The sequence below is a fragment of the Thermomonospora echinospora genome, assembly GCF_900108175.1.
Classification (GTDB): domain Bacteria; phylum Actinomycetota; class Actinomycetes; order Streptosporangiales; family Streptosporangiaceae; genus Thermomonospora; species Thermomonospora echinospora.
This window is the reverse complement of sequence record NZ_FNVO01000004.1, coordinates 452308-567650: the sequence shown is the minus strand read 5'-3', so window position 1 is coordinate 567650 and position 115343 is coordinate 452308. Positions and strand designations below refer to the sequence as shown.

Sequence of the window (115343 nt, the reverse complement as noted above, 5' to 3'; positions counted from 1 at the left end):
GGGGCCTGCGCACCCGGGCCGTCGGCGAGCACCCCACGGCCGCCGACACCGTCGGGATCAAGGTGGTGGCGATGCGTTACCGCAACGTCATCCTGGGCGGCCTGATCGCCGGTCTGGGCGGGGTCTGGCTGACCATCGGCCTGAACATCACCTTCAACAAGAACATGGCCGCCGGGCAGGGCTTCATCGCCCTGGCCGCGCTGATCTTCGGCCGCTGGTCCCCGCTGGGCGCGGTCTCGGCCGCCCTGCTGTTCGGCTTCGCGGGCGGCATCTCGGTCTCCCTGCAGCCGCTGGAGACCCCGGTGCCCACCGCGTTCCTGTCCATGACCCCGTACCTGGCCACCATCTTCGCGGTCGCCGGTCTGGTCGGCGCCGTCCGGGCCCCCGCCGCGGACGGCATCCCGTACACCAAATCCTGACCCGCCCCACCCCGGCAGATCTCGCCGATCTTGACGCTATTGCTGTCTGAACGCGGTTCGGAGCGCAGTAACGGCAAGATCGGCGAAGGTAGCAGCCACCGCCCAGCGGCCCTAGCGGACCATGCGGGGGTACAGCGGCAGGTCGGCCCGTACGGTGACGCCGTGGCCGGGCACGGCGTCCAGGGTGAGCTCGCCGCCGACCTCCTCGGCCCGCTGGCGCATCGTGGCCAGCCCGAGCCCGGCCGAGCCCCCCGGGACGCGGCCGTGGCCGTCGTCGGCGACGGTGAGCACCAGCCGCCAGTCGCCCTCCCTGACCAGGGTCACCCTGACACGGGTCGCTTCCGCGTGCCGCCGGGCGTTGTGGACGGCCTCGCACGCGATCCGGTACGCGGCCGTCTCGATCGCCGGCGGCAGGTTCCCCAGCGGCTCGCCGACCCGGACCTCGACGACCGGACCCGGGTCGCCGGGGGCGGCCAGCTCGTACAGGGCGGCGGCCAGCCCGTGCGCCTCCAGGCACGGCGGGCGCAGCCCGTCCAGCAGCGCCCGCAGCTCGGCGACCGCCCCTTGCACGTCCGACTGGATCAGGTCGAGCATCGCCCCGGCCGCCTCCGCCGAGCCGCCGTCCAGCAGCCGGCCCGCCGTCGCCGCGCGCATCGCGACGGCGGTCAGGATCGGGCCGAGCCCGTCGTGCAGTTCACGCCGCAACCGGGCACGCTCCGCGTCCCGCTCGGGGTGGGGCGAGCCCTTCCCCGCGGTGGCCACGTGGGCTTGTGTTGACGCGGGCATGCGCCCCTTCCCTTCGCCGTGCCTTCGTTATGGCACCACTATTCCCGCGCGAGGTTGCAATCGGCTTGGAACCGGCTTGGCCCCCAGGTCAGCCGGTATCCAAGGCGCGGCGAAAGGACTGCGGACGGGCGGCGGGGGCGCCCACCGTCAGACGCCGCCGGTGACCGTGATCACCTGGCCGGTGATGCCGGTGTTGGCGGCCGAGCCGAGGTAGACGACGGGGCCGGCGACCTCGGCGGCCTCCAGCAGCCGGCCGAGCGGGGCGCGGGCGCTGTAGACGTGGCCGTAGGAGTCGGCGATCTCGGTGTTGGTGTCGGTGCGGGTCAGGCCCGGCTGCACGACGTTGGACAGGATGTCGCCGTCCTTGCCCAGCGAGAACGCGGCCGAACGGCTGAAGCCGTGCAGCGCCGACTTGGCCGCCGCGTAGTACTCGCTGCCGGCGGCGCCCTCGGTGGCCAGGCTGGAGGAGATGTGCACCAGGCGGCCCCATCTCTGCCGCCGCATCACCGGGGCGACCTCGCGGCTGAGCCGCAGTGCGCCCTCGATGTTCGTGTGCAGCACTTGCCGCCAGGCGTCGTCGGGAACCGCCTCGAAGGGACGGTCCGGGTCCGGCGCGGAGGCTCCCCAGTGCACCGCGTTGTTGACCAGCACGTCGATCCGGCCGCTCCACTCCAGCACCGCGCCGGTCAGCGCGCGGGCGGCCTCGGGGTCGGCCATGTCGTACCGGGTCGCCAGCGCCCGTCCGCCGCCCTGCTCGATCTCCTTGGCGAACCGTTCGGCCTCCGCACGGGCGCCGTGGTAGGTGAGGACCACGTCGGCGCCCTCGGCGGCGAAGCCGCGGGCGATGGCGCGGCCCAGCCCGCCCGACGCCCCGGTCACGATGACGGTGCGGCCTTCCATTCCCAGATCCATTGCGAACCCTCCCGGGGTCTGTGTTTCGCGCTGCGGCCTCGCGGTGAGGCCGTGCAAGCCACCGTGCAGGGCCGGACGCGTCGCAGACAGACCGCGCTCAGACTGGCCCTGGCAGGGCCACGATCGGCGGCGGGCCGGAGGCTAGGTTGTGCTCTTGACCCCCTTCCCGCCCGAAGGCGGGGTTTGCACGCTTGAGGAGGCTGATGAGCGGCAATGAGCTGGGCGCCTTCCTGCGCGCCCGCCGGGAGGCCATCACCCCGGCCGAGGTCGGGCTGCCGGCCGGCATCCGGCGGCGCACCCCCGGCCTGCGCAGGTCGGAGCTGGCGACGCTGGCCGGGATCAGCGTGGAGTACCTCACCCGGCTCGAACAGGGACGGGACCGCCACCCGTCGTTCCAGGTGCTCGGCGCCCTCGCCGACGCGCTGCGGCTGTCGCTCGCCGACCGCACCCTGCTGCTGCGCGCCGCCAAGGGCGAGCACGGCCCTGGCATGTGCCTGGGCGCCGCGGCGCCTCCGGCCCGCACGGTGCGGCCCACCGTGCGGGCACTGCTCGACACCCTGGAGCCCGCTCCCGCCCTGCTGCTGAACCGGCTGAGCGACGTGATCGCCCACACCTCCGGGTACGCACGGCTCGCCGCCCCTCTCGGCGTGCTGCAGGGCCACCCGCCCAACCTCATCCGGTACCTGTTCACCGACCCGCGGGCCCGTGCCGCCCATCCGGAATGGGACCGGGTGGCCGACGAGCAGGTCGCCCGGCTGCGCAACGAGTCCACGCGCAGCGATCCGCACGTCGCCGAACTGACGAACGAGCTGTCGCTGTTCGCCGGTGCCGTGTTCACCGACCGGCTGGCGGCTCCGCCGAGCGCTCCCCCGCGGACCGGCGTCCACCGGCTCGTACACCCGCACGCGGGCGAACTCCGCCTGGCCTACGAGACCCTCGACCTGTCCGCCGACGACGACCAGTGCCTGCTGGTCTACCTGCCCGCCGACGAGGCCACGTCCGCCGCCCTCGACCGCCTCACCGGCCGCCGCCCCGGCGCCCTACGCGCCGTGAACGACCACCCCGCCGCCGGCCGGTACGGATGACCGCCGGCAGACGGCGGTGACCGCGCTGGACGGCCTCCCGCCTCAGCGGCCCTTGCGGTGGTAGGCGCGGATGGACAGCGGCATGAAGACCGCCATCAGCAGCAGGGACCAGCAGATCGTGGCGGCGACCGGGTGGGCCACCGGCCAGGCCGCGTCGGCGCTCGGGGCGCCCGGGTTGCCGAACAGCTGGCGGCAGGCGGCGGTGGCCGCGCTGACCGGGTTCCAGTCGGCGATCATGCGCAGCCAGCTTGGCATCCCCTCCGTGGGCACGAACGCGTTGGACAGCATCGAGACCGGGAACAGCAGCGGCAGCATCTGGTCGGCGGTCTGCTCGTTGCGGACCACCAGCCCGAGGTAGCAGCCCGCCCAGCTCAGCCCGTACCGCAGCAGCGCCAGCAGGGCGAACGCCGCCAGGGCGCGCAGTGGCCCGTCATGCGGCTGCCAGCCCACCAGCAGTCCCATGACCGCCATGATCACCAGGTTGAGCGCCCCGGACAGCGCGTCCGCCCCGGTCTGCCCGAACGGCACGGCCATCCGTGACATCGGCATCGAGCGGAACCGGTCCATCACCCCGCGCGAGGCGTCGGTGGCCACCTTCATGGTCATCGCCATCACCGAGCTGAAGGTGACCATCGCGAACAGCCCCGGCATCAGGTACTCGCGGTAGTCGCCGCCGCCGGGCACCTTGATCGCGCTGCCCATGACGTAGCCGAACATCAGCACCATCACGGCCGGGAAGACCAGCGCCGCGACCAGCTCTCCGGGCTCGTGCCGCATCCGGGAAAGCTCCCGGCCGACCAGCGTCGCCCCGTCCTCGATCGTCCAGCGCAGCCGCCCCCGCCAACCGGTCCCGGCCATGGTCGTCACAGCCATCACGCCACCTCTCCCTCGTCATCCCGAGCCGTCCCGCCGACCCGGCCGCCCTGACCCGCCCCAACGCCTCGGCCCGCCGGAACGGCCTGCCTCACCGCACCATTCGGATCCGCCGGAACGTCCTGACCCGCCGAGGTGTCGGGGGCGGCCGGGGGGTCGTGGGCGGTTCCGTCGGTCAGGTGGAGGAAGACCTCGTCGAGGGATGGGCGGCGCAGGGTGACGTCGGTGACGGCGACGTCGGCGCGGTCGAGTTCGCGGACGACGTCGGCGAGCCGGAGGGACGCCGGGGCCGGTGAGGTGAGGCGGCCGGGGGACGGGGCGTGCGGGGCGGTGCCGGTCATGGCCGCCAGGACGTCCGCCGCCACGGCGGACGAGCCCGGCTCCTCCAGCAGCACGTCGACCCGGTTGCCGAGGGTGGCCTTGAGCTCGTCGGGGGTGCCCTGGCCGATCACCCGGCCGTGGTCGATGACCACGATGTCGTCGGCGAGCCGGTCGGCCTCGTCCAGGTACTGGGTGGTCAGCAGCACCGTGGTGCCGTCGTCGGCCAGCCGGCGGACGGCGTCCCAGATCTCGCCCCGGCTGCGGGGGTCCAGCCCCGTGGTGGGCTCGTCCAGGAACAGCACCCGGGGCGCGACGAGCAGGCTGGCCATCAGGTCGAGGCGGCGGCGCATTCCGCCGGAGTAGGTGCCCGCGACCCGGTCGGCCGCCTCCGCCAGGCCGAAGCGTTCCAGCAGCTCGTCGGCGCGCCGCCGGGCCCGGGCACGCGACAGGTGGTGCAGCCGGCCGAACATCCGCAGGTTCTCCCGGCCGGTCAGCTTCTCGTCCACGGCGGCGTACTGCCCGGCCAGCCCGATCAGGGCGCGCACTCGGTCGGCCTCGCGCACCACGTCATGCCCGGCGACCCGGGCGCGTCCGGCGTCGGGGTCGGCGAGCGTGGCCAGGATCCGCACCGCCGTGGTCTTGCCGGCGCCGTTCGGCCCGAGCAGGCCGCAGACCTTTCCGGCCGAGATCGCCAGATCCAGACCGCGCAGCGCGTGGACGTCGCCGAAGCGCTTGTGCAGCCCCTCGGCGACGACGATCGGCTCGTCCATCATCTCTCCTCTGGGTACGCCGTACGCATAATGAGGAGACTAGATACCGGGTACGTCGTACGCAACTGCTTTCCGTGGGCCGGCCCGCGCGCACTGAGTACGATGCACGCGAAGACGCAGGTGAGGGAGGTGGACTCCGTGGGCGACGCGCCCGACATCATCTGGCTGCGGCCGGAGAGGCCGGCCCGTGGCCCCAGACCCGCCTACAGCCGTGCGCAGATCGTCGAGGCGGCCATCAGAGTGGCCGACCACGAGGGCCTCGACGCCGCCTCGATGCGCCGGGTGGCGAAGGAGATCGGCGCGGGCACCATGTCGCTGTACCGCTACATTCCCCGGCGCGAGGACCTGATCGAGCTGATGGTCGACGCCGCCCTCGGCGAACTGGACCTGCCCGAACGGCCCTCCGGCGACTGGCGCGCCGACCTGACCCTGCTGGCCCACGGCCTGCGCGCGGTGTCACTGCGCCACCCCTGGCTGACCCGCCTGCCGCAGACCCGCCGCGTCTTCGGCCCGAACGCGCTGCGGATGCTGGAGTTCGGCGGCGGCACGCTGGACGGCCGCGGCCTGTCCATCGACGAGATGATGACCCTGTTCGGCATCTTCAACGGCTACGTGGACGGCTTCGTCCGTGCCGAGGTCTCCTGGGCCGAGGAGGAACGCCGCACCGGCATGGACCGCGACCAGTGGATGGCGTACACCTCCCCCTACGTCCACCAGATTCTCGCCGGCGGCCGGCACCCGGTCTTCAGCAAGGTCGTCATCGAGGCCCGCCAGCCTCACATGGACCCCGAGGCCCGCTTCGAGTACGGCCTGGGCCTGATCCTCGACACCATCGCCGCCAGCATCCCCGCCCCGAGCGGGCAGGCGTCCTGATCCACCGGCCGCGACCACCGCTCTCCCCGGCCGGAGCCGCACGTCTGGGGTCTTGATCGGGTGGTGTGCGCTCTTGAGGGCGGTGGTCCAGGACTGATTTCAGATGCGAAATCGCCTACTGCGCGGCGTCTGAGGCCTGGTCCGCCCGAGTGTGAAGTTTCGCCTTCGCGATGTGAGGTACCTCGTGCACACCACATCGAAAGAGGTTCTGGCGAGCGCCCACGCGCGGTCTCTCGCGGGTGCCCGGCCATGAGCCACGGACACGGAAGACGGGCGTCACACCGGACGTGTGCCGCCGAGGTCTCGCACAGTGGAGGTCGAGAGCAGTGGCTTTGCCCACCAGGCATCAGCACGGACTGTGGCAACAGGGGTCGTGGCCTGGCCGATCGTGGGATTCCCCGGCCCGATCGCGGGGCCGGACAAGCCGGCTGTCCGCCCAGACCACTGAGACCGAGACCGACGGCGTGCCGGCCGTGCGGGTGCCCGCGCCCAGGCAGGGCGAGTCCCGGCGCATCGAGACCAAGGGCTGAAGGCCCGCTGCCGGCGCTTCCGTGCGGACCCGGCGGGCCGCATCGGAACGGCGGCAGGAGGAGGTGAAACCGATCATCGCGGCACTGGTCGCGCCTTTCGCGGCCCTCATCGGCCTGCTGCTCATGCAGCGCCTGGAGACGGCGCTTCTGGCCCCCTCTCCGGCCCCCGAACCCCCTTCCGACGCGCCGATCGCCCCGCCCGGGCCCACGGCGACGTCCCCGCTGTCCTCATCCACGGCAACACCCGACCTACCCGAGCCCACGGCGACGGTCGACCTGCCCCAGCCCACGGCGACGCCCGAGCCGGCTAAACCCATGGCGGCGGCCGAGTCGTCCTCGGCACGGCCGGGAAGTGGAGGCGGCCAGGGAGGCTCGCCGGACTCCCTTGAGCCGGACTCCCTTGAGGAGGACAACGTTTCGGTGCTCCGGTCGTCGCCCGCCGCCCGGCGGCGCGCACTCGCCGAGCGTGACGGGACGCCCTCTGCCGGGGACGTTCCGCCCGCCCGCGACCACCTGTCCGCCCGGCGCGCCCAACTCGCCCGTCGCCGGCGGAGGTGGGGCCACCAGCTCCGCCACGGACGCTCGTACGGCACCGCCCAGACATATCCACGACCCGCTGTCCGCCAGCGGGCAAGCGTGCCTCCCCCGCGAAGCCGGAGCGCCTGAACCGACGAAAGCCGAGCCGACGAAAGGCCGGGTCCCATCGGGAACCCGGCCTTCGTTCACCGCCGTCAGCGGAGACGAGCCACCGACCGCACGGAACCGCCCGGACATGCCCGCGACCGCGCGCAAGCGTTCCTCCGCCGCAGAACCAACCGTCAGGCCGAGACGGTGTCCCCCAGCTCGTCGGTCATGGAGCGCCGGCCGTCCCACAGGGCGGTGAGGGCGGTGGCCGACAGGAAGCGGACGCCGACACCGATGCAGCTCTCGTCCACGTCGAAGTCGCCCCGGTGCAGGTCGTACTCCTCGGCCGAGCCGGGGGTGCGCACGCCCAGCCGGGCCAGGGCGCCGGGGACCGACTCCAGGTACCAGCCGAAGTCCTCCCCGCCCAGGCTCTGCGGGGTGGGGACGGGGGCGGTCTCGCCCAGCATCTGGATGGCGGCGTCCCGGAACATCTGGACGCTGGTCGGCTCGTTCACGGTGGGCGGGACGCCGCGCACGTACTCCAGGGACGCCTCGACGTCGTAGGCGGCGGCCACCGACTGCAGTAGGGCCTTCATCATCTCGGGGGCCTTGTGCCACGCCTCGTCGTCCAGGCAGCGGACGGTGCCCTCGGCGATGCCGTCGTCGGGGATGGCGTTGGCCACCGACCCTGCCGCGACCCGGCCCCACACCAGCGACAGGCTGGAGCGCGGGTCGACCCGGCGCGACAGCGCGGCGGGCAGCTCGGTGACGATCTTGGCCAGCGCGTACACCAGGTCGGCGGTCAGGTGGGGGCGGGCGGTGTGCCCGCCGGGGCCGGTCACCCGGACGTAGACCTTGTCGCAGGCGGCGGTGATGGGGCCGGCGCGCAGGCCGACCTCGCCGACCTCGATGCGCGGGTCGCAGTGCAGGGCGAAGACGCGGTCCACCCCGGCGATGCCGCCGGCGGCCATGACGTCCAGCGCGCCGCCGGGATTCTCCTCGGCGGGCTGGAACAGCAGCCGGACCCGGCCCGGCAGCAGCCCGGCCGCCGCCTGCTGGGCCAGGAACAGGCCGGTGCCCAGCACCATCGTGGTGTGCACGTCGTGTCCGCAGGCGTGCGCGACGCCGGGCACGGTGGAGCGGTAGGGCACGTCCTTCTCGTCCATCAGCGGCAGCGCGTCGATGTCGGCGCGCAGCGCCACGGTGGGCCCGTCGGCGGTGCCGACGTCACAGATCACGCCGGTGCCCTTGGGCAGCACCCGGGGGCGCAGGCCCACCTCGGTCAGCGCCCGTACGATCTGCTCGGTGGTGCGATGCTCGGCGTAGCCGAGTTCGGGATGCATGTGCAGGTCACGGCGGAAGTCGATCAACCGCCGGCCCGTCCGGGCGAGGAACGCGTCCAACTGCATCTGCAGCGCCGCGCCGTCCCATGGCGAGACGTCCGGCTCCGACCGCGGCTCGTCGGCCACGGCGGCCGGTTCCAGCCCGGGCATCACCCCGGGTCCCGGCTGCGTCATCTGTGCCCCCTGAGGATCAACGTCCTGGCCGGCCGGGCCCTGATGCGGGCGGGGCTCGGGCTCCTCGCCGGCGGGTGCCGGCCGGGCCGAGGACGGACGAGAGTCTGTCGTGGTGCCCGCCGGAGCGGGGCCACGGTCGTGCGCGTTGTCACCCGGCAGGTCACCCGGCATGTCGGCAGGCATGGCCGCGGACCTGCGCGGCGAGACCGGGTGCGGCCCTGGATCCGGGATCGGATCGGTGGGAGCGGGCCGGTGCCCGTGCAGCCCCCGAGGCGGCCGGGAAGGGCCTTCAGCCTCCCCCATACGCCACCTCCCGCGGGCTGACGAACCTGTCCTCCAGCAACTCGGTGACGGCCGCCTTGACCAGGTTCTCCAGCGTGCCGCCCTCGGCCCGGATCGCGCGCTGGCGTTCGTACGGGGCCCCGTGTTCGAGGACCTCGCCGGCCACCTTGAGCTGCTCGGCGCATCCCAGCCGGTCCGCCACGGGCTCGAGTTCCCTGATGAGTTCGTACAGATCGTCGCGGAGCGGTGCGGTGCTCCCGCCGTCATCTGTGATCACGATGGCGTCCAGGCCGTAGCGCGTGGCCCGCCACTTGTTGTCCCGTACGACCCATGCGGCCGGTCGGGGCAGAGTGTACCCGCGATCCAATTGCTGGTCGAAAAGGGTGACCAGGCTCTGGCAGAGGGCGGCGGCCATGCCGACCTCGCGCAGGGTGGGAATGCCGTCGAACATCCGGATCTCGATCGTGCCGAAGTCCGGATGCGGGCGGATGTCCCACCACACCTCCTTGATGCTGCGGATGCTGCCGGCCCGCAGCAGGGTGTCCATGTACTCCTCGAACTCCGCCCAGTCGGCCAGCAGGTGCGGCGGCCCGGCGGTGGGCAGCTGACCCCACACCACCGCGCGGCTGGAGGCCAGGCCGGTGTCGTGGCCGCTCCAGTACGGGCTGGAGGCGGTCAGCGCGAGGAAGTGCGGCAGGTACGCGGCCAGCGCGTTGACGATCGGGATCGCCTTGGCGCCGTCGCGGACCCCCACGTGGACGTGCACCCCGAAGGTCTGGATCCGCCGAGCCAGCCACTGCATCTGCTGGACCAGGTCGGCGTACCGCTGCACCGGGGCCATCACCGCGTCGCGCCAGTCGCTGATGGGATGGGTGCCCGTACAGGCCAGCTCAATGTCCCGGGAGGCGGTCACCGAGCGTAGCTGCGCGATGGTGGCGGCCAGGTCGGCGGTGGCCTCGCCGACCGTATGGCAGATTCCGGTCACGACCTCGACCGTGGACTCCATGAGCTCGTGACGGAGCCTGGGGATCTCCCCGCCCTCGCTGAGCCCGGGCAGCGCAGCGAGCACCTGGCGCGCCTCCTGGCGGAGCAGCCCGGTCTGCGCGTCGACGAGCTGGAGCTCCCACTCCACGCCCAGCGTCGCGCCCCGCGATGCCTTGAAGTCAATGGCCACGGCCAACCTCCGTGCACAATCCTTGCAGGTCGATGCGTGGCACGTGGCGCAATTGGGCCAGCGCATCCCTAAGCCCGGACAAACGCCCGATCATGGCGGTGCCCGGGCCGCGGACACCCCCATGATGCGCCGTGCGGGCCGCGCGGCGCCGGGCACCCCGCCCGTCCCGGCGGCAGTTGACCCACCGGGACGGGGAGCCTGTACGTTCAGTCACCCTTTTCGGCCACACCTCGCCAATCGGAACATCACCCGTTCGTACTAGTCAGTCCGTCCCAAACCTGGGGGACCTTGTCCGGGCACCGGCGCCGGCCGACCATGGGAGGTTCCTCACCCAACCCTGACGGCATAACGGGCGTCACTGAAGTTATCGGAGGGTACCGGCAATCCCGAATGGTCCCACTAGTCTTCGGCGGAGCCATGGAACACATACGTCGCGCGGCCACCGCGCTCACAGTGCCGCTGATCGCGGCACCCCTGGTCGGGCAACCGGCCGTCGCGCTCGCGGCGCCCGCAGCGCGGCGCCCGGCCGCGGTGCGGACGGTGCCGGGTCAGGATCCGGTCGGCGGCCCCCGGCTCGGCGAGCGCGGGGTGGTGGTGGCGGCCGCGCCGGGCGTCAAGGCACCACCAAAGATCAACGCGGGCTCCTATCTCATCGCCGACGCGGGCACCGGGCAGGTGCTGGCCGCCAAGAACCCGCACGGGCACTTCCTGCCCGCCAGCGCGCTGAAGATGCTGACGGCCGTCGCGCTGATCCCGAAGCTGGACCCGGACGCCACCGTCCGGCCCACCCAGGAGACCTGCGACGTCGAGGGCACCAAGGTCGGGATGACGCCCCGCCTGACCTACAAGGTGTCGGACCTGTTCCACGCGCTGCTGATGGTGTCGGGCAACGACGCGGCGCTGGGCCTGGCCCAGGCCGCCGGCGGGCTGCGGCCGACCCTGGACACGATGAACGCCGAGGCCAGGCGGCTGCGGGCGGGTGACACGCTGGCCGGGTCGCCCAACGGCCTCGACAAGGACCTCGGGCTGAGCGTCAGGACCCAGCACACCTCCGCCTACGACCTGGCGCTGATCATGCGGCAGGGGCTCAAGATGCCCGCGCTGCGCACCTACATCGGCAAGAACGATCACTTCTGGCCGGCGCCGCCCACCAAGGAGGAGCGCAAGAAGGGCAAGAAGACCGGCGGCTACCCGATCTACTCGCACATCCGGCTGCTGCCCGGCCAGCGGTACGCCTACCGGGGCATGATCGGCGGCAAGAACGGCTTCACCCTGGCCGCCGGGCAGACCTTCGTGGGCGCCGCCCAGCGCGACGGCCGGACGATCATCGTGACGCTGATGAACGGCGAGAACCTGTGGCCGGACACCACCGAACTGCTGGACTGGGGCTTCGCGTACGCCGGCAAGGCCAGTCCGGTCGGGGTGCTGGTCGACCCGGTGGACACCACCAAGCCCACCCCCAAGCCGCGCGGGACCGGGCTGCTGCCCACCGGCCCGCTGCCGGGCGGGTCGTCCGGCGGTGACTGGGTGGTGCTGGGCGGCGCCGCCGGCGCCGCCGTGCTGGTCGCGGGCGGCCTGTTCCTGCTGCTGCGCCGCCGCCGGCAGGCCGGAGCCGGCCCCGCGCCGCAGTACGGGCCGGCGCAGACCACACCGACGCAGACCGGGCCCGCTCAGAGCGGACCTCCGCCGTACCTGCACGGCGGACCGGGCGGCCGGGCACCGGACGACGACCGGCCACAGGGCTCCCCTGACGAGGCCAGGAACTGACGTCCCCGGGGCCTACGACCGGGAACGGGCACCGCGCTAACGCTCCACGACCGGAGTCGGTTTCGCCGCCCTGGCCTGCCCCGGCTCTCGGCCCGATCCCCGATCCGGTGCCTGATCCGCCTCCCGGACCGGCTCACGATCCGACGCCCGGTCCGCCTCCGGGTGCGGCTCCCGGTCCGGCTCGTGGTCGGTACGTCCGTTCCGGGGCGTCCGGTCGTCGCAGGGGCCGGAGTCGACCTTGTTGGCCTCGTTGGCGGCGTCCGCCCGCAGCACGACGCGGCGGGTGGCCGTCCAGGCGGCACTGAAGATCAAAAAGCGCGCCACCACGTCGATCCACACCAGCAGCCCGGCCACCACGGCGAACGACACGTACACCGGGTTGCGGGCGATGTGGGTCACCACCAGGGTGCCGGCCAGCTTGAGGATCTCGAAGCCGACCGCACCGAACAGCGCGCCCCGCAGCACGTCCCGCCAGGGCGCCCGGGTTCCCGACACCCGGGAGAACAGCATCAGGAAGATCAGCGTGTTGAAGCCGGTCGCCACCGCCAGCGACAGCAGCCGCAACGCGGTGCCCGCCCCGGGCGTGTCGCCCAGCCCCACCCAGTCCAGCACCGTGTGGCTGGCCTGGCCGGTGACCGTGGACACCACCACCGACAGGATCAGCATGCTGCCCAGGAACGCCAGCGTGCCGATGTCGTACAGCTTCTTGAGAAAGAAGTTGCCGCCGCCGGTCGGGTCGCCCAGCCAGATGTCGCGCAGCGCCTCGCGCACCGCGTTCATGCAGCCCAACCCGGTGAACAGCAGCCCGGCCAGGCCGATGACGCCGGCCGCGCTCCGGGCCTCGGCGATCTGCTCGACCCGCAGTTCGCCGTTCAGGCCGGGCAGCAACTCGGTGAACGCCTGCACCATGTACCGCCGGGCCTCCTCGCTGATCCCCACCAGGTAGCCCAGCAGCGAGTACCCCAGCGCGACCAGCGGGAAGAACGACAGGAACGCGTAGAAGGTGATCGCGGCGGCCAGCCGGTCACCGCGCTTGTCGTCGTAGCGTTCGAAGGCGCGGGCCAGATGGTCGAACCATGCCGAGCGGCGACGGGCCCCGTGCAGCGCCTCGACCACCAGATCCCAGCCCGACGTCACGCGCTGCCAGATGCCGCCGATCACCCGCACCATGACCCGTTCTGTACCCCCTGTGCACGGGTCGATTCGGCGAGAAGTCAGCCGTCCGGCGGCCGATCGGCCTCCTGGGGACCCGCCCCGCCGGCGCCGAACGTGTAGTCCCGCAGCGGGCGCCACACCCCGTCCGGGCCGTGCTCGTACAGCGAGAAGCCCCGCACGACGAACTCGGCCCGGTAGTCGGCCAGCTCCTTGAACGCCCGGTCCAGCGTCCGTTCGGACAGCTCGTGCGCCACCGTCACGTGCGGGTGGTAGGGGAACTGCAGGTCACGGGCGAGCGGACCGCTGCGGATCTTGGCCTCGATCCGCTCGCACGCGCCGATGCCGTCGGCCAGCGCGACGAACACCACCGGGGTGACCGGCCGGAACGTGGCGGTGCCGCTGAGCCGGATGGCGAACTCGTGCTCGCCCTCGGCGACCAGCCGCAGATGCTCCTCGATCAGCGGCAGCCGGCCGCCGTCCACCTCGGTCGGCGGCAGCAGCGTGATGTGGGTCGGGATGGAACGTGCCAGCGGGTCGCCGAACGACTCCCGCCAGCGCTGCAACTGCGGGCCGTACGGATCGGGGATCGCGATCGCCACCCCGATCGTGCGGGGATCGGCGGTCGGGCCGGGCTCCCCCGGCGCCTCCGGCCGGCCCCCCGTCAGCGGATCGTCACAGACCACGTCCCACGAATCCCACGCGTTCGCGCACGACCTCCATGGTCCGCGCGGCGACCGCACCGGCCCTGGCGGCCCCGTCGGCCAGGATGCGGTCCAGCTGCTTGTCGTCCTCCAGCAGCCGCTCGGTGCGCTCGCGGATCGGGGTGAACGTGTCGAGCAGCAGCTGGGCCAGGTCCTTCTTGAGCTGCCCGTAACCCTGCCCGGCATAACGCTGCTCCAGCTCGGCCACCGGGACGCCCTCCAGCGCGGCGTGGATCCGCAGCAGGTTGGTGACGCCGGGCTTGTTCTCCTCGTCGTAGCGGATCTCGGTGCCGGTGTCGGTGACCGCGCGCATGATCTTCTTGCGCATCGGGCCGGGGTCCTCCAGCACCTCCACGATGCCCTGCGGGGTGGAGGCCGACTTGCTCATCTTGACCCGCGGCTCCTGCAGGTCGGTGATCTTGGCGGCGCCCTGCGGGATGTAGGCCCCGGGCAGCACGAAGGTCTCGCCGAACCGATGGTTGAAGCGCTGCGCCAGGTCGCGGGTCAGCTCCAGGTGCTGCCGCTGGTCCTCGCCCACCGGCACCTGCAGCACCTGCCCCTCGCCGGGCTCGGGCGTGTAGAGCAGGATGTCGGCGGCCATCAGGATCGGGTAGGTGAACAGCCCCACGCTGGCGGCCGAGGCCCCGTGCTTGGCCGACTTGTCCTTGAACTGGGTCATCCGGCCGGCCTCGCCGAAGCCGGTCAGGCAGCTGAGCACCCAGGCCAGCTCGGCGTGCTCGGGCACGTGGCTCTGCACGAACAGCGCCGAGCGCTCGGGGTCCACGCCCATCGCCAGCAGCTGGGCGGCGGCCGCCCTGGTGCGGCGACGCAGCGCCTGCGGGTCGTGCTCCACGGTGATCGCGTGCAGGTCCACCACACAGTAGAACGCCTCGTGGGTGTCCTGCAGCGCCACCCACTGCCGCAGTGCGCCCAGGTAGTTGCCCAGGTGGAAGGAGTCGGCGGTGGGCTGGATGCCGGACAGCACGCGTGGCGCGGTTACCGAGGACATAGGCACGATTCGATTCTGTCAGGCTCCGTCGGAGGCGACGTCCCGAGGTGTGTCGTCCTCTGGGACGCCGCCCGCCGCGGAGAGGTTCGGGGCCGCCCCCGGGCCCGGTGCTTCCCCCCGGTCGGCCGGTGGCGGCAGCGGCATGACGCGCACGCGTGCCACTCGCCGCCCGTCCATGCCCGCCACCGTGAGCCGGTGCCCGGCGGACTCCACCGCGTCACCGGCCGCCGGCACCCGGCCGAGGACGGCCATGAGATGCCCGGCGACGGTCTCGTAGGGACCCGGCGGCAGCCGGATCCCGGTCTCGGCGGCGAAGGCGTCCAGGTTGAGCAGCCCGTCGACCTCCACGGCCCCGCCGTGCAGCCGGCGCGCCTGCGCGTCCTGCACATCATATTCGTCCCTGATATCGCCGATGAGCTCCTCGACCAGGTCTTCCAGGGTGACGATCCCGGCGGTTCCCCCGTATTCGTCCATCACGATCGCCAGGTGGTGGCGCTCGCGCCGCATCTGCGACAGGACGCTGAGCACCCGCATGGAGGCGGGCAGGTACTTCACCGGGCGGACCAGGTCGCCCACGCAGGTGGCGCGGCGGTCCGACACCGCCGGATCGAGCAGGTCGCGGACGTGGACGAACCCGATCACCTCGTCGTGGGAGTCCCGGTAGACGGGGAAGCGGGAGTGCGGGCTGGCGGCGACGGAGCGGGCGGCCTCGTGCAGCGGCAGCCGCGCGTCCAGGAACCGCACCTCGGTCCGCGGCACCAGCACCTCACGCAGTTGCCGGTCGGCGACCGCCAGCCTGGCCTGTAGCTCCTCCTGGACGACCCGGCCGGCGACGGTGGCCCGCTCCCCCGCCGGAGCCTCCTGCGGGGGAGGCCGCGGGGCCTGCCGGGGCGGCGCGAGCCGACCCGCGAGCCGACCCGCGAGCCGGGACAGCAGCCACAGCACGGGACGGGAGCAGCAGGCGAGCACGACCAGCACGGCCAGCCCTGCGTACTGCGCATACTGCGGCACCTCGGGGAACGTCATCGCCGCGGGCTCTCCGGCGCGGGTCTGTGCGGATCGTCGTCCATCATCGGGCCAAGTATGGGCGGGCCTGCCGAGTGTCGGTCTACCCATTCCCACCTCGGTCAAGCCGTAGTCGATCATTGCGGGCGGCCGCCGCGGCCCCGGCGGCTACGCTGGTAGCCCCCGCCGGCCCGTCCGCCCATCTCTGGAGGATTTTCGTGAAGCTGCTCGTCACCGGAGGCGCCGGTTTCATCGGCAGCGTGGTCACCGCCCAACTGCTGGAGGCGGGGCACGAGGTGGTCGTGCTCGACGACCTGTCCACCGGCCACGAGGACGCGGTGCCCGAGGGCGCCACGCTGGTGCGCGGCACCATGCGCGAGCGCGCCCTGGACGTGCTGGAGGGCGCCGGGTTCGATGCCGTGCTGCATTTCGCGGCCAGGTCGCTGGTGGGCGAGTCCGTCCAGAAGCCCGGCCTGTACTGGGACCGCAACCTGGGCGAGTCGCTGGCGCTGCTGGACGCGATGCGGCAGAGCGGGGTGGCACGGATCGTGTTCTCCTCCACGGCCGCCACCTACGGGGAGCCGGAGTCCACCCCGATCCTGGAGACCGACCCGACCCGCCCGACCAACCCGTACGGGGCGTCCAAGCTGGCGATCGACACGACGCTGACCGAGTACGCCCGGCTGTTCGGCTTCGGCGCGGTGTCGCTGCGCTACTTCAACGTGGCGGGCGCCTACGGCCGGTTCGGCGAGCGGCACGCGGTGGAGACCCACCTGATCCCGAACGTGCTGGCGGTGGCGGCCGGCACCCGCGATGCGGTGCACGTCTTCGGGGAGGACTACCCGACCTCGGACGGCACCTGCGTGCGCGACTACATCCACGTGGTGGACCTGGGCGTGGCGCACCTGCTGGCACTGGAGGCGTGCGCGCCGGGCCGCCACCAGATCTTCAACCTGGGCAGCGGCAGCGGCTCCTCGGTACGCGAGGTCGTGGAGGTCTGCCGGGAGGTGACCGGCCACCCGATCCCGGTCCAGGCCGGGCCGCGCCGAGCCGGCGACCCGGCGGTGCTGGTGGCCTCCTCGGACAAGATCAGGTCCGAGCTGGGCTGGAAGCCGGAGCGCGACCTGCGCCTGATGGTCTCCGACGCGTGGACGTTCCTGCGGTCCCAGGCGTGAACACGCTGGTCGCCGCCTTCGAGGAGGCTTACGGCCGGGCGCCGCAGGGCGTGTGGCGGGCGCCCGGCCGAGTCAACCTGATCGGCGAGCACACCGACTACAACGACGGGCTGGTGCTGCCGTTCGCGCTCGCGCAGGGTGTGTCGGTGGCCGCCGCCCGCCGGGACGACGGGGTGCTCGAACTGCGGTCCCTGCAGGCCGCCGCCGACGGCCGCAGCCTGCCGATCGACGGGCTGGCGCCCGGCACGGTGGACGGCTGGGCGGCCTACCCGGCGGGAGTGGCCTGGGTGCTGCGGGAGCACGGGGCCGGCGGCGCGTCGCTGCTGGTCGACTCCGACCTGCCGCAGGGCGCCGGGCTGGCGTCCTCGGCGGCGCTGGAGTGCGCCACCGCGCTGGCCCTGTGCGACCTGTACGGGCTGGAGATCGAACGCGCCGAGCTGGCCCGGCGGGCCCGGCGGGCCGAGGCGGAGTTCGCCGGCGTGCCGTGCGGGATCATGGACCAGTCGGCGGCGCTGCTGTGCACCGCCGGGCACGCGCTGCTGCTGGACTGCCGCAGCGGCCTGTCCGGGCAGGTCCCGCTGCGGCTGGGTGAGGACCTGTCGCTACTGGTGGTCGACACCCGCGCCGCCCATGCCCTGACCGGCGGCGAGTACGCGCGGCGCCGCGCCGAGTGCGAGCAGGCCGCCGCGCTGCTCGGGCTGGACTCACTGCGCGACGTGACCGACCTGGCGAGCACCCTGGAACGTCTGCCGGCCGTGCAGAGCAGGCCGTCCCTCCCGTTCCGGCGCAGGTCCGGGCAGACGGGACCGGACCCGGCCACGCTGCGGCGGCGCGTCCAGCACGTCGTCACCGAGAACCACCGGGTCGAGGCGACGGTGGGCCTGCTGCGCGCCGACGCCCTCGCCGAGATCGGCGGCATGCTCACCGCCTCCCACCTGTCGCTGCGGGACCAGTTCGAGGTCTCCTGGCCGCAGGCGGACGCGACGGTGGAGGCCGCGCTGCGGGCGGGGGCGCGAGGCGGGCGCATGGTGGGCGGCGGCTTCGGCGGCTCGGTCCTCGTCCTGACCGCCACCGACCGTGCCACCCACGTCCGCGAGGCCATCGACGCCGCCTACCAGGCCCGCGGCTGGCCCGCCCCCCACTACCAGGACGCCGTCCCCTCCCAGGGCGCCCACCGCATCCTCTGACGGCTCCAACAGCCGCCACCCGCCGCTTACTCGGCGGTGAGCTGGTCGCGGAACTCGGCGGCGGTGGCGGCGGCGCCATGCTCGTCCAGCTCGGTGAAGCCCTGGATGGACTCCTCCAGCCTGGCCAGCGCCTCCTCGGTCCGGCCGGCGTTGGCGAGCAGACGGGCCTCGTCGTAGGACGTCACTGCCGTCTCCCAGGTCAGCGCCGCCGGGTTCTCCTCGGGAAGGTCGCCGAGGGCGGCGCGGGCCACGCCCATCTCACGCAGCCCGTCGTCGAGCCGGCCGCTCCACATCAGGCACATCGCGTGGCGGCGGCGGGTGCGGACCACCCCGTAGGGATCACCGGCGGCGGCGAACGCCTCGGCCGCCTCGACGTACCGTTCGGCGGCCAGGGCGTCCTTGTCGGCGCCGGTCAGCACGTCGGCGGCCTTCTCCAGCAACTGGGCGGACAGGCCGGGGTGCTCCTCGTCGCGGGCCAGGCCGGTGTAGGTCTCGGCCGCCTCCTCTTCCTCGCCCATCTCCTGCGCCTGGGCCAGCAGGTAGCGGCAGCGGTGCTCGGCGTCGGTGTCCTGAAGGCGGGTCAGCATGGGCCACGCCTCCTCGGCGACCTCGGCCGCCTCGAAGTGGCGTTCGGCGTTGAGCAGCGCGACGGTCAGGTCCAGCCGGGAGTAGGCCGCCTGCGGGTAGGCGCCCTCGGCGGTGAAGACGGCGACCGCCTCGACCAGGTCCTCGACCGCCTCGGCGTGGCGGCCGTGGGCCGTCAGCCGGTTCCCGCGCACCGCGTACACGGAGGCCCGCAGCCCGGGCTGGCCCGCGGGGGCGTTGGCGATCGCCTCCTCCAGCAGCGCCAGCGCCTCGTCGGCGGAGGGGTCCTCCGGGGGCTGCGCCTCCTCGCCCATCAGGACCTGGGCGAGCATGAACGCCGTCTCCGCCAGCAGCCCGCCGCCGCCCAGCTCCCGGAAAGCGGCGCAGGCCCGGCGGAAGGCGGAGACCGTCTCGGGCATGTCCCCCAGCCGGGCCAGGGCCCGCGCCCGCACCATCTCGACCTCGGCGGCGTCCAGCGCATCGGTCGGCCGGGCGGCGGCGAGCACCGCCAGTGCCTCCTGCCCCCGGTCGGCGTTGACGTGGGCGTCGGCGAGCCGCAGCCGGGCCGAGACCGCCCGCCGGCTGCCGGGGGCCAGCGCGTCGAGCCGGGCCAGCGACGAGGTCAGCAGCTCCATGCCCTCGTCCGCGCGGCCCATGGCGCACAGCAGGGAACCGGTGCGGCTGCGGGCGTTCTGCGCGCGGGCCTCGTCACCGGCCTGGGTGTGCAACCCGGCCGCCCGGTCCCACTCGGCCAGCGCGCCCTCCGCGTCGCCGGCCGCCATCCGCTCGAATCCCGTCCCGTCGGCCCGCCGCCCCGCCTGGGCGGGCGTCGGCTCGGGGACCAACTCGTCAAAGCGGTGCCAGGCCGCCAGTGCAGCTGTCATGTCGCGGCGGGTCCACGCTTTCTCCGCCGCGTCCAGCAGCGCGTCCGGCCCGGTCGGCTCAGTCGGCTCGGGTGCCCGCACCGGCTCGGGAACGGGCGTCGGGCGTCGGGCGTACGGGGTCAGCGGCAGGTGCTCGACGATCGGCTCGGCCTCCAGCACCGCGCGGATCCGCTCGCCCTGCCGGGAGCTGCCGTTGCGGGCGTCGAACCGTTCCGCCAGCGTCAGGGCCTGCGCCGTCAGCTCGTCCCGCAGCTCGGCGGCGGGCACGTCCCGCCCGTCCGGGCGGGACAGCGGCAGCCCCTCGTCGGCGCCCGCCTCCGCCAGCCGCCGCAGCACCAGCGCGGACGCCGCCGCGAAGCGCATCGCCGCGTACGGGCTGGGCGCCCGGTCCAGCCAGCCCAGATGCCGCTGCACGATCTCCAGGCCGCGCGCCTGGTTACCGGTCAGCGCGCAGAACTCCAGATGGTCGGCGATGTCCGTCAGGTCGCGAAGGTTGGCGCGGACCAGCCGGTAGGCGCGGCGGTGAGCCCGTCCGGCCTCCTCCATCTGCCCGGTGCGCAGGTAGGCCGGCAGCAGCGCGGTGAGGATGCTCTGCGGCTGCTCGGTGCAGTTGAGCTCGGCGGACAGCACCGGGGCGGCGATCGCCAGGGCCTCCTCGTGGCGTCCCCGCCCGGTCAGATGGCGGACCTTGCCGGTCGGGTCGCAGCCTTGGCAGTCCGACAGCTCGTCTCGGGGCGCGGCGTGCCACTTGGCGAACCACTCGTCAGCCGCCGCGTCGTCGCCCACGTGCCGGACCACCACGTGCCGGTAGTGGTAAACGGCCTGCATGCTGTGCCCGCCGAGCCGGTAGCGCCGCTCCATGTCGTCCAGGACGGCGTAAGTCCGGTCGAGCGGGATCTCCGGGAACAGCGTCAGCGAGTTGACGATCCACTTGAAGTGCCACAGCAGCCGGTGCCCGCTGCCGAACCGGCCGGGATCGGCGTCGTGCTGGGACAGGCACCGGGTGAACGTGGTGAACATCTTGGCCGGTTCGCCGCCGTGCTGGTAGGCGGAGGTCAGCTCCATCCGTACCCGGTAGGCCAGCGCGTCGTCACCGGCGGCCTCCGCCCGGCGCAGCGCGTCCTCGACCAGCACGGTCCTGGCCTCCCCGTACGGCAGGTCGCCGGCCCGCGCCACCAGCGCGTAGACGTCATCGGTGCTCATGCGGAGTCTCCCGGCTTGTGCACGGCCCAGTCCAGCAGGCCCAGGAACGAACGGTTGAGCACGGCGGTGTCGGCCGCCCGCAGCGGATGGCGGCCCAGCAGCAGCGCCTGCCCGTACAGCCCCTGCACCGCGACCTCGATCAGCCCCTCCTCGGTCAGCGCGGTGATCCGCCTGGTCAGTGGGTTGCGGTGGTTGAGGACGAGCTGGGGGCGGTCGGCGGCCCGCAGGTCGCTCAGCGCGCCCAGCACGTCGGCCCACAGCTCGTCGGCCTGCTCGCGGGCCTCCTCCAGCTCGGCCTGGTGCCGCGCCGCCCGGCTGGTCAGGTACAGCGCCGGCAGGGACGCCGGGTCGAAGTCGCGGACGACCACCTCGCAGCCCAGCCGTTCGACGGCCCGCTGCGCGGCGGTCAGGAACGGGCGCAGCGCCAGCTCGGTGCCCGGGTCGAGCACCCCGAAGTGGGTGGTCAGCTCGGCCGGGTCCAGCCGGCGCAGCACCGCGTCCGGATCGATCCGCGGCAGCCGCTCGATGATCTCGGTGTCGTAGACGTAGCCGCCGTTGACCAGCCCCACGCCCTGCGCGCCCGACACTGCCGACAGTCGCCGGAACTCGTCCACGTCGGCGGTGTAGCGGCCGTCCGCGTGCCGGCGGCGGAACTCCGCCAGCGTCATCGGCCCCGCCGAGGTCTCGAACTCCAGCCATCGGTCGACGATCCGCAGCATCTCGTCGTCGTGCAGGGCCATCGCCTTGACCCCGAGGTGGTGCAGCCGTAGGAACCCGCGCAGCCGGGCCGGGTCGGTCTCGGCCAGCCGCACCAGCCACTGCCGGATCCGCTCGCCGAGCGCCTGCCGGGCCGACTCCAGCAGTTCGTCCTCGTACAGTGCCTCCCGGCTCGCGGTCGGCTTCAGCTCCCCGGCGTCCACCACGCAGCGCACGAAGAACGCCCAGTCGGGCAGCAGCCCCTCGACGTTCTCGGCCAGCAGCATCCGCTTGAGGTAGACCCGGTGGCCGCCGCGCGCCCCCGGTGACACCTGCTGCGGGATGACGAACGCCACCCCGGTCAGCCCGGCCTCCGGCACGTCTAGGTCGATCACGTCGTACGGCTCGAACCCGTACAGCTCGCGGCAGTACCCGGCCAGGGCCAGCCGCCGCCGGGCCGGGTCCGGATGGGACGCCCGCCAGGGCGGGCCGCCCCCGGTGATCTCCCGGCCGTCCACGGTGACGGTGAACGGCAGTAGCGACCCGTAGGCGCGGGCCAGCTCGGCGACCGTGGCGGGCGCGAGCAGCTCGGCGGCGCCGGGACGGGCCCGCAGCGCGACCGTGGTGCCCGGCTCGTCCCGCTCGGCCGCCCCGACCCGGTAGCGGCCGTCGGCGTAGCCGGTCCAGGCGACGGCGGCGCCGCCGCGCGCCGACCGGGTGACGACCTCGATCTCGTCGGCGACCAGGAACGCCGACAGCAGCCCGATGCCGAACTGGCCGAGGAAGTCGTGCCGGGCGAACCCCAGCTCGTCCCGCTTGGAGGAACGGCCGATGGTGGCCAGCAGCCGGTGGACCTCCTCCTCGGTCAGGCCCACCCCGTCGTCGTGGACGCGCAGCACCCCGCCGCCGGTCTCGATCCGCACCTCGCCGGTGCCCGAACCGCGGGCGGTGATCGCGTCCACCGCGTTCTGCAACAGCTCGCGCAGGTAGACGCGCGGGCTGGAGTACAGATGGCGGCTGAGCAGATCGACCACACCGCGAAGATCAACTTGAAACGCCTGGTCGGCCACCCGCCGAATCCTCCTGATCGCCCCGGAATGCGAGGGGCAGCCTATCGCCACCGCCCCCGCCCACCACCTGCTTTTCCACCGGGACCGGCCACACTGACGACACCGCGCAGGAGATCGGTGAACGCCACCCCCACAAGGACCGACGAACGACACCGCGCAGGGGATCAGTGGACGACGCCGCGCAAGGGTCCGGCAGATGGCATCGCGCGGGTGGTCAGTGGCGGGGGCGTCCCCGCCACGGCAGGAACCGGCGGTGCGACCCGAGCGCCGCCCACAGCGTCGCCGGGGGAATGCGGACGTCCAGGTTCTCCATGTCCGTCTCCTTGCGGCCGATGGCCGTCTCCCTGTCCACACCGGCGAACAGCAGGACGTCGGTGGCGGCCATCCGCACCAGCGTGCGCCCGGTGGTCAGCAGCGAGTACGTCTCCGACAGCTCGGAGAGCCGGTGCAGGATGTGCATCGCCCCGCGCGCCGCACGCCGGCGGACGTCGTGGTCGCCGGGCGCCCGCGCCAGCACGCGCACCGCCTCGGCCAGCTCGCGCACCAGCGGTGCCAGCTCGGCGCGTTCGTCCGCCCGTGCGGCCAGCGCGGTACGGCCGAGCGCGAAACAACTGCTGCCGAGCAGGTCGAGCCGTTCGGCCTCGGCGCTCTCGCGGGCGATGACCTCGGCCCGCCGCCACCACAGCAGCGTGTGCCGGATGTACCGGCTGCGCTGCCGGGCGTCGCCGAGGTCGGTCAGCCGGTCACTGGCGTCGCGCAGCCTTGCGATCGCCCGGCACACCGGCTCGACGTCCTCGTGCTCCAGCGCCTCGGCGGTCTGCTCCAACCCGTCGGCCATCCCCGCCAGCGCGGCCGCCTCGGCCCGGCGCAGCAGCCCGATCGGCTCGGACGGGAACAGCAGCTGGCTGAACGTCAGCGCCACCCCGGCCCCGATGAACGCGTCGACGAGCCGCTGGCCGCCGGCCTCGGGATAGCCGAGGGCGATGGTGAGGATCGCGCCGGCCGCCGCCTGGCCGATCACGATCCGCTGAGCGTTGATCATCACCGCGATGGTCATCGACCCGAAGACGGCGATCGCCAGCGCCCGGTACCCCGTCCCGACGTACAGCGCCAGCTCGGCGACCGCGATGCCCACGACGACCCCGACCAGCAGCCGCACCGAGTTGAGCCCCCGGCCGCCCCGCGCCGCGTTGAGCCCGATGACGGCCGCGATCGGGCTGAAGAACGGCTGGTGGTGGTGGACCAGGTGCTTGGCGATCAGCCAGGCCAGGGTCGCCGCGGCGGTGCCCTGCAGCACCAGCCACGCGTTCTCCCGCACCCGGCCGCACGCGCCGCGGACGGCACGGCCCGCCGCCGAGCACCACCGGTGCGCGTCGGCGCCGCCGAGCCGGGCCACGGCCCTCAGCCTGTCCGTACCGCCCATACCGGGCCCCGCACCGGCCGGGCCGGCGGCGTCCCGCGGCCGGCCGGGAACTCGGTCACCGGGCCCCGGACGCCCGGCTCGGTGGAACGTGTCATGCCGACTCCCTCCCGGACCGGAGGCCGTCCGGCGCCGGGCTATGGCCGACCTGTCCCACCTGCCGTTCGGTAAACCTCTGCACCCGGTCACCGGGCGTCCGGCCCGCCGTGCGCCGGCCGCGCCCCCGGACCTGCGGGCCGGGCCGGCACCTGCTCGGCATCCGGCCCGATCGCCCTCCAGGGCTCGTACCCAGGCCGCCCGGCTCCCCCGGCCACCGCCGTACGGGACCCGCCGTTCCGCGACCGCTCCCGTCCGGCGGCTCGGCGTCCGCCCGGAAAAGCCCTGGCGGGCGGGGGCGTGTCGCCCCCGCCCGCCAGGATGGACGGATCCGTGCCGAACCGGTCAGATGAGGCCCAGGCCGCGGACGGCGTCGCGCTCCTCGGCCAGCTCGGCCACCGAGGCGTCGATCCTCCCGCGCGAGAAGTCGTCGATCTCCAGGCCCTGGACGATCTCCCACCGGCCGCCGGAGCAGGTCACCGGGAACGAGGAGACCAGGCCCTCGGGGACGCCGTAGGAGCCGTCGGAGACCACGGCCATGGAGGTCCAGTCGCCCTCGGCGGTGCCGTTCACCCAGGTGTGCACGTGGTCGATCGCGGCGCCGGCGGCCGAGGCGGCCGACGAGGCGCCCCGGGCCTCGATGATGGCGGCGCCGCGCTTGGCGACGGTCGGGATGAAGTCGTTCTCCAGCCACGCCTGGTCGTCGACGACCTCGGCGGCGCCGCGCCCGTTGATCTCGGCGTGGAAGATGTCCGGGTACTGGGTGGCCGAGTGGTTGCCCCAGATGGTCATCTTCTTGATGGCCGAGACCGGCACCCCGGCCTTCTTGGACAGCTGGGCCAGCGCGCGGTTGTGGTCCAGGCGGGTCATCGCGGTGAACCGGTCGGCCGGGACGTCCGGCGCGTGCGAGCGGGCGATCAGCGCGTTGGTGTTGGCCGGGTTGCCGACCACCAGCACCCTGACGTCCTCGGCGGCGTGCGCGTTGATGGCCTCGCCCTGCGGCTTGAAGATGCCGCCGTTGGCCTCCAGCAGGTCGCCGCGCTCCATCCCCTTGGTGCGCGGGCGGGCGCCGACCAGCAGCGCGACGTTGGCGCCGTCGAAGGCGGTCTTGAGGTCGTCGGTGATGTCGATGCCGGCCAGCAGCGGGAAGGCGCAGTCCTCCAGCTCCATCGCGGTGCCCTCGGCGGCCTTGACGGCCTGCGGGATCTCCAGCAGCCGCAGCCGGACGGGTACGTCCGGGCCGAGCAGCTGCCCGGAGGCGATCCGGAACAGCAGCGCGTAGCCGATCTGCCCGGCGGCGCCGGTGACGGTGACGGTGACTGGGGTGCTGGTCATGGCCTTCATCTCCTGGCGGAGCCTGACGAGCTCAGGCGACGGGTCGTCGGGATCTCTCGTTGTCGAGATAGTTCGAGGCCAGGCTATCGCGCCCCGCCCGGCCTGAGGTCCGGGGGCCTCGCGTGCGACAACGCGAAGGCCGCCCCGGAGACTCCGGGGCGGCCTTCGATGACCTCATCCCCGCGTACGCGGGGCCAACTCTTGGTCGCCCTCGACCAGCAGCGCCAGGTCGGGACCATCCCCGCAGCAGCGGGGAGTGATCACTTTACTACTTCTCGCTGACCTTCTTCTGGAGGTTGACGTCGAGCGCGTGCAGGAACTCCTGCGTGGTCAGCCACTCCTGCTCACCCGGGACGAGCAGGGCCAAATCCTTGGTCATCTGGCCGCTCTCGACGGTCTCGATGCAGACCTGCTCCAGCGTCTCGGCGAACGCGGTGACCTCGGGGGTGTTGTCGAGCTTGCCCCGGTGGGCCAGGCCGCGGGTCCAGGCGAAGATGGACGCGATCGGGTTGGTGGAGGTCGGCTTGCCCTGCTGGTGCTGCCGGTAGTGACGGGTGACCGTGCCGTGCGCGGCCTCGGCCTCCACCGTCCTGCCGTCCGGGGTCATCAGCACCGAGGTCATCAGGCCGAGCGAGCCGAAGCCCTGGGCGACGGTGTCGGACTGCACGTCACCGTCGTAGTTCTTGCAGGCCCAGACGTAGCCGCCCTCCCACTTCATGGCCGCGGCGACCATGTCGTCGATCAGGCGGTGCTCGTAGGTCAGGCCCTTGGCCTCGAAGTCGGCCTTGAACTCGGCCTCGAAGATCTCGGCGAACACGTCCTTGAACATGCCGTCGTAGGCCTTGAGGATCGTGTTCTTGGTCGACATGTAGACCGGGAACTCGCGGTCCAGGCCGTACCGGAACGAGGCGCGCGCGAAGTCCTCGATGGACTTGCGGTAGTTGTACATCGCCATCGCGACGCCGCCGCCCTCGGGGTACTGGGCGACCTGGAACTCGATCGGCTCCGAGCCGTCCTCGGGGGTGAACGTCACGGTCAGCGTGCCGGGGCCGGGCACCTTGAAGTCGGTGGCCTTGTACTGGTCACCGTGCGCGTGCCGGCCGATGACGATCGGCTTGGTCCAGCTGGGCACCAGCCGGGGGATGTTGGAGACGATGATCGGCTCGCGGAAGACCACGCCGCCCAGAATGTTGCGGATCGTTCCGTTGGGGGAACGCCACATCTGCTTGAGGCCGAACTCCTCCACCCGGGCCTCGTCAGGGGTGATCGTGGCGCACTTGACACCGACGCCGTACTTCCTGATGGCGTTGGCGGCGTCCACGGTGACCTGGTCGTCAGTGGCGTCGCGGTGCTCGATCCCGAGGTCGTAGTACTTCAGGTCGACGTCCAGGTAGGGGAGGATCAGCTGGTCCTTGATGAAGTGCCAGATGATCCGGGTCATCTCGTCGCCGTCGAGTTCGACGACGGGGCCCGCTACTTTGATCTTGGGCATGCTGTTGCTGTCCCTTTCCACACCGGCCAGCAGTCCTTCGTAAGGCTCACTGGGGAGGCTATCCGAGCCCGATCACAGGTCTAGACCTGGCCCGACACTTCGCTGCATCTCGGTACATTTTCGCAGGTGTGATCACGCCGATCGGCCACCGCAGTCCACCGCAGTCGGCGCGGGACCGGTCACCGGTCACCGGTCACCGGTCACCGGTCTCCGGCGCGCGACGGCCGGCCGTGCCGGGTCGCCGCACCGGGCGCCCGGTCAGTCGCCCGGGACCACCCAGGCGACCACCGCGACGGCGACCGCCAGGGCGACCGCGGTCAGCACGTCCAACCATTTCTTGCGGACGGCCAGCATCCCCACCTGGCTCTCCGGCAGCACCAGCCGGGCCAGCGCCCCGAACAGCACCCCGGCCGCCAGCAGCGCCGAACCCTTGCGGAAGTGGGCGGTGGCGTACATCGGCAGCGACCCGATCACCCCGCACAGCGCCAGCACGTAGGGCAACTGGCCGAGCCAGTGCGCCGACGAGGCGGCCTTGCTGCCCGGACCGGTGCGCCGGCGACGCCGCAGCGCCGGCTGCGCCCCATCCCCATCGAGGTGCCCGGCTCGCTCGCCGTGCTCCATCTGCCCGCCGGCCACCACCACGCTCCTCCAGCGGCTCCCACACCACCGCTGACCGGATCGGCGTGCCACTCGCGTTCATCGGTTCGAACAGCCCGAACAGGCGGCCCCGGCGCGGTGGGGATCGGCCCGGCACACCTGCGGCCGCCGTTCACCGAGTCTACCGGGCGGGGCCCGAGGGCGCGGAACGCCTTACGCCATCGGAGCTACTCACCAGTAGCAGGGTGAGGTATCACCGCGACCGGGTAACCCGCTGGACAGGGGTCGCTAACTAGCTGGGAGGACTGCCGTGGAGGGGCCGTTCATACGGATCGAAGACAGCGGCATGGTGGTGCCGCTGCGCCCCGAAGTGACGACGGTCGGACGAGGAAGAGGAGTTGACGTACGCCTCGATGACCCTAGTGTGTCCCGTCTGCACGCCGAGATCGTCCGGCGCGGGCCCTACGTGTACATCGTCGACATGGGGCTGTCCCGCAACGGGACGCGTGTCAACGGCCGGCCGATCGCCCGACGGGTACTGGAGGACGGCGACGTCGTGAGCTTCGGCACGGCGCGCTGCCGAATGGGGGGCATCCCCCGCGAGGAGGTCGATCCCGACATCGAGCTGCGGCGCGCCGTCGCCCCCGAGCTCACCCGGCGGGAGGTGGACGTGCTGACCGCGCTGTGCCGTCCCGCCCTGTCCGACGAGGCGTTCGTGGCCCCCGCCACGGCGCGTGACATCGCTCACGAACTCGTCGTCACGGAGGCCGCCGTCAAGCAGCATCTGCTGCGCCTCTACCAGAAGTTCCGCATCCCGGAGGGGGCCAACCGGCGTACCCGGCTGGCCAACGAGGTGATCGCGATGGGCCTGGTCCGGCCGCTGCCGCCGGTGCACGTGCCCCCGCAGAACCGCCCTCCCATGGACGGCCGCGCCACGGGGGAGCTGCGCCGTCCCGTCCCCCCGGGCATGGCCCACAAGGCGGTGCCGCCCCGCTCGGCGGCCGCCGCGGGCCCTCCCGGCCGTCCGGCGGCGAGCACGGCGGGCCGCCGGGCTAGCTGACCGCCACCAGCGTGCGGTCGTCGCTCGCGCACGGCAGCGCAAGCGTGCGACGACCGCACTTCGGCGCCCGGCGACCGCGTCCACCGTGACGCCGGCGGCCATCCGGCCGCCATCCCGGTCCGGCCGAGGACCAGGCGGAGACCTCGGCCGGGCCGGAACGGGCGCAAGGAACGGGCGCAAGGCCGGCGGGAGGTCCGGCCGGCCGTCGCGTCGAAGCCGACCCGTTCCCCTGACCCGCGTCCCGACCGGCCGGGGGCCGGGTGGAGGGTCCGGTCGACTTCCGGACGGGCAGGGGTCGTGGCCCGGCTTCGGAGCGGGTCAGGAGGCGGTGGCCTCGGCCGCCTCCACGACGTTGGCCAGCAGCATGGCGCGGGTCATCGGGCCGACGCCGCCGGGGTTGGGGGCGACCCAGCCGGCGATCTCGGCGACGTCGGGGGCGACGTCTCCGGTGAGCTTGCCGTTCACCCGGGAGACGCCGACGTCCAGCACGGCGGCGCCGGGCTTGACCATGTCGGCGGTGATCAGAGCGGGCACCCCGGCGGCGGCCACGATGATGTCGGCCTTGCGGGTGTGCGCGGCGAGGTCCTTGGTGCCGGTGTGGCACAGCGTGACGGTGGCGTTCTCGCTGCGGCGGGTCAGCAGCAGTCCCAGCGGGCGGCCGGCGGTGACGCCACGGCCGATCACCACGACCTCGGCGCCGCGCAGCGGCACGTCGAACCGGCGCAGCAGCGCCACGATGCCCTTCGGCGTGCACGGCAGCGGGCCGGGCTGCATCAGCACCAGGCGGCCCAGGTTGAACGGGTGCAGCCCGTCGGCGTCCTTGTCGGGGTCGATGAGCTCCAGCACCCGCTTCTCGTCCAGCCCCTTGGGCAGCGGCAGTTGGACGATGTAGCCGGTGCAGTCCGGGTCGGCGTTCAGCTCGGCCACCGCCTGCTCCACCTGCTCCTGGGTGGCGTCGGCGGGCAGGTCGCGGCGGATCGACCGGATGCCGACCTCGGCGCAGTCGCGGTGCTTCATCCCCACGTACGCATGGCTGCCGGGGTCGTCCCCGACCAGCACCGTGCCAAGCCCCACCGCGATCCCGCGGTCGCGCAGCGCGGCGACCCGCGCCTTCAGGTCGTTGCGGATCTCCGCCGCGGTGGCCTTGCCGTCCAGGATCTGTGCAGTCACACCTCAGAGTTTATTGACCCTGGTTCGCTCGGCCTCTCCTGGGTACGGCTCCGGCCGGCACCACGCCGTGACCGTGGACTAGTCCTCGTCGGGGCGCTGGCGCAGGGCCACCAGGCGGTCGGTGACGTGCCAGCCGGCGTAGGCGGCCAGGGCGGCCAGGAGCAGGGCGGCGGCGACGCCCACCATTTCCCGGGCCTGCGCCAGCGCGATCGAGTACTGCAGCGCGAAGCCCACGAGAGTCTCCACCGGTCTCCCCCAGAGGTTCGGGCGCGCCAGGGAACGGTCAGGGGCGCGCAATGCCGCCTGAGACTATCAGCGCACCCCTCTGAACCGCCCATGATCACCCAAATCGGTCGGGATCAGTGGAAGAAGTGCCGCACTCCGGTGAAGTACAGGGTGATCCCGGCCTTCTCCAGCGCGGCGACGACCTCCTCGTCGCGCACCGAGCCGCCCGGCTGGACGATGGCCCGCACGCCCGCGGCGGCCAGCACCTCCGGGCCGTCGGCGAACGGGAAGAACGCGTCGGAGGCGGCCACCGAGCCCGCCGCCCGGTCACCGGCGCGCTGCACCGCCAGCCGCGCCGAGTCGACCCGGTTGACCTGGCCCATGCCCACGCCGACGGTGGCGCCGTCGGCGGCCAACAGGATCGCGTTGGACTTCACCGAACGGCAGGCCCGCCAGGCGAACGCCAGGTCGCGCAGGGTCGCCTCGTCGGCCGCCGGGCCCGCCTTGAGCGTCCAGGTGGACGGGTCGTCGCCGCCGCCGGGCACCACGGCGTCCACCCGGTCCACGGTCTGCAGCAGCACCCCGCCGTCCACCCGGCGGAACTCCACGCCGCCGGCCGGGCCCTCGGGGCAGCGCAGCAGCCGGATGTTCTTCTTGCGGGTGAGGATCTCCAGGGCCTCGGGGGTGAAGCCGGGGGCCACCACCACCTCGGTGAAGATCTCCGCGACCTGCCCGGCCATCGCCGCGTCCACCGGCCGGTTCACCGCGATCACGCCGCCGTACGCCGAGACCGGGTCGCACGCGTGGGCCTTGCGGTGGGCCTCGGCCACGTCGGCGCCGACCGCGATCCCGCACGGGTTGGCGTGCTTGATGATCGCCACGCAGGGCTCGGTGAAGTCGTAGGCCGCCCGCCGCGCCGCGTCGGCGTCCACATAGTTGTTGTAGGACATCTCCTTGCCGTGCAGCTGCTCGGCGCCGGCCAGGCCGTCCTTGCCGTCGGTGTAGAGGGCGGCCCGCTGGTGCGGGTTCTCCCCGTACCGCAGCACCGCCGCGCGCTCCCAGGTACCGCCGAGGAAGTCCGGCCACTGGGTGGACTCGGCGGTCTCGTCCGGGGCGTAGGAGCCGGCGAACCAGGAGGCGACCGCCACGTCGTAGGAGGCGGTGTGCGCGAACGCCTGCGCGGCCAGGCGGCGGCGCTCGGCCAGGGTGAAGCCGCCCTCGCGCACCGCCTCCAGCACCCGGCCGTAGGAGGCCGGGTCGACGACGACGGCCACGTTCGCGTGGTTCTTGGCGGCGGCGCGCACCATGGTGGGCCCGCCGATGTCGATCTGCTCGACGCACTCGTCCGGGCCGGCCCCGGACGCGACGGTCTCGGCGAACGGGTACAGGTTCACCACGGCCAGGTCGAACGGCTCGATGTCGAGGTCCTCCAACTGCTGGCGGTGCCCCTCCTTGCGCCGGTCGGCCAGCAGGCCCGCGTGCACCCGCGGGTGCAGCGTCTTGACCCGGCCGTCCAGGCACTCGGGGAAGCCGGTGAGCTTCTCCACCTTGAGCACCGGCACCCCGGCCGCGGCGATCCGGGCCGCGGTGGACCCGGTCGAGACGATCTCGACGCCCGCCTCATGCAGGCCCCGGGCGAGGTCCTCCAGTCCCGTCTTGTCGTACACGCTGATCAGCGCGCGCTTGATCGCCACTCGGCTCACCGCCGGGCTCCCCTCACTCACTTGCGTCGTTGTCGGACCGCGCGGCCGGACCGGCGTCGTTGCAGGTGCGGCATTTCAGGGACACCCGCCGTCCCCTGGTGGTCCAGCCGTCGCGGGCCAGCCGTCCCACCACCTCGACGAGCAGGCGGCGCTCCACCTGCTTGATCCGTTCGTGCAGGGTGTCCTCGTCGTCGTGCCAGCGCACCGGCACCGCCTCCTGGGCGATCACCGGACCGGTGTCCACGCCCTCATCGACGAAGTGCACCGTACAGCCAGTGATCTTGACCCCATAGGCCAGGGCGTCCCGGACGGCGTGCGCGCCGGGGAACGCCGGCAGCAGCGCCGGGTGGGTGTTGACGACGCGTCCGCCGAACCGCTCTAGGAAGGACGCACCGAAGATCTTCATGAAACCGGCCGAGACCACCAGGTCAGGCTCGTGCGCGGCCACCGCCTCGGTCAGTGCCGCGTCCCATTCCCGCCGGTCGGGGAAGTCGGGGACGCGGACCACGAAGGTCGGCAGCCCGGCCCCCGCGGCCCGCTCCAGGCCCGCGGTGCCGTGCCGATCGGCGCCCACGGCCACGACCTGCGCCCCGTAGGCTGGATCTGCGCACGCTTCGAGCAGCGCCTGTAGGTTGGTCCCCGCGCCGGAGACAAGAACGACAAGCCGGGCGGACACCGTGACTCCTTACCGGGACGAGCGGCTGATGACCCGCGTTGCGGGGCCGGACGAGCTGGACTTCCGGCTGTCTGAAAGCCTATCGGCCCGCTCGGGTGCGCCCGGAGGCGACACCACAGGCTGGAGGATCAGTGAGCATCGAGCCGGGGCAGGACACCCGTCCGGGGCCGGAGGGACCGGGTACTCCCCCGGGACCGGGGGCCCCGCAGGACGTCGAACGCGCCGGGCGGCGGGCCCTGTGGCTCGGCCTGGCAGCGCTGGTGATGATTTTCGTCCCGGTGCTGTCGATCTTCGCGGCGATACCCGCGGTGGCGGCCATCGTCATCGGGGTCAAGGCCCGGCGGGCCGCCCGGCAGGGCCGGCGCCCCGCCCCGGGCGCACTGCCGGGGATCATCCTCGGCGGGGTCGGGGCGCTGTTCTTCGCCTTCGGCATCGGCGCCCAGCTGTACCTGCTGGAGGAGACCAACCGGTACAGCAAGTGCCAGAACGCCGCCAACACCATCGAGGAGGGGCGGCAGTGCAAGGAGCGGCTGGCCGACGACATCGAGAAGAAGTTCGGCCTGCCCGAGGGCACCATCGACGGCGACAGCCTGCCCCTGTGACCATCGCGGCGCCGCCGCACCCGTGACAGCGGGCGATCCGCCGGCCCGTCGACGGGGCCTTCCGGCGCCGAGGCGGCTCGGGCTTTCAGAGCGGCGACGGTGCGGCGCTGCGGGCGCGCTCACGACTCCGCCATCCGGGAGACGAACGATCCGCCGGCCCGCCCACGAGGTCTTCGGCGCCGAGACGGCGCGGGTTCCGGCAGTGGGACATCCCGCTGCCGATGGGCGGGGCCCGGTCAGTCCTCGGCGGGCTCGTCCCGAAGGACGTAGATCGCGCCACCGCGGGTCTCGGTGCGTTCGGGCTCGTCGCGGTGCCTGGACGGCTCCTGCCGATCCGGTGCGGCCTCGGCCTCGGCCTTGGTCTCGGCGGGCTCGGGGTCGGTGGGCTCGGCGGGCTCCTCGCGTTTCCGCCGGTCGGCCGGCGGCTCCGGAGGGGTGGGGGCCGGGCTGTCCAGCGGCTCCCGTACGCGGGGCCGGCGCGGTCTGCGCGGGGTGAGCACTGGCTCGGCCTCCTCGAACTCCACCGGGTCGGCCATCACGGGCGGTCTCCTGGGCGGCCGGGGCGCGGGCGGCGGGCTCGGGGGTGTCTCGGCGGGCTTCGGCGCCGCCGGAGTGCGGCGTTGCGGGCGTCCGGCCCGCTTGCCGGTGGGAACGGCGGGCTCCTTGCGCCCGGACCGCCTGCGCTCCTTCGGCGGCTCGGGCCGGTCGGACGGGCCGGCGGAACGGCGCAGGATCCGCCAGTTGAACACCCAAGCCGCGATGGCCGCGGCGATGCCCACCTCCAGCGCGGCCATCAGGCCCACCCGCCACGGCGACGGCCCCATGACGGTGAGCCTGCCGCCGCCCAGCGGCCCGCCCGACAGCGCCGCCAGCACCGCGGCGACGGCGCCCGTCATCGCCCCGGTCAAGAAGCCCCACATCGGCGCGGCCTCGTGGACGGAGCTGGGCATGGCTCGCACGCTCAGGATCCCGCCGACCGCGCCGGCCAGGAACGGCGTCGCCACCGCCAGCAGCGACAGCGCCGGGGCCGGTCCCGGCTCGGGCAGCGCGGCCAGCGGCGGGAAGGACGGCACCATGTCCAGGAACACCCCGGTCGGCGACACGCTGGTGCCCGTCCCCACCGCGAAGCCCGGCCCGACGGCGTAGGCCATCCCCCAGATCACCGCGTTGGGCAGGTACACCACCTCGATCAGCAGCAGCAGCGCTCCCCCGACGACACCCGGGGCCAGCTCGTCGAACAGCGCGGTGGCCTGGGACAGGTGCATCGCCAAGGAGACGCCGGCCAGCACCGCCCCGGAGGCGACCAGCACGCCCAGCGCGCCGAGGACGCCGATCACCAGTGAGCGGGGGCGTTCGGGCAGCAGCCGCAGCAGCGCGCCCATCCCCGTGCGGACCCGCTTGCCGCGGGCGGCCCCGAGGGCGCGGCCGGCGCCGAGCCCGCCCGCCACGGCCGCCACGACCAGGCAGGCCAGCAGCGCCTGCCAGGCCGAGGGCCGCACCACCGGGGTGGTGGCCGCCAGCGCCAGCAGCGCGGCGAGCACGGCGTACGGGACGGCCAGGGCGAGCGCCACCTGCACGACGACCGTCATCGTGGGGTCGGCCCCCCGCACTCCCCGGACCGGGCGCGGCGCACGGGCGGTCCGGATCATCCAGCCGCCGCTGCGGTACAGCAGCACCCCCGGCAGGACGACCAGCCCGAGCGGCAGCAGCCCCACCCGCCCGCCCGGCAGGGAGAACCCCGCATGGTGCGCCACCAGCCAGAAGTTGACGGCGGTCCGGAAGACGCCCGGGAGCCCGGGGCCGAGCGCGGTGCGGGGGGCGGCGATCCAGCCGACGAGGGTGACGGTGGTGAGCACCGCCAGCCCGATCCCCACGCACCAGGCCGCCGCCACCAGCCCGCTGACCGCGAGTGGCCGGGACGTCCCCGGACGGTCGGAGCGTTCCCGGCCTCCGGCGCGTTCGGCGGGCCTGGCGCGTTCGGCGGGCCCGGTGGTGCGTCCCGGGGGCTCCGTCCGTCCGGAGGGGCTCCGGGGGGCGCGCTGTCCTGGCTTCACGTCCGACACGGATCCATGCTGGCACCCGCGCCCGGCCCGTGAGGGCTCGCCGCCCGGCGTGTCGCCCTTCGGCCCGAGAGGTCGGCTTTCCGGCGCGGCCTGTGATCTCCGATGGCGCCGTCCGGGTCCGGGAGGAGTCCGCTGACCGCCCGGGCGTCCCGAATCGCCTGGATGCTGCATACTTCGGTCGGGCTCCCCTGACCGAGAGGCACCCGTATGTCGAAATCCACCGGGAACGGCCGCGCCACGTCGCTGTTCCTGGTCCTGCTGTGGCTGGCCCTCGGAGTGACGCCGATCCTGTCCGACGTGACCGACCTGCGGTTGGCGTTCGGCCTGATCGGCGAGCCCGGGAGGGTCGCGGTCACCGGCTGCACCGATCTCGGCGAGGGCCGCTACGACTGCCGGGGCGTGTTCGTGCCGGACGACCCGCAGGGACGGACCGTGCGGAACCTGAAGCTGCCGCCGGAGTCGGACGCGGGCGAGACGTTCGAGGCCCGGCTGCAGCCCGACGGCGAGCGGGCCCATCCGACCGGGACGAAGGGGCAGTTGAACGCCCTCGCGCTGCCCTTCCTGGGCTTCGCCATGCTGGTGCCGCTGCCCTGGCTGATCGCCTACATGTTCTGGGGACGTTCGCCGGGGCGGGCCTCGTGGTGGGTCATGGGAGTGCTGGCGGGCCTGGGCTGCCTGGGCTGTCTAGCAGGGCTGATCGCCGCATACTGACACGGGAGACGCGGGCCGGGCGGCGCTCCCGCCACCGGCGCCCCGGGCGCGTGCGGCCCGGTGCTCCCGGCGGGATGCGGGATTCCGCACGGCACTGTGACGGGCGCCCGAACCGGTCGGGCGGCCACAACGCGAACGGGCCGCCCCCGCAGAGGGGACGGCCCGTTCGTGAGGTCCGCGAGTCCTAGAGGTTCTTCATGATCTCGCGCATGAGGCGGGCGGTCTCGCTCGGGGTCTTGCCGACCCGGACGCCGACCTTCTCCAGGGCCTCCTTCTTGGCCTCCGCGGTGCCGGACGAGCCCGACACGATCGCGCCGGCGTGGCCCATGGTCTTGCCCTCGGGGGCGGTGAACCCGGCGACGTAGCCCACCACCGGCTTGGTGACGTGCTGCTCGATGTAGGCGGCGGCGCGCTCCTCGGCGTCGCCGCCGATCTCGCCGATCATCACGATCGCGTCGGTCTCGGGGTCCTCCTGGAACGCCTGCAGGGCGTCGATGTGGGTGGTGCCGATGACCGGGTCACCGCCGATGCCCACGCAGGTGGAGAAGCCGATGTCGCGCAGCTCGTACATCATCTGGTAGGTCAGCGTGCCCGACTTGGACACCAGCCCGATCCGGCCGGGGGTGGTGATGTCGGCCGGGATGATGCCGGCGTTGGACTTGCCGGGCGAGGCGATGCCCGGGCAGTTGGGCCCGATGATGCGGGTCACGTTGCCCTTGGAGGAGGCGTACGACCAGAAGTAGGCGGTGTCGTGCACCGGGATGCCCTCGGTGATGACCACGCACAGGCCGATGGCCGCGTCGATGGCCTCCACCACGGCGTCCTTGGTGAACTTCGGCGGCACGAACACCACCGAGACGTCCGCGCCGGTCTCGGCCATCGCCTCGGCGACGGTGCCGAACACCGGCAGGGACCTGCCGTCGAAGTCCACGCTCTGCCCGGCCTTGCGGGCGTTCACGCCGCCGACCACGTTGGTGCCGGCCCGCAGCATCCGCGCGGTGTGCTTGGAGCCCTCGGAGCCGGTCATCCCCTGGACGATGACCTTGCTGTTGTCAGTCAGCCAGATAGCCATGTTCACGCACCTGCCGCGGCGAGCTCGGCGGCCCGCTTGGCCGCCTCGTCCATAGTGTCCACCCGCTCGACACCGGTCAGCTTCGCCTCGTCGAGGATCTGCCGGCCGAGTTCGGCGTTGTTGCCGTCCAGCCGCACCACCAGCGGGCGGTCCACGCTCTCGCCCCGATCGGCCAGCAGCTTGTAGGCCGCCACGATGCCGTTGGCGACCGCGTCACAGGCGGTGATGCCGCCGAAGACGTTGACGAACACGCTCTTGACCGAGGGGTCCGACAGCACGATCTCCAGGCCGTTGGCCATCACCTCGGCCGAGGCGCCACCGCCGATGTCCAGGAAGTTGGCCGGCTTCTGCCCGCCGTACTCCTCGCCCGCGTAGGCGACCACGTCCAGGGTGGACATGACCAGGCCGGCGCCGTTGCCGATGATGCCGACCGAGCCTTCCAGCTTGACGTAGTTGAGGTCCTTGTCCTTGGCGCGGGCCTCCAGCGGGTCGGTGGTCTTCTCGTCGGTCAGCGCCGCGTGCTCCGGCTGGCGGAACGCGGCGTTGTCGTCGAGGGTGACCTTGCCGTCCAGCGCCATCACCCGGCCGTCGGCGGTCAGGATCATCGGGTTGACCTCGACCAGGGTGGCGTCCTCGTCGGTGAACACCGCCCACAGCCGCTCGATCAGCTCGGCGGCGCCCTCCAGGGCCTGCTCGGGCAGCTTGCCGGCCTGCGCGATCTCGCGTGCCCTGGCCCGGTCCACCCCGGTCAGCGCGGCCACCGGCACCTTGGCGACGGCCTCGGGGTTGGTCGCGGCGACCTCCTCGATGTCCATGCCGCCCTCGGCCGAGCAGATGGACAGGAAGGTGCGGTTGGCGCGATCGAGCAGGAAGGAGAAGTAGTACTCCTGCGCGATCGCGCTGCCGGCCTCGACCAGCACCTTGTGGACGGTGTGACCCTTGATGTCCATGCCGAGGATCTGCTCGGCGAGGGCCTGCGCCTCGTCGGCGTCGTCGGCGAGCTTCACCCCGCCGGCCTTGCCCCGGCCACCGGTCTTCACCTGGGCCTTGACCACGACCTTCTTGCTTCCGGCGGCGAAGAGCTCCTCCGCGATCGCCCTTGCTTCCTGGGGCGTGTGGGCCACCTTGCCGGTGGGCACCGGTACCCCGTACTCGGCGAAGAGCTCCTTCGCCTGATGTTCGAACAGGTCCACGAGGGTCCGTCCTTATACGGATCGACAGCCTGGCTGCGTGCTGAACCGCACGCCCTTAATCGACCGCTCCGGCGATCGCCCGCACAGAGTCGCGATGGTCCGAGGCGGGCTGTACGCGCGGCGACCAGAGCGGTCCGCTCCGGTCGAGCAGCCTATAAAACGCCGCTCCCTGATCGCGAAAGCGGGTCCACTCTGCCGGGAACCGGCCGCTGTGTGCCGCCCGGGGTGACACGAGCGGGTAAACCTGAGTTGGACACTTGCAGACCGAGTGTTGAATGTGCTGATTGTCGGTTTTCTCGATCGAGGAACGAGAGGTGCGTCACGGTGACGAGCCCGGGAGCCAGGCGGGTACGGCGCACCATCGCGTTCTCGCTGGTGATGATGCTCGCCGCCACCTGTGGCTCGACCCTGCCGGACCAGACCCGCCCGGAGTGGGCCTCGCCGGGCCTGATCGGCGGGGGCGGCTGGCCGTTCGCCCACCGGCCGATGGACGCCACCGAGGCGGCCGGTGCGGCGTATCTGCCCGACAGCTCGGTGGTACGGCTGGCCGACGGCCGGGTGCGGCTGATCCAGTTCGGCGGCCAGCAGCCGATCACCGTCCCGGCCGACGACCCCAGGGTGGCGACGGCGGTGCGCGACGACCGGGGCTGGCTGGCCGCCGGCCGGATCCCCGGCGGTGACACCGTGTACCGGGACATGGCCGTGCGGGCGCTGCTGGACCTGCGGCTGCTCACCCGGCCCAACGGCGCCACGACGGCCTCCTGGTACCGGCAGTGGCGGTACGTGTGGCCGCGCGACGCGGCGTTCGCCGCGGTGGCCTTCCTGGTGTCGGGGCACCCGGCGGAGGCCCGGCGCGTGCTGCGGTTCCTGGCCCGTACGCAGACCGAGCCCGGCCTGTGGGCGGCCCGTTACAAGCTCGACGGCACCCCCGTGACCGACGGCCGCCGGACCCAGCTCGACTCGCTCGGCTGGGTCCTGTGGGCCGGCTGGTTCCTGGACGTGTACGCCCCGGCCGGTGAGGCGGTGCTGCCGGAGCTGTGGACGATGGTGCGCCGGGCCGCCGACCATCTGGAGTCCTCGCTGGACGTCGAGGGGCTGCCGCCGCCGTCCTCGGACTACTTCGAGCGCGACCCCGGCAAGGAGCAGGACCCCCGCCGTCCCACGCTGGGCGTCGTCGGCCCCGTCCTGATGGGGCTGCGCGCCGCCGCCGACCTGGCCGACCGCAGCGGCCGCCAGGCCGAGGGCCGCCGCTGGCGCCAGGCCGCCATGCGGGTGTCGGACGCGATCGCCCGGACGTTCACCCCGTACGGCTATCCGCGCTCACCGGTCCCCGGCGGGCTGATGGACACCTCGGTGACCTTCCTGGCACCGCCGTTCGCGCCCGCTGACCCGGGCGTGGAGTCGGCGGTGCTGGAGGCGGCCGAACGTCTGCGCCTGCCGAACGGCGGGGTGCTGCCCGGCGAGCGGTGGAGCGGCAACCCGGACGTGGCCTGGACCCCCGAGATGGCGTTGTTCGCCCTGAACGCCGCCGCCTCCGGCCGGGTGGAGGACACCCTGACCAGGCTGGACTGGCTGGACGAGCACCGCACCGACCTGGGCGCCCTGCCGGAGAAGGTGGACCGGCGGGGCCGCCCGGCGGCGGTCGCCCCGCTGGGCTGGACGGCCTCCCTCGTCCTGCTCACCCTGGCCTCCCTGGAGGACCGGCTGCCCGTCCCGCCCGCCTGAACGTCAGCCGAACTGGTCGTGGCCGAGCTTGACGACCAGGGCGCCGACGACGCACAGCAGCACGGCGCGGACGAAGCCGGCGCCCCGGTCGACGGCCATGCGGGCGCCGAGCTGGGCGCCGGCGATGTTACAGACGGCCATCGCCAGGCCGAGCGTCCACAGCACGTACCCCTGCAGGGCGAACACGATGAGGCCGCCGAGGTTGGTGCTGGCGTTGATGATCTTGGAGTTGGCCGAGGCGTGCACGAAGTCCACCCCCAGCAGGATGGTGAACGCCATGACCAGGAACGTTCCGGTGCCCGGCCCGACCAGGCCGTCATAGAAGGCGATCAGCACCCCGGGCACCAGGATGGCCGCCGCCGTGCGGCGCGGGGTGCGCAGCACCAGCCTGGAGGTGCGGCCCAGGTCGGGACGCAGCACCACCAGCGCCGCCACGCCCAGCAGTACCACCATGATCACCGGCCGGAGCACCTCGGAGGAGATCACGGCCGCGCAGCCGGCGCCCGCCGCGGCCGAGCACACCGCGAGCAGCCCGGCCGGCCCGGCGATCCGCACGTCCGGTTTGGCCCGGCGCAGGTAGGTGTAGGCGGCCGAGGAGGTGCCGGCGATCGAGGCCAGTTTGTTGGTGGCCAGGGCGGCGGCCACCGGCTGCCCCGTGGTGGCCGCCATCAGCGCCGGAAGCTGGATCAGCCCGCCGCCGCCGACCACGGCGTCCACCCAGCCCGCGGCCAGCGCCGCCACCAGAAGCATGACCACGTGCTCGGCCTGCACACGCCACTCCCCGGGGGTTGTAAGGAGTCAAAGAACGATCGTCCATGACCCTATCGGGGAGAGCCCGGCCGCCGGCGCGGCCGGTCAGGCGGTGGAGACGACGTGGTAGCCCTCGGCCAGGTGCCCCTCGGGCAGCCCCGCGGCCCGGGCGTTGGCGCCCATCCAGCCCCGCAGCATGCCCTCCAGGTCCGGCACGTGGGCGACCTGGCTGGCGTGCGAGCGCAGGGCTGTCAGCTTGCGCCCGAACACCTCCGTCACGTCGACGTAGTGGTCGGCCACGGGACCGCCGTTCAGCCACACCTCCCGCACCGTCCACGCCTCCAGGCCCTCCTCGCGCAACTCCGGGAAGGCGTAGGGGTTGCGGGCGTCCGGGTACACCGCGTCGAGGGCCGCCGACCCCACCGCCCGGTGGTCGGGATGGCTCGGATGGATCCGCTCGTAGTTGCGCTCCGGGCTCGGCATCAGCACCCGGTCGGGCCGGACCTGCCGGATCACCCGGGCTATGTCGCGGCGCAGCTCCAGCGTGGCCTCCACCCGCCCGTCCGGATACCCCAGGAACCGCACGTCGGTCACACCGACCGCCTTGGCCGCCGCGCGCTGCTCCTCGCGGCGCAGCGCGGCCATCTCCTGCCTGGTCATACCGTCGTCGAAGCCGCCCGCGTCGCCGTCGGTCACCATCAGGTACGTCACCTCGATGCCCCGGTCGGTCCAGACGGCGACCGTCCCCGCCGAGCCGAAGTCCACGTCGTCGGGATGCGCCATCACCACCAGCGCACGCTCGATGTCCCTGTCGTCGATCACATCCGTCACGCGCCCACACTAGGCGGCGATACCGACATCGGGTACAAGCCGGATATGCGGAAAATCATCAACGATCCGGTCAAGGTCGTCGCCGACGCGCTGCGCGGCCTGGCCGCCGCCCACCCCGGGCTGCGGGTCGATCTGGAGGCCGGGATCGTGGTGCGGGCGGACGCACCGCGATCCGGCAAGGTGGGGCTGGTGTCGGGCGGCGGCTCCGGGCACGAGCCGCTGCACGTCGGGTTCGTCGGCCACGGGATGCTCGACGCGGCCTGCCCCGGCGAGGTGTTCACCTCCCCCGTCCCCGACCAGATCCTGGCCGCCACCGCCGCGGTGGACGGCGGCGCCGGGGTGCTGCACATCGTGAAGAACTACACCGGCGACGTGCTGAACTTCCGGCTGGCCGCCGACTTCGCCAAGGACGACGAGGACATCGAGGTCGCCACCGTCGTGGTGGACGACGACGTGGCCGTCCAGGACAGCACGTACACCGCGGGCCGCCGCGGCACCGGCGCGACGCTGTTCGTGGAGAAGATCGCCGGGGCGCTGGCCGAGGAGGGCGCCCCGCTGGAGGCGGTGGCCGCCGTGGCGCGGGAGGTCAACGAGCGCACCCGCTCGTTCGGGGTGGCGCTGTCGCCCTGCACCGTGCCCGCCGCCGGGCGCCCGACGTTCGAGCTGGACCCGGGCGAGATGGAACTGGGCATCGGCATCCACGGCGAGCCGGGCCGCGAGCGGGTCAAGGCCGGCTCCGCGAACGAGATCGTGACCGCCGCCCTGACAGCCATCGACGCCGACATGCCGCTGCGCGGCTCCGACACGCTGGTCCTGGTGAACGGGATGGGCGGCACCCCGCTGCTGGAGCAGTACGTGGCCTACGGGGTGGCCTCCTCCTGGCTGGCCGACCACGGGGTCACGGTGGCGCGGTCGCTGGTCGGCCCCTACGTGACCAGCCTGGAGATGGCCGGCTGCATGATCTCCGTCTGCCGCCTCACCCCCGAGCTGCTGCGCCTGTGGGACGCCCCCGTCCAGACGCCCGCACTACGGTGGGGCCGGTGAACGCGAGCGACTTCGCCGCCTGGATCAGGCGGGCGGCCGAGCTGGTGACGGCGGACGCCGAACGGCTCACGGCGCTGGACGCGGCGATCGGAGACGGCGACCACGGGCTCAACCTCGCCCGGGGGTTCGGGGCCGCGGTCACCGCGCTGGACGGGCTGCCCGCCGGCACCACGCCGGGCAAGGTGCTGATCGGCGCCGGGCGGGCGATCGTGTCGAAGACCGGCGGTGCGTCCGGCCCCCTCTACGGCACCGCGCTGCGCCGGGCGGGCAAGACGCTGGGCGATGCCGCCGAGCCCGACGCCGCCGCGCTCGGGACGGCGTTGCGGGCCGCGCTCGACGGCGTCCGGGAGCTGGGCGGGGCCGGCGAGGGCGACAAGACGATGGTGGACGCGCTCGCCGCGGCGGTCACCGCCTACGAGACGGCCGTCGACGGCGGCGCCGGCCTGCCCGCCGCCGCCCGCGCCGCGGCGACGGGCGCCGCGGAAGGGGCCGAGGCCACGGTGCCGATGGTGGCGCGCAAGGGCCGGGCGAGCTATCTGGGGCCGCGCAGCGCCGGCCACCTCGACCCGGGCGCGGCCTCGACCGTGCTGCTGTTGCGCGCGCTGGCGGACGTGACCGGCGGGGAGGGCTGACACATGGCGAACGTGGGGCTCGTGGTGGTCTCGCACAGCCGGCGCCTGGCCGAGGGCGTCTGCGAGCTGGCCCGCGAGATGGGCGTCCACAAGGTGCGGGTGGAGGCGGCCGGAGGCGACGTGGACGGCGGACTGGGCACCAGCATCGAGCTGGTCGAGAACGCCGTGCGGGCGGCCGACGACGGGGCCGGGGTGGTGCTGCTGGCCGACCTGGGCAGCTCCGTCCTGACCGCCAGGACGTTCGTCGAGGACGCCGACACCTCGGTGCTGCTGGCCGACGCGCCGCTGGTGGAGGGCGCGGTCGCCGCCGCCTCGGCGGCCGCCGCCGGCGCCGACCTGGCGGCGGTGGTGGCGGCCGCCGAGGACGCCTACGACCAGCGCAAGACCTGAGCCCGGGACGCCTACCACCAGCGCAGGACCTCAGCCCGGACCGCCGGGACGTCTGCGCATCGCGGCGGTCCGGGCCGAACGCGGGCCGCAGTGTCGCCACAGCGCCGTAAACTCGCGGGTGATGTCCACCACCGATGCCCCACACCCGCTGCTCGACGGCCTGAACCCGCAGCAGCGCGCCGCCGTGGTCCACTCCGGCGGCCCCCTGCTGATCGTGGCGGGAGCCGGCTCGGGCAAGACCCGTGTCCTGACCCACCGCATCGCCTACCTGCTGGCCGAGCGGAACGTGCATCCCGGCCAGATCCTGGCGATCACGTTCACCAACAAGGCCGCCGGCGAGATGAAGGAACGGGTCCAGGGGCTGGTGGGCCCCCGCTCGGCGGCGATGTGGGTGATGACGTTCCACTCCGCCTGCGTGCGGATCCTGCGGCGCGAGGCCAGGCGGCTGGGCTTCCCGTCCGGCTTCTCCATCTACGACGCCGCCGACGCGCAGCGGCTGATGGCGCTGGTGTGCCGGGAGCTGGACCTGGACCCCAAGCGCTACCCGCCCCGGTCGTTCTCGGCCCAGGTCAGCAATCTCAAGAACGAGCTGATCGACTACGAGACGTTCAAGGCGCGGGCGTCCACCCACATGGAGCAGACGCTCGCCGAGGTCTACGAGATGTACCAGGCGCGGCTGATGCAGGCCGGGGCCATGGACTTCGACGACCTGATCATGACGACGGTCAACCTGCTGCAGGCGTTCCCGGAGGCGGCCGAGCACTACCGGCGGCGGTTCCGGCACGTGCTGGTGGACGAGTACCAGGACACCAACCACGCCCAGTACGAGCTGGTCCGCCAGCTCACCGAGCCGATCCGCGGCGGCGAGGACGACCTCGGCGCGGCCGAGCTGTGCGTGGTCGGCGACGCCGACCAGTCGATCTACGCCTTCCGGGGCGCGACGATCCGCAACATCCTGGAGTTCGAGCGCGACTACCCGGACGCCACCACGATCCTGCTGGAGCAGAACTACCGCTCCACCCAGACGATCCTGTCGGCCGCCAACGCGGTGATCGAGCGCAACGCCGACCGCAAGCCCAAGAAGCTGTGGTCCGACCAGGGCGAGGGCGACCGGATCATCGGCTACGTGGCCGACAACGAGCACGACGAGGCCGCCTTCGTCGCCGCCGAGGTCGACCGGCTCGCCGACTCCGGCACCGCCCGCCCCGGCGACGTGGCCGTCTTCTACCGCACCAACGCCCAGTCGCGGGTCTTCGAAGAGGTGTTCATCCGGGTCGGGCTGCCCTACAAGGTGGTCGGCGGCGTCCGTTTCTACGAGCGCAAGGAGGTCCGCGACCTGCTGGCCTACCTGCGGGTACTGGCCAACCCCGCCGACACCGTCTCGCTGCGGCGCATCCTGAACGTGCCCAAGCGCGGCATCGGCGACCGGGCCGAGGCGTGCGTGGAGGCCTACGCCGCCCGTGAGCGGATCACCTTCTGGGAGGCGTTGCGCGTTCCCGAGGACGTGCCCGGCATGGCCACCCGCTCCATCAAGGCCGTCCGCGAGTTCGTCGCCCTGCTGGACGACCTGCGCGAGGCCGCCGAGACCGCCACCCCGGCCCGGCTGGTGGAGACCGTGCTGGAGCGCACCGGCTACCTCGCCGAGCTGCAGGCCTCCCGCGACCCGCAGGACGAGACCCGCATCGAGAACCTGCACGAACTGGAGGCCGTCGCCCGCGAGTTCGAGGAACGCCTCGACGGGGAGGACGCCTCCGGCCGCCTGGTGGACTTCCTGGAGCAGATCGCCCTAGTCGCCGATGCCGACTCCATCCCCGGCACCAAGGGCGCCCCCGTCCCTCCGGGCGAGCGCGCCCCCGACGACGATCAGGGCGTCGTCACCCTGATGACCCTGCACACCGCCAAGGGCCTGGAGTTCCCGGTCGTCTTCCTCACCGGCATGGAGGACGGCGTCTTCCCGCACCTGCGGGCGATGAGCAACCCCAAGGAGCTCGAGGAGGAGCGCCGCCTGGCCTACGTCGGCATCACCCGCGCCCGGCAGCGCCTCTACCTGACCCGGGCAACCATGCGCAGCTCGTGGGGGGCGCCCCAGGTCAACCCGGCGTCCCGCTTCCTGAGCGAGGTCCCCGGCACCCTGCTGAACTGGGAGCGCGAGGCCGCGGCCCCGGCCATGGCGTCGATGGCGGCCCGCCCCGGCGTCCGCTCCCCCGGCAACCGCCCCGTGCCCGCCCTGTCCCCGGGCGACAAGGTCACCCACGACTCCTTCGGCCTGGGCACGGTCGTCTCGGTGGACGGCGCCGGCGACAAGTCCGCCGCCAGCATCGACTTCGGCGGCGACTACGGCGTCAAACGCCTCGTCCTCCGCTACGCCCCCCTCGAAAAACTCTGACCCCGGCCCGGGGCCTCCCACGGGTCCCCGGCTCGGCGAAGATCTCCGCCAAGCCGACCGTGCGGCCAGGGAGAGCTTCCGAAAACTATCTGCACATGGGCGGATACGCAGCGATTCGACCAAATTAATCGTCAGTAGCATGACCTGCGTGAACCACGAACGAATATTGGCGACATTCCGGGCGGAGGCGGAGCGGCTCGCCGGAGTCGTCGGGGCGTTGTCCGAGCGGGAGTGGGATCGGCCGACGGCCTGTGAGCCCTGGCGGGTGCGGGAGTTGCTGGGGCATGTCCGGGTCGTGATCGGCTGGCTGCCCGACATGCTGGACGGGCCGGCTCCGGCCCGTGCTCAGGTGTCGGCCAGGGAGTACTACCGGCCGGACGAGCGGTTCTCGGCGGAGACGAACGCGGCGCGGATCGCGCTGGCGGTCGAGTATGCGGCGGCCCAGGACAGTGGTGTGGCGCTCGCCGAGGACTTCACGGACACCTGGGAGAACGCATACCGGCTCTGCCGTGCGGAGCCTCCCGGCCGGGTCATCGTCACCCGGCACGGGGACGCGATGCTCCTGTCGGACTTCCTGCTCACCCGAGTGGTCGAGGTCGCCGTCCACGGCCTGGACCTGGCCGCCGCGCTGGAGCGGGAGCCCTGGTTGACTTCCCAGGCCGGTGATGCCGTGGAGGAACTGCTGCTGGAGGCGGAGGACGTGGCCCGGGTGCGCGGGATCGGCTGGGACCAGGTGACGTTCCTGCGCAAGGCGACCGGGCGGGAGCCGATCAGCCCGGACGAGGCCGAGTGGGTCCGCGGTCTGGGCGTCCGCTGGCTGACGCTCGGCTGACGGTCATAGGTCGGCGGTGAAGATGACGGTCCGGCCCATGTCCGCGGCGCGGATCTGTGGCGCGGATCTGTGGCGCGGACGAAGGTCTTCCGGACATCGGTGAAGCCGTCCCCGGGGGGAGTAAAAGTCCTGTTCGCCGGGAGGACCGTCGCAAAAGCATCCGGTGCTCAGTGCGTCACCGCGCAATTCCGAACGTTCGATTCCTCGGATACCCGGTGTGCCGTGGCGGCTGGTGACCGGTGATGAGGTGGCCTACGGTACGGGGTGTCGCGACTCCTGGAGGCAAGGATGCAGTACGCGGTTGACGTGACGGCTACGTCCAGTGCGCCCCCCGAGGTGTTGTTCGAGCACGTGGCCGTGGCGGAGTCGTGGCCGGTGTGGACCGGGCTCCGGGCCAAGGCGGCCAGGGTCCGGCCGGGCATCGGGACGGGCAACGGGGTCGGGTCGATCCGGCGGGTGGGCATCGCGCGGGAGGAGACCGTGGCGTACGACCCGCCCAAGCACTACGCCTACCGGCTGCTGGCGGGGCTCCCCGCGGACGACTACCGGGCGGACATCACGTTCGAGCCGCGTGAGGGGGGCGGGACGGCCATCCGGTGGCAGGCCCAGTTCGCCGCCCGGTTCCCGGGCACCGGGCCGCTCGTCCGGGCGTTCATGAACCGGATGCTCGGCCGGTTCGCCCGGGGCCTGGCCGCCCACGCCGAGCACTGCCGGCCCGGCTGCCCTGCCCACCGCCCGGCCTGACGGCCCCGCCGCCGGCCGGTGATCGACTAGGCTGGTGGCTCCCACGCAGCCGATGTCCCCCGCCGTGACGGAGGTGGCATCGCGCCGTGCTCGATCTGGTCCTCGACCTGGAGACCCAGGATCCCGACGACGTTCTGACCCTGTGCCTGGTGGCCTGTCATCCGGCGGTGGCGTTGCGGGCGGTGACCATCACCCCCGGCGCGCCCGCGCAGGTGGCGCTGGTGCGGCACGTGCTCGGGCGGCTGGAACGCCGGGACGTGCCGGTGGGCGCCAGCGATCCCGGCACGGGCAAGGACCACGTGTCGGGTTTCCACCACAAGTGGCTGGGGACCCCGCCGCCCGCCGAACCCGACGGCCCGGCCGACGTCGTGATGGCCGAGGCCCTGACACGCCATCCGGAAGCCGTGCTGCTGACCGGAGGGCCGTTGCACAACCTGCGGCGGCTGCTGGAAGGACATGCGAACGTCAGGCCGGTGCGGTGGGTGGCCCAGGGCGGGTTCGCAGGTGACAACCTGGTGCGTCCCGAGCACCGGCTGCCGAAGTTCGAGGGGCTGCGGCACTGCCCGACGTTCAACTTCAACGGGGAGCGCACGGCCGCGATGCTGGCGCTGTCGCCCGAGTCCGGCATCGGACGGCGTGAGCTGGTGTCCAAGAACGTCACGCACGGTGTCCGCTATGACCGCGAGTTGCACGAGCGGCTGCGTCCGTACCGCGACCGGACGGCCGGACTGGCCCTGATCCACGCGGGGATGGAGTTGTACCTGCGCAAGCGGCGGGCGGGCAAGCTGCTGCACGACCCCACCGCGGCCTGTGCGGCCATCGATCCCGGCATCTGCGGCTGGGCCGAGGTCGAGATGGTGCGGGACGGCCTGGCCTGGGGCGCCGAGCCCACCGCCGGGAGCGGCACCTTCATCACCGTCTCCCTCGACCGGGAACGGCTGCTGTCCACGTTCGTCGGAGAGCCGCTGGGCTGACCGGTCGCGGGCGCGGGGTTCGTCCACGAAGTGCCGGTGCTCGCCCGCGACCCGGCATTCTGGCAGCCTGCCGTCCCGGACGCGGTGGACGAGCACGCGGCGAGCCTGCGGCGGCGCTCGCCGGTGCGGTAGCCCGCCCCGGGGGAACGGAGGGTCAGACCAGGCGGCGAGCGGCGGCCCAGCGGGACAGTTCGTGGCGGTTGGACAGTTGGAGCTTGCGCAGGACGCTGCTGACGTGGGTCTCAACGGTCTTGACGGAGATGAACAGCTCCTTGGCGATCTCCTTGTAGGCGTAGCCGCGGGCGATCAGCCGCAGGACCTCGCGTTCGCGCTGGGTGAGCTGGTCGAGCTCAGGATCGACGGCGGGCGCGTCGGTGGCGGCGAAGGCGTCCAGGACGAAGCCGGCCAGGCGCGGAGAGAAGACCGCGTCGCCCTCGGCCACCCGGCCGATGGCGTCGGTCAGCTCGGGCCCGGAGATGGTCTTGGTGACGTAGCCGCGGGCGCCGCCGCGCACCACGCCGATGACGTCCTCGGCGGCGTCGGAGACCGACAGGGCCAGGAAGCGGGACGGGACGGCGCCGCTGAGGCGGCGCAGCACCTCGATGCCGCCGCCGCCCGGCAGGTGCACGTCCAGCAGGACGACGTCGGGCCTGGTCGCCGAGATGACGCGGACCGCCTCGTCGACGTCCCCGGCCTCGCCGACGATCTCGATGCCGTCGCCGAGCTCGGCCTTGACCCCGGTACGGAACATCTGGTGGTCGTCCACCAGCACCACAGTCGTCATCAAAAACCTCCGAGGAAACCCCCGCCTTCGGGCGGGGAAGGAATCGGACCCCTGCGGAGCAGGGCAGGGAAAGACGAATCGTCACCGGGCGATTCGTCGTCCACCAGCCGGACACACCGCAGTTTTTCACAAGCTGATGCGATAGCTTGTGAGGTATGCCCACTGCTGTGAAGCGGGCGTTCAAGTACCGCTTCTACCCGACGCCCGAGCAGGCCGCCGAGCTTGCCCGCACGTTCGGGTGCGTGCGGAAGGTCTACAACATGGCACTCGCCGCCCGCACACAGGCGTGGGCGCTGCGCCGGCAGCGGATCACCTACAACCAGACCTCGGCGATGCTGACGACATGGAAGAAAACCGAGGAACTGGCCTACCTGAACGAGGTATCCAGCGTTCCGCTCCAGCAGGCGCTCCGCCATTTGCAGGCGGCGTTCACCAACTTCTTCGCCAAACGGGCCAAGTACCCACGTTTCAAGTCCCGGAAGAAGTCGCGCGACTCGGCCGAGTACACCACCAGCGCGTTCCGGTACCGGGACGGGCAGCTCACGCTGGCGAAGATGGCAGAGCCGCTGCACATCGTGTGGTCGCGTCCGCTGCCGGTGGGAGCGAAGCCTTCGACGGTGACGGTGTCCCGCGACAGCGCGGGCCGCTGGTTCGTGTCCCTGCTGGTGGAGGACCCGACCGTCCGGCCGCTGCCCGCGAGCGGGAACGCGGTCGGCATCGACGCCGGACTCGACCACCTGCTCACCCTCTCCACCGGGGAGAAGATCACCAATCCCCGGCACGAGCGGGCCGACCGGGAGCGTCTGGCCCGCGCGCAGCGGAACCTGGCCCGCAAAGCCAAGGGCGAGGGGGCCAACCGGGCCAAGGCCCGGCGCGTGGTCGCCCGCATCCACGCCCGCATCACCGACCGCCGCCGTGACCACCTGCATAAGATCACCACTCGGCTCGTGCGTGAAAACCAAACGCTCGTGATCGAGGACCTGCACGTCCGCAACATGATCAAGAACGGCACACTCGCCCGCGCCATCTCCGATGCGGCCTGGAGCCAGTTCCGGAGCATGCTGGAGTACAAGGCCGCCTGGTACGGCCGCGACGTGATCGCGGTCGACCGGTGGTTCCCCTCCTCCAAGCTGTGCTCCGAATGCGGGGCACGGCAAGAGAAGATGCCGCTGAACGTCCGCACCTGGACGTGCACGTGTGCAACGACCCACGACCGGGACGTGAACGCGGCGAAGAACATTCTGGCCGCCGGGCTGGCGGTGTCGGCCTGTGGAGCCGGTGTAAGACCTCAACGGAGACCTCCGGGCGGGCAGTCGGCGATGAAGCAGGAAGCCCTACGGCGCGAGCTGTAGGAATCCCCCTCCGTCAGGAGGGAGAGGAAGTCAATCCGTCTCGGCGGCTCGACGCGCCGTCCTGTCCGCCCGGTCCGGGCGGCGCTACTTCTTCATCTCCAGGCGGACCTCGGTGCCCTCACCGGGGGCGGTACGGACTGTGGCCTTGCCGCCGTTGCGTTCCATGCGCCCGATGATGGAGCCCCGTACGCCCATCCTGTCCTGCGGGATGCCGTCCATGTCGAAGCCCTTGCCCCGGTCGCGGACGAAGATCGCCACATCGTCGCCCTCGACCTCGGCGTAGACCGACACCGACGGCGCCTCGGAGTACTTGGCGGCGTTGACCATCGCCTCGCGGGCGGCCTGCAGGGCGGCGCCCAGCCGGGGGTCGAGGGGGCAGTCGCCGACGCAGACGACCTCGATGGGGACGCCGTGGTCGTCCTCCACCTCGCCGGCCGTCTCCCGTACGGCGGCGGCGAAGGTCCGGTCGGGGTCGGCCTGCGGCTGGTAGAGCCAGTTGCGCAGGGTGCGTTCCTGGGAGCGGGCCAGCCGCTGCACCTCGCGGGAGTCGGCGGCGTTGCGCTGGATCAGGGTCAGCGTGTGCAGCACCGAGTCGTGGATATGGGCGGCCAGCTCGGCGCGTTCCTGGGAGCGGATGCGCTCGCGGCGCTCGGCGTCCAGGTCCTGCCAGAGCCGCACCACCCAGGGGGTGGCGATCACCGCCAGGCCGGTGGCGAGCACGACTGTGGCGATCAGCACCTCGCGGATCTGCGCGACCTGCACGTTCTGCACCAGGAAGCCGGAGATGCCGCCGATGACCAGCGCCAGGCCGAGCAGGCTGCGCAGCCACAGCCGGCGCAGCGGGACGGTGGTGGTACGTACCCAGCGCTGCCGCTGGTCACGGTCGGCCTGCTGCCAGAGGATGGCGGCGCCGATACCGCCGACCAGCAGCGGCCACAGCGCCACCCGCGCCAGCCCGGCCCCCCAGGCCACCGAGCTCAGCCCCGCGCTGAGCGCCCCGTAGGCCAGCAACTGGACCCAGTCCCGGTGGCGTGCGCCGGTGCGGGCGGTGTCGCCGCGCTGCGGGACGAGCAGCCAGAACGCCGCGTAGGCGGCGACGCCCAGCCCGCCGGTGGCGTTCAGCAGGACGAACGCCAGTCGCACGACGACGACGTCCAGGCCGAGATGCTCGGCCAGGCCGCGGCAGACCCCGGCCATCAGCCGGCCGTCGTCGCCGCGCTCCAGGCGGGGGCCGGTCGCGGCGTCGTCGGTGACCTGCTCGGCCATCGCTGTGGTCACGCCTCCTCACGCCCTTTCGTGCTCCGTGACGGTGGGCACGCCGGCACGGCACCCCCTGGTCAACGATCGTCACACGAACGGGGGCCGGTCGCATCGGGCGGTTCCCCTGGTTTCCGCGGCCGGTCTTCAGGGTCGGGTCAGGGTGGTCCCCGATACCGGGGCGGGGCCGGTGCCCGCCACGATGGTGACATGGCCGAGGAGCAGACCATGACGGCCGGCCCGCGGGCCGCCGAAGACTATCCGAGATTGGTGCGGGCACAGGACGGGCGCATCCTCGCCGGGGTGTGCACCGGCCTGGGGCGGCACGTGAACGTGGACCCGGTGGTACTGCGGGTCGGGTTCGCGGTGCTGGTGCTGTCCGGCGGCCAGGGACTGCTGCTCTACCTGGCGGCCTACCTGCTGATGCCGTCCGCTGCGGAACGGCCCGCGCCGGCCGAGCAGTTGCTCAAGCGCCGCTTCGACGCTGGGACGGTGCTGGCTCTGCTGGGCGTGCTGCTGTGCCTGGCGACGCTGACCCTGACGGCGGGCCGCTGGTTCTCGGGGGGCGCGCTGGCCGGGGTGACGGTGTTCGCGCTGGTGCTGCTGGTGGCGCACGCCCGGAAGGTGGACTTCGCCCAGGTGGCCCGCAGCATGCCCGAGCGCCTGCAGGGCCACCCGATGGAGCCGGCCACGCCGTTCCCGGGTGCGGCGACCGGCCCGATCTTCCCCGGCCAGACACCCCAGCCGGACGCGGACGGCCCGGTCTTCCTCGGCAAGACGCCCCCACCGGGTGCGGGCGGCCCGATCTCCTCGGAAGATGCGTCCCCGTCAGACGCGGGCGGCCCGGTCTTCCTCGGTAAGACGCCTCCGCCGGGTGCGGGCGCCCCGCTGCCGGAAGGCATGATCGATCTGGCCGAGCTCAGCGACCGGTACCGCCGCGGCGGCCCGCCGCAGGACGTTCCGGCGCCTCCGGCCGGCAAGCCGGAACGGGGCTGCGGAGGGCACCGGCCCAAGCCCATGCTGACCTCGCTCACCCTGCTGGGCGCGATGGCGGCCGGGGCGGCGATGATCCCGGTCGCGGTCAACGGCGGCTACGGGCCGTACGGCGTGAGTCTCGTCCTCGCACCCGCCCTGGCGGTGATCGGGTTGGGTCTGCTGGTCGGCGGCTGGTTCGGCCGGGCCCGGGGACTCGCCACCGTCGGCACGCTGCTGACCTTCAGTCTGCTGACCACGACGGTGGTGGCCGAGGCGCCTCCCGACACCAAGTTCGGGGACGTGGAGTGGCGGCCCGCCGACGCCTCCCGCACCGAGCAGACCTACCGGCTCGGGGCCGGCGACGGGAAACTGGACCTCACCGCGCTCCCGCTGGCGCCGGGCCGGCGGATCAGGATCAACGCCGAGCTGACGGTCGGCACGCTGAAGATCACCGTGCCCGACGCCGCCCGGGTGGAGATCGACGGCCGGGTCGGGCTGGGGGACCTGACCGTGGAGGGGCGCATCAGCGGCGGGCCCCGCGCCAAGGTCGTCGAGGTGCTGGAGCCGCAGGCGCGCGGCACGGCGAACCCGCCGGTGATCGAGCTGCGGGTACGGGCCAGGGTCGGGGACGTGGAGGTGCTGCGTGGCTAGGCGAATTCGGCATCGTTTCGACCCGGGGGCCCCGGTGGCGGGGCTGTTCTTCCTCGCCGTCGCCGGGGTCTTCCTGGCCGGCGGGCTGTCCGGGGAACCGGTGGTGCCGCTGGAGGTCCTCGTGGCGGCCCTGCTGATCGGGCTCGGCGTGGTCGGCATCGTCCGGGTGCTGAGCGCGGGCCGCCGCCGGGACCCCTGACCGGGCCCTCCGGCCGGGGGCCGGCTCTTCGGCCGGCCCGGCCGGCCGGGCCGGTCAGTCGAGCTGGGCGTGCAGGGTGATCGCGTAGGCGGGGCCGGGGTTGGTGATCTCGTGGGTACGGCCGTCGCCGTGGACGCGGATCCGGTTGGCGCGCAACGGGCGTTCGGTGACCCCGTCCGCGGCGATGACGATCTCGGTCAGCTCCCCGGCGATCACCGTGCTGACCCGTGTCCCGCCGTGGTCGTGCACATCGGTGCGGTGGCCGGGCGGCCAGGTGGTCAGCCACACCCGTACGCCGCCGGTCTCGTCCAGGACCACCCGTCCGGGCGCGGCGGGGTCCAGCCGCACCAGGTGCCACCAGGCGTCCGGGCGGCCGGCCAGCTCGTGGACGCGGGCGGCGAGCTGGCCCACCGTCGGCGGGCGGCCGGTGGCCAGGCCGTGCGGGTCGTCCTGCCCGCGCATCGTGATGTCGGGAACGACGTCGAGGTTCACGGAGAAGTCCTTGGTCTGTTGTCGTCGCAGCCCGCGGCCGGGCCACGGGGCGGGATCGCCGGGGTCGTCGGAACCGGGAGAACGGTCGTCAGCGACAACAACAGGGACACAGCGCGGCGGCCACGGGGAGAGAACCCTGGTGGCTGCGGAGACAGGCGCGCGCTGGCATGGGCACTAGGAGACACGCGGTCACGGACGGTTGTCAAGTCGATCGGGTCAAACGGTATTAACCCCCTGGTCACGGCAGCGCCGGACGGTGGACGACCAGGCCCGCGAGCATGCTCCCGACCACCGAGCAAAACGGAGTGTGACCATGAAGTTCGACCGGCGAACCGTGCTACGCACCGGGCTGATCGCGGGCGGGGGCACGGCGCTGGCCGCCCTGGCGGCCTCGCCCGCCGCTGGGAGTCCAGTGGCCCCCGCGCTGATCCGCACGGGACGGCCGCGCCTCACCCACGGCGTGCAGAGCGGCGACGTGACCGCCGGGCAGGGGGTGGTGTGGGCGCGGGCCGACCGTCCCTCGCGGATGCTGGTCGATGTCAGCCACCGGCCCGACTTCCGCGGCTTCCGGACCGTCCGGGGGCCGGTGCTGACCCCGGAGACCGACCTGACCGGCAAGGCGTTCCTGCGCGGCCTGCCCCCCGGACGGCAGATCCACTACCGGGTGCGGCTGGCCGACCTGGACCGGCACTCGCTGGTGTCCGCCCCGGTGGAGGGCGGCTTCCGCACCCCCGCGCGGGACCGCCACGACGGCCGGGACATCTCGTTCGTCTGGTCGGGGGACCTGGCCGGGCAGGGCTGGGGCATCAACCCTGAGCTGGGCGGCTACCGGATCTTCCGGGCGATGAGCGCCGTCGACCCGGACTTCTTCCTGTGCAGCGGCGACTGGGTGTACGCCGACGGGCCGCTCACCGAGACCGTCGCGCTGCCCGACGGCCGCACCTGGCGCAACCTGGTGACCGCCGAGAAGTCCAAGGTGGCCGAGACCCTCGCCGAGTACCGGGGGCAGTTCCGCTACAACCTGGAGGACGCCGGCCTGCGCGCCTTCAACGCCCACATCCCGATGATCTACCAGTGGGACGACCACGAGGTCACCAACAACTGGTACCCGGGCGAGATCCTCAACGACGCCCGCTACACCGAGAAGCGCGTGGACGTGCTGGCCGCCCGCGCCCGCCGCGCCATGTTCGAGTACACCCCCACCGCGGTCCAGGCCGCCAGGGACGGCCGGATCTACCGGAAGATCTCCTACGGTCCGCTGCTGGACGTCTTCGTCCTCGACATGCGCACGCACAAGAACGCCAACACCCCCAACACCTCGCCCACCGAGGCCGCGGGTGTGCTCGGCGCCGAGCAACTGGCCTGGCTCAAGCGCGAGCTGCGCGGCTCCAAGGCGACCTGGAAGGTGATGGCCGCCGACCTGCCGATCGGGCTGATCGTCCCAGACGGCACCGCCCAGGAGGGCATCGCGCAGGGCGACGGCGGCGCGCCACTGGGCCGCGAGCGCGAGATCGCCGACCTGCTCTCGTACGCCAAGCGGCACAGGGTCCGCAACATGGTGTGGCTGACCGCCGACGTCCACTACACCGCCGCGCACTACTACGACCCGGCCAAGGCGTCCTTCACCGACTTCGACCCGTTCTGGGAGTTCGTGTCCGGCCCGCTCAACGCCGGCGCCTTCGGCCCCAACACGCTGGAGTCCACGTTCGGGCCGCAGTTGAAGTTCCACAAGGCCCCGCCGCGGGCCAACACCTCTCCGGCCGAGGGCTACCAGTTCTTCGGGGAGGTCGGCATCGACGCCCGATCCGCCACTCTCACCGTCCGCCTCCGTGACCTGGACGGCAAGGTCCTCTACAGCACGGACCTGTCCCCGGTCCGCTAGCCGTTCCCCGCTCCGGCCCGGCCGGCGACGGCCGGGCTGGGGTGGGGCTCCACGTGCTCATCGGTCAGGGCAGGGGTCGCATTTCTCCTGAAGGCACGGCGCAGGGCCGGTGATGGCCAGGCGCGGTCGGAGCTGAGGATCAGGACGGCGACCAGGACGACGGCGCCACCGAGGAACTGCGTGGGGGCGAGGCGTTCGCCGTAGACGAGGGCGGTGGACGCCACCGTGACGGCCGGTTCGGCGTAGGAGACGATGGCCGCTGTCGAGGCGCCGACCACGCGCATGCCGGCCAGCATGCAGATGATGGGCACGAAGGTCGAGAACACGGCGAGCAGCCCCGTCCACAGCCAGCCGTCCGGCTGCGCCGGTGGCTGCCAGGAGCCCGTGGACACGCTGATCAGGGCCAGGCTCACGGCGGCGCTGGTGCACACGATGGCGGACACCAGGTACAGGTCGAGGTCCTCCGGCAGGCCGTTCGCGACGGTCAGGTAGAGCGCGTAGGTGCAGGCCGCCGCCAGCGCCAGCGCCACTCCTCCGGCGGCGCCCGGCCGGACGCCGCTTCCCAGCAGCAACAGCACCCCCAGCACCGAGCAGGCGAGCGCCGTGAGCCGCCGCCGGTCCATGGACTCGCGTCCCAGCGCGATGGCGATGACCGTGACGATGGGCGGGAACGTGTAGAGCAGCAGCGCCGCCAGCGAGCCGTCGATGCGGGCCAGCGAGCCGAAGTAGAAGGTCGCCTGGCAGGCGTACCCGACGGCGCCCAGGCCGACGCAGGTCAGCAGGGTCCGCCCGGCGGGGAACGCGGGGCGGCGCCAGGCGACCAGCGCCCAGAACAGCAGCGCGGCGAGGGCGAAGCGCACCGTCAGCATCGTCTGCACTCCGGCGCCCGCCTGGTAGGTCTCCTTGGCGAAGACGGCGGACATGCCGAAGCCGGCGGCGGAGATCAGGCACAGCGTGGTGCCCAGGGAGGTTCGGGAGGGTGCCATCGGCATGAGGAAGACCGTAGAGATCGGCAACCCATCGAGGTAGCCTTGCTTTCCTGCGGAAGCCAAAGGAGATTCCTTGGCCACCCTCCATCAGTTCCGCTGTTTCCTCACCGCCCTGGAGCACGGGTCGTTCACGGCGGCCGCCGCCGCTCTCGGCTATGCGCAGCCCTCGGTGTCGGAGCAGGTGAGGCTGCTGGAACAGCAGCTGGACACCGTCCTGTTCCGCCGCGCCGGCCGCGGCCTGGTGCCCACCGAGGCGGCCTGGGCGCTGCGCCCGCACGCGGTGGCGGCGCTGAAGGCCGCCGATGAGGCCGTCCGGGCGGTGTCGTCGGTGCGGGGGATGCTGACCGGCACCGTGCGCTTCGGGATCTTCAAGACCGCGCACTTCTACTTCGGCGCGGACCTGGTCGCCGACGTGCTGGAACGCCATCCGCAGGTCAGGCTCGAACTGGTCGGGCAGAACTCCGCCGAGACCCTGGACCAGCTGCGCCGGGGCCGGCTGGAGGCCGCCTTGGCCGCGCTGCCCGGCGACGACGAGGAGATGGCGGTCACCGCCGAGATGCGCGACGAGCTGGTGTACGTCAGCGCCGACCCGGGCCGGGTGCGCGAGCCGGTCACCGCCGCCGTCCTGACCGCTCACCCGCTGGTACTGCCGGATGTGACCTGGCGTGAGGAGGACACCACCCGGCTGCTGCTGGCCCACATAGCCCGGTCGGGCGGGCACGTGCTGCGCCCCCGGGTCGAGGTGGAGTACCTGGAGGCCGCGCTGGAGGTCGCCGCGCGGGGGCTGGCCGACACGGTGTGCTGGCGCGGCGTCATGCACCGGATGGAGGGCCGGCTGCCGCCGGGCCTGCACTGGGCGCCCCTGGACCCCCCGCAGCACGAGCGGTTCGCGCTCGTCCACCGCCCCGTCGCCGAACTGTCGCCGGCGACCCGCATGGTGATCGACCTGGCCGCGGCGCGGGTGCGGCAGCTGAACGCGGCGTTGAACCCAGGGTGAGCCACGCCGCTGATGGTAAAAATGTGAACCAAGTCATAGCAGGGTCTGGTCCGCGATCAGATCGCGGCATAGGTTCATAGAGGTCATCTTGCCTCCCACCGGAGGTGGCCTCGATGCCGCGGCCTGGTCAACGCGCCCCGCCGGGCGCCTCGTGCCCATGTTCCACCCCCGAGGCGCCGAATGGAGGACGGATGCCGCGCGTACGGATCAAGGTCGACGGTGTGACATACGAGGACGAGGTGGAGCCCAGGCTGCTGCTCGTCCACTACCTGCGCGAACGGCTGGGGAAGGTCGGGACCCCGGTCGGCTGCGACACCACCAACTGCGGAGCCTGCACCGTCCTGCTGGACGGGCTGAGCGTCAAGAGCTGTTCGGTGCTGGCCGTCCAGGCCGACGGGCGGGAGATCACCACGGTCGAGGGGCTGGGCCCAGGCGGCGAGCTGCACCCGATGCAGCGGGCCTTCCACACCGAGCACGCGCTGCAGTGCGGCTTCTGCACCCCCGGCATGATCATGGCCTCGATCGACCTGCTGCGGGAGAACGCCGACCCCTCCGAGGCCGAGATCCGTGAGGGGCTCGAAGGCAACCTGTGCCGCTGCACCGGCTACCAGAACATCGTGCGGGCCGTCCGCAGGGCGGCCGAGGAGATGCGGCAGGCGCCCGAGCGGGAGGTGACCTCGTGACCGAGACCGTCGCCGGGCGCGAGATCGGCAGCGCCCGCAGGCGCAGCGAGGACGCACGGCTGATCACCGGCCGCACCCAGTGGACCGACAACCTCCAGCTGCCGGGGATGTGCCATGTGGCGTTCCTGCGCAGCCCGTACGCGCACGCCCGCATCACCGGCGTGGACGCCGCCGAGGCCAGGCAGCGGCCGGGCGTGGTCGCCGTGTTCACCGGGGCCGACCTCGCCGACGAGCAGGGCAGCCTGCCGTGCGCGTGGCCCGTGACCGAGGACATGCGGCACCCCGACCACCCGCCGATGGCCGTCGACCACGTGCGGTACGTGGGCGAGCCGGTGGCCTGCGTGGTCGCCCGCGACCGGTACGCGGCCGCGGACGCGCTGGAGGCCATCGACGTCGACTACGAACCGCTGACGCCCGTCCTCGACATGGAGCAGGCGGTTGCGGACGGCGCCGACCTGGTGCACGCCGACCTGGGCACCAACAGCAGCTACACGTGGGTGTTCGAGAACGGCGACCTCGACGCGGCGCTGCGCGACGCGCCCGTCCTCATCGAGCGCCGGTACGTGCAGCAGCGGCTGATCCCGACCGCGATGGAGCCGCGCGCGGTGGTGTGCGCCCCCGAGGGGGACGGCTTCACCCTGTGGTCGGCCACCCAGATCCCGCACATCCTGCGGCTGATGCTGGCCACCGTCACCGGGATCCCCGAGCACCGGCTGCGGGTCATCGCCCCGGACGTCGGCGGCGGCTTCGGCTCCAAGCTCCAGGTGTACGGGGAGGAGGTGCTCGCGCTGCTGCTGGCCCGCCGGCTGGGACGCCCGATCAAGTGGACCGAGTCCCGCAGCGAGGGCAACCTGACCGTCCACCACGGCCGCGACCAGATCCAGCGGCTGACCCTGGCCGCCGAACGGGACGGGACCATCCGCGGTCTCAAGGTGGACCTGCTCGCCGACATGGGCGCGTACCTGATGCTCGTCACGCCGGGCATCCCGCTGCTGGGCGCGTTCATGTTCAACGGCATCTACAAGATGGACGCCTACTCGTTCACCTGCACGGGCGTCTTCACCAACAAGACCCCGACCGACGCCTACCGGGGCGCGGGGCGGCCGGAGGCGACGTTCGCGATCGAGCGGCTGATGGACGAGCTGGCCGCCGAGCTGGACCTGGACCCGATCGAGGTACGGCGGCGCAACTGGATCCGCCACGAGGAGTTCCCCTACGACACGATCGCGGGGCTCACCTACGACTCGGGCAACTACGAGGCGGCCACCGACAAGGCCCTGCACCTGTTCGAGTACGACACGCTGCGCGCCGAGCAGGCCGACCGGCGGGAGCGCCGTGACCCGGTCCAGCTCGGCATCGGGGTTTCCACGTTCACGGAGATGTGCGGGCTGGCCCCGTCCCGGGTGCTGGGCTCGCTGTCCTACGGCGCGGGCGGCTGGGAGCACGCCTCGGTACGCGTCCTGCCGTCCGGCAAGGTCGAGGTGGTGACGGGGTCGTCCGCCCACGGGCAGGGCCACGAGACCGCCTGGGCGCAGATCACCGCCGACCGCCTCGGTGTGCCCTTCGAGGACGTGCGGGTGCTGCACGGCGACACGTCCGTCTCTCCCAAGGGCATGGACACCTATGGCTCGCGTTCGTTGGCCGTGGGCGGGATCGCGCTGGTGAACGCCTGCGACAAGGTGGTCGACAAGGCGCGGCGGGTGGCGGCCCACCTGCTGGAGGCCGCCGAGGAGGACTTGGAGTTCACCGGCGGCCGCTTCTCGGTGCGCGGCGTACCGGACCAGGCCAGGACCATCCAGGAGGTCGCGCTGGCCGCGTTCGCCGCCCACGACCTGCCGGACGGGGTCGAGCCCTCCCTGGACTCCGACGCCACGTTCGACCCGGACAACTTCTCCTTCCCCCACGGCACGCACCTGTGCGCCGTCGAGGTGGACACCGAGACCGGGTTCGTACGCATTCGCTCCTACGTGGCGGTGGACGACGTCGGCCTGGTCGTCAACCCGCTCATCGTGGAGGGGCAGGTGCACGGCGGGCTCGCGCAGGGCATCGCGCAGGCGCTCTACGAGGAGGCCGTCTACGACGCGGAGGGCAACCTGACCACCACCACGATGGCGGACTACCTGATCCCGTCGGCGGCCGACCTGCCCCACTTCGTCACCGACCGCACCGAGACCCCCGCCACCACCAACCCGCTCGGGGTCAAGGGCGTCGGTGAGGCGGGCACCATCGCCTCCACCCCCGCCGTGGTGAACGCGATCGTCGACGCGCTGCGCCCGTACGGCGTGCGCGACGTGCCGATGCCGTGCACGCCCGAGCGCGTGTGGCGTGCCCTGAACGAGCAGGAGGGTTCCGCATGATCCCGGCGGGGTTCGAGTACGTGCGGCCGGAGTCGGTGGACGAGGCGGTGTCCGCCCTGGCCGAGGCCGGCGAGGACGCCAAGGTGCTGGCGGGCGGGCAGAGCCTGATGCCCCTGCTGCGCATGCGGCTGGCCTACCCGGAGGTGCTCGTCGACCTGGACCGGGTCGCCGAGCTGCGGGAGATCCGCGACCTGGGCGACGCACTGTTCATCGGCGCGATGGCCACCCACCACCAGGTGATGCGCGACCCCCTGGTCCGTCGACACGCCCCGCTGATCGCGCAGGCCACCGCCACGGTGGCGGACCCGGCGACGCGGCATCGCGGCACGTTCGGCGGAGCGCTGGCGCACGCCGACCCGGCCGGTGACCTGCCGGCGGTGGCCCTCGCGCTGGACGCGGTGTGCAACGTCCGCTCCGCCCGGGGCTCGCGGGACGTCCCGGCCGCCGACTTCTTCGTCGACTGGCTGACGTCCGCGCTGGAACCCGACGAACTGCTCACCGGGGTCACCGTCCCCAAGCTCGGGCCGGGCTGGGGCACTCACTACGAGAAGTTCCACCGCACCGCCCAGTCCTGGGCCGTCGTCGGGGTCGCCTGCGCGGTCCGGCGGGAACGGGACGCCGTCGCGGACGTCCGGGTGGCGCTGACCAACATGGGCGCCGCACCCGTCCGTGCCACCGCCGTGGAACGCAGCCTTGAGGGCGTCCCCGTCTCCGACGGCGCCTTCAGGTCCGCCGCCGAACACGCGGCGGACGGCACCGCACCGCCCGGCGACCTGCACGGCTCACCCGACTACCGGGCACACCTGGCGCAGGTGCTCACCCGCCGGGCGCTGACGGCCGCCAGCGCCCGCTGAGGCACCCGCACGGCCGTTCCCACCACCCTGGGGAACGGCCGTGCGCGTGTCCATGGTGGCGGCTCCTCTGGGTGGGTATGGGCTTGGGCTCTGGCGGTGTGGGGGGATACCGCCGTAAGGTCACCGAATCGGACCCCGGACGAGGAAGGCAGGGAGCCGCTGATGGAGCTCGACCACGAATTCACCGTGCCGGTACCGGTGGATCAGGCATGGTCGGTGCTGCTCGACGTGGAACGGGTGGCGCTCTGCATGCCGGGTGCCACGCTCGACTCGGTGGACGGCGAGGACTACGTCGGCCGGTTGAAGGTCAGGCTCGGCGCGATGACGATCACCTACCGGGGCACCGCCAGGATCGTCGAGGCCGACGAGGCCGCCCGGGCCCTGACGATCGAGGGCAGCGGCAAGGAGGCCCGTGGCTCCGGCACCGCCTCGGCGACCATCCGGGCGCGGATGTCCCAGGAGGGCGACGTCACCCGGGTCGTCGTGCACACGAAGCTGAACGTCACCGGCCGCCCGGCCCAGTTCGGCCGCAACATCCTCGCCGAGGTGGGAGCCAAGCTGATCGCCCGCTTCGCCACGGCCCTCGCCGAGGAACTGAAGGAGGCTCCCGCCCCGGCGGAACGCTCCGCCGCCGCCGAGGCCCCCACCTCCGCCAAGGCTACGTCCGAGGCTCCTGCCAAGGCCGCCTCTACGACTCCCGCTGCACCCGAGGCTCCTGCCGAGGCCGCACCTGAGACCTCTGCCAAGGCCGCACCTGGGGCCACGCCTGAGACCCCTACCGAAGCCGCACCTGCGGCCCCTGCCAAGGCCCCCGCCGAAGCCGCGTCCGAGGCTCCTGCCGAGGCTGCGCCCGAGGGCGCGGCCGAGGAGGGCGTCGGGGCGGCGACCGGCGGGCCCGGGGCGGGCGACACCGCCGTTCGAGGGCGGGAGACGGTTACGGAGGGTGATAATCTCGCTGCGGCCGCCGGTTCGGCCGAGGCCGCGCAGGAGGTGGTGGACCAGCAGCGGGCCGCCGCGACGGCGGCCGAAAGCGCCGACGCCACCGCCGCTCCGGCCGTCGGGGAGGTGGTGGACCAGCAGGGCGCCGCGGACGCCGCGGCGGTGGCCGGGCCGGAGCCGGCGGACGCCGGGCATCCGGCGGTCGCGTACCGGCGGGAGCGCCGGGCGGACGACGCCATCGACATCCTGGAGGTCGCCGGTCCCTCGGTCGCCAAGCGGCTCGTCCCGACGGTACTGAGCGCGCTGGCAGCCCTGCTGACCTTGCGTTACCTGTTCCGCCGGCGGCGGGGGCGGCACCACCGCTGAGGACCCCGGTCCACCACCGTGAGTCATTGGCCTGGTACGTTCCGTAATTAAGGGATGCGGACGACCGCATCGACGCACCTCTGTCCGGTGGGGGCCATGGACACGGTCGAGATTCAACGGGTCGTCGCGATCGAGGACGACAACTGGTGGTATCGGGAGCGGCGGGCGATCATCGCCCGCCAGCTGCGCAGGCTGGAAGGGCCACCGGGCCGCGCCGCCGACATCGGCGCGGCGGGCGGCGGCAACACCCGGGTGCTGCTGGAGCACGGCTGGGAGGCCATCGCCATCGACGCCTCGCCCGCCGCGGTGGAGCTGGCCAGGCTGCGCGGCATCGACGCCTACCACGGCGACGCCTGCTACCTTCCGCTGTCGACGGGCGACTTCGACTTCGTGATGGCGCTCGACCTGCTGCAGCACATCCCCGACGACCGGACGGCCGCCGGGGAGCTGGCCCGGGTGCTGCGGCCGGGCGGCAGCGCGCTGATCTCCGTGCCCTGCGACCTGTCCCTGTGGTCGGCGCACGACATCGCGCTCGGGCACGTCCGCCGCTACACCCGCGAGTCGCTGGCCGAGGTCGTCCGGGACGCCGGGCTACACCTCGACCACATGTGGAGCTGGAACGTCCTATTGCGCCCGATCGTCAAGTGGCGGCGGCACCAGTCCACCCCCCAGGACATGGAGCGGCTGCACCCGATCGTCAACGCGGGCCTGCGCGCGGTCTCCATGCTGGAGCGATACCTGCCGGTGCAGTCCCTGCCGGGCGTCACGCTGTTCGCACGGGCCCACCGCCCGGAACTCTGAGTCCCACGCCACGTCCGCCCCGGGTCTAGCCCCGCCCGGGGTGACGCGCCCTGTCGCCCCCGCCCCAAGACCGCCGCAGACGGCTCATCATGCCCCAAGACCGCCGCAGACGGCTCATCATGCCCCAAGACCGCCATAGCCGGCTCACCATCGGGTTACGGCGTTGATCACGGTCCCGGGGGTTCCGCGGAACGGCTCACGGCCGGAGTCTCCCCGTCCTGGCGGCCGAGGTGGGCTCACCGCGCCGCGGGCGTTCGGCGGCGTGGGCAGGCCCCGGCGACCGGGGCCTGCCACTACCGGGGCAGGGGGGACCTGGCGGGATCGGTGACGGGACGGCTGCCGGCCTCCAGGACGGCCAGCAGCCGGGTGTGCGCCCGGGTGGACAGCCAGAACTTGTAGATGATCACCAGTTCGAAGAACACCAGCAGCGCGCCGGTGACGACGATGATCGGGATGATCGCGCCGGTCAGCGGGCCGAGGATGAACACCGACATCTGGAACTCGATCCCGCTCACCAGATGCGTGCGGACCCGCCGCCGCAGCAGGCCCTGGCGGATCCGCCGGTACCAGGGCCACCGGGTGTCGAACACGTAGTGCGGGTCGGGGTGGGGCGTCCGCCCGAATTCGGCCTCCGGCTCCTCCACCCGCCCCTCCCCTCCGCCGAGCGTCACCACCCGGTGGCCCTGCCCGCCGAGCACCGCCATCCGGGGGTCTCCCTCGGCGACGGCCGCCGCCCGGCGCCGGGCGGCGGCCGTCGCGGTGCGCATCGCGCGGCGGGCCTTGACGATCTGCGGCCCGTTGACGTACCGGAACATGTCGAGGGCGAGGACGGCCATCCCCGCGTACAGGTAGGCGACCTGGCCGGTCCGGGCGTACTGCCCGCCGGTCAGGGCCACGGCGCACAGGCTGTCGCGGACCCGGTCCAGCATGAAGTCCAGCCAGGCGCCGAACGTCGTGCCGGTGCCCTTGAGCCTGGCGATCTTGCCGTCCATACAGTCCACCACGAAACCGACGTGGTAGAGCAGCGCGCCCAGCGCCAGCCACCCGGGCGCGGCCAGCGCGAAGCAGCCCGCGGCGGCCAGGCCGAACGCGAAGGCGACGGCGGTGAGCTGGTTCGGGGTGATCGACGTCCGGTTCGCGATCGGCAGTGCCAGCCGGATCGCGACCGGGTCCACCAGGAACACCGTCCACCACGCGTCACGGCCCTTGCAGACCGCGCGCATGTCATCCAGGGAGAACGTCGCCATACGGTCAGCATTTCTACACCGAGCGAGCACGCGAACACGCATCGCGATTGCCGGGACATCGTTTGGCCCACACTTGACCGGACGGCTACGCGGGCAAGGACGTACCGGTCGGCCGACCGTCCGGACCTGCGGACTTGGCCCGCAGCAGCTCGGCGAACAGGGCCTCCCAGCGGTGGCGGATCGGGACCGGCCCGTACCCGGCCGCGGTACCGATCGCGGCCGTGCCCAGGCGCCGCCGCAGCCGGCGGTCCCCGATCAGCCGGCACAGCGCCGCCGCCAGCGCGTCCGGGTCCTCCGGCGGCACCAGCAGCCCGTTCTCCCCGTCCCGGATGACCTCCCGGGGGCCGGTCGGGCAGTCGAAGCCCACCACCGGGAGCCCGCAGTTCAACGCCTCCAGCATCACCATCGCGAAGCCCTCGAACCGCGAGCTGAGGGCGTAGATCGACGCCTGCGCCAGTTCGCGGTCGAAGCCCTTGACCGTCCCCATCAGCAGAACGTGGTCGCCCAGCCGCCGCCGACGGATCTGCCCGCGCAGCCGCCCCTCCCAGGGCCCGCCACCGTAGATCCGCAGCGTCCAGTCCGGATACTGCGCCGCGACCTGCCCGAACGCCTCGATCAGCAGGTCGAAGCCCTTCTGCCGGGTGAGCCGCCCGGCCGCCACCACGACCTTGGCGCTGTGGTCGGTGCGGGGCACGTCCAGCGAGTGCAGCGGGTTGGGGATCTGCGCGATCCGCACCCGGTCGCCCATCGCCCGCCGGTAGTCCTCCTCGTCCTGGCGGGTCAGCGAGACCACCGCGTCCAGCCGCGGGTAGTCGGCCAGGATCGCCGCGTGCACGGCCGGCTTGTAGCTGGTGAGGTGCATGTGGTCCTGGGCGACGCGGACGAGCTCCTGCGGGGCGTAGCGCGCCGACAACAGGTTGAGGGCGGGACGGGTGGTGACCAGCACCCCTTCCCGCAGGCCCCGCACGTACTCGATGAACCCCTCCTCGACCTCGCGGGTGAAGGTGCGCTTGGCAGCCTCCCCCACCGGCACCTCGGAGCCGGGCTCCTCGCCGGGGGCGACCGGGACCGTCCAGTGCCTGCGCAGCCACCGGCCGAGCCGGCCGCCGCGGGGCGGCGGCGGGGCGGGCCGTCCGCGGTGGTCGGCGATGGTGATCATGCGGACCCGGCCGTCGACGGGGAACCTGGGCCGGTCCCGCCGGCGGACCACGCTGGCGATCGCGACCTCGTGTCCCGCCTCGGCCATGGCGTTGGCCTGGTTGATGACGGTACGGATCGTCCCGCCCATGCCGTAGGCGTGCATCAGCACGTACGTGACCTTCATCGGGCGCGGCGGCCGTCGGCGATGATCTGCCCTGTCCCCATGTGCGGCACCCCCTCCCGATGAGCCTGCAATGCCCCGAATCGGCGGGCGCCACCGGCCGGCGGCCAAGCCTTGCGGTGACCGTTACCCGCCGCCGGGACACTCCGGCGGCGCTTTGCCCGTCCCCCGGTTCCGGTGAACGCCCGGCATGCCGGGCGTTCGCGGAGCCGTTCACCAGGCCGTTCAGGAGTAGATGCGGACCTTGGGGTGGGCCTCGGCGACCGCGGCGCGGACGCTGCGCGCCAGCACCTCGAACTCGGCCGCCCGGGGCGAGGTCGCCCGGTGCACGAGGCCGATGCGGCGGCCGGGGGCGGGATCGGCGAACCGGTACACCGCCACCCCGTCCGCCCGCCGGGTCTCCACGGGCAGCGCGGTCTGCGGGAGCAGCGTCACGCCGAGACCGCCGGACACCAGCTGCACCAGCGTGGCCAGGCCGGCGGCGTAGGTGGCGGCGGTCGCCCGCCCCCCGGCCTCGCGGCACACGTCCAGGGCCTGGTCGCGCAGGCAGTGCCCCTCGTTCAGCAGGATGACCTCCAGCTCACCGAGCACCCGCCGGGGCACCGGCGCCGGGCCGATCGGCTGCGCGCTGGGCGCGACCAGCAGGAAATCCTCCTCGTACAGCGGCAGCTCGACCACCCCGGAGGCGGTCACCGGCAGCGCCAGGAGTACCGCGTCCAGCCGGCCCGCCAGCAGCTCGGTCACGAGGTGGTCGGTCTGCTGCTCGCGCACCGACAGCTCCAGCTCGGGGAAGTCACGGGCCAGTCGGGGCAGCACCGCGGGCAGCAGATAGGGCGCCACGGTCGGGATCACGCCCAGCCGCAGCGGGCCGACCAGCGGGCCGCGGGCCGCGTGCACCTCGTCGACCAGCCGGTCCAGCTCGGCCAGCACCGACTCCGCGCGCCGGGCCACCCGCTCCCCCGCCGGAGTCAGCAGGACCTTGCGTGTCGTACGCTCGACCAGCCTGGTGTTCAGGGCGTGCTCCAGAGCGGCCACCGCCCCCGAGAGCGCGGGCTGGCTCATCCCCAGCACGGCGGCGGCATCGCGGAAGTGCAGGTGCTCGGCCAGCGCGAGGAACGCGCGCAACTGCGCGACGGTGGGCCTACTGATAACCGTCTCCTATCGGCACAAAGCGATCGTTCGATTTCTCATTTCACGATAGCCAGGGCAGTCTGGAGACCGCTCACCAGCCCCGATGCCCTCAGCCGCCCCATCGGAACGCTTGTGACACATTTCACGAACCGAGCGAAAAAGGAGAGTCCGTGCTCACCGTCGGTGACCAGTTCCCCGAGTACGAGCTGACCGCCTGCGTCTCGCTGGACCCGGACAAGGCGTTCGAGACCATCAACCACAAGACCTACGAGGGCAAGTGGCGGGTGGTGTTCTTCTGGCCCAAGGACTTCACCTTCATCTGCCCGACCGAGATCGCCGAGTTCGGCCGGCTGAACGGCGAGTTCGCCGACCGCGACGCCCAGGTCCTCGGCGCCTCCGTGGACAACGAGTTCGTGCACTTCGCCTGGCGCAAGGACCACCCGGACCTGCGCGAGCTGCCGTTCCCGATGCTGTCGGACCTCAACCGCGAGCTGACCGAGGCCCTGGGCATCCTCACCCCGGACGGCGTCGCCCAGCGCGCCACCTTCATCGTCGACCCGAACAACGAGATCCAGTTCGCGATGGTGACGGCGGGCTCGGTGGGCCGCAACGTCAAGGAGGTCCTGCGGGTCCTCGACGCCCTGCAGTCCGACGAGCTGTGCCCGTGCAACTGGAACAAGGGCGAGGCCACCCTGGACGCCCAGAAGCTCATGGCGGGCGCCTGACCGGCGTCCGGCCGCCCTTCACCGCTTCGGGAAGGGCGAGGCCATCCCGGTCGCCGCAACGCCCGCCGGCCCCGGTGGGCGCCTGACCGGCGGCCGACCGGCAGCCGACCCCTTCCGGGCGACCACCGCCCGGAAGGACGAGGCCACTCCGCAAGCACCAGACGGCCGGTCGCGTCAACAGCCGCGACCGGCCGTTCGCAGGAAAGGAAGCCGCGCTGTGAGCGTTGACGCGCTGAAGGAAGCCCTGCCCGCCTACGCCAAGGACACCAAGCTCAACCTGGGCTCGGTGACCACCACCTCCCAGCTCACCGAGCAGCAGCTGTGGGGCACCGTGCTGGCCTGCGCGCTGGCCACCGGCAGCCGGCAGGTCATCGCCGAACTGTCCCAGGAGGCCGGTGACTACCTGTCGGCCGAGGCGTTCGAGGCGGCCAAGGGCGCCGCGTCGATCATGGCCATGAACAACGTCTACTACCGGGCCACCCACCTGATCGGCGACGAGACCTACGCCACCCTGCCCGCCAAGCTGCGCATGTCGATCATCGGCAAGCCGGGCGTGGACAAGGTCGACTTCGAGCTGTGGTGCCTGGCCGTGTCGGCGATCAACGGCTGCGGCCGCTGCCTGGAGTCACACGAGAAGGTGCTGCGCGAGGCCGGCCTGCCCCGCGAGCAGATCCAGGAGGCGCTGCGCATCGCCGCCGTGGTCAACGCCACCGCCGCCACCCTGGAGGCCGAGGCCGCCCTGGCCCCCGCCGCACTCTGACCTCCACGCACCCGCAAGGGCCCGGGCGAACGCACGTTCCCCGGGCCTTCGACGGTCCGTCAACGACTGCGGAGCAGTACGGCGGGATCCATGGTGCCGAGTGGCTCGGGGAACACCAGTTCCTGTCCGGGCGTCGCTCGGGCATGTTCCACGTAGCACTCGCCCTCGCGGCGGCCGAGGATGAGCGTCGGCCCCCCTTCGGCGTCCCTCTCCACCAGGAGGTACCAGGGGATCTCCGCGCGGGCGTAGAACCTTGACTTCTGCATCCACTCCTCTCCCCGGTTCGAGGGAGAGACGATCTCGCCGACCAGCAGGACGTGCTTGGCGTCGTGGACGTAGGTGTCGCCCGGCTCATAGGTGGCCAGCAGGTCGGGGATGAGAATCTTGTCCGTCCCGACCCGCAGATTGACCTCGATCACCACATCGAGGGCGTCCGGCGACTGGGCGTCGAGGTGGACGGCGAGTCGTTGCATGTACTTCTGATGGAGCCTACTCGGCATGGGGCTCACGAGGAGCCTCCCGTCGATCAGCTCGATCTTCGCCGCTCCCCTGGGCAGCGCGAGGTAGTCTTCCTCGGTCCACTCGCCGGGATGGTTCCAGATGCTCATGTAGTCCTCGGCCACCGCCGGCATCCCCATCCCCTTTCCAGCTTCTTCGTGTCCAGTGTGTCACACGCCGCATCATAGGAACGGCGGACACTCCCCGTGCACGATTGGCTGCAAAAGGTGCGCTACTCCCACTCGATGGTGCCCGGGGGCTTGCTGGTGATGTCGACCACGACGCGGTTGATCTCGCGGACCTCGTTGGTGATGCGGGTGGAGATGCGCTGCAGGACGTCGTAGGGGAGGCGGGCCCAGTCGGCGGTCATGGCGTCCTCGCTGGTGACGGGGCGCAGCACCACCGGGTGGCCGTAGGTGCGGCTGTCGCCCTGGACGCCGACCGAGCGGACGTCGGCCAGCAGCACCACCGGGAACTGCCAGATGTCGCGGTCCAGCCCGGCGGCGGTGAGCTCCTCGCGGGCGATGGCGTCGGCCTCGCGCAGCAGGTCCAGGCGCTCGCGGGTGACCTCGCCGATGATGCGGATGCCCAGGCCGGGGCCGGGGAACGGCTGGCGCCAGACGATCTCGGCGGGCAGCCCCAGTTGCTCGCCGAGGGCGCGCACCTCGTCCTTGAACAGCGTCCGCAGCGGCTCGACGAGCCGGAACCTCAGGTCCTCGGGCAGGCCGCCGACGTTGTGGTGGGACTTGATGTTGGCCGCGCCGGTGCCACCGCCGGACTCCACCACGTCCGGGTAGAGGGTGCCCTGGACGAGGAACTCCACCTCGCCGCTCTCGTCGTGCCCCTCCTGGGGGGACGACCCCCCTGAACCCCCCGCGGCGCCCACGCCGTCCCTTGCTTCGCTGCGGGCGGCGTGGACGTCGACGATCTCGCGGGCGGCGCTCTCGAAGACCCGGATGAACTCCCGGCCGATGATCTTGCGCTTCTCCTCGGGGTCGACGACCCCGGCCAGCGCGGTCAGGAAGCGCTCCTGGGCGTCCACCACGTGCAGGTCGACGCCGGTGGCGGCGACGAAGTCCTTCTCGACCTGCTCGGCCTCGCCCTTGCGCAGCAGTCCGTGGTCGACGAAGACGCAGGTGAGCTGGGAGCCGATGGCGCGCTGGACGAGCGCGGCGGCCACCGCCGAGTCCACGCCGCCCGACAGGCCGCAGATGGCGCGCTTGCCGCCGACCTGGGCGCGGACGGTCTCGATGGCCTCCTCGGCGATGTTGACCATGGTCCAGCCGGGACGGCAGCCGGCCGCGTCGAACAGGAAGTGCCGCAGCATCGCCATGCCGTGCTCGGTGTGCATCACCTCGGGGTGGAACTGCACGCCGTACAGACCGCGTTCGGGGTGCTCCATCGCGGCGACCGGGGTGACGTCGGTACGGGCGGTGATGGTGAAGCCGTCCGGGGCGGCGCTGGTGTGGTCGCGGTGCGACATCCACACCGCCTGGAGGGACGGCAGCCCGGCCAGCAGCACCCCGCCGTCGATCACGTTGACGGCGGTGCGGCCGTACTCGGCGACGTCGGAGTTCTCCACCAGCCCGCCGAGGGCCTGCGCCATGACCTGGTGGCCGTAGCAGATGCCCAGGGTCGGCACCCCGGTCTCGAACAGGCCGGCGGGCGCGGCCGGGGCACCGGCCTCGTACACCGAGGAGGGCCCGCCGGACAGAATGATCGCCTTCGGCCGCTTGGCCAGCATCTGGTCCACCGGCATGGTGCACGGGACGATCTCGCTGAACACGTTGCACTCGCGTACGCGCCGCGCGATCAGCTGCGCGTACTGCGCGCCGAAGTCGACGACGAGCACGGTGTCGAAGGACTGCTCGATCTGATCGAGGGACACCGATAACGCCTTTCGGAGAACGTGGGGCAGGCCTTCAGTCTAGGGCCCGCCTGCCTGCGCCTATGTTCCCGACTCGTCCCCGGCCCGTACGGGCCGCACCCATGTGAGCGAGTTCACCCGAAGCGGCTTGACCGGACGCCGCGCCGGCGTTCGCCTACCAGCTCCCCGGTCAAGGCGATCGCCGCAATTCCAATACATGGAGTAATGATCTAGCTACACTAGGTCACGAACGGTCGTGAACACGGCCCGACAGATATCGGAGGTGCCCATGCGGCGCATCCCCACCAGGCTCGTCGTCCCCGCGACGATCGCGCTGCTCGGCCTCACCGCGGCCCCCGCCGCGGGCGGGCAGGCCGCCGGCCCGGCGCAGCGCGCCGCGGCCGGGTCGGAGGCCTACTTCGAGTTCGACTATCCGCCCGGTCCCGAGAGGTTCATCTTCCGGCTCACCGACCCCGACAAGATCCGGGAGGCCCGGGACATCCTGAGCGGCTCGGAGCGGCACAAGACCCACGTCCTCGGAAAGATCGTCAAGAGCACCGCCCCCTACAACCCCGGCTGGAACTACCACCTCGACCCGCAGTCGATCTCGTTCTTCGCCTACGCCATCGAGGTGTGCGACGCGACGCCGTGGTACGTCCAGAACCACCTCGACGAGGTGGGCGGCGCGTTCCTGCCCGGCGCGCACTGGTGCCCCTGGGGCTCGCGCCTACTGCGGGAGGTCCCCGCTCCGTAGGACCCCGCGCCTGGAGCGCGAAGACCACGGGCCCGGCGGAACGACCGCCCGGAGACCGCCGGGCCCCACCGGCATCGGATCCACCGGCCCGGGGCGCGGCCGGGCCGGTGGGTCCGATCCCGCCCCGTCGGCCGCGTGCGGCCGGCGGGGCGGCGGCGGTTCAGGTGATGTCGACGATGGGCAGCCGCAGGGCGGCCGGGGCCACGGCCGGGACCACCGGGTTCTTGGGGACCACCGGGGCGATCCGGCGGTAGGCCGAGCCGAGCGGGGGACGCCGGTCCTCCTCACCCCTGTTGGGCCACAGCGACACCGCCCGCTCGGCCTGCGCCGTGATGGTCAGCGACGGGTTCACGCCCAGGTTGGCCGAGATCGCCGACCCGTCCACGATGTGCAGGCCCTCGTAGCCGTAGACCCGGTGGTAGGGGTCGATGACGCCCTCCTGCGGCGAGGCGCCGATGGCGCAGCCGCCGATGAAGTGGGCGGTGGTGGGGATGTCGACCAAGTCCAGCCAGGAACCGCCGGCGATGCCGCCGATCTCCTCGGCCAGCATCCGGGTGGCCTGGTGGCCCGCCGGGATCCAGGTGGGGCTGGGCTCACCGTGGCCGCGGGCGGCCCGCAGGCCCCAGCCGAACGGGCCCTTGCGGGGCCTGATCGTGATCGAGTTGTCCCGCACCTGCATCACCAGGGCGATGACGGTGCGCTCCGACCAGTGCCGCAGGTTGAACAGCCGGGGCAGGTCCCAGGGGCGAGCGGCCGCATGGCCGAGGAACTTCAGCCAGCGCGGGGCGCTCCCGGAGCCGTCCTCGGCGGGGCCGTCGATGAGCAGCGAGCGCAGCGCGCCCATCGCGTTGGAGCCCTTGCCGTAGCGGACCGGCTCGATGTGGGTGTGCTCATCCGGATGGAACGAGGAGGTGATCGCCAGGCCCTTGGAGTGGTCCTCGCCCTCGCGGCTGAACCGTTCGGCCCCCAGGATCGCCTCGGAGTTGGTCCGGGTGAGCACGCCCAGCCGGTCGGACAGGCGCGGCAGCCGCCCGGTCGCCTTCATCCGGTGCAGCAGTTTCTGGGTGCCGTACGTACCCGCCGCGAACACCACCTGCTCGACCCGCAGCGTGCGGCGGTGCCGGCCGTGGGAGCCGGTGCGGACGATCTCCACCTCGTAGCCGCCGCCCGCCAGCGGGGTCACCGACCGCACCCCGGTCATCGGCATGACCTTGGCGCCCGCCCGCTCGGCCAGGTACAGGTAGTTCTCGGTGAGCATGTTCTTGGCGCCGTGCCGGCAGCCGGTCATGCACTCCCCGCACTGGGTGCAGGTGCGGCGGCGCGGGCCCGTCCCGCCGAAGTACGGGTCGTCGGCCTCCTCGCCCGGCCGGTCGCCGAACAGCACCCCGACCGGGGTGCGGTGGAAGGTGTCGCCCCGGCCCATCCTTTCGGCGATCCGCTTGATCGCCTCGTCGGCGGCGGTCATCGTCGGGTTGACCACCACCCCGAGCATCCGCTTGGCCTGGTCGTAGTAGGGCGCCAGCTCGGCCCGCCAGTCGGTGATATGCCGCCACTGGGGGTCGTCGTAGAACGGCTGGAGCGGCTCGTACAGGGTGTTGGCGTACACCAGGGAGCCGCCGCCGACGCCCGCGCCGGCCAGCACCATCACCCGGCTGCCCTTCTCGCCGCGCAGCACGTGGATGCGCTGGATGCCGGTCATGCCCAGCCCGGGGGCCCACAGGTACCGGAAGACCCGCCAGGACGTTTGGGGCAGCGCGCCGTGCCGCGCCCCGGGCTCGCCGGCGGGGTCGTCGAACCGGCGGCCGATCTCGGCCACCGCCACCTTGTAGCCCTTCTCGGTCAGCCGCAGCGCCGAGACGCTGCCGCCGAACCCGGAGCCCACGACCAGCACGTCGAAGTCGAACTTCATGGTCGCCCGTCCTCTACCGGATCCGCAGCCGCTTCATGAGCCTGATCGCGTTCGCCAGGACGTCGGCGTACCTGTCGTAGCCCAGCGCGGGCGGCGGCTCCAGGTCCATGAAGTGCTGGCTGGCCACGGTCTGCACCTCGGTGTACTTCAGCAGGCCCTCGGCGCCGTGCCGGCGACCGACGCCGGACTGCTTCATCCCGCCCATCGGGGCGTCATAGGAGGCGAACGCGGCGCCGTAGCCCTCGTTGACGTTGACCGTGCCGGCCTGGATGCGCGCGGCCAGGCGGCGGCCCCGGGCCACGTCCCGCGTCCAGACGGAGGCGTTCAGCCCGTAGGGGGTGTCGTTGGCCAGGCGGACGACCTCGTCCTCGCCGGAGAACCGGTAGACGCTCACCACCGGCCCGAACGTCTCGCCGGCGCACAGCTCCATGTCCTCGTTCACGTCCGCCAGCACGGTCGGCTCGTAGAACAGCGGGCCGAGGTCGGGCCGGGGCTTGCCGCCGGTCAGCAGCGTGGCGCCCTTCTCCACCGCCTGCTCGACGTGCCGGGTGACCACGTCGAGCTGGCGCTCGTAGGTCAGCGAACCCATCTCGGCCTCGAAGTCCATGCCGGAGCCGAGCTTCATCGCCTTGACCCGGTCGACGAACTTCGGGACGAACTCGTCGTAGACCTTCTCGTGCACGTACAGCCGCTCGATCGAGATGCACAGCTGCCCGGCGTTGGTGAAGCAGGCCCGGACCGCGCCGCGGGCGGTGCGCTCCAGGTCGGCGTCGTCCAGGACGATCATCGGGTTCTTGCCGCCGAGCTCCAGCGAGTAGCCGACCAGCCGGGGCGCGACCTTCGCGGCGATGGCCCGGCCGCCCCGGGTGGAGCCGGTGAACGCGACGTAGTCGGCCTCCTCCAGCAGCGGGTCGCCGATGTCGGCCGGGTCGCCCAGCACGATCTGCCACAGGTCCCTGGGCAGCCCGAGGCTGATCAGCAGGTCCAGCACCCACAGGCTGGACAGGCAGGTCTGGGTGTCGGGCTTGTGGACCACCGCGTTGCCGGCCATCAACGCCGGGGCGATGTCGCTGGCGCCCAAGCTGAACGGGTAGTTCCACGGCGAGATCAGGCCGACCACGCCCTTGGGCTGGCGCAGTTCCAGCGTCCTGGTGGCCACCGGAAAGGCGCCCTGCCGGCGCCTGGGCCGCAGCAGCCGGGGCGCCCGCCGCGCGTAGTACAGCGAGCACATCGCCACGTCGAGGAACTCCTCGTAGGCGTGCCGGCGGGCCTTGCCCGTCTCCAACTGGACGACGTCGAGGATCTCCTCGCGCCGCTCCACCAAGGCGTCCACCAGGCGCAGGAACGGCTTGACCCGCTCGCGCACCGGCAGCCGCGCCCAGGCGCGCTGCGCCGCACGGGCGCGTTCGTAGGCGGCGCGCACGTCGTCGGCGTCCGACAGCGGCAGGGTGGCCAGCGGCTCACCGGTGAACGGGGCCGGGATCGTGGTGGTCTCGCCCGAGGCGGCGGTCACGCGGGAGGACAGCCGCTCGATGAGGGCGGGCGCGAGCGTCCGCGCGGAGGCCGTGGGAGTTGCCATGCAGGCACCATATGACCGCCTGGCCACCTCTGACTACCCATAAGTAACCACAACATCACGCCGACTCCGGCCCCTGGCTCCAGCGGCATTCCTCGCCGGATGCCGGAACCGGCCAGGGACCGTTCCAGCGCGCCCCTTTGTGCCCGACCGGCGGAATGACCATGCCCTCGCGGTGTATCCCGGAATGAGCACCCAGCGAGCGGGAGGGGAGAACCGCATGATCGGGGCGCAACAGGAACGAGAGGGCCCACAGCGGGCGCCACAGGAGCGGGAGGGGCCACAGCGGGCACGCCCGCCGCGCGAGGGGACACCACCGGGCGGCGCGCGGCGCGAACGCCGCGAGCACACCAGGGCGGCGCTGCTGCAGGCGGCCCAGCGGCTGTGGGCCGAACGCGGCGTCCACGGGGCGTCGCTGGACGACGTCGCGGCGGCCGCCGGGCTCACCAAGGGCGCCGTCTACTCCAACTTCACCGGCAAGACAGACCTGCTGCTGGCCCTGCTGGAGCACTACACCCACGCCAGGTTCGGCACCGAGGTGCACGAGCTGCTGCACGAGACCGACCAGCCGGTCGCCGAACGGCTGCGGCGGGCCGGCGAGGGCTACCGGCACCGGCTCGGCACCGAGGACGCTCGGCTGCTGGCCCTGCTGCTGGTGGAGTTCTGGCTGTACGGGATGCGCGACTACGCGGCCGGCTGGCGGCTGGCCGAGTGGTACGAGGAGCGCCGCGGCCGCCTGGCCCGCCACCTGCCCGACGTGGACGGCGTCCCGGCCGCCGACCGGGCCGCCCTCGCCATGGCGATGGACTTCGGCCTGGCCGCCCAGCACCTGCTGGACCCCGACCGCGTCCCCGCCGACCTGTACGCCACCGGCCTGGACCTCATCCTCGGCCCCGCCCTGCGACAGCCGCGCTCCATGTGAACAAATGCATACCGATCTGGGCGCATCGCTCTAATCTGTCCCCAACCGGATCACACGGGTCTAAGGGGCAACATGGCGACGCGGAGCCGCCGCGATGCGTTCAGATCGGGTGTTCACCGGCAGGGACGCCGTGATGTCCTGCTGACGGTGCTGCTGGTCGCACTGCTCGGCGGGCTCTTCGCGCTCTACGGCCCGCTCAACGAGGGCCCGGCGCGCTGGTCGCTCAAGACCCCGCTCGACGCGCACATCCCGCTGGTCGAGGAGATGGTGATCCCCTATGTGTCGGCGCTGGCGCTGGGCCCGCTGACCCTGCTGCTGTTCCTGCTCACCTCGACGCGGACGGCGCAGTCGGCCCTGATCGCGAGCATCGTGCTGATGGTCGTCGCCTACCTGTTCTACGTCTTCGCGCAGACCCACGTGGCCCGCCCTGAGGTCACCGGTGACGACCTCTTCTCCCGGTTGCTGCGCATGGTCTACGGCAACGACAACGCCTACAACTGCTTCCCGAGCCTGCACACCGGATTCTCGGTGATCATCGCCGTGCACTGGCTGCGTCACGACCGGCGCATCGGCGGATACGTCGCCGCCTGGTGCGCCCTGATCATCGCCTCCACCCTGTTCGTCCACCAGCACTACATCGCCGACATGCTCGCCGGCCTGGCGACGGCCTCCTTCGCCTGCTGGGCCGCCGCCCGCCTCACCGCCCGGCTGCCCGCCCTCAGAACCGCTCAGGAGGCGGACTCGGCCAGCGCATCCTGAAGGTAGGCGTGCCGGAACTGGTAGGCCGGGCCGACCTGCCGCAGGATGTCGCGCCGGTGCGCCTCCTCCAGGAAGGGCAGCAGCCGCCACGGCCAAGGTGCCTTCCCCTGCGGAGCCAGCAGGAGGCCGTACACGAACAGGCGCACTGACGCGACCACGCCCGTCATGCCCGAGTCCAGGGCGAAGATCCAGGGAAGCCCGTACAGCAGCCCCCCGCACAGCGCCACGCAGACACCGAAGGCCACGGCCATGCCGGGAGGGAGCAGCAACCACGCCGCCAGGCCACTGGTGAGCCCGTAGGCGGCCCCGAAGTACACCGCCACCTTGCGGTCGCGCCGTAGCAGGATCCGCGGGTTCGCCGCCCGCACCGTGGCGTCCGGCTGCGCCCAGCCGTAGACGACCGCGATGGGGACGCCGCAGATCGCCCCCACGACGAGGCCGCGCCCTGGGCCGTCCAGCACCCAGCCGGCCACGCTCCCCAGGAACGCCGCCAGAAAGCTGCCCAGCAGCATGATCCGCCATCGCCTGCCGCCACCGAACTGCAGTTCCGAGGGGACCGGCAGATTGCCGGCGGACCGCCAGGCCATCGGGACCCCGCTGACCAGTGCGGCCACGCCCCCGATCAGCAGTGCCCACCCGGGCTCCAGCACCTGCCAGAACACCCCGCAGAAACCGAGCCCGGCGGTCGCGGCGACGAGAAGCCCGCCCAGCAGCGCCTGCACCGTCCGCTGGGAGCGCGACGCCATCGCCGGCAGCGCCCACCAGTGGATGCTGTTGCCGTCGTCCTGCCGGGTCAGCCCGGCGGCCAGGAACGTCAGCCAGCGCAGGGCGTCGGCGCCGTGCCACTGGCCCTGCCGGTCCTGGACGGGCAGATCGTGGAACACCGCCGGTACCAGTCCCCGCAGCAGATGACGCTGGACGCGGTCGGCGTCGGGGAAGCGCGCCGTGTCCAGCAGCTCCGCCGGATCGGTGCTCCGTCTCTCGTACACGTCCCGGGCCAGGCCCACCATCAGCGGAGTGGACAGGGCACGGGCGACCGGACCGGCGGGGTCCTCCCGCAGCGAGCGGAAGACCGGTTCCCAGCGCGCCAGGTCCTGCTCGCCGTTCACATCCGACAGGTAGTCGATGACCGCCGTGGCCGCCAGTCCGCGCAGCTCCACCACGGCGGTGGCCGGCAGCGGACCGCCGTCCCCGACCGCCTCCTCGAACTGGTCCGCACGGCAGGTGACGATCAGGCCCGGCAGTGTCTCCAGGGCGAGCCGGATCTGCCGGATGCCCTCCCGCCGCACGGCGGCGCCGGCGCCGTTCCTGCCCAGCTCGTCCAGGCCGTCCAGCACCGGCAGGATCCGTCCCGACTGCAGCAGCCGCCCGGGGGCGTTGGAGCCGTACTGGGCGCTGTCGCGCAGAAACAGGAACTGCTCGCTCAGTTCCTGCCGCATCCAGGTCAGCAGGGCCTGCTGGCGGGGGTTCCAGTTCGCCACCGACAGCTTCACCGGGACCGGACCCGAGCCCCCGGCCCGGCGGAGCTCGACCAGCCCGAGGGTGAGCAGCAGCGCCAGCGAGGTCTTGCCGGTGCCCGCGGTTCCGATGATCGCCAGCCGTCCGGACGGCACCCGCAGATAGGCGTCGACCAGCTCCGGGATGCCGGCCATCTCCCGGTCGGCGACGCTGCTGCGCCCCCGCCGGTCGGTGACGGGCCTGCCGGTCGGCGACCAGGTGAACGCCAGCAGGCCCTGGTGCCGGTCGAGCCGCCGCAGCCCGGCCTCGGTGCGCCACTCCTCGGCCACCACGTTCGCCAGCTCGGTGGCGACGGCGTCGAGGTCGGCGGCCGGTTTCCCGCCCGAGCGCGTCTCCGCCAGCACGAGGACCACCACGAAGACCGCGAATCCGGCCACGATCCAGCCCTGGTGCCCTTGCGCCCACTGTTCGAAGGGCTTGACCACCAGTCCGCTCATGAGCGACAGGGAAACGCCCACGAGCACCACCGCGATCCTGATCAAAGAAGCGCGGCTCGGCTCCCTCATCCGGCGTCCCCCCTCCACCCCGTTTTCGGGCAGGTTAGAAGGAGCGGCGCGACGTCACCGCGTCATCAGACACACAGGCCAGGTCCGGCCAGGAGGTCGGCATCCGGTCACGGGGTATCGCACAGTGCCTCTGCGGGCCACCACGGCCGTCGGCAGCGGCCGTCAGTACGTGGGGACGATCTCCGGGGCGCCGCGGCGGCGGGCGTCGGCCTCCTGGTCGCCTTCCTGGGTCTGGGAGTCGCGTTCGGCCTCCACGCGCTTGCGGTAGTACTCCACCTCACGGTCGACCTGCTGCTTGGACCAGCCCAGGATGGGGGCGAGCAGTTCGGCGGCCTCCTGGGCGACACCGATGCCGCGGTCCCACGCCTCGATGGAGATGCGGGTGCGGCGGGCCAGGACGTCGTTGAGGTGCCGGGCGCCCTCGTGGGTGGCGGCGTAGACCACCTCGGCGCGCAGGTAGTCGTCAGCACCGGTCAGCGGTTTACCCAGGTCGGGACGTTCGGCGATCAGTTCCAGCAGGTCGTCGACCAGGGTGCCGTAGCGGTGCAGGAGGTGCTCGATGCGGGCGACGTGCAGCCCCGAGCGGGCGGCCAGGCGCTGGCGGGAGTTCCACATGGCCGGGAAGCCCTCGCCGCCGACCAGGGCGATGCGGTCGGTGCAGGACTCGGCGACCCGGCGGTCCAGGCCGTGCACGACCGCGTCGATGGCGTCCTTGGCCATGACCCGATAGGTGGTGTACTTGCCGCCCGCGACGAGGACGAGGCCGGGCACGGGGTGGGCGACGACGTGCTCGCGCGACAGCTTGGAGGTCTCGTCGGTCTCACCGGTCAGCAGCGGTCGCAGGCCCGCGTACACGCCCTCGACGTCGTCGGGGGTCAGTGGGGTCACCAGGACCTCGTTCACCTTGGACAGCACGTAGTCGATGTCGGCCTTGGAGGCGGCGGGGTGGGCCTTGTCCAGGTTCCAGGCGGTGTCGGTGGTGCCGATGATCCAGTGCCGTCCCCACGGGATGACGAACAGCACGGACTTCTCGGTGCGCAGGATGATGCCGGTGGAGGAGTGGATGCGGTCCTTGGGCACCACCAGGTGGACGCCCTTGGAGGCGCTGACGTGGATCTGGCCGCGTCCGCCCACCAGCTCCTGGATGTCGTCGGTCCACACGCCGGTGGCGTTGACCACCTGACGGGCGCGGACCTCGGACTTGTGGCCGGACTCCAGGTCCAAGATCCGCACGCCGGTCACGCGCTCGCCCTCGCGCAGGAACCCGATGCACTGCGTACGGGCGGCGACCTGCGCGCCGTACTCGGCGGCGGTGCGTATCACGGTCATGACGTAGCGGGCGTCGTCGACCTGGGCGTCCCAGTACTGGATCGCCCCGGTGAACGAGGACTTGCGCAGCGCCGGCGCGAGCCTGAGCGCCCTGCGGCGCGTCAGGTGCCGGTGGTGCGGGACGCCCCGGGTGCTGCCCATCTGGAACGCCAGCGCGTCGTACAGGGCCACCCCGGCGCCCAGGTACCCGCGTTCCCAGACGTGGTGGGTGGTGGGCAGCAGGAACGGGACGGGACGCACCAGGTGGGGTGCGATGCGCTGCAGGAGCAGGCTGCGTTCGGTCAGCGCCTCACGGACGAGGTCGAAGTTGTACTGCTCCAGGTAACGCAGCCCGCCGTGGATGAGCTTGGACGAACGCGAGGAGGTGCCCGAGGCGAAGTCGCGGGCCTCCACCAGGGCCACCGAGAGTCCGCGGGTGGCGGCGTCGAGGGCGGCGCCCGCGCCGACGATGCCGCCGCCCACGACGACGACGTCGAACTCCTCACTCGCCATCCGGTCCAGAGCCTGGGCCCGCTCGGCGGGCCCCAGCCGTGCACTGCCCAGTCCGGTGATCGGCGATCCGGTCATCACGTAAGTCCCCCCGTAACCGAATGGTCCGAAGTGTTACCTACCCAACAGTAGGGACCGTATCCGGTGCGGGCCACTGGTCGGCGGCGCCAGGTGAAGGTCACCCGTCGCGCCCCGGCGGGGACGGACGTCAGGGAGCCGGCGGCGCGACGACCACCTGCACCCGCTGGAACTCCTTGAGCTCGGTGTAGCCGGCGGTGGCCATGGACCGGCGCAGCGCCCCGATCAGGTTCATCGAACCGTCGGCGACGTGGGACGGCCCGTACAGGATCTGCTCCAGCGTCCCGATCGTGCCCAGCTCCAGCCGGGTGCCGCGCGGCACCTCCCCGTGATGCGCCTCACTGCCCCAGTGGTGGCCGCGGCCGGGCGCCTCGGTGGCGCGGGCGATCGGCGAGCCGACCATCACCGCGTCGCTGCCGCAGGCGAACGCCTTGGCGATGTCGCCGCTGTTGGTCATGCCGCCGTCGGCGATGACATGCACGTACCGGCCGCCGGACTCGTCCATGTAGTCGCGGCGGGCGGCGGCGACGTCGGCGACCGCGGTGGCCATCGGCACCGCCACGCCCAGCACGGTGCGGGTGGTGTGCCCCGACCCGCCGCCGAACCCGACCAGCACGCCGGCCGCGCCGGTCCGCATCAGGTGCAGCGCCGCGGTGTAGGTGGAGCAGCCGCCCACGATCACCGGGACGTCCAGGTCGTAGATGAACTGCTTGAGGTTCAGCGGCTCGGCCCGCCCGGACACGTGCTCGGCCGACACCGTGGTGCCGCGGATCACGAACAGGTCCACCCCGGCGTCGATCACGGCCTTGTGGAACTGGGCGGTGCGCTGCGGCGACAGCCGGGCCGCCACGGTGACGCCGGCCTCCCGGACCTCGGCGATCCGCCGACCGATCAGCTCCTCCTGGATCGGCTCGGCGTAAACCTCCTGCAGCCGCCGGGTGGCGCGCACGTCGTCCAGCGAGGCGATCTCGGCCATCAGCGGCTCGGGGTTCTCATAGCGGGTCCACAGGCCCTCCAGGTCGAGCACGGCCAGCCCGCCGAGCCGGCCGACGGCGATCGCGGTGGCCGGGCTGACCACGCTGTCCATCGGCGCCACGATCAGCGGCATCTCGAACCGGTAGGCGTCGATCTGCCAGGCGACGCTGACCTCCTCCGGGTCCCGGGTGCGACGCGACGGCACGATGCCGATCTCGTCGAACGAGTACGCCCGGCGGCCGCTCTTGCCCCGCCCGATCTCAACTGTGTGCATTGCGCTCGCTCTTGTTCATGGTCGCGCCTCCGGCGCGACGGCTCGCGGGCCTTGCACGCGCGGTCTTCCCTCGTCATTTTCAAGATCGCTCGTTCCTCGCGATCTTGAAAGCCTCCTCAGTCCAGACCGCGCGGGCCCGCTCGCAGACGTCTTCAACGATCCTGTCAGCTCAAGGCTCCCGCATCGCTGTGACCGAGTGCCCTGAGCATCATCTCAGGTGGGGGTGCCTCATCCGGATACGAGGGGCCCCGGCCACCGCCCGTCGGCCGGGCCTTGATTCAGCCCCGGGCCCCGCCGGCTACCCGTCTCCTACCCGCCTCGTTCAAGAGCGGCCCTGGTAGTTGGGGGCCTCGACGATCATCTGGACATCGTGGGGGTGGCTCTCCTTGAGGCCGGCGGCGGTGATCTGCATCAGCCGGCCGGTCTCCTGCAGTTCGGGGACGGTGCGCGTGCCGGCGTACCACATCGACTGCTGCAGGCCGCCGACCAGCTGGTGGGCGACGGCGGCCAGCGGGCCGCGGTAGGGCACCTGGCCCTCGACGCCCTCGGGGATCAGCTTCTCCTCGCTGTTCACATCGGCCTGCGAGTAACGGTCCTTGGAGTAGGACCGGCCGCGCTCGCGGTTGCGCATGGCGCCCAACGAGCCCATGCCGCGGTACGACTTGTACTGCTTGCCGTGCACGAAGATCAGCTCGCCCGGGCTCTCCTCGACCCCGGCCAGCAGGCTGCCCAGCATCACGCTGGACGCCCCGGCGGCGATGGCCTTGGCGATGTCGCCGGAGTACTGCAGGCCGCCGTCCCCGATCACCGGCACCCCGGCCGGACGGGCCGCACGGGCCGCCTCGTAGATCGCGGTGACCTGTGGGACGCCGACGCCCGCGACGACCCGGGTGGTGCAGATCGAGCCGGGGCCGACCCCCACCTTGACGCCGTCCGCGCCCGCCTCGACCAGCGCCCTGGCGCCCTCGTAGGTGGCCACGTTGCCGCCGACCACGTCCACGCCCCGGGTGTTGGCCTTGATCTTGGCGATGGTGTCCAGCACGCCCTTGGAGTGGCCCTGCGCCACGTCCACGATGATCACGTCGGTGCCGGCCTCGACCAGCGCCTGGGCACGGGCGATGCCGTCCTCGCCGACGCCCACCGCGGCGCCGACCACCAGCCGGCCGTCGGCGTCCTTGGTGGCGTCGGGATACTGCTCGCTCTTGATGAAGTCCTTGACGGTGATCAGCCCGCGCAGCCGGCCGGCGCCGTCGATCAGCGGCAGCTTCTCGATCTTGTTGTGCGCCAGCAGCCGGAACGCCTCGTCCCTGGACACGTCCACCGGCGCGGTGATCAGCGGCATCGGGGTCATCACCTCGCGCACCAGGCGGGAGGGGTCGCTCTCGAAGCGGGTGTCGCGATTGGTCACGATGCCCACCAGCACGCCGCCGGAGTCGATGACCGGCACCCCGGAGATCCGGAACCGGGCGCACAACTGCTCCACGTCGGCCAGGGTGTCGTCGGGCGAGCAGGTCACCGGCTTGGTGATCATGCCGTTCTCCGAGCGCTTGACCATGTCGGCCTGCTCGGCCTGCTCGGCGATCGACAGATTGCGGTGCAGGATGCCGATACCGCCCTGGCGGGCCATGGCAATGGCCATCCGGGCCTCGGTCACCGTGTCCATGGCCGCCGAGACCAACGGGATGCGCAGCGTGATGTTGCGGCTGAGCCGGGTGGTGGTGTCGGCCTCACCGGGCTGCAGGTCCGAATAGGCCGGCAGCAGCAGCACGTCGTCGAACGTCAGGCCCGGCGGGAGGAACTTGGCGGGTTCCGCAGCGGGGTTCATGGCAGCCTTCCCGGTCGTCGATTGCCCACGGATGGCCTGGAGTGGCCTGGTCACGGCGGGTGCCCTCCATCGTAGGACGTGACCGCCGAAGTCACCGCGACTGTGGCGGAGCCGATGGCCGCGGCCGTTGCGAGAAACAACACACCGGACCTTCGGGAAAGTCCCGGGCCGCCCGTCCGGACGAGGTCGCGGCGGCGGGTTGACCACCGGCTCACCTCGCGCAGTAGCGTGGGGTTGTGCACGATGATGTCCCGCTCGACCCGTTCGCCGGCGACCCGGACGACCCGGCCGCCGCGCTCGGCGACCCCAGCGAGGAGACCGCCCCGCTGAGCGTGACCGAGCGCGAGGACGTGCTGGCCGACCTCGCCGACCTGGAGGTCTTCCGGGCGCTGCTGGAACCGCTGGGCGTACGCGGCCTGACCGTGGACTGCGGCGACTGCGGCAAGCCGCACTACATCGACTGGGACCTGCTGCACGGCAACCTGCGCCACCTGCTGGACGAGGGGCTGCCCCGGGTGCACGAGCCCGCGCTGTCCCCTGATCCGGTCGACTACGTCAGCTGGGAGTACGCCCGCGGCTACGTCGACGGCGTGATCGACAGCGAGGAGGGCCGGGACACCCCCTAGCGGCCGGGCGCTCCGGTTTCCACGAGGGGTTCCACGGCGGCCCGTTCACGCCGGGACACCCCCTGGCGACCGGGACGCTCCCGATTACCGGGACGTCACAGGGATTCCGGGCCGGTCAGGTCGGCGGGATCGGCGGGGGCGGCGGGGCTCGCCTCGTCCGGGTCGGTCGGCTGCTCGTCGTTCGTGTCTTCGCCCGTCCCGGGCTGATCCTGCGGGGTCTGCGGCGGCTGCGGCTGCGGCTGCGGCCGGACGAACGGCCGGGCGCCGCCCGGCTCCGGTGCGGCGCCACGGGGCTCGTCCTCGCCGGGGTCGCCCGCCGGGGACCGTTCCTGCCACGGATCCGCCGCCGGCGGCTCGCTCGTGCGTGGCGGGAGGCGTCGGGGGGCCTTGCGGTCGTCCCGCCCCTGGCCGGACGCCTTCTCGTCATCGCGTCGCTCGCGGGCCATGACGGGCCGTGCCTGGGGCCAGGTCCACCCGGTGCCGTGCACGGCGGCCAAGGGGGTGCCGCCCCTCACCGGTGCGGCGTCCGGCCGCTCACCGCCGGACCGCGCCCCGGCCTGGGGCTCCCGCCCCCGATCCGCCCGTTCCCCGGCGCCCGATCCGGGCCCCGGCCGCTCGGCCAGCCCGCTCTGGGCGGCGGCCACCCCGGTAGTGGCCAACACCCCGGTCAGCAGCGGCCCGACCACACCGAGCAGGACGATCACGCGCGAGCCGCGGCGCTGTCCGCCGCCCGGTCCCGGCTCGTCGTCCGGCCCGCCCGCCCGCGGGTGCCGCCCCGGCGGGACGTGCTGCTCCGGCGGGCGGCAGGACCGGCGGTGGTCGAGTGGTTCCGGCGCACCGGCGTCCACATCGGCGATCAACGCCCGCAGCAGTCTGGCGGCCGGGTCGTTCTGCCATCCGGCCAGGTCGGCGGGGCCGGCCGCGGCGGCGGGATCGAGGAGATCGGCGATGCCAGCGCCGTCGGCCGGGTCGGCGGGCAGGGCGCGGCGGGTGGCCAGCGCCTCCACCACCGCGTCGCTGCGGCGCACCGCGGCCAGGTTCCAGAACGCGGGCGCCGGCTGTGCCGTTCCGGCATCACCGCCACCGGCCGGGGAATCCGCAGGATCCGGGGCGCCGCCGCTGCGCTCCGTCAAGCGATCGACTCCTCACTGGCCATCGCCCGGAGCCTGGCCAGGGCCCGGTGCTGCGCCACCCGTACCGCCCCCGCCGTCATGCCCAGCACATTACCGGTCTCCTCGGCCGACAGTCCCGCCACCACCCGCAGCAGCACCAGTTCGCGCTGGTGGTCGGGCAGCCGGGTGAGCAGGTCGCGGGCGCGTTCGGCCTCGATGTAGCGGACCACCGTCTCCTCCGGCCCGGGCCGGTCGTCCGGGCCGTCCGGCAGGTCCTCGGTGGGCACCGCCGCGCGCACCGCGCTGCGCAGCGCATCGGCGATCTTGTGCGCGGCGATACCGAAGACGAATGACGCGAACGGCCGTCCCATGTCGCGATATCGGGGCAGCGCCGACAGCACCGCGATGCAGACCTCCTGGGCCACGTCGTCGGCGATGTGGTACTGCCCGGAGATACGGCCCAGGCGGGCACGGCAATAGCGCACGACCATTGGGCGGACCTGCGCGAGCAATACCTCGATCGCCCCGGGATCACCCTGCACGGCCAGCGTGGTCAGATCCCCCAGATCCCCCTCGTCGGGGCGTGCCGCCGTGCGCAAGGCCCTGGCTTCGCTCGTCATAGCACGTCCCCCCGAATCGGTAGCCCCCGTGTCGTGGTCCCGGCGAAGCGTCCCTCGGTCACGTAGAGCATGATGCCCAGCGGAGTCGGGCCTGTCTCCACTGTGCACGACAACGGAATGGTCACAGTGCGGAGAGAACCCGGCCGATATCACAAAACGCGATGATCCCATTCCGGACGGTGCCGGGATCGCGGCGATTTCTTCCGGATATCACCGGCGGTGACATCATCTCCGGCCGTTTCCCCGGTCGCGCATTTTCGACGCCCGGCCGCCCGCCCGGAAGCGAAAGGGACCCCCGCCGTGACCGGCGGGGGTCCCTCAGGGCCGGGTGGCCTGGATCAGTGGCCGTGCCCGTGGCCGTGGCCGCCGGCGGCCGGCTCCTCCTCCTCGGGCTTGTCCACCACGAGGGCCTCGGTGGTCAGCAGCATGCCGGCGATCGAGGCGGCGTTGGTGACAGCCGAGCGGGTCACCTTCACCGGGTCGATGACGCCCTGCGCCACCAGGTCGCCGTACTCGCCGGTGGCGGCGTTGTAGCCGTGCCCGGCGGGCAGCTCGGCCACCTTGGAGGTGACGACGTAGCCCTCCTGGCCGGCGTTCTCGGCGATCCAACGGGCCGGCTCGACCAGCGCGCGGCGCAGCGCCTCGGCGCCGATACGCTCGTCGCCGGACAGCCCGAGCGTCTCGAAGCCGCTGTGGGCGACGTGCACCAGCGCGCTGCCGCCGCCGGAGACGATGCCCTCCTCGATGGCGGCCCGGGTCGCGGAGATCGCGTCCTCCAGGCGGTGCTTCTTCTCCTTCAGCTCCACCTCGGTGGCCGCGCCGACGCGCAGCACGCACACGCCGCCGGCCAGCTTGGCCAGCCGCTCCTGCAGCTTCTCGCGGTCCCAGTCGGAGTCGCTGGACTCGATCTCGACCTTGATCTGGCGGACCCGGTCCTCGATCTCCTTGGCGTCGCCGGCGCCGTCCACGACGGTGGTGGCGTCCTTGGTGACGGTGATCCGGCGGGCCCGGCCCAGGTCCTCCAGGCCGATGGAGTCCAGCTTGAGGCCGAGCGCCTCGCTGACCACCTGGCCGCCGGTCAGCACGGCGATGTCGCCGAGCATCGCCTTGCGGCGGTCACCGAAGCCGGGGGCCTTGACCGCGACCGAGGTGAAGGTGCCGCGGATCTTGTTGGCCACCAGCAGCGCCAGCGCCTCGCCCTCGACGTCCTCGGCGATCACCAGCAGCGGCTTCTTGGTCTGGGCGACCTTCTCGGCCAGCGGCAGGAACTCCGCCACGTTGGAGATCTTGCCCTCGTGGATCAGCACGTAGGCGTCCTCCAGGACGGCCTCCATGCGCTCGGGGTCGGTCACCATGTGCGGCGACAGGTACCCCTTGTCGAACTGCAGTCCCTCGGTGAACTCCAGCTCCAGCCCCATGGTGTGGGACTCCTCGACGGTGATCACACCGTCCTTGCCCACCTTCTCGAACGCCTCGGCGATCAGCTCGCCGATCTGGGCGTCCTGCGCGGAGATCGTCGCGACATGGGCGATCTCGCTCTTCTCCTCGACCTCGCGGGCCGACTTGAGCAGCTGGTCGGAGACGAAGGCGGCGGCGGCGTCGATGCCGCGCTTGAGGCTCAGCGGCGAGGCGCCCGCGGCCACGTTGCGCAGGCCCTCGCGGACCATCGCCTGGGCCAGCACGGTCGCCGTGGTGGTGCCGTCGCCGGCGACGTCGTTGGTCTTGGTCGCCACCTCCTTGGCGAGCTGGGCCCCCATGTTCTCGTAGGGGTTCTCCAGCTCCACCTCGCGGGCGATGGTGACGCCGTCATTGGTGATGGTCGGCGCGCCGAACTTCTTGTCGATGACCACGTTGCGGCCGCGCGGGCCGATCGTCACCTTGACGGCGTCCGCGAGGGCGTTGACGCCGCGCTCCAGCGCGCGCCGCGCGTCCTCGTCGAACTCCAGGATCTTCGCCATGGAAAGCGTCCTCTCGTGCACCCGCCCCGGCCGCCGCGGGTCACCGTGGAGGAAGGCGCCTCCACACCCCCCGAAGCTCCCCAGGGTGCCCGCCGCGCCGCGGCGGACACCCTGGAGCCCCGGACGGGCCGGGCCGGTGCATCACGTATCGGTACGTGCCGGTCGGAATTACTTCTCGATGATCGCGAGCACGTCGCGGGCCGAGAGCACGAGGTACTCCTCGTTGTTGTACTTGACCTCGGTGCCGCCGTACTTGCTGTAGAGGACGACGTCCCCGACCTTGACGTCCAGCGGAACGCGGTTGCCCTTGTCGTCGACGCGGCCCGGGCCCACCGCCAGGACGGTGCCCTCCTGCGGCTTCTCCTTCGCCGTGTCGGGGATCACCAGGCCCGACGCGGTGGTGGTCTCGGCCTCAAGCGGCTGGACAACGATGCGGTCCTCGAGCGGCTTGAGAGCAACCTTGGTGGCGGTCGTCACGATCTGACCTCCCCTTCGATGGTCCTCGACCGGCCTGATCGTGCCGGTCGCACATGTGACAGAAGAGGCGACCCTGGACCGGCCTGTCGTCGCGGGTGCCAGACCGACCTTGTCGCTTGGTTGGCACTCTCATACTCCGAGTGCCAGTCATGGAGATTATGCCGTCCCCTCTACCTCGTCAACACGGGCCCGGGGTCACCCATCCGCCGCTCAGGTGAACGGCCGGGGAACCCGGGACCCCCTCGCCGCCTCCGGGTTCGCCCGTACCGCACGTTCCCGCGGTGGCGCCTGCGGCACCGCGGGTTGACGACCCTCAGTAATGTCTGGACGTGGATTTGGAGGGCTTCGAGGAGCTGCTCAGCGGCCCCGGGCAGGCGTTGCTGGCCGAGGCGGCGGAGGCGGACGTCAGCGAGGACGGCCTGCTCGGCACCGCTTCCCGGTTGCGGGAGCGGTATCCGGCCGCTCTGGTGGCGGCGGCGCTCACCCAGGTACGGCTGCGGGCGCGGGCCCGGGAGAAGTTCGGTGACGACGCCGCCCGCATGTACTTCACCCAGGCGGGCCTGGAGCAGTCCACGCGGGCGTGCGTGGCCGAGTACCGCGCGCGGCGGTTCGCGGCGTACCTCGACGGCGGCCGGGTGCTGGAGCTCGGGTGCGGGATCGGCGCGGACCTGGCCGCGCGGGCGCGGGCCGGGTGCCGGGGCGAGGGCGTAGAGCGCGACCCGCTGACGGCGGCGGTGGCCCGGGCCAACCTCACGGCGCTCGGGCTGTCGGACCTGGCGTCGGTACGGCAGGGGGACGCCACCGAGGAGGACCCGGCGGGCTTCGCGGCGGTGTTCGCGGACCCGGGGCGGCGGACCTCGCGGGGCCGGGTGTTCGACCCCCGGTCGTACGAGCCGCCGCTGGACGTGGTGCTGGAGCTGGTGGGGCGGGCCCCGGCCGGGTGCGTCAAGGCGGCGCCGGGCATCCCGTACGAGGCCGTCCCGGAGGGGACGGAGACCGAGTGGATCTCGGTGGCCGGCGACGTCAAGGAGGCGGCGCTGTGGTCGGGAGCGCTGGCGGGGCGGGCGCGGCGCCGGGCGACCCTGCTGGACGGACGTGGCCGGGTGTGGACACTCGCGCCGGAGGAGGACCCGGGGACGGCGCCGGTACGGGAGTGGGGCCGGTACCTGTACGAGCCGGACGGCGCGGTGATCAGGGCGCACCTGGTGGCCGAGGTGGCCGCGGCGGTCGGCGGCGGGCTGGCGGACGAGCACATCGCCTACATCACCGGTGACGCCCTGGTCGCGACGCCGTTCGCCGCCGCCTACGAGATCGACGAGGTGATGCCGTTCTCGGTCAAGCGGCTGCGCGCGGAGCTGCGGCGGCGGCGGATCGGGACGCTGACGGTCAAGAAGCGCGGCTCGGCGGTGGACGTGCAGCGGCTGCGCCATGACCTGGGTTTCGGGGGAAAGGGCCGCCGGACCTCGGGACACGGCGAACAGGAGCTGACGCTGGTGCTCACCCGGGTGGGCAAGGCGCCGGTGGCCCTGCTGACGCATCCGAAAGATCTCCCAAGCCTCGAACAACACAAAGCCTCCGCACGCGACACGTCATGACCCCGCAAAAAAGGCCGATTCTTTGCGGCGCGTCTTCCCGTTCCGCCGCAGGCACGCCGGAGCTTCGGCAATCCGGCGGGCAGAATTGCGAAAGAGCCGGATCGCGCCGGCCGCCGGCCGGGCACCGGGAGCGGGCCGGCCGCGCCACCGCCCGGCAGGGGTGGCAAAACAGGCATAGGTGCTGTCCAACCGAGCACACAGGCATAGGTGCCATCCGGCCGAGCACCCGGACATAGGCACCGCCCAGCCGGGAACATCGGCCCCTAGAACGGCCGATTCCCCGTCCGGGCGATGCGTCCGCACTTTCGGATGACAGCCGCGATCGGCAGCCGGTGCCACCCTTTCGTCCCGCCCGATAATGCCGTCCGGAAACCACTACAGTTGGCTTCACCGGATTCAATGCCGTGCATATTCGTTCGCGCTTCGGCACACGAAGGGGCTTCGGGTGGAAAACAACCACAGCTTCCGGCAGGCGGTGGGTCAACCGGTCTCGGACCGGATGCGGGAGTTGCTCGCCCGGGCGGCCCAGGACCATGTGCACGACCAGCGCTCGCACGGCCAGGTCCTGGACGAGCTGCGCCGGCGCATGGAAGGCGTGGAATGGCTGCTGCGCGAGGTCAGGGAACGCGAGCTGGGCGGCCTGACCGGGCGGCTGGACGGCGTGCTGGGGCAGCTGGACCGGCTGTCCGGCCGGCCGCCGCAGTGGGCCGAGGGGCTGGCCGAGCACATCGACGCCGTCGCCGAGCGGGCCGAGCCGGTCGCCGAGCTGCCCGCGCTGCGGGCCGACGTCACCGTGGTGGCCGAGCAGGTGGACGAGGGCCTGTCCCGGCTCCAGGGGGTGCTGGACGGCACCCGGGACGTCCAGGCCACCGCCGAGCAGGCCGCCCAGCGCATGGACGAGATGGCCCGCCGTCTGGACCGGCTGCAGGGCAGCATGGAGGCCGCCTCGGTGCGCTTCAACCGGATCGACAGGGCGCTGGCCGAGCTGGGGCACCGAGGCGAGCGGCTGGAGCACTCGGTCCGGCAGATCACCGTCCGGGTGGAGCGCTCGTGCGCCGAGCTGGCCGAGCGGGTCGAGCACGGCCTGGACGCCGTCGACGGCCGGGTGGAGGGCGTCGGCGGCCGGCTGGCCGGGCTGGACGGCCGGCTGGAGGGGTTCTCCGGCCGGCTGGCGGAGTTCTCCCGCCGATTCGAGGACGGCCACGACGACGTGCGGCGCCGGATCGAGGGCATCCACGAGGAGGTCGCCCGGCGGGTGGACGGCGCGCTGGCGGACCTCACCGCCCGGGTCGACGTCGTCTCCCGCCGGGTGGAGTCGGTGCACGGCGACGTCACCAGGCGGGTCGAGGCGGTGCACGACGAGATCGGCAAGCAGGTCACCGGAGTACACGGCGACGTCGCCGCACAGGTGGGCGTGGTGCGCGAGGACGTGCTGCGGCGGCTGGCCACCCTGGAGAAGACGATGCTCGCGCTGGCCGAGGTGCTGCTGCGCCCCCGGCAGGAGGACAAGGACTAAAGCCGCGCTCATGGCCGCGGCCCGGCCGCTCGTAACCCGCGATGGATCACCGAGAACCGCCTTTCAGATACCGAACGGTATCCGTACCTTATGTCCGTCAATCGACGGTCACGACCGAACAGTGATCGCACCGACATGCCGATGACGTGCATTTTGCTACGTTCCGTCTTCGCAAAATCACTCCCAATACCGTTCGGAATCCGTTTTGATGGACCGCGTGACCCGTTCCCAGGCATCCGTACCGCCGCTGCAGGCACCCATCCGGCCCCCCGGCGGTGACACCCTGCGCTGGGTGGAGCAGTGCCTCGGCCCGGGCGCCGAGGTCAAGATGGTCCGCCCGCTGGCCGGGGGCACCTGGCACGTCAACCACGCGCTGCTGGTGGAGAGCCGTTCCGGCAGCGTGCACCGGCTGGTACTGCGCCGCTGGGCCGACCGCGACCGGGCCGCCACCGAGCCGGAGTTCTCCCCCGAGCGCGAAATCGCCGCGCTGGCGCTGCTGGCCGGCTGCCCGATCCCCACCCCGGAACTGGTGGCCGCCGACCCGGCCGGGGCCTACTGCGACGCCCCGGCGCTGCTGATCACCCGGCTGATCGGCCACCCGCCCGGCCCGGGGGCCGACGAGCTGTCCGAGTACCTGATCCAGCTGGCCGCCGCGCTGCTGGCGGTGCACTCGCTGAGCGGCGCCGCCACGATGCCGCCGTACGTCCCCTACAACCGGCTGAACGTGCGGCTGCCGCCCAAGCACGCGGTCCGCGCCGGGCTGTGGGAGCAGGCGTTCGAGCTGGCCGCCCGGCCCGCCCCCGAGGCCGCGCCGCGCTTCATCCACCGCGACTACCAGCCGGGCAACACACTGTGGTCCTACGGCCGGCTGACCGGGGTGGTCGACTGGTCCGCCGCCTCCTACGGGCCGATCGCGGTCGACATCGCGCAGATGCGCTGGAGCCTGGCGCTGCGCTACGGCCCGGCGGTCGCCGACCGGTTCCTGGACGCCTTCGACCGGGTCTCCGGCGGCTACGTCCACGACCCCTACTGGGACCTGCGCAGCGTCGTCGACCTGCTGCCCGAGCAGGACGGCCGGATCCTCGACCGGTCCCTCGTCGCGCCGCTGGAGGACTACCTGACCGGCCCCCTGGCCCGCCTGGGCGCCGCCACCGGCCGAGTCCGGGAGCCCTAGAGGCGGATGGTGGTGATGGGCAGGGCCGAGTCGGCGGGCAGGTCCAGCTCGGAGGGGACGGTCCCGGAGGCGACCAGCTCGGCGCCCAGGGCGGCCACCATCGCGCCGTTGTCGGTGCACAGCTTGGGCCGCGGCACCCGCAGCCGCACCCCGGCGGCCTCGCAGCGCTGCGCGGCCAGCGCCCGCAGCCGGGAGTTGGCCGCCACTCCCCCGCCCACCAGCAGGTCCTTCACCCCGTGCGCGCGGCAGGCGGCCAGCGCCTTGGCGGTCAGCACGTCCACCACCGCCTCCTGGAACGAGGCGGCCACGTCGGCGACCGGGACCGGCTCGCCGGCCCGCTCGCGCGCCTCGACCCAGCGCGCCACCGCGGTCTTCAGCCCGGAGAAGGAGAAGTCGTAGGTGCCGTCGTCGTACTTGCCGCGCGGGAAGGCGATGGCGTCGGCGGTGCCCTCGCGGGCCATCCGGTCGATCACTGGGCCGCCGGGGAAGCCCAGCCCCAGCACCCGGGCGATCTTGTCGAACGCCTCGCCCGCGGCGTCGTCCACGGTGGCGCCCAGCGGCCGCACGTCGGTGGCCACGTCCGGGACCAGCAGCAGGGACGAGTGCCCGCCGGAGACCAGCATGGCCACGCACGGCTTGGGCAGCGGGCCGTGTTCGAGCTGGTCGACGGCCACGTGCGCGGCCAGGTGGTTGACCCCGTACAGCGGCTTGCCCAGCGCCAGCGCGTAGGCCTTGGCGGCGGCCACCCCGACCAGCAGCGCCCCGGCCAGCCCGGGACCGGCGGTCACCGCGATTGCGTCGACGTCGGCGAAGGCGACCCCCGCCTCGGCCAGCGCCCGCTCCACGGTGGGCGCCATGGCCTCCAGATGGGCCCGGGAGGCCACCTCGGGCACCACGCCGCCGAACCGGGCGTGCTCGTCCACGCTGGAGGCGATGGCGTCGGCCAGCAGCGTGGTGCCGCGGACGACGCCGACCCCCGTCTCGTCACAGGACGTCTCGATGCCCAATACCAGGGGCTCGGAGTCGCGGATCACCGTACGTTCCCCCTCACAAAGCCGGCCGGCCCGGACTCGCGCGCCTGGCAGCGCATCACGATGGCGTCCATACCGGACGGCTGGTAGTAGCACTTGCGCACGCCGATGCGCTCGAAGCCGAACCGCTCGTACAGGGCGCGGGCCCGGTCGTTGTCGGCGCGCACCTCCAGGAAGACCTCCGCGCAGCCGCGTCGGGCGGCCTCGGCCAGCAGTTCGGTCAGCAGCGCGGCGCCCACCCCCCGGCCCTGCCGGTCGGCGCGCACCGCGATCGTCTGGACGTCGCCCTGCCCGCCCGCGGCGGCCAACCCGGCATAGCCGACGATCGTGCCGGACGGCTCCTCGGCGACCACGTAGTGCCGGGCGTGCGGCTGGCCGGCCAGCTCGTCGCGGAGCATCTGCTCGCTCCAGGCGTCCTCGGGGAACGTCTCGTTCTCCAGCGCCATGACGGCGGGCACGTCCGCGGCCGTCATCGCCCGCAGCGCGGCGGTCATCCCTGGCTCACCTTCTTGCGGGGACCGGGGGCCCGGGCGTCCGGCCGGCGCAGGTAGAGCGGCTCAGGGGGCAGCAACGGCAACCCGTCCGCCCCGGACAGCCGGGTGACGGCCAGCTCGGCGAGCGCGGCGGCCGACGGCAGCAGCGGGAGGGGGTCGGCGGCGGCACCCAGTTGCGCAGGGTAGAGCGCGGCGCCCTCGCCAATGACGGGCAGCTCGCCCGGGCCGACGCCCAGCTCGGCGAGCACCTCGGCGGGCGGGCTCACCGCCGGGCCGGTGGTCCGCACCCGCGCCGACTCGTACCGCGCCCAGTAGACCTCCTTGCGGCGGGCGTCGGTCGCCACCACGAACGGCTCGTCGCGGGCGGACGCCCAGGCGATCGCGTCCAGCGAGCAGATGCCGTGCACCGGGATCTTGAGCGCCTCACCCAGCGCCCGCGCCGTCATCAGGCCCACCCGCAGCCCGGTGTAGGGGCCGGGGCCGACGCCCACGGCCACGGCGCTCAGGTCGGCGGGGACCGCGCCCGCCTCCGCCAGCACGCCGGCGATCGCGGGGGTCAGCACCTCCGCGTGGCGGCGGGCGTCGACCGCGTCGGCGGCGGCGCGCGGCCGCACTCCCGCGCCCGGGATCCACTCGTAGAGCGCGACGGTGACCGCTGCGGTCGCGGTGTCGAAAGCCAGGACCAGCACGGGTCCAGAGGTTACCCGCAGTGGAGACGCCGTGGCCCCCGGAGCACGCGGGAAACGAGCGAGCCCGCGGGCGTCAGCCGCCCTCGCCTAGGGCGGTGATGGCCTCCTTGGCGACGTCGGTGGCCCCGTCGATGGCCGGGTCGGCGCCCAGCTCCTTGCCGTCGTCGGTGCCCGAGTAGTGCACGGTGACCAGGACGTTGCCCAGCCGGGCGTTGACGATCGCCTCGCCGGAGTCCTGGGCGGAGTCGACCGCGTAGATCACGTACGCCTCGTCGCCCACGTCCTGCACGTCGCGCTTCTCGGTGAGCTTGTGGCCGGCCAGCAGCGACTTGCCGGACTCGTCGGCCTCCCGCTCGGTCTGGAAGGTCTGCCCCGCCGTGTCGGCCCCGGTGCGGCCGCCCGTTCCGGCGATGGCCCGCAGTTCGACGGTCAGCACGCGCTTGTGCTTGCCGGTGTAGGCGCCCCACACGCACTGGTTCTGCCGGTCGCTGGCCTGGTAGGTGTCGGACTGGGTGCGGTCGGCGTCGGGCGCCAGTTCGGCGGCGAGGTCGTCGCTGACCGTCTGGCAGGCGTCGGGGACGATGGTGCGCTCGCCGGAGCCGGGGGCGTCCTCACCGGTGGTGGCGCCGCTGTTGGCGATGCCGCCGGTGTCCTTATCGCCCTCGTTCATGCCCAGCACGAGGAAGACCGCGAGGATGCACGCGGCCACCCCCGCGGCGGCGCCCAGCAGCACGGCGGCCAGCCGGCGGCGCGGCGGCCGGCTGTGCACGATCCGGTGGCTTCCGCTGCTGCCGCGCGGGTACCGGCCGCCGGTGGACCGGCCGGCGTCGTAACGGCCGCTGCGGTACTCGCCGCTACGGCGTCGGCCGCCCTCGTACTGACCGCTGTCGTACCGGCCGCCGCGACGCTGACCACTGTCGTACTGGCCGGCGTCGTACTGGCCACTGCGACGCTGGCCACCGTCGTACTGGCCGGCGTCGTACTGACCGCTGCGATGCCGGCCGCTGTCGTACTGGCCGCTCCCACCGTGTGGATATCGGCCTCCGTCGGCCGGGTGATCCCGGTAGGAGCCGCTGCGCCCGGGCGGCTCCTCGCCCCCGCGCCCATGCCCGTATCCGCCGCCGTCCCCACGGTAACCTCCGCCGTCGGCGCGGTGGCTCCCGCTTCGATGGTTCCCACTCACCGGTCTCACCCCTGGCTCCGATATGTGTCACGAAGGTGAGGTTCGTTCCGGCAAAGAGTAAGGCATATCACCGTAAAGCGGCTCAACGGTGCCCCCAGAAAAAACTCCGGGCTTCCGCGATCAGCCCAGCGCCTCGGCCAGACCGGCCCACCGGGGGCCGATACCGGCGACCTTCACGGTGCGTTCCTCAGTGTCCGTATCACCGCGAATGATCACCACTTCGAGGCGTTCTTCGGAAAGATTCTCCGCCAGCCCTTCGCCCCATTCCACCACCGTCACCGAGTCCGGCAGCGAGGCGTCCAGGTCCAGGTCGTCCAGCTCGGCGAAACCGCCCAGCCGGTAGGCGTCCACATGGACCAGCGCGGGCCCGCCGCCGAGCGAGGGGTGCACCCGCGCGATGACGAACGTCGGCGAAGTGATCGGCCCGCGGACCTTCAGGCCCTCGCCGAGCCCCTGGGTGAGCGTGGTCTTGCCCGCCCCCAGATCGCCCGACAACACCAGCAGGTCGCCGGGCCGCAGCAGCCCCGCCAGCCGAATCCCCAGGCCACGCATGTCGTCCGCGGTGGCCACCGGCAACGTCACCGGGCCGCTCATGCCCGCCTCCGATCTGCTCGGGTCGACCGTTCCGCGACGGCGGGACGGACCCGCTCCACCAGCCGGCGCAGCCCGCCGGTGACCATGCCCGGATGCTCCAGTGGCAGCACGTGCCCGGCCTCCTCCACCTCGATCAGCTCACAGTCGGGCAGCGCCCCGGCCAGCCGGCGGCCGTGCGCCAGCGGGGTCAGCAGGTCGCGGTCACCGACCATCACCAGCGTGGGCACCCGACCGATCACGGCCAGCGCCGCGGCCTTGTCGTGCGACATCAGCGCGGGATAGAACTCGGCGATCACGTCGATCGGGGTCGCCCGGATCATCTGTTCCAGCAAGTCCACCACCGCCGGGCTGACGTACTTGTCGGCGAACGCCATCCGGCGGGTCACCATGAACGCCACGTCGGCGCCGAGCGCCCGGCCGCGCTCCACCAGGCGGGGACGGCTGCCCAGTCCCCGGAGCACCCCCGGGGTCAGCGGCTGCACCAGCCTGGCCAGCGCCATCGGCAGGCCCAGCGTGACTTCGGCCAGCAGCCCCTCGGAGGTGTTGATCAGCGCCACCCCGACGACCCGCGCGCCGAACAGCTCGGGATACCCGTCGGCCAGCGCCATGACCGACATGCCGCCCATGGAGTGCCCGACCAGCACCACCGGGTCGTCCGGCCCGGTCGTGGCGCGCAGCACCGCGTGCAGGTCCGCACCGGTCTGGTCGATGGTGGCGTGCGCGGGGCGGCTGCGCCCAGACCGGCCGTGGCTGCGCTGGTCCCAGAACACCAACCGCATCGGCGGGCTCCCGGGCGGCATGCCCCTGGTCAGGTCGCGCCGCTGGTAGTGCCACATGTCCTGGTTGAGGGTGTAGCCGTGGCAGAACACCACGGTCAGCGGGACGCCCTCACCGGGCTGTTCGTCGATCTCCACGTGCAGGGGCAGGCCGTCGTCGGCCAGGACGGTCAGCGGCCGGCCGCGCAGCCGGCCGAACGGCTCCTCCGCCTCCGGGTCGGGGTGGAACCGCCGGCGGCCGACGACGAACCGGCGGGTGCCGACCGCCGCGCCGACCCCGGCCGCGCCGAGCCCGGCCACCGCCCCGGCGATGCCGAGCCGCCGCCTGTTCCTGCTAGCCATCCACGGTCCTTTCCACCGCCGTGCCCGTGTGGACCCTGGGTACCCGGGTCCCGATCCGGGTGACGATCTCGTAGGAGATCGTGCCGAGCGCGTCCGCCCACTCCTGAGCGGTGGGCTCGCCACGGTCGCCGGGCCCGAACAACAGCACCTCGTCTCCAGCGGGCACGGCGTCGTCGACCAGGTCGACCACGAACTGGTCCATGCACACGCGGCCGGCGATCCGGCGGCGCCGCCCACCCACCAGCACCTCCAGCAGACCGGACCCGTGCCGGGGCACCCCGTCCCCGTAGCCGGCGGGGACCAGCCCCAGTGTGGTCTCCCGCTCGGTGACATAGGTGTGGCCGTACGACACACCGCTGCGGGCGGGCACCCGCTTCACCGCGGCCAGTTCGGCCACCAGCGTCATCGCCGGCCGCAGCCCGAACGTCCCCGCCTGCGGTATCGGCGTCAGCCCGTACATCGCGATGCCCGGCCGGACCAGGTCGTAACGCGCCTCGGGCAGCGTCAGGGTGGCCGCCGAGTTGGACAGGTGCCGCACCCGCGGGCGAGCCCCGGCCTTCTCGGCGTACTCGACGGCCTCCCGGAACGCCGTGAGCTGCCTGGAGACCGAGGGGTGACCGGGCTCGTCGGCGCAGGCGAAGTGCGACATCAGCCCGACGACCTCCAGATGGCCGGACGCCTGCGCGGCCAGCGCCGCCTCCACCGTGGCCGGCCAGTCCGCCATGGTCGCGCCGCCACGCGACAGGCCGGTGTCGACCTTCAGATGGACGCGGGCGGCCCGGCCGGAGCGTTCCGCCGCCTCCGTCACCCGCCGGGCGAGCCAGGCCGAGCCCACGGTGAGGTCCACCCCGGCCGCCACGGCGTCCTCGTACGGCTCCCCGCGCGTGGCCACGGCCACCAGCACCGGGGCGGAGATCCCGGCGGCGCGCAGCCGCAGCGCCTCGGCCACCCGGGCGACGCCGAGCCAGGCGGCCCCGCCGTCCAGCGCGGCACGGGCCGTCTCGACCAGGCCGTGCCCGTACGCCTCGGCCTTGACCATGGCCATGACCTCGGTGCCGCCCGCCCGCTCGCGCAGCAGCGCGACGTTGGCGCGGACGGCGTCGAGGTCCACGCGTGCCTCTACTGGCTCCTTCATGACACCCAAGTGTGCCGTCCCCTTGCCGTCGGTGACGGGCGCTCATGCCCCCAGGGTCAGACGCGCGTCGACGGCGCGAGGATCGTCCGGCCCGACCACGGGGCTCCGGGGTTCCCCGGAAGAGCAGGTCAAGCCAGGGTACGAAAAGCGTCAGGGAGTGCGGTAACGACGTCCTGCGCGCTGATCGGCGCCTCACGTCCCGGAGCGGGGCCGGACGGGCCGTCCGTGGGGGGCGCGGCGGCCAGTCGGCCGGCCAGCCCGTGCAGGTAGGCGCCCGCCGTGGCCGCCTCGATCGCCGGCATGCCGCCCGCCAGCAGCGCCCCGATCAGGCCGGACAGCACGTCGCCGGTGCCGGCGGTGGCCAGCCGCGGGGTGCCGGTGGGGTTGACCCGCACCGGCCGGTCCTGCTCGGCGATCAGCGTGGTGGAGCCCTTGAGCAGCACCGTGGCCGATAGTTCGGCCGCCGCGCGCTGTACGCACTCCAGCCGCCGCGCCTCGATCGTCTGCCGGGGCGTCCGGTTCCCCAGCAGCCTGGTCAGTTCCCCGGCGTGCGGGGTGAGGACGGTGGGGGCCTCGCGGCGCAGCAGGTCGCGGCGGCGGGCCAGCACGGTCAGGCCGTCGGCGTCCACGAGCGCCGGCAGGTCGGTGCTCAGTACCGCCTCGACCAGGGCCTCGGCGTCCTCGTCGGTGCCCAGCCCGGGGCCGACCACCCACGCCTGGACTTGGCCGACCTGCTCCAGTGCCGCGGAGGTGCGGTCGATGACCGTGGTGACGGCTTCGGGCCAGTGGTGGCGGACGAGTTCCACCGGATGGGGTGTGGAGGCGAACCGGACCATGCCCGCGCCACCGTGCACCGCCCCGCCCACGCACAGCACGGCGGCGCCGGTGTAGCGCTCGCTGCCGGCCAGGACGCCCACGACACCGCGCCGGTACTTGTCGGACTCGGATCCGGGCTGGGGGACGCGCAGGTCGACCGGCCAGGCCGCGACCACGTCGGGGTCGGGCAGGTGAGCACCCAGCCCGATGTCGACCAGTTCGACGACCCCGCAGTGGGCGGCGCCGGGGTCGATGAGCAGGCCGGGCTTGTAGGTCCCGAACGTCACCGTCACGTCGGCGCGGACGGCGGCGCCCTCCACGCGGCCGGACCCGGCGTCCACTCCGCTGGGCACGTCGCAGGCCACCACGATCGCGTCGATGTCCTCGGTGCGGCGGGCCAGGCCCGCGTAGGGCTCGCGCAGCGCGCCGGTCCCGCCGATGCCGGTCAGCCCGTCGATCACCAGGTCGGCGTCCTCGATCGCCGCCCCGACCGGCCCGGTGTCTGCCGCCTTCAGCACGCGGCCGCCGGCGGTCCGCAGCGCGGCCAGCCCCTCCCGGTGGAACCTGTCGCTCGCCAGGACGGCCACGACGCTGGCGCCGCGCCGGGCCAGCCCGGCCCCCGCGTACAGGGCGTCGCCGCCGTTGTCACCGCCGCCGACCAGCAGCACCACCCGCGCGCCGTACACCCCGGGCAGCAGCCGGGCGCAGGTGGCGGCCAGCCCGGCCGCCGCCCGCCGCATCAGCGCGCCCTCCGGCAGTCGGGCCATCAGGGCCTGCTCGGCCGCCCGTACCTTCCCGACCTCGTGCGCGTATCTCATGGCTCCCCATCGCGTCGCTGCGGTCCGTGCACCGCCTCGGCTATCACAACGGCGGTGGCGATACCCCCGTCGTGGCTGAGCGAGATGTGCCAGCGGCCCACGCCGCGCTGCTCGGCGGCGGCGGCGATGGTGCCCTGGACGTGGAGGGTGGGCCTGCCGTCGGGGGCCCGCCGGATCTCCGCGTCCGTCCACAGCAGCCCCCGGGGCGCGCCGAGCGCCTTGGCCAGCGCCTCCTTGGCGGCGAACCGGGCGGCCAGCGAGCGCACCGCCATGGGCCGTTCGGTCTCGGTGAACAGCCGGGTCCGCAGGCCGGGAGTGCGCCGCAGCGACTGCTCGAACCGGGCGATGTCGACGACGTCGATGCCCACACCCACGATCACCCCCCAAGACTGCCACGCCGGGCCCGGCCGGTGCGGCCCGGCCGGCGGAGTCCGTGCACGGCGCACCGGAATGCCCGCAACGCACAGATATCGGCCGAATAGTCGCACCGCCCCCCTTTTCGCTCCGGCCAATCGCACGGCGGCCCGGCTTCGTCAACGCCATTCCAATCAACGGTCATGACAGGGCAGGGGCGTGGTGTAGGGTAATGCTGCAATATGCACCGCCTGATGCAGGCCTGATGCAAGCAGGACCGGCGCACAACCCCGCGGGGATCGCGGAACAACAGGATTGTCCCACCGGACGGAGGCAGCGATGGCGACGTCGCGTACCCCCACCGTCCGTCAGCGCCGGTTGGGCGCGGAGCTGCGGCGCCTGCGCGAGGAGCGGAGCCTGACCGGCGACGGGGTCGCCGAGCTCCTCGGCTGGTCGCCGTCCAAGGTCAGCCGGATCGAGAACGCGCGGATCGGCGCCCGGGTCTCCGACATCCGGCTGCTGCTGGAGCTGTACGAGGTCGACGGGTCCCATCTGCGCGAGGTACTGGCCCTGGCCGAGGAGGCCGGACAGCGGGGCTGGTGGGCGCAGTACTCCGACCTGCCGGCCGAGTACGCGGCGTTCATCGCCCTGGAGGACGAGGCCGACGCGGCACTGCAGTGCGAGAGCCAGGTGATACCCGGCCTGCTGCAGACCGAGCGGTACGCCCGCCATGTGATCCGGGGCTGGAACACCATCGCGACCATCACGCCGCAGGCCATAGAGCGCCGCGTCGAGGTGCGGATGCGACGGCAGGAACTGCTCACCCGGCCGAACCCGCTGCGGCTGTCGGTGGTGCTGGACGAGGCGGTGCTGCTGCGGCGGGTCGGCGACCACGCCACGATGCACGAGCAACTGAACCGTCTCCTGGAATTGGCCGCGTTGCCCAGTCTGCGCCTTCGCGTCCTCCCGCTCGACGGCCCGCACCAGCCGATCGTGGGCGAGTCGTTCATCCTTTTGGAATTCTCCCCGGCCTACGATGTGACCTTCCCGGACGTGGTACATACCGAAAGTCTCACCGCCACGCAGTCCCAGCACGAGTCGGTCACTCACAGTTATCGGCTGGCCTGGGAGAGCCTGGCCGGACAGACCCTCGGGAACGAGGAATCGCTGGAGCGAATCTCTCGTATCGCCCGGGAGCGGTGGCGGAGCTGACCGCCTCACCGCAGCGCATCAGGTAACGACCCAAAAAGGATGGACACGCGTGGAAAGCGCATTCTCTTTTGATTTTCCGGCGGCGGTCTGGCGGAAGGGTTCCGCCTGCCACGCCAACAACACCTGCGTGGAGGTGGCCCGGCTGACCGTCGGCCACCTGGGCGCCCGCGACAGCAAGCAGGGTGACGGCGGCCCGGTGCTGCGGTTCACGCCCGGCCAGTGGCAGGCCTTCGCCGACCAGGTCAAGTCGGGCGCCTTCGACGTCGCCTGACGCGCCCGACCGCCCCTGCGCCCGGCACGATCCCGGGCCCTGATGCACCGGCGGGCCGAGCCCGCCGGACGACCGACCGGCCGCGGACACCGGCGGCCGAACCGGGCCGGTGACTCCACCATCCTCGCGAGTCACCGGCGACCGGACGACAATCCCGGCCATCCGGACCAAATAGCGCAACATGCAATGCACATTGCATTGATTAACCGGCGCCCCGTACGGTCCACAGCTCGCACCCGCCGTCCCGTTTGAGAACCGGTCCACGGGGATATTTCAACGGCTTGCGGCACACTCTCCGACGGGTACCCCTGATACCGTTCCACAATCACGAATCCGACATTACGGATGTCATCGTGATCTCCGGAACCCCCATGGAGCACCGCCGGCACCGGACCGGAAAGGCAGCACGATGTTCGCTCAGCCACCCACATGGCGGAAAAGCACCCACTGCGGCCCCAACGCCGGCTGCGTGGAGACGGCCAGGCTGGCCGCGTACGTGGGCGTACGCGACGGCAAGCAGCCCGGCGGCCCCGTGCTCAGGGTCTCCCCGGACGGCTGGCGGACCCTGCTGACCCGGATCAAAACGGACGTCCGCTAGCGGGCCGGCCCCATCGGGCAGGAGGGTGCGCGCCAGGCCGCCCAGCCGGCCGTCCACGCCCTCCCCGGGTGGGGACGCCACCCGGCGGGGTGCCCCGGCCAGGTAGCCTCCAGCGGCGTTCCGTCCGGGTGGTTCACCACCACGACGCACACGTCCGGGGCGGGTCGCTCGCTTCGGGTGTCGATGTCGCTCATGCGGGTCCACCACACGGGATACAACAGTCTCGTCCGCACCTCCCAGTGCAGCGACCGATCGAGGGCGACGCCGCCCACGTGCGGGCCGGGCAACGGGTGCCCGGCCTGCGGGCGAGGCGACCGCGGCCCCATGACGAACACCATCGCGGCCGCGTTGACGACGAGCAGCCCCATGGCCACGACCGCCCACGGCGCAGGGGCGCGGCTCAGCGCCACGAATGCGATGAGCAGGGCCAGAGCGGCCAGTGACGCCCTGCCGAGATGGAACGCCGTCCGGTCGAGCGTCAGGAACGAGATCTCGGGGAAGTCGAAGCCGATGAAGAGATGGGTGCGCAGCCGCTCCCCGGCGTACCAGGTCACCCACAGCCCCGTCACCGCCATCAGCGCCCCGGCCGCCAGCGCCAGGCGCAGCCTCGCGGCGGGCGGCAGCCGCAGCAGCGCCGCCGCCCCCACCAGCGTGTAGACGAGCGCAACGCACGACAGGTAGCGGCCATAGGCGAAGTTGCCCACCCGGTGCTCGTCGGGTAGCGCCGCCGCCGACGCGTACGCGATCCCCAACGTGGTCGCCAGCAGCGCGGCCGCCGTCAGCCGTGTCTCGACCCGGGTACCGCGCCGTACCAAGGCCGCCACCGACGCCGCCAGTCCGATCCCCGCCAGACCCCAGGTGCCGGCCACCAGGTACCACAACTGGCCGGCCGCTCCGGACAGCGCCCACGCCTGTCCTTCCAAGGTGGTCACCCGGCCACCGATATTGGCCGCCAGGTCACGGGCCCCACCCGGGTAGAGGGCCGATCGCAACAGGCCGTTGAGCACCGACGCCGCCGCGCATCCCGCCGCCACGGTCGCGAACCCGGCGGCCAGGGTCCGGCCCCGGCCTTCGGAACGGCGCAGCGCGACGAAGCCGAACGCGACGATGTGCACGGCCAGCATCACGGCCCCGCGGGAATGCACCGCGTACGCGTGGCAGGCGGCCAGGCTCGCCCCCACCGCCGAGTACGTGCCCCCGCGCCGCGCACAACGGTCGAGGGCCAGCAGCCAACTCAGCAGGATCGCCGGCAGCACCGCGTCGGCCAGCGCGAACGCGCCGAAGAACGTCACCGCGGGAAGCAGCGCCGCCGCCCAGGCCACCGGCATGGCGGTCCACACGCCGAGCCCCAGGCGGCGGAGCAGCGCGTACCCCAGCGGGAACATCGCCGCCCCGACCAGCGCGTTGATCACCTTGACCAGTGCGTAGACGGTCGCCGGGTCCTCACCGAACCAGTACGCCGGGGTCAGCAGCAGCGGGTACCCGCCCTGGTAGAAGGTGTGGCCGGACAGGTCACCCCCCGGCCCGCCCGTCAGCCACCGGGCGGCCGCCAGGTAACCGGACTCGTCCGGGTCGGCGGCCGGCGACATCCGCGCGCGAGCCGACCACAGCCGCGCGCACACCGCCGCGGCCCAGCCCGCGACCAGCGCCCACGACCGCCACGCCATCCCGCCGCGACGCCGCCACGCCATCCCGCCGCGACGCCACGACGGCGGGACGGCGGGCGGTGAGGGCCGGCGTTGCACGATCACGTCGCTCATGCGCCCCACCGTTCCGGCGCATCGTCATGATCGAGTCCGGGAAATGTCCGGATTCGGAGACATTCGGGGCCGTGATCCGGACGTGGCCGATAATGACGCGGTGGCGACCATTCTCCTCGTCGAGGACGACCCCTCGGCCCGTGCCGCTCTAGACCTGGCGCTGTCCCGGCTCGGGCACGGCGTCATCTCCCAGACCACCGGCGAGGAGGCGTTGCAGACGCTGCGGGCCCGGCGCCCGGAGATCGCCGTGCTCGACGTGATGCTGCCGGGCCTGGACGGGATCGAGCTGTGCCGGCGCATCCGCCGCGACGACGCGCTGCCGGTCATCCTGCTGACCGCGCGCGGCGACGACCTGGACGTGGTGCTCGGTCTGGAGGCGGGCGCGGACGACTACGTGGTCAAACCCGTGGAGCCCCGGGTGCTGGACGCCCGTATCCGCGCGGTGCTGCGCCGCGCCGAGAACACGCCGGCCGACCGCACCTCCCATGGCGATCTGGTGATCGACCGTGCCGCGCTGAAGGTCACCAAGGGCGGGCGCGACCTGCGCCTCACCCCGACCGAACTGCGGCTGCTGCTGGAACTGGCCCGCCGGCCGGGCCGGGCGCTGACCCGCCGGCACCTGCTGGCCGCCGTCTGGGAGCACGCCTATCCCGGCGACTCCCGGCTGGTGGACGCCTGCGTGCAGCGCATCCGGGCCAAGATCGAGGACGAGCCGTCCGAGCCGCGGCTCATCGAGACCGTCCGGGGCTTCGGCTACCGGTTCTGCGCGTCCTGACGGCCGTGAGGTCACCACGGGCGCTGCTCGGCAGGCTCTCCGGGCTGCGGGTCCGCATGGTCGCCGGTTTCTGCGCGGTCGCGCTGCTGTCATCGGTGCTGGCCTCCGGGCTGGCGTACGTGCTGGTCCGCCGCGCGATACTGCAGCGCACCCAGGACGCGGTGCTCGCCGAGGTCCGTGAGACGGTCGCCCGGACGGTGCCGCCGGAGCTGCCGCCCGACGCCGGCCATGCGGTGGCCGCGGACCTGGAACGGGCGCTGACCAAGCAGGACGGTCGTACCAGGGCCTATGCGGTCGCGCTACCGCTCGACCGCGAGGTGCCGCTGCCTCATGAGGTCGGCCCCCAGCTGCACGTGCCGGTCGGCCGCGAGTTCGCCCGCCGGGCCGCCCGGGGGATGGTGTTCCAGCGGGTGGTCCACGACGGACGTCCCTACCTGCTGGTCGGCACGCACGTGACCGGCTACCGGACCACCGTCGAGGAGCCGCAGCGCACCACGCCGCCGATCGTCTTCGTCTCGGTGTCGTTGCAGCGGGAGGAGGCCGACCTGCGATCCTTCACCCGGGCGGTGGCCATCGCGGACGTCATGGCGCTGGCGGCGGCGTTCGTCCTGGCGTTGCTGGCCACGCGGAGCGTGCTGCTCCCGGTGCGCCAGCTGGGCACCGCGGCCCGCGCGCTGGGCGACGGCAGGCTGGAGACCCGGCTGCGGGTGCGCGGCCGGGACGAGCTGGCCGACCTGGCCCGCACGTTCAACGGCACCGCCGAGGCGCTGGAGCGAACCGTGACGGAGCTGCGCGCGATGGAGGCGGCCTCGCGCCGGTTCGTCGCCGACGTGTCCCACGAGCTACGCACCCCGCTCACCGCGATGATCGCGGTCACCGACGTGCTGGCCGAGGAGGGCGGCGCCTCCCCCGCGGGCGGCACCGCCGCCCGGCTCGTCGTGGCGGAGGTCCGGCGGCTGGGAGTGCTGGTGGAAAACCTGATCGAGATCAGCCGGTTCGACTCGGGAGCGGCGGCCCTGGTGCCCGACGACCTGGTGGTGGCCGAGGCGGTGACGGCGACTCTGGCCGCGCGCGGCTGGTCCGGCCAGGTGCCGGTGCGGGGACCGGACGACCTGGTCGCCCGGCTGGACCCGCGCCGCTTCGACGTGATCATCGCCAACCTCGCCGGCAACGCCCTGCGACATGGCGCGCCGCCCGTCCGGCTGGACTTCCGGCCCGCCTCCCGGAGGGACCGCCCCGGGTTTGAGCTCACCATCACCGACCGCGGCCCGGGGATACCCGACGACATGCTGGCCCTGGTGTTCGACCGGTTCGTCAAGGCGGAGGCGGCCCGTACGCGCAGCGAGGGCAGCGGCCTCGGGCTGTCGATCGCCCGCGAGAACGCCCGCCTACACGGCGGGACGCTGGAGGCGGCCAACGCCGCCGAAGGAGGCGCGGTGTTCACCCTGTGGCTCCCCCTGGACCGGCGATGAGGCGCACGGCGGCGGCGCTGACCGCGGTGTCCTGCGCGCTCCTCACCGGCTGCGGCATCCGGCCCACCGGCATCATCAGCGCGGGCGACAAGCCGTTCATCGGCAGCCGCGACACCTCCGTCACCGTGTACCTGGTCTCCGCGCGGGAGCGCCTGGTCCCGGTGGTGCGGCCGGGGCTGCCCGGGCACCCCCACCACGCCGTCACCCAGCTCGGGGTGCGGCCCACCTCGCTCGAACGCCACCGCGGCCTGCGCAACGCCGTACCCGCCCGGGACCTCCTGGTGCGCGTCGCGGACGACCCGAGCATGCTCATGGTCGACGTGGACGGGAAGCTGCCGTGGCCGCGCATCGCCCGTGCCCAGGTCGTGTGCACCGCCCAGACGATCGCCGGCATCAGGCGGGTGATGCTGGTGGGCCTGCCGGACTCCGAGGGCGACAACTGGGTCAGCCACGCCTGCGACGAGTTCGCCGACCTGCTGGAATGAGCCCGCTCGGCCGCGCCGTGCTACTCGACCGTGACGGACTTGGCCAGGTTGCGGGGCTGGTCGACGTCGTGGCCCTTGGCGGTGGCCAGCTCGCAGGAGAACACCTGGAGCGGCACCGTCGCCACCAGCGGCTGCAGCAGGGTGGGCACCGCCGGCACCCGGATCACCATGTCGGAGTAGGGCTCGACCGAGTCGTCGCCATCCTCAGCGATCACGATGGTGCGGGCGCCGCGGGCGCGGATCTCCTGGATGTTGGAGACGATCTTGTCGTGCAGCACCGCGCGGGCGCGCGGCGGCACCACCACCACGACCGGCAGGCCGTCCTCGATCAGCGCGATCGGGCCGTGCTTGAGCTCGCCGGCGGCGAAGCCCTCGGCGTGCATGTAGGCCAGCTCCTTGAGCTTGAGCGCGCCCTCCAGCGCCACCGGGAAGCCCACGTGACGGCCCAGGAACAGCACGCAGTGCTCGTCGGCCAGCGAGCGGGCCAGCTCGCGGACCGGGTCCATGGTCTCCAGCACCTTCTCGACCTTCTCCGGCATGGTGGCCAGCAGCTGCACCATGGCGAAGACCTCGTCGCCCCACTTGGTGCCCCGTACCTGGGCCAGGTAGAGGGCGATCAGGTAGACCGCGACGAGCTGGGTGAGGAAGGTCTTGGTGGCGGCCACCCCGATCTCGGGGCCGGCGTGGGTGTAGAGCACCCCATCGCACTCGCGGGGCAGCGTGGAGCCGTTGACGTTGCACACGCCGAGCACCCGGGCGTGCTGCTCACGGGCGTGCCGCACCGCCATCAGGGTGTCCATCGACTCGCCGGACTGGGAGATCGCGACCACCAGCGTGGTGCGGGTCAGGATCGGGTCCCGGTAGCGGAACTCGCTGGCCAGCTCCACCTCGCAGGGCACCCCGGCCCAGTGCTCGATGGCGTACTTGGCGATCAGCCCGGCGTGGTACGAGGTGCCCGCGGCGATGATGATGATCTTGTCGATCTCGCGCAGTTGCTCGTCGGAGATGCGCATCTCGTCCAGTGAGAGCCGGCCGTCGGTGCCGATCCGGCCCAGCAGGGTGTCGGCCACCGCGCGGGGCTGCTCGGCGATCTCCTTGAGCATGAAGTAGTCGTAGCCGCCCTTCTCGGCGGCGGTGACGTCCCAGTCGACGTGGTACTCGCGCACCTCGGCGGGCTTGCCGTCGAAGTCGGTGACGGTCACGCCCTCGCGGCGCAGCTCCACCACCTGGTCCTGACCCAGCTCGATCGCGTCGCGGGTGTGCGCGATGAACGCGGCGACATCGCTGGCCAGGAAGTTCTCCCCGTCCCCGACGCCCACCACCAGCGGCGAGTTGCGGCGGGCGCCCACCACCACGTCCGGGTCGTCGGCGTACACCGCGACCAGGGTGAAGGCGCCCTCCAGCCGGCGGCAGACCCGGCGCATCGCCTCGGTCAGGGCACCGACCTCGCGCAGCTCCTCCTCCAGCAGGTGGGCGACCGCCTCGGTGTCGGTGTCGGAGCTCAGCGTGTGCCCGCGCTCGGCGAGCTCGGCGCGCAGCGAGGCGAAGTTCTCGATGATGCCGTTGTGGATGACCGCGATCCTGCCGGAGCAGTCCACGTGCGGGTGGGCGTTGCGGTCGTTGGGCGGCCCGTGGGTGGCCCACCGGGTGTGCCCCATGCCGGCCGTCCCCTCGGGGGCCGGCTCCTCCTCCAGGGCCTGGCGCAGGTTGACCAGCTTGCCCGCCCGCTTGGCCGTCGCCAGCCCGCCGTCGGCCAGGATCGCGACCCCGGCCGAGTCGTAGCCCCGGTACTCCAGCCGTGCCAGGCCCTCGATGACGACGTCCAGCGCGGGCTTGGAGCCCACGTAGCCCACGATTCCGCACATGGCGGCCACACTACCTATTGAACGGTCCATCTCTGTACTGGTGGGTTCGGGGATGACGGGCCGCTTACGGGGAACGCCCCGTCGGGTGACCGAGCGGGGGCAGGCCGCGAACGCGCACGGGGCAGGGCGTATCCCCGGGGCTCTATAGTCCCCCCCATGACACTGGGATGGGACACGGTGCCAAGTCCCTATGTGGAGCTTTCCCGAGATGAATGGCGCGCCCTGCGCGCCGACACCCCACTGCCGCTGACCCCGGGAGAGCTGGACGCGCTGCGCGGGCTGCGCGAGCCGCTGGACCTCACCGAGGTCGAGGAGATCTACCTGCCGCTGTCGCGGCTGCTCAACCTGTTCTTCCTGGCGGACGGGCGGCTGCGCGACACGGTCGGCGACTTCCTGGGCGGCGCGGTGCAGTCCACCCCGTTCGTCGTCGGGGTGGCCGGCAGCGTGGCGGTCGGCAAGTCCACCACCTCCCGGCTGCTGCGGACGCTGCTGGCCCGCTGGCCCGAGCATCCCTCGGTGGAACTCGTCACCACCGACAGCTTCCTGCACCCCAACGCGGTGCTGGCCGAGCGGGGGCTGATGGACCGCAAGGGCTTCCCGGAGTCTTACGACCGCCGCGCGTTGCTGCGGTTCGTGGCGGCGATGAAGGCCGGCGCCGAGGAGCTCTCCATCCCCGTCTACTCCCATCTGGAGTACGACATCGTGCCGGGCGCCCAGCAGACGGTGCGGCGGCCCGACATCCTGATCGTGGAGGGGTTGAACGTGCTACAGGCCCCGCCGGCCGGATCGCTGGCCGTCTCCGACTTCTTCGACTTCTCGGTCTACGTGGACGCGCGGGTGGAGCACATCCGCCAGTGGTACGTGGAGCGGCTGTTCGCGCTGCGGCGGACCGCCTTCGCCGATCCCCGCTCGTACTTCCACCGGTACGCCCAGGTGGACCAGGACGAGACCGCCGCGTTCGCGCACCGGGTGTGGCGCGAGATCAACGAGGTCAACCTGGTCTCCAACATCCTGCCCACCCGGGCCCGCGCCACCCTGGTCCTGCAGAAGGGGGCCGACCACGGCGTCCAGCGCATCCGCCTGCGGCGGATCTGACCCCGGACGCGGCGAGGATCCCCCGGGCCGGGGGCGGCCGTCACTCGGCGGCGGCCACCGACAGCGTGCGCAGCCGCATCACCGCCAGGACCGTGGCAAGCACGGTGACGCAGACCAGCAGCAGCACCGCCGCCGGGGTCCGCACGCTCGCCTCCACCGCGGAGGTCGAGGTGATCGCGTCGGCGACCGACAGGCCCCACTGCTGGATCGACACCGAACGCGCGCCCGGCGCGAAGTTGCCCAGCAGCGACTCCCACACCAGCGCGTACAGCAGCCCGATCGTCACCGCGTTGCGGCTGGCCACCGCCAGCGCCACGAACACCGCGCCGTAGGCCACCCCGGCCACCAGCGTCCCCGCCGTGAAGGCCACGGCCAGGTCCGCCGTCATCCCGGTCAGCACCAGCCCCGCCATCAGCGTCGGCATCACCGCGAAGACGACCACCAGCGCGATCGCCACCACCAGCTTGGTGACCACCACCACGTGCCGCCGGATCGGCTTGGTCAGGATGTACATGATCTGGCCGTCGTCGATCTCGGGGCCGATCACCCCGGTCCCGGCGATCAGCGCCAGCAGCGGCAGCACGGTGGCCAGTGCGAACCCCTGCAGCACACTGGCCGACACCTCCAGGTCGGCGTTGCCGGTGATCCGCAGCGCCGCCGCCAGCATGAGCAGCAGCAGCGGCAGCGCGAACAGCAGCAGCGCCCGCCGCCGGCCCAGCATCGCCCGCAGCGTGATCAGGGCGATCGTCGCGTTCATCGAAACCTCGCTCGGTACGTGCGGATCGGTCGGGGCGCGCTCATCGGGCCACCAGGTAGGCGAAGACACTCTCCAGCGACTCGTCCGACGGCGAGACCTCCCACAGCCGCACCCCGGCGTCCTTGGACAGCCGGGGCAGCAGCCGGGTGAACCGGCGGAAGTCGGTGGCCTCCACCCGGATGCCCTTGCCGGTCAGCTCCACCCCGCGCGCCGAGCCGTCCGCGATGATCGCCGCGGCCAGCGCCCGGTCGTCGGTGGAGCGGACCAGGAACTGGTGCGGCCGGTCGCTCATCAGCCGGCGGATCGCCCGGAAGTCCCCGGAGGCGGCGTGCCGGCCCGCCACCACCACCTCGATGTGGCCGGCCACCCGCTCCACCTCCTCCAGGATGTGCGAGCTGAACAAGATGGTGCGGCCCTCGGCGGCCATCTGCCGGATCAGGTCCATCAGGTGCAGCCGCTGGCGCGGGTCCATCCCGTTGAACGGCTCGTCCAGCAGCAGCACCGGCGGGTCGTGCACCAGCGCGGAGGCCATCTTGATCCGCTGCTTCATGCCCTTGGAGTACTTGCCGATCTCCCGGTTCTGGGCGTGCTCCATCTCCACCAGGGCCAGCGCCCGCGCGGTGGCCGCCCCCGGGTCGGGCAGCTTGAACAGCTTCGCCATGGCCAGCACGAACTGCCGGCCGGTCAGGAAGTCGTAGGCGGTCTCCCGCTCGGGCACCAGGCCCAGCCGCCGGTAGACCTCGGGGTTGCGCCAGATCGGCTCGCCGTCCAGGGTGACGGTGCCGGACGAGGGCGCCATGAACCCGCCCATCATGTGGATCAGCGTGGACTTGCCCGCCCCGTTGGGGCCCAGCAGCCCGGTCACCCCGGGGCCGATGGTCATCGAGACCCCGTTGACCGCCACCACGTTGCCGTACCAGCGGGACACGTTCTCCAGCCGCAGTGTGGTCACAGGTCGGCACCCTTCCGGAAGCGGCGGTACAGGACGGCGGTCGAGCCGAGGACCACGGCCAGGCACACCAGCAGCGCCACCGGTCCGCCCAGCGGCGCCGGGGGCACCGCCACCGCGGTCTTCTCCGCGCCGAGCAGCCGCACCTGCACCGCGTCCACCAGGTTGAACGGGGTGAACAGCCCCATCCAGCCGGAGAAGGCGAAGTTGGTCTCCGCCTCGGCGATGCCCTGGATGATGAGCACGAACGCGCTGCTGAGCATGAACACCGCGATCACCGCGGCCACCCCGAACCCGCGGCGCGGGGTGAACGCCGCCACCACCAGGCCCAGCGCCGCCAGCACCACCGCGAACAGGCCGACACCGACCAGGGCGCCCAGGTAGCGCAGCGCGTGGTCGACCGAGTCGGGCACCTTGTTGACCAGCCCGCCGACGTACAGCACGGTGACCGGGGTGGCCATCAGCAGGAACAGCGCGCTGGTCATCGCGGCCAGCTTGGCCAGCACGAAGTCCAGCTGCCCCACCGGCCGGGAGAAGTACAGCGGCACCACGTGGAACCGCAGTTCCCGGGAGGCCAGCACCGGCGCCTGGGTGGCCAGGAAGATCGCGATGACGACCTGCAGGTAGACCGGGTAGGCCGAGTAGCGCCACAGCGTGCTGGGCTCCTTGCTGACGGCCACCACCGCGACGTCGCCCGCCGCCGGCAGCAGCATGATCGCCACCAGCAGGAACGGCATCACCTTGGCGCGGGCCGGCCGGCCGAGCCCCCACGCGGCCCGCAGGTTGTGGACGTACAGCGAGCGCAGCACGTACGGACGGCTCAGCCGCCGCCCGTCGTAGTGCCGGTAGCCGATGTCGTGGATGGTCCCGGCGCTCATGCCCCGTGTCCCCTCTCGATGCCGCCCGGCCCCACGACCCCCGGCCCCACGACCCCCGGTGGCACGGGACCCGGTGGTACGGCCGCGTGCGGTGGCACGGTCGCCGTGCCCGGCCCGGGGGGCGGGGTGGCGAAGACCTCCTCGATGTGGTGGCGGCGGCGTTCCATGCGGATCAGGCTCAGGTCCAGCTCGACCACCGCGTCCCGGATCAGGTCGTAGGTGTGCTCCCCGGCGACGTCCACCAGCAGCAGCCGGCCGTCCGGGCGTACCGCCAGGCCCGCGGCGGCCAGCCGGTGGCCGAGCGCGTCACGGCCCTCCTCGACCTCTACGGTCAGCGTTCCGCTGTCGGTGGTGAACGCCTCCACCGCCTGCGAGCGCAGCAGCCGGCCCCCGTCGATGATCACCACATGGTCGCAGGTGCGCTCCAACTCCCCCAGCAGGTGCGAGGTGACCAGCACGCTGATGCCGAACTCGGTGCCGATCCGCCGGATCAGGTCGAGCATCTCGTCGCGGCCGGCCGGGTCCAGCCCGTTGGTCGGCTCGTCCAGGAACACCAGCCGCGGGTCGTGCACCAGCGCCTGCGCCAGCTTGACCCGCTGCCGCATACCGGTGGAGTAGCCGCCGATCGGCCGGTAGCGCTCCTCGTACAGGCCCACGTGCCGCAGCGTGTCGGCGGCGCGCTCGCGGGCGGAGGTCGGCGGCAGCCCGCTCATCCGGGCCATGTGGACCACGAACTCGGTGGCCGACACGTCCGGGGGCAGGCAGTCGTACTCGGGCATGTAGCCGACCCGTTCGCGGATCAGCGGGCCCTGCCGGGCCACGTCCAGGTCCAGGACGCTGGCCTGGCCGGCGGTCGCGGGCAACAGGCCCAGCAGGATCTTGATGAGCGTCGACTTACCGGCGCCGTTGGCGCCGACCAGACCCACGACGCCCGGCTCCACGGCCACGGTGAGGTCATGCAGAGCGGTCACTCCGGGGAACCTCATCGTCAGCCCCTGGGTGGCGATGATCGGCATGTCCCGAACCTAGTGGACCGGGGCGAGCGCCGTCTTCACTCTCAGGTCGTAGGGAACCGCCCGCGGGTCTGCCGCTTTCGGATGAGGTCCCACACCACGCGCTGCACCAACAGCGTGACCAGCCCGGCGATGACCATCCCGGCCAGGTTCACCAGCAGTTGCAGCACCGACCCGCTGATCTCGCTGCGGTGCCCCAGGGCCAGCGCCACCGCGAGGTTGCCGGCCGCCGGCACGGTGGTCACCGAGATGAAGACCCCGACCAGCGCCGAGGACTTGCCCGCGGTGAGGGACAGCACCCCGGCCGCCCCGGCCAGCAGCGCCACGATGAACGACCACCGGTCGGGGCTGTAGATGAACGCCGTCAGCGGGCGCTCGACCGGCAGCCCGGCCGTTTCGATCACCCCGGTCCACCGGCCGGCCAGCGCGCATACGAAGGTCACCGCGATCGCCGCGCAGAAGCCGACGGCCAGGGTGCGCAGCGCGCGGCCGATCCGGCCCAGGTCGCCGACCAGGAGCCCGAGGCAGATCGCCGC

102 protein-coding genes and 1 pseudogene (2 of these 103 only partly in view) are annotated in these 115343 nt (G+C 72.7%); 43 read left to right on the top strand and 60 right to left on the bottom strand.

The window, feature by feature from the left end:
- Positions 1–419 carry the final stretch of an ABC transporter permease gene (locus tag C4U03_RS12955; RefSeq protein ID WP_103937952.1) on the top strand. 874 nt of this gene lie to the left of the window's left edge, so only the last 419 of its 1293 coding nucleotides appear in the window; its start codon lies off the left edge, out of view; its stop codon occupies positions 417–419.
- Positions 420–530: 111 nt separating this feature from the next.
- Here the strand turns inward: C4U03_RS12955 and C4U03_RS12950 are convergent, their stop codons facing one another.
- Complete coding sequence (locus C4U03_RS12950; protein ID WP_103937951.1) at positions 531–1205, bottom strand: sensor histidine kinase; 675 nt, start codon at positions 1203–1205, stop codon at positions 531–533.
- A 147-nt stretch (positions 1206–1352) separates the two neighbouring features.
- Positions 1353–2117: an SDR family NAD(P)-dependent oxidoreductase gene (locus C4U03_RS12945; protein WP_103937950.1), complete on the bottom strand. Its 765-nt coding sequence runs from the start codon at positions 2115–2117 to the stop codon at positions 1353–1355.
- 203 nt (positions 2118–2320) lie between these two features.
- On the opposite strand from C4U03_RS12945, the gene C4U03_RS12940 reads away from it, so the two are divergent.
- The gene (locus C4U03_RS12940; protein ID WP_103937949.1) at positions 2321–3202 is read left to right on the top strand and encodes a helix-turn-helix domain-containing protein; all 882 of its coding nucleotides are present in this window, start codon (positions 2321–2323) and stop codon (positions 3200–3202) included.
- A 42-nt stretch (positions 3203–3244) separates the two neighbouring features.
- Here C4U03_RS12940 and C4U03_RS12935 read toward each other — a convergent pair whose 3' ends face one another.
- Together C4U03_RS12935 and C4U03_RS12930 are read right to left on the bottom strand one after the other, a co-directional pair.
- Positions 3245–4075 carry an ABC transporter permease gene (locus C4U03_RS12935; protein WP_235017806.1) on the bottom strand — a complete coding sequence of 277 codons (831 nt, stop codon included), beginning with the start codon at positions 4073–4075 and terminating at the stop codon, positions 3245–3247.
- A complete protein-coding gene (locus C4U03_RS12930; RefSeq protein ID WP_103938017.1) occupies positions 4075–5166 on the bottom strand; it encodes an ATP-binding cassette domain-containing protein in 1092 nt (363 codons plus the stop codon). Before C4U03_RS12930 ends, C4U03_RS12935 begins: the two co-directional genes overlap by 1 nt.
- Before the next feature lie 138 nt (positions 5167–5304).
- Between C4U03_RS12930 and C4U03_RS12925 the strand changes: the two genes are divergently transcribed.
- On the top strand, positions 5305–6039 hold the full coding sequence (locus C4U03_RS12925) for a TetR/AcrR family transcriptional regulator (protein ID WP_103938016.1): 735 nt from the start codon (positions 5305–5307) through the stop codon (positions 6037–6039).
- A gap of 1348 nt (positions 6040–7387) precedes the next feature.
- Here the strand turns inward: C4U03_RS12925 and C4U03_RS12915 are convergent.
- Positions 7388–8602: an amidohydrolase gene (locus C4U03_RS12915; protein WP_235017827.1), complete on the bottom strand. Its 1215-nt coding sequence runs from the start codon at positions 8600–8602 to the stop codon at positions 7388–7390.
- Positions 8603–8999: 397 nt separating this feature from the next.
- Entirely contained in the window at positions 9000–10166 is a 1167-nt protein-coding gene (locus tag C4U03_RS12910; protein WP_103937946.1) for a glutamate--cysteine ligase, read from the bottom strand.
- Between the two features lie 417 nt (positions 10167–10583).
- Here C4U03_RS12910 and C4U03_RS12905 point away from each other — a divergent pair, with 417 nt between their 5' ends.
- Positions 10584–11933: a D-alanyl-D-alanine carboxypeptidase family protein gene (locus C4U03_RS12905; protein ID WP_200827207.1), complete on the top strand. Its 1350-nt coding sequence runs from the start codon at positions 10584–10586 to the stop codon at positions 11931–11933.
- 36 nt (positions 11934–11969) lie between these two features.
- On the opposite strand, the gene C4U03_RS12900 is transcribed toward C4U03_RS12905, so the two are convergent.
- From C4U03_RS12900 to C4U03_RS12885, 4 genes are read right to left on the bottom strand one after another with little or no spacing between them, the layout of a single operon-like run.
- Positions 11970–13103, bottom strand: coding sequence for a YihY/virulence factor BrkB family protein (locus tag C4U03_RS12900; RefSeq protein WP_200827206.1), 1134 nt, complete (start codon positions 13101–13103; stop codon positions 11970–11972).
- Positions 13104–13147: 44 nt separating this feature from the next.
- Positions 13148–13771: a 2'-5' RNA ligase family protein gene (locus C4U03_RS12895; RefSeq protein ID WP_235017805.1), complete on the bottom strand. Its 624-nt coding sequence runs from the start codon at positions 13769–13771 to the stop codon at positions 13148–13150.
- Complete coding sequence (gene trpS, locus C4U03_RS12890) at positions 13761–14798, bottom strand: tryptophan--tRNA ligase (protein ID WP_103937945.1); 1038 nt, start codon at positions 14796–14798, stop codon at positions 13761–13763. The genes C4U03_RS12895 and trpS overlap by 11 nt, the downstream gene beginning before the upstream one ends.
- 18 nt (positions 14799–14816) lie before the next feature.
- Positions 14817–15824: a hemolysin family protein gene (locus C4U03_RS12885; protein ID WP_200827205.1), complete on the bottom strand. Its 1008-nt coding sequence runs from the start codon at positions 15822–15824 to the stop codon at positions 14817–14819.
- A gap of 197 nt (positions 15825–16021) precedes the next feature.
- On the opposite strand from C4U03_RS12885, the gene galE reads away from it, so the two are divergent.
- Together galE and galK are read left to right on the top strand one after the other, a co-directional pair.
- Positions 16022–16978: a UDP-glucose 4-epimerase GalE gene (gene galE, locus C4U03_RS12880; RefSeq protein WP_103937943.1), complete on the top strand. Its 957-nt coding sequence runs from the start codon at positions 16022–16024 to the stop codon at positions 16976–16978.
- Positions 16975–18165: a galactokinase gene (gene galK, locus C4U03_RS12875; protein ID WP_103937942.1), complete on the top strand. Its 1191-nt coding sequence runs from the start codon at positions 16975–16977 to the stop codon at positions 18163–18165. The genes galE and galK overlap by 4 nt, the downstream gene beginning before the upstream one ends.
- A gap of 26 nt (positions 18166–18191) precedes the next feature.
- On the opposite strand, the gene C4U03_RS41790 is transcribed toward galK, so the two are convergent.
- The 6 genes from C4U03_RS41790 to C4U03_RS12845 form a co-directional block, all read right to left on the bottom strand.
- Positions 18192–20837, bottom strand: a complete 2646-nt coding sequence (locus C4U03_RS41790) for a hypothetical protein (RefSeq protein ID WP_103937941.1) — start codon at positions 20835–20837, stop codon at positions 18192–18194.
- Positions 20834–22603 carry an HSP90 family protein gene (locus C4U03_RS12865; RefSeq protein ID WP_103937940.1) on the bottom strand — a complete coding sequence of 590 codons (1770 nt, stop codon included), beginning with the start codon at positions 22601–22603 and terminating at the stop codon, positions 20834–20836. Before C4U03_RS12865 ends, C4U03_RS41790 begins: the two co-directional genes overlap by 4 nt.
- A gap of 214 nt (positions 22604–22817) precedes the next feature.
- Positions 22818–24026, bottom strand: coding sequence for an FUSC family protein (locus C4U03_RS12860; protein ID WP_103937939.1), 1209 nt, complete (start codon positions 24024–24026; stop codon positions 22818–22820).
- A 438-nt stretch (positions 24027–24464) separates the two neighbouring features.
- A complete protein-coding gene (locus C4U03_RS12855) occupies positions 24465–25454 on the bottom strand; it encodes a malate dehydrogenase (protein WP_103938013.1) in 990 nt (329 codons plus the stop codon).
- A 268-nt stretch (positions 25455–25722) separates the two neighbouring features.
- Positions 25723–26946, bottom strand: a complete 1224-nt coding sequence (locus C4U03_RS12850) for an NADP-dependent isocitrate dehydrogenase (protein ID WP_103937938.1) — start codon at positions 26944–26946, stop codon at positions 25723–25725.
- A gap of 258 nt (positions 26947–27204) precedes the next feature.
- Positions 27205–27582: a DUF3017 domain-containing protein gene (locus C4U03_RS12845; protein ID WP_235017803.1), complete on the bottom strand. Its 378-nt coding sequence runs from the start codon at positions 27580–27582 to the stop codon at positions 27205–27207.
- A 271-nt stretch (positions 27583–27853) separates the two neighbouring features.
- Here C4U03_RS12845 and C4U03_RS12840 point away from each other — a divergent pair.
- A pseudogene (locus C4U03_RS12840) lies at positions 27854–28429 on the top strand (FHA domain-containing protein); the annotation flags it as partial.
- Between the two features lie 492 nt (positions 28430–28921).
- On the opposite strand, the gene C4U03_RS12835 reads toward C4U03_RS12840, so the two are convergent.
- The 4 genes from C4U03_RS12835 to purN all read right to left on the bottom strand — a co-directional run bounded on the left by C4U03_RS12835 (position 28922) and on the right by purN (position 32377).
- Positions 28922–29773 (bottom strand): bifunctional methylenetetrahydrofolate dehydrogenase/methenyltetrahydrofolate cyclohydrolase, encoded by an 852-nt coding sequence (locus tag C4U03_RS12835; RefSeq protein ID WP_103937936.1) that lies wholly within the window; start codon positions 29771–29773, stop codon positions 28922–28924.
- Between the two features lie 78 nt (positions 29774–29851).
- On the bottom strand, positions 29852–30019 hold the full coding sequence (locus tag C4U03_RS40385; protein WP_160146975.1) for a hypothetical protein: 168 nt from the start codon (positions 30017–30019) through the stop codon (positions 29852–29854).
- A 113-nt stretch (positions 30020–30132) separates the two neighbouring features.
- Positions 30133–31701, bottom strand: a complete 1569-nt coding sequence (gene purH / locus C4U03_RS12830; RefSeq protein ID WP_103937935.1) for a bifunctional phosphoribosylaminoimidazolecarboxamide formyltransferase/IMP cyclohydrolase — start codon at positions 31699–31701, stop codon at positions 30133–30135.
- A 13-nt stretch (positions 31702–31714) separates the two neighbouring features.
- Entirely contained in the window at positions 31715–32377 is a 663-nt protein-coding gene (gene purN, locus C4U03_RS12825; protein ID WP_103937934.1) for a phosphoribosylglycinamide formyltransferase, read from the bottom strand.
- Positions 32378–32508: 131 nt separating this feature from the next.
- On the opposite strand from purN, the gene C4U03_RS12820 reads away from it, so the two are divergent.
- The gene (locus tag C4U03_RS12820; protein ID WP_103937933.1) at positions 32509–32979 is read left to right on the top strand and encodes a hypothetical protein; all 471 of its coding nucleotides are present in this window, start codon (positions 32509–32511) and stop codon (positions 32977–32979) included.
- Between the two features lie 236 nt (positions 32980–33215).
- On the opposite strand, the gene C4U03_RS12815 is transcribed toward C4U03_RS12820, so the two are convergent.
- On the bottom strand, positions 33216–35042 hold the full coding sequence (locus C4U03_RS12815) for a cell division protein PerM (RefSeq protein ID WP_235017802.1): 1827 nt from the start codon (positions 35040–35042) through the stop codon (positions 33216–33218).
- Positions 35043–35249: 207 nt separating this feature from the next.
- Between C4U03_RS12815 and C4U03_RS12810 the strand changes: the two genes are divergently transcribed.
- Positions 35250–35753, top strand: coding sequence for a hypothetical protein (locus tag C4U03_RS12810; RefSeq protein ID WP_103937932.1), 504 nt, complete (start codon positions 35250–35252; stop codon positions 35751–35753).
- 184 nt (positions 35754–35937) lie between these two features.
- Here C4U03_RS12810 and sucD read toward each other — a convergent pair whose 3' ends face one another.
- Together sucD and sucC are read right to left on the bottom strand one after the other, a co-directional pair.
- Positions 35938–36825: a succinate--CoA ligase subunit alpha gene (gene sucD, locus C4U03_RS12805; protein ID WP_103937931.1), complete on the bottom strand. Its 888-nt coding sequence runs from the start codon at positions 36823–36825 to the stop codon at positions 35938–35940.
- 2 nt (positions 36826–36827) lie between these two features.
- Entirely contained in the window at positions 36828–38018 is a 1191-nt protein-coding gene (gene sucC, locus C4U03_RS12800; protein ID WP_103937930.1) for an ADP-forming succinate--CoA ligase subunit beta, read from the bottom strand.
- Positions 38019–38342: 324 nt separating this feature from the next.
- Between sucC and C4U03_RS12795 the strand changes: the two genes are divergently transcribed.
- Positions 38343–39743 (top strand): glycoside hydrolase family 15 protein, encoded by a 1401-nt coding sequence (locus C4U03_RS12795; RefSeq protein WP_103937929.1) that lies wholly within the window; start codon positions 38343–38345, stop codon positions 39741–39743.
- A 3-nt stretch (positions 39744–39746) separates the two neighbouring features.
- On the opposite strand, the gene C4U03_RS12790 is transcribed toward C4U03_RS12795, so the two are convergent.
- Both C4U03_RS12790 and C4U03_RS12785 read right to left on the bottom strand, forming a co-directional pair.
- A complete protein-coding gene (locus C4U03_RS12790) occupies positions 39747–40514 on the bottom strand; it encodes a TSUP family transporter (RefSeq protein ID WP_103937928.1) in 768 nt (255 codons plus the stop codon).
- An 84-nt stretch (positions 40515–40598) separates the two neighbouring features.
- Positions 40599–41276, bottom strand: coding sequence for a PIG-L deacetylase family protein (locus C4U03_RS12785; protein ID WP_103938010.1), 678 nt, complete (start codon positions 41274–41276; stop codon positions 40599–40601).
- Positions 41277–41369: 93 nt separating this feature from the next.
- On the opposite strand from C4U03_RS12785, the gene dhaK reads away from it, so the two are divergent.
- From dhaK to C4U03_RS12750, 7 genes are all read left to right on the top strand, one after another.
- Entirely contained in the window at positions 41370–42368 is a 999-nt protein-coding gene (gene dhaK, locus C4U03_RS12780; protein ID WP_103937927.1) for a dihydroxyacetone kinase subunit DhaK, read from the top strand.
- Positions 42365–43000 carry a dihydroxyacetone kinase subunit DhaL gene (gene dhaL, locus C4U03_RS12775; protein ID WP_103937926.1) on the top strand — a complete coding sequence of 212 codons (636 nt, stop codon included), beginning with the start codon at positions 42365–42367 and terminating at the stop codon, positions 42998–43000. Before dhaK ends, dhaL begins: the two co-directional genes overlap by 4 nt.
- Positions 43001–43003: 3 nt before the next feature.
- Positions 43004–43390 carry a dihydroxyacetone kinase phosphoryl donor subunit DhaM gene (gene dhaM, locus C4U03_RS12770; RefSeq protein ID WP_103937925.1) on the top strand — a complete coding sequence of 129 codons (387 nt, stop codon included), beginning with the start codon at positions 43004–43006 and terminating at the stop codon, positions 43388–43390.
- A 121-nt stretch (positions 43391–43511) separates the two neighbouring features.
- Positions 43512–45776: a DNA helicase PcrA gene (pcrA, locus tag C4U03_RS12765; protein WP_103937924.1), complete on the top strand. Its 2265-nt coding sequence runs from the start codon at positions 43512–43514 to the stop codon at positions 45774–45776.
- Between the two features lie 139 nt (positions 45777–45915).
- Complete coding sequence (locus C4U03_RS12760) at positions 45916–46608, top strand: maleylpyruvate isomerase N-terminal domain-containing protein (RefSeq protein ID WP_103937923.1); 693 nt, start codon at positions 45916–45918, stop codon at positions 46606–46608.
- Between the two features lie 288 nt (positions 46609–46896).
- Complete coding sequence (locus tag C4U03_RS12755) at positions 46897–47352, top strand: SRPBCC family protein (RefSeq protein ID WP_103937922.1); 456 nt, start codon at positions 46897–46899, stop codon at positions 47350–47352.
- A gap of 86 nt (positions 47353–47438) precedes the next feature.
- Positions 47439–48326, top strand: a complete 888-nt coding sequence (locus tag C4U03_RS12750) for a nucleoside hydrolase (RefSeq protein ID WP_103937921.1) — start codon at positions 47439–47441, stop codon at positions 48324–48326.
- Between the two features lie 154 nt (positions 48327–48480).
- On the opposite strand, the gene C4U03_RS12745 is transcribed toward C4U03_RS12750, so the two are convergent.
- Entirely contained in the window at positions 48481–49110 is a 630-nt protein-coding gene (locus C4U03_RS12745) for a LuxR C-terminal-related transcriptional regulator (RefSeq protein WP_103937920.1), read from the bottom strand.
- 155 nt (positions 49111–49265) lie between these two features.
- Here C4U03_RS12745 and C4U03_RS12740 point away from each other — a divergent pair, with 155 nt between their 5' ends.
- Positions 49266–50462 carry an RNA-guided endonuclease InsQ/TnpB family protein gene (locus C4U03_RS12740; protein ID WP_103937919.1) on the top strand — a complete coding sequence of 399 codons (1197 nt, stop codon included), beginning with the start codon at positions 49266–49268 and terminating at the stop codon, positions 50460–50462.
- Between the two features lie 84 nt (positions 50463–50546).
- Here C4U03_RS12740 and C4U03_RS12735 read toward each other — a convergent pair whose 3' ends face one another.
- A complete protein-coding gene (locus C4U03_RS12735) occupies positions 50547–51728 on the bottom strand; it encodes an ATP-binding protein (protein WP_200827219.1) in 1182 nt (393 codons plus the stop codon).
- 201 nt (positions 51729–51929) lie between these two features.
- Here C4U03_RS12735 and C4U03_RS39910 point away from each other — a divergent pair, with 201 nt between their 5' ends.
- Both C4U03_RS39910 and C4U03_RS39905 read left to right on the top strand, forming a co-directional pair.
- Entirely contained in the window at positions 51930–53345 is a 1416-nt protein-coding gene (locus C4U03_RS39910; protein ID WP_160146974.1) for a PspC domain-containing protein, read from the top strand.
- Positions 53338–53544, top strand: a complete 207-nt coding sequence (locus tag C4U03_RS39905; RefSeq protein WP_146087357.1) for a hypothetical protein — start codon at positions 53338–53340, stop codon at positions 53542–53544. The genes C4U03_RS39910 and C4U03_RS39905 overlap by 8 nt, the downstream gene beginning before the upstream one ends.
- 54 nt (positions 53545–53598) lie before the next feature.
- Here C4U03_RS39905 and C4U03_RS12715 read toward each other — a convergent pair whose 3' ends face one another.
- Positions 53599–54036, bottom strand: a complete 438-nt coding sequence (locus C4U03_RS12715) for a cupin domain-containing protein (protein ID WP_103937916.1) — start codon at positions 54034–54036, stop codon at positions 53599–53601.
- A 313-nt stretch (positions 54037–54349) separates the two neighbouring features.
- On the opposite strand from C4U03_RS12715, the gene C4U03_RS12710 reads away from it, so the two are divergent.
- Complete coding sequence (locus C4U03_RS12710) at positions 54350–55918, top strand: alkaline phosphatase D family protein (protein ID WP_103937915.1); 1569 nt, start codon at positions 54350–54352, stop codon at positions 55916–55918.
- On the opposite strand, the gene C4U03_RS12705 is transcribed toward C4U03_RS12710, so the two are convergent.
- The gene (locus C4U03_RS12705) at positions 55915–56910 is read right to left on the bottom strand and encodes a DMT family transporter (protein ID WP_103937914.1); all 996 of its coding nucleotides are present in this window, start codon (positions 56908–56910) and stop codon (positions 55915–55917) included. The genes C4U03_RS12710 and C4U03_RS12705 overlap by 4 nt on opposite strands.
- Before the next feature lie 70 nt (positions 56911–56980).
- On the opposite strand from C4U03_RS12705, the gene C4U03_RS12700 reads away from it, so the two are divergent.
- The 6 genes from C4U03_RS12700 to C4U03_RS12670 all read left to right on the top strand — a co-directional run bounded on the left by C4U03_RS12700 (position 56981) and on the right by C4U03_RS12670 (position 63904).
- Positions 56981–57904 carry a LysR family transcriptional regulator gene (locus tag C4U03_RS12700; RefSeq protein WP_103937913.1) on the top strand — a complete coding sequence of 308 codons (924 nt, stop codon included), beginning with the start codon at positions 56981–56983 and terminating at the stop codon, positions 57902–57904.
- Positions 57905–58095: 191 nt separating this feature from the next.
- A complete protein-coding gene (locus tag C4U03_RS12695; RefSeq protein ID WP_103937912.1) occupies positions 58096–58587 on the top strand; it encodes a (2Fe-2S)-binding protein in 492 nt (163 codons plus the stop codon).
- Positions 58584–60944, top strand: a complete 2361-nt coding sequence (locus tag C4U03_RS12690; RefSeq protein ID WP_103937911.1) for a xanthine dehydrogenase family protein molybdopterin-binding subunit — start codon at positions 58584–58586, stop codon at positions 60942–60944. Before C4U03_RS12695 ends, C4U03_RS12690 begins: the two co-directional genes overlap by 4 nt.
- Positions 60941–61798 carry an FAD binding domain-containing protein gene (locus tag C4U03_RS12685; RefSeq protein ID WP_103937910.1) on the top strand — a complete coding sequence of 286 codons (858 nt, stop codon included), beginning with the start codon at positions 60941–60943 and terminating at the stop codon, positions 61796–61798. Before C4U03_RS12690 ends, C4U03_RS12685 begins: the two co-directional genes overlap by 4 nt.
- Before the next feature lie 162 nt (positions 61799–61960).
- Positions 61961–63103 carry an SRPBCC family protein gene (locus C4U03_RS41100; RefSeq protein WP_200827204.1) on the top strand — a complete coding sequence of 381 codons (1143 nt, stop codon included), beginning with the start codon at positions 61961–61963 and terminating at the stop codon, positions 63101–63103.
- A gap of 96 nt (positions 63104–63199) precedes the next feature.
- Positions 63200–63904: a class I SAM-dependent methyltransferase gene (locus C4U03_RS12670; RefSeq protein WP_103937909.1), complete on the top strand. Its 705-nt coding sequence runs from the start codon at positions 63200–63202 to the stop codon at positions 63902–63904.
- A gap of 293 nt (positions 63905–64197) precedes the next feature.
- Here C4U03_RS12670 and C4U03_RS12665 read toward each other — a convergent pair whose 3' ends face one another.
- The 3 genes from C4U03_RS12665 to C4U03_RS12655 form a co-directional block, all read right to left on the bottom strand.
- Positions 64198–65151 (bottom strand): CDP-alcohol phosphatidyltransferase family protein, encoded by a 954-nt coding sequence (locus C4U03_RS12665; protein ID WP_103937908.1) that lies wholly within the window; start codon positions 65149–65151, stop codon positions 64198–64200.
- A gap of 85 nt (positions 65152–65236) precedes the next feature.
- Positions 65237–66475 carry a glycosyltransferase family 4 protein gene (locus tag C4U03_RS12660; protein ID WP_103937907.1) on the bottom strand — a complete coding sequence of 413 codons (1239 nt, stop codon included), beginning with the start codon at positions 66473–66475 and terminating at the stop codon, positions 65237–65239.
- A gap of 222 nt (positions 66476–66697) precedes the next feature.
- Positions 66698–67597, bottom strand: a complete 900-nt coding sequence (locus C4U03_RS12655) for a hydrogen peroxide-inducible genes activator (RefSeq protein ID WP_235017800.1) — start codon at positions 67595–67597, stop codon at positions 66698–66700.
- 176 nt (positions 67598–67773) lie between these two features.
- On the opposite strand from C4U03_RS12655, the gene C4U03_RS12650 reads away from it, so the two are divergent.
- Positions 67774–68328, top strand: coding sequence for a peroxiredoxin (locus C4U03_RS12650; RefSeq protein WP_103937905.1), 555 nt, complete (start codon positions 67774–67776; stop codon positions 68326–68328).
- A 217-nt stretch (positions 68329–68545) separates the two neighbouring features.
- Positions 68546–69088, top strand: a complete 543-nt coding sequence (locus tag C4U03_RS12645; protein WP_103937904.1) for a carboxymuconolactone decarboxylase family protein — start codon at positions 68546–68548, stop codon at positions 69086–69088.
- 59 nt (positions 69089–69147) lie between these two features.
- On the opposite strand, the gene C4U03_RS12640 is transcribed toward C4U03_RS12645, so the two are convergent.
- Positions 69148–69711: a Uma2 family endonuclease gene (locus C4U03_RS12640; protein WP_160146973.1), complete on the bottom strand. Its 564-nt coding sequence runs from the start codon at positions 69709–69711 to the stop codon at positions 69148–69150.
- A gap of 107 nt (positions 69712–69818) precedes the next feature.
- Positions 69819–71474, bottom strand: a complete 1656-nt coding sequence (guaA, locus tag C4U03_RS12635) for a glutamine-hydrolyzing GMP synthase (protein ID WP_407701426.1) — start codon at positions 71472–71474, stop codon at positions 69819–69821.
- Positions 71475–71742: 268 nt separating this feature from the next.
- Here guaA and C4U03_RS12630 point away from each other — a divergent pair, with 268 nt between their 5' ends.
- Positions 71743–72207, top strand: a complete 465-nt coding sequence (locus tag C4U03_RS12630) for a BP74-related protein (RefSeq protein WP_103937902.1) — start codon at positions 71743–71745, stop codon at positions 72205–72207.
- Between the two features lie 160 nt (positions 72208–72367).
- On the opposite strand, the gene C4U03_RS12625 is transcribed toward C4U03_RS12630, so the two are convergent.
- Together C4U03_RS12625 and C4U03_RS12620 are read right to left on the bottom strand one after the other, a co-directional pair.
- Positions 72368–74116 (bottom strand): GMC oxidoreductase, encoded by a 1749-nt coding sequence (locus C4U03_RS12625; RefSeq protein ID WP_103937901.1) that lies wholly within the window; start codon positions 74114–74116, stop codon positions 72368–72370.
- A 13-nt stretch (positions 74117–74129) separates the two neighbouring features.
- The gene (locus C4U03_RS12620; protein ID WP_103937900.1) at positions 74130–75695 is read right to left on the bottom strand and encodes a succinic semialdehyde dehydrogenase; all 1566 of its coding nucleotides are present in this window, start codon (positions 75693–75695) and stop codon (positions 74130–74132) included.
- Between the two features lie 217 nt (positions 75696–75912).
- Between C4U03_RS12620 and C4U03_RS12615 the strand changes: the two genes are divergently transcribed.
- Positions 75913–76614 carry a TetR/AcrR family transcriptional regulator gene (locus tag C4U03_RS12615; RefSeq protein ID WP_103937899.1) on the top strand — a complete coding sequence of 234 codons (702 nt, stop codon included), beginning with the start codon at positions 75913–75915 and terminating at the stop codon, positions 76612–76614.
- A gap of 72 nt (positions 76615–76686) precedes the next feature.
- Positions 76687–77373 (top strand): phosphatase PAP2 family protein, encoded by a 687-nt coding sequence (locus tag C4U03_RS12610; RefSeq protein ID WP_103937898.1) that lies wholly within the window; start codon positions 76687–76689, stop codon positions 77371–77373.
- Here C4U03_RS12610 and C4U03_RS12605 read toward each other — a convergent pair.
- The 4 genes from C4U03_RS12605 to guaB all read right to left on the bottom strand — a co-directional run bounded on the left by C4U03_RS12605 (position 77343) and on the right by guaB (position 84367).
- Positions 77343–79328 carry an NACHT domain-containing protein gene (locus C4U03_RS12605; protein ID WP_235017798.1) on the bottom strand — a complete coding sequence of 662 codons (1986 nt, stop codon included), beginning with the start codon at positions 79326–79328 and terminating at the stop codon, positions 77343–77345. The two genes, C4U03_RS12610 and C4U03_RS12605, sit on opposite strands and share 31 nt — an antisense overlap.
- Positions 79329–79559: 231 nt before the next feature.
- Positions 79560–81293, bottom strand: a complete 1734-nt coding sequence (gene glpD, locus C4U03_RS12600) for a glycerol-3-phosphate dehydrogenase (RefSeq protein WP_103937896.1) — start codon at positions 81291–81293, stop codon at positions 79560–79562.
- Between the two features lie 130 nt (positions 81294–81423).
- Complete coding sequence (locus tag C4U03_RS12595; protein WP_103937895.1) at positions 81424–82542, bottom strand: GuaB3 family IMP dehydrogenase-related protein; 1119 nt, start codon at positions 82540–82542, stop codon at positions 81424–81426.
- Between the two features lie 322 nt (positions 82543–82864).
- Positions 82865–84367, bottom strand: a complete 1503-nt coding sequence (guaB, locus tag C4U03_RS12590) for an IMP dehydrogenase (protein WP_103937894.1) — start codon at positions 84365–84367, stop codon at positions 82865–82867.
- Between the two features lie 236 nt (positions 84368–84603).
- On the opposite strand from guaB, the gene C4U03_RS12585 reads away from it, so the two are divergent.
- The gene (locus C4U03_RS12585) at positions 84604–84993 is read left to right on the top strand and encodes a DUF5319 domain-containing protein (protein WP_103937893.1); all 390 of its coding nucleotides are present in this window, start codon (positions 84604–84606) and stop codon (positions 84991–84993) included.
- A 95-nt stretch (positions 84994–85088) separates the two neighbouring features.
- Here the strand turns inward: C4U03_RS12585 and C4U03_RS12580 are convergent, their stop codons facing one another.
- The 4 genes from C4U03_RS12580 to groES all read right to left on the bottom strand — a co-directional run bounded on the left by C4U03_RS12580 (position 85089) and on the right by groES (position 89160).
- The gene (locus tag C4U03_RS12580; RefSeq protein WP_103937892.1) at positions 85089–86126 is read right to left on the bottom strand and encodes a hypothetical protein; all 1038 of its coding nucleotides are present in this window, start codon (positions 86124–86126) and stop codon (positions 85089–85091) included.
- The gene (locus C4U03_RS12575; protein ID WP_103937891.1) at positions 86123–86725 is read right to left on the bottom strand and encodes a sigma-70 family RNA polymerase sigma factor; all 603 of its coding nucleotides are present in this window, start codon (positions 86723–86725) and stop codon (positions 86123–86125) included. Before C4U03_RS12575 ends, C4U03_RS12580 begins: the two co-directional genes overlap by 4 nt.
- Positions 86726–87063: 338 nt before the next feature.
- Positions 87064–88683: a chaperonin GroEL gene (gene groL, locus C4U03_RS12570; protein ID WP_103937890.1), complete on the bottom strand. Its 1620-nt coding sequence runs from the start codon at positions 88681–88683 to the stop codon at positions 87064–87066.
- Positions 88684–88851: 168 nt separating this feature from the next.
- Entirely contained in the window at positions 88852–89160 is a 309-nt protein-coding gene (gene groES, locus C4U03_RS12565; RefSeq protein WP_103937889.1) for a co-chaperone GroES, read from the bottom strand.
- Positions 89161–89489: 329 nt separating this feature from the next.
- Here groES and C4U03_RS12560 point away from each other — a divergent pair, with 329 nt between their 5' ends.
- The 3 genes from C4U03_RS12560 to C4U03_RS12550 all read left to right on the top strand — a co-directional run bounded on the left by C4U03_RS12560 (position 89490) and on the right by C4U03_RS12550 (position 93445).
- On the top strand, positions 89490–90755 hold the full coding sequence (locus tag C4U03_RS12560) for a class I SAM-dependent methyltransferase (RefSeq protein ID WP_146087355.1): 1266 nt from the start codon (positions 89490–89492) through the stop codon (positions 90753–90755).
- 445 nt (positions 90756–91200) lie between these two features.
- Positions 91201–92271, top strand: a complete 1071-nt coding sequence (locus C4U03_RS12555) for a hypothetical protein (RefSeq protein WP_146087354.1) — start codon at positions 91201–91203, stop codon at positions 92269–92271.
- Between the two features lie 208 nt (positions 92272–92479).
- Positions 92480–93445: a phosphotransferase family protein gene (locus C4U03_RS12550; RefSeq protein WP_103937887.1), complete on the top strand. Its 966-nt coding sequence runs from the start codon at positions 92480–92482 to the stop codon at positions 93443–93445.
- On the opposite strand, the gene tsaD is transcribed toward C4U03_RS12550, so the two are convergent.
- From tsaD to C4U03_RS12505, 9 genes are all read right to left on the bottom strand, one after another.
- Entirely contained in the window at positions 93442–94479 is a 1038-nt protein-coding gene (gene tsaD, locus C4U03_RS12545; RefSeq protein WP_103937886.1) for a tRNA (adenosine(37)-N6)-threonylcarbamoyltransferase complex transferase subunit TsaD, read from the bottom strand. The two genes, C4U03_RS12550 and tsaD, sit on opposite strands and share 4 nt — an antisense overlap.
- Entirely contained in the window at positions 94476–94970 is a 495-nt protein-coding gene (gene rimI / locus C4U03_RS12540; RefSeq protein ID WP_103937885.1) for a ribosomal protein S18-alanine N-acetyltransferase, read from the bottom strand. Before rimI ends, tsaD begins: the two co-directional genes overlap by 4 nt.
- On the bottom strand, positions 94967–95659 hold the full coding sequence (gene tsaB / locus C4U03_RS12535; RefSeq protein ID WP_103937884.1) for a tRNA (adenosine(37)-N6)-threonylcarbamoyltransferase complex dimerization subunit type 1 TsaB: 693 nt from the start codon (positions 95657–95659) through the stop codon (positions 94967–94969). Before tsaB ends, rimI begins: the two co-directional genes overlap by 4 nt.
- Before the next feature lie 73 nt (positions 95660–95732).
- The gene (locus C4U03_RS40380) at positions 95733–96842 is read right to left on the bottom strand and encodes a hypothetical protein (RefSeq protein WP_103937883.1); all 1110 of its coding nucleotides are present in this window, start codon (positions 96840–96842) and stop codon (positions 95733–95735) included.
- 120 nt (positions 96843–96962) lie between these two features.
- Entirely contained in the window at positions 96963–97436 is a 474-nt protein-coding gene (gene tsaE, locus C4U03_RS12525; protein ID WP_103937882.1) for a tRNA (adenosine(37)-N6)-threonylcarbamoyltransferase complex ATPase subunit type 1 TsaE, read from the bottom strand.
- On the bottom strand, positions 97433–98554 hold the full coding sequence (locus tag C4U03_RS12520; RefSeq protein ID WP_103937881.1) for an alpha/beta fold hydrolase: 1122 nt from the start codon (positions 98552–98554) through the stop codon (positions 97433–97435). The genes tsaE and C4U03_RS12520 overlap by 4 nt, the downstream gene beginning before the upstream one ends.
- On the bottom strand, positions 98547–99689 hold the full coding sequence (gene alr, locus C4U03_RS12515; protein ID WP_103937880.1) for an alanine racemase: 1143 nt from the start codon (positions 99687–99689) through the stop codon (positions 98547–98549). Before alr ends, C4U03_RS12520 begins: the two co-directional genes overlap by 8 nt.
- A gap of 128 nt (positions 99690–99817) precedes the next feature.
- Complete coding sequence (locus C4U03_RS12510; RefSeq protein ID WP_103937879.1) at positions 99818–101323, bottom strand: NAD(P)H-hydrate dehydratase; 1506 nt, start codon at positions 101321–101323, stop codon at positions 99818–99820.
- Positions 101320–101703 carry a holo-ACP synthase gene (locus C4U03_RS12505; protein ID WP_103937878.1) on the bottom strand — a complete coding sequence of 128 codons (384 nt, stop codon included), beginning with the start codon at positions 101701–101703 and terminating at the stop codon, positions 101320–101322. Before C4U03_RS12505 ends, C4U03_RS12510 begins: the two co-directional genes overlap by 4 nt.
- Positions 101704–102016: 313 nt before the next feature.
- Here C4U03_RS12505 and C4U03_RS12500 point away from each other — a divergent pair, with 313 nt between their 5' ends.
- The 3 genes from C4U03_RS12500 (at position 102017) to C4U03_RS12490 (ending at position 103758) form a co-directional block, all read left to right on the top strand.
- Positions 102017–102889 carry a helix-turn-helix domain-containing protein gene (locus C4U03_RS12500; protein ID WP_103937877.1) on the top strand — a complete coding sequence of 291 codons (873 nt, stop codon included), beginning with the start codon at positions 102017–102019 and terminating at the stop codon, positions 102887–102889.
- Between the two features lie 49 nt (positions 102890–102938).
- On the top strand, positions 102939–103160 hold the full coding sequence (locus C4U03_RS12495) for a DUF397 domain-containing protein (protein ID WP_103937876.1): 222 nt from the start codon (positions 102939–102941) through the stop codon (positions 103158–103160).
- A gap of 409 nt (positions 103161–103569) precedes the next feature.
- Positions 103570–103758, top strand: a complete 189-nt coding sequence (locus C4U03_RS12490) for a DUF397 domain-containing protein (protein ID WP_103937875.1) — start codon at positions 103570–103572, stop codon at positions 103756–103758.
- Here C4U03_RS12490 and C4U03_RS12485 read toward each other — a convergent pair.
- On the bottom strand, positions 103755–105518 hold the full coding sequence (locus C4U03_RS12485; protein ID WP_146087353.1) for a hypothetical protein: 1764 nt from the start codon (positions 105516–105518) through the stop codon (positions 103755–103757). The genes C4U03_RS12490 and C4U03_RS12485 overlap by 4 nt on opposite strands.
- Before the next feature lie 100 nt (positions 105519–105618).
- On the opposite strand from C4U03_RS12485, the gene C4U03_RS12480 reads away from it, so the two are divergent.
- The 3 genes from C4U03_RS12480 to C4U03_RS12470 are packed head-to-tail and all read left to right on the top strand — an operon-like array spanning position 105619 to position 108250.
- A complete protein-coding gene (locus C4U03_RS12480; protein WP_200827203.1) occupies positions 105619–106293 on the top strand; it encodes a response regulator in 675 nt (224 codons plus the stop codon).
- Between the two features lie 5 nt (positions 106294–106298).
- Positions 106299–107765, top strand: coding sequence for a sensor histidine kinase (locus C4U03_RS12475; protein ID WP_235017796.1), 1467 nt, complete (start codon positions 106299–106301; stop codon positions 107763–107765).
- Positions 107762–108250, top strand: a complete 489-nt coding sequence (locus C4U03_RS12470; protein WP_103937872.1) for a hypothetical protein — start codon at positions 107762–107764, stop codon at positions 108248–108250. The genes C4U03_RS12475 and C4U03_RS12470 overlap by 4 nt, the downstream gene beginning before the upstream one ends.
- Positions 108251–108270: 20 nt before the next feature.
- Here C4U03_RS12470 and glmS read toward each other — a convergent pair whose 3' ends face one another.
- The gene (gene glmS, locus C4U03_RS12465; protein WP_103937871.1) at positions 108271–110115 is read right to left on the bottom strand and encodes a glutamine--fructose-6-phosphate transaminase (isomerizing); all 1845 of its coding nucleotides are present in this window, start codon (positions 110113–110115) and stop codon (positions 108271–108273) included.
- 156 nt (positions 110116–110271) lie between these two features.
- Between glmS and coaA the strand changes: the two genes are divergently transcribed.
- Entirely contained in the window at positions 110272–111210 is a 939-nt protein-coding gene (gene coaA, locus C4U03_RS12460) for a type I pantothenate kinase (RefSeq protein WP_103937870.1), read from the top strand.
- 40 nt (positions 111211–111250) lie between these two features.
- Here the strand turns inward: coaA and C4U03_RS12455 are convergent, their stop codons facing one another.
- The 5 genes in view from C4U03_RS12455 to C4U03_RS12435 are tightly spaced (at most 41 nt apart) and all read right to left on the bottom strand, a layout consistent with a single transcriptional unit that may run on beyond the window.
- Positions 111251–111967: an ABC transporter permease gene (locus C4U03_RS12455; protein WP_103937869.1), complete on the bottom strand. Its 717-nt coding sequence runs from the start codon at positions 111965–111967 to the stop codon at positions 111251–111253.
- A gap of 40 nt (positions 111968–112007) precedes the next feature.
- Positions 112008–112919: an ABC transporter ATP-binding protein gene (locus tag C4U03_RS12450; RefSeq protein WP_103937868.1), complete on the bottom strand. Its 912-nt coding sequence runs from the start codon at positions 112917–112919 to the stop codon at positions 112008–112010.
- Entirely contained in the window at positions 112916–113794 is an 879-nt protein-coding gene (locus C4U03_RS12445; RefSeq protein ID WP_103937867.1) for an ABC transporter permease, read from the bottom strand. Before C4U03_RS12445 ends, C4U03_RS12450 begins: the two co-directional genes overlap by 4 nt.
- A complete protein-coding gene (locus tag C4U03_RS12440) occupies positions 113791–114810 on the bottom strand; it encodes an ABC transporter ATP-binding protein (protein WP_200827202.1) in 1020 nt (339 codons plus the stop codon). The genes C4U03_RS12445 and C4U03_RS12440 overlap by 4 nt, the downstream gene beginning before the upstream one ends.
- A 41-nt stretch (positions 114811–114851) precedes the next feature.
- A protein-coding gene (locus tag C4U03_RS12435; protein ID WP_235017824.1) for a DUF389 domain-containing protein crosses the window boundary here: on the bottom strand, positions 114852–115343 show its 3' portion. It continues 453 nt past the right edge of the window; only the last 492 of its 945 coding nucleotides appear in the window; its start codon lies off the right edge, out of view — the gene reads right to left on this strand; its stop codon occupies positions 114852–114854.

Coding starts and splice junctions, on each gene's coding strand:
- C4U03_RS12950 (WP_103937951.1), bottom strand. CDS start 1,205: ATGCCCGCGTCAACACAAGCCCACGTGGCCACCGCGGGGAAGGGCTCG.
- C4U03_RS12945 (WP_103937950.1), bottom strand. CDS start 2,117: ATGGATCTGGGAATGGAAGGCCGCACCGTCATCGTGACCGGGGCGTCG.
- C4U03_RS12940 (WP_103937949.1), top strand. CDS start 2,321: ATGAGCGGCAATGAGCTGGGCGCCTTCCTGCGCGCCCGCCGGGAGGCC.
- C4U03_RS12935 (WP_235017806.1), bottom strand. CDS start 4,075: ATGGCTGTGACGACCATGGCCGGGACCGGTTGGCGGGGGCGGCTGCGC.
- C4U03_RS12930 (WP_103938017.1), bottom strand. CDS start 5,166: ATGGACGAGCCGATCGTCGTCGCCGAGGGGCTGCACAAGCGCTTCGGC.
- C4U03_RS12915 (WP_235017827.1), bottom strand. CDS start 8,602: ATGCAGTTGGACGCGTTCCTCGCCCGGACGGGCCGGCGGTTGATCGAC.
- C4U03_RS12905 (WP_200827207.1), top strand. CDS start 10,584: ATGGAACACATACGTCGCGCGGCCACCGCGCTCACAGTGCCGCTGATC.
- C4U03_RS12900 (WP_200827206.1), bottom strand. CDS start 13,103: ATGGTGCGGGTGATCGGCGGCATCTGGCAGCGCGTGACGTCGGGCTGG.
- trpS (WP_103937945.1), bottom strand. CDS start 14,798: ATGTCCTCGGTAACCGCGCCACGCGTGCTGTCCGGCATCCAGCCCACC.
- C4U03_RS12885 (WP_200827205.1), bottom strand. CDS start 15,824: ATGACGTTCCCCGAGGTGCCGCAGTATGCGCAGTACGCAGGGCTGGCC.
- C4U03_RS41790 (WP_103937941.1), bottom strand. CDS start 20,837: ATGAGCACCGATGACGTCTACGCGCTGGTGGCGCGGGCCGGCGACCTG.
- C4U03_RS12860 (WP_103937939.1), bottom strand. CDS start 24,026: ATGGGCGGTACGGACAGGCTGAGGGCCGTGGCCCGGCTCGGCGGCGCC.
- C4U03_RS12855 (WP_103938013.1), bottom strand. CDS start 25,454: ATGACCAGCACCCCAGTCACCGTCACCGTCACCGGCGCCGCCGGGCAG.
- C4U03_RS12850 (WP_103937938.1), bottom strand. CDS start 26,946: ATGCCCAAGATCAAAGTAGCGGGCCCCGTCGTCGAACTCGACGGCGAC.
- C4U03_RS12810 (WP_103937932.1), top strand. CDS start 35,250: ATGTCGAAATCCACCGGGAACGGCCGCGCCACGTCGCTGTTCCTGGTC.
- sucD (WP_103937931.1), bottom strand. CDS start 36,825: ATGGCTATCTGGCTGACTGACAACAGCAAGGTCATCGTCCAGGGGATG.
- C4U03_RS12785 (WP_103938010.1), bottom strand. CDS start 41,276: ATGGCGCATCCCGACGACGTGGACTTCGGCTCGGCGGGGACGGTCGCC.
- dhaK (WP_103937927.1), top strand. CDS start 41,370: ATGCGGAAAATCATCAACGATCCGGTCAAGGTCGTCGCCGACGCGCTG.
- dhaM (WP_103937925.1), top strand. CDS start 43,004: ATGGCGAACGTGGGGCTCGTGGTGGTCTCGCACAGCCGGCGCCTGGCC.
- pcrA (WP_103937924.1), top strand. CDS start 43,512: ATGTCCACCACCGATGCCCCACACCCGCTGCTCGACGGCCTGAACCCG.
- C4U03_RS12760 (WP_103937923.1), top strand. CDS start 45,916: ATGACCTGCGTGAACCACGAACGAATATTGGCGACATTCCGGGCGGAG.
- C4U03_RS12755 (WP_103937922.1), top strand. CDS start 46,897: ATGCAGTACGCGGTTGACGTGACGGCTACGTCCAGTGCGCCCCCCGAG.
- C4U03_RS12745 (WP_103937920.1), bottom strand. CDS start 49,110: ATGACGACTGTGGTGCTGGTGGACGACCACCAGATGTTCCGTACCGGG.
- C4U03_RS12740 (WP_103937919.1), top strand. CDS start 49,266: ATGCCCACTGCTGTGAAGCGGGCGTTCAAGTACCGCTTCTACCCGACG.
- C4U03_RS12735 (WP_200827219.1), bottom strand. CDS start 51,728: ATGGCCGAGCAGGTCACCGACGACGCCGCGACCGGCCCCCGCCTGGAG.
- C4U03_RS39910 (WP_160146974.1), top strand. CDS start 51,930: ATGGCCGAGGAGCAGACCATGACGGCCGGCCCGCGGGCCGCCGAAGAC.
- C4U03_RS12710 (WP_103937915.1), top strand. CDS start 54,350: ATGAAGTTCGACCGGCGAACCGTGCTACGCACCGGGCTGATCGCGGGC.
- C4U03_RS12705 (WP_103937914.1), bottom strand. CDS start 56,910: ATGCCGATGGCACCCTCCCGAACCTCCCTGGGCACCACGCTGTGCCTG.
- C4U03_RS12695 (WP_103937912.1), top strand. CDS start 58,096: ATGCCGCGCGTACGGATCAAGGTCGACGGTGTGACATACGAGGACGAG.
- C4U03_RS12685 (WP_103937910.1), top strand. CDS start 60,941: ATGATCCCGGCGGGGTTCGAGTACGTGCGGCCGGAGTCGGTGGACGAG.
- C4U03_RS41100 (WP_200827204.1), top strand. CDS start 61,961: ATGGAGCTCGACCACGAATTCACCGTGCCGGTACCGGTGGATCAGGCA.
- C4U03_RS12670 (WP_103937909.1), top strand. CDS start 63,200: ATGGACACGGTCGAGATTCAACGGGTCGTCGCGATCGAGGACGACAAC.
- C4U03_RS12665 (WP_103937908.1), bottom strand. CDS start 65,151: ATGGCGACGTTCTCCCTGGATGACATGCGCGCGGTCTGCAAGGGCCGT.
- C4U03_RS12660 (WP_103937907.1), bottom strand. CDS start 66,475: ATGAAGGTCACGTACGTGCTGATGCACGCCTACGGCATGGGCGGGACG.
- C4U03_RS12630 (WP_103937902.1), top strand. CDS start 71,743: ATGCGGCGCATCCCCACCAGGCTCGTCGTCCCCGCGACGATCGCGCTG.
- C4U03_RS12625 (WP_103937901.1), bottom strand. CDS start 74,116: ATGAAGTTCGACTTCGACGTGCTGGTCGTGGGCTCCGGGTTCGGCGGC.
- C4U03_RS12620 (WP_103937900.1), bottom strand. CDS start 75,695: ATGGCAACTCCCACGGCCTCCGCGCGGACGCTCGCGCCCGCCCTCATC.
- C4U03_RS12615 (WP_103937899.1), top strand. CDS start 75,913: ATGATCGGGGCGCAACAGGAACGAGAGGGCCCACAGCGGGCGCCACAG.
- C4U03_RS12610 (WP_103937898.1), top strand. CDS start 76,687: ATGGCGACGCGGAGCCGCCGCGATGCGTTCAGATCGGGTGTTCACCGG.
- C4U03_RS12605 (WP_235017798.1), bottom strand. CDS start 79,328: ATGAGCGGACTGGTGGTCAAGCCCTTCGAACAGTGGGCGCAAGGGCAC.
- glpD (WP_103937896.1), bottom strand. CDS start 81,293: ATGACCGGATCGCCGATCACCGGACTGGGCAGTGCACGGCTGGGGCCC.
- C4U03_RS12595 (WP_103937895.1), bottom strand. CDS start 82,542: ATGCACACAGTTGAGATCGGGCGGGGCAAGAGCGGCCGCCGGGCGTAC.
- guaB (WP_103937894.1), bottom strand. CDS start 84,367: ATGAACCCCGCTGCGGAACCCGCCAAGTTCCTCCCGCCGGGCCTGACG.
- C4U03_RS12575 (WP_103937891.1), bottom strand. CDS start 86,725: ATGACGAGCGAAGCCAGGGCCTTGCGCACGGCGGCACGCCCCGACGAG.
- groL (WP_103937890.1), bottom strand. CDS start 88,683: ATGGCGAAGATCCTGGAGTTCGACGAGGACGCGCGGCGCGCGCTGGAG.
- C4U03_RS12550 (WP_103937887.1), top strand. CDS start 92,480: ATGGACCGCGTGACCCGTTCCCAGGCATCCGTACCGCCGCTGCAGGCA.
- rimI (WP_103937885.1), bottom strand. CDS start 94,970: ATGACCGCCGCGCTGCGGGCGATGACGGCCGCGGACGTGCCCGCCGTC.
- tsaE (WP_103937882.1), bottom strand. CDS start 97,436: ATGAGCGGCCCGGTGACGTTGCCGGTGGCCACCGCGGACGACATGCGT.
- C4U03_RS12520 (WP_103937881.1), bottom strand. CDS start 98,554: ATGGCTAGCAGGAACAGGCGGCGGCTCGGCATCGCCGGGGCGGTGGCC.
- alr (WP_103937880.1), bottom strand. CDS start 99,689: ATGAAGGAGCCAGTAGAGGCACGCGTGGACCTCGACGCCGTCCGCGCC.
- C4U03_RS12510 (WP_103937879.1), bottom strand. CDS start 101,323: ATGAGATACGCGCACGAGGTCGGGAAGGTACGGGCGGCCGAGCAGGCC.
- C4U03_RS12500 (WP_103937877.1), top strand. CDS start 102,017: ATGGCGACGTCGCGTACCCCCACCGTCCGTCAGCGCCGGTTGGGCGCG.
- C4U03_RS12490 (WP_103937875.1), top strand. CDS start 103,570: ATGTTCGCTCAGCCACCCACATGGCGGAAAAGCACCCACTGCGGCCCC.
- C4U03_RS12485 (WP_146087353.1), bottom strand. CDS start 105,518: ATGAGCGACGTGATCGTGCAACGCCGGCCCTCACCGCCCGCCGTCCCG.
- C4U03_RS12470 (WP_103937872.1), top strand. CDS start 107,762: ATGAGGCGCACGGCGGCGGCGCTGACCGCGGTGTCCTGCGCGCTCCTC.
- glmS (WP_103937871.1), bottom strand. CDS start 110,115: ATGTGCGGAATCGTGGGCTACGTGGGCTCCAAGCCCGCGCTGGACGTC.
- coaA (WP_103937870.1), top strand. CDS start 110,272: ATGACACTGGGATGGGACACGGTGCCAAGTCCCTATGTGGAGCTTTCC.
- C4U03_RS12455 (WP_103937869.1), bottom strand. CDS start 111,967: ATGAACGCGACGATCGCCCTGATCACGCTGCGGGCGATGCTGGGCCGG.
- C4U03_RS12445 (WP_103937867.1), bottom strand. CDS start 113,794: ATGAGCGCCGGGACCATCCACGACATCGGCTACCGGCACTACGACGGG.
- C4U03_RS12440 (WP_200827202.1), bottom strand. CDS start 114,810: ATGCCGATCATCGCCACCCAGGGGCTGACGATGAGGTTCCCCGGAGTG.